The following is a 112082-nucleotide window of genomic DNA, read 5'->3' as shown; positions in this document are numbered from 1 at the left end:
GGCCGAGAGGCACCGACCATTCGGAGTAGTTGATGATGCCGTCATGGCCGCGAGTTTTCAGATAGTCCGGCTTGATCGCCAGCGTGCGCACGAGATCCTCCGGCTGACGGACGAACTGGATCGAGCAGTCGAATTGCGCGCCCAGCCATTTGTGCGGGTTGAAGACGATCGAGTCCGCGCCCTCGACACCGGTCCAGAAATGCCGGTATTCCGGACAGATCATCGCCGATCCGGCCCAGGCGGCGTCGATATGCAGATAGAGCCCCTGGCGTTTGGCCACCGCGGCCACTTCAGCGATGTCGTCGGTGCCGCCGGTGCTGGTGCCGCCGACGCACGCGATGACGCCGGCCGGCAATAGGCCGGCCGCGCGGTCGGCAACAATCGCCGCTTCCAAAGCCGCGGTATCCATGGCGCGGTAGGTGCCGGCGACGGGAATGCGGACGAGGTTTTCCTCGCCAATGCCGGCGACCCAGATGGCGCGGTCGATCGAGGTGTGCACCTGGTCGGAGGAATAGACGCGCAGCCTGCCCTGCCCGGAAAGACCCTTCTTGTTGCCCTGCCAGTCGAGCGTGCGCTCGCGCATGGTCAACACGGCGGCCAGCGTCGCCGATGATGCGGAGTCCTGGATCACGCCGGAAAAGCCTTCGGGCAGGCCGAGCGCCTGGCGCATCCAGTCGACGATGCGCGTCTCAAGCTCTGTCGCCGCCGGCGAAGTCTGCCACAGCATGCACTGCGCGGCCATCGCAGAGACCAGATATTCGGCCACCACCGAGACGGGTGCTGCATTGGCCGGGAAATAAGCAAAGAAACGCGGATGCTGCCAATGCGTCATGCCGGGCACGATCTTGGCTTCGAAATCGGCGAAGATCGTCTCCATCGATTCCGCGGCCTCCGGCGGAGAAGCTTCGATGCTCCTGAAGATCTCGCCCGGCGCTATGGCAGGTCGCACGGGCCGATCGCGAAGGCCGGCGCGGTAATCAGCGCCCCAGTCGGCGGCGCGCCTCGACCAGTCGCGGAATTGCTCGTTGTCCATGGATCCTCCCGACGCGCCGATCAGCCAGCCGCTTGAATTTTGATTAACATGTTAAATAGAGACAGGCAACCGCGACGAAGGTTCCCGCGCTACCCCGGAAAATCCGGCAGGCTGGCAAAGGCCGTCTTCAACGCGTTCGACCAGCCTTCGGAAATAGCACGATAATATCGATCGTCCTGGCCGATGCGCTTTTTCAAACCCACCATGAACGTGTCCTCCTCCAGGAACAGAAGGTCGAGAGGCAGGCCGACGGACAGGTTCGATTTCAGCGTCGAATCGAACGATACCAGCAAGAGCTTGACCGTTTCAGCCAGGCTCATCGTCCTTTCATAGGCACGGATGATGATCGGCTTGCCGTATTTGGTCTCGCCGATCTGGAAGAACGGCGTGTCGTCGGTCGATTCGATGAAATTGCCCTCGGGATAGATCATGAACAGCCGTGGCGGGCTGCCCTTGATCTGGCCGCCGAGGATGAAGGAGGCGTTGAAATAGGAATCCGCCTTTTCGCCGGCAGGCGACGAGCTGGCGATGACTTCCTTGACGGTGTCGCCGACCAGCCGCACCGTCTGGTACATGGATGGGGTTTCGAGCAGCGTCGCGTGGCGCTCGGCCACCGCCTTGGTGCGCTCGTCGAGCAGGCTGACCACGGCCTGCGTCGTGGCCAGATTGCCGGCCGACATCAGCACGATGACGCGCTCGCCTGGCTCTTCCCAGACATGCATCTTCTTGAAAGTGGAGATCGAATCCATCCCGGCATTGGTGCGCGTGTCCGACATGAACACGAGCCCACGATCGATCTTGAGGCCGACGCAATAAGTCATGGAATCTCTTCAGGCAGCAATCTTGCCGGAGACTACTGCTCTACCGTGACGGTGACTGCAAGCTGTTCCTCCGCCTGTCCCAGTCGAATTCCCGATACCGGCGAGGCGTCGCGATAATCACGGCCGGTGGCTACCCTGACATAGCGTTCATCGGGGGAAATGCCGTTTGCGGCGTCGAAGGCGACCCAGCCGAGACCCTGAACATGGGCTTCGGCCCAGGCATGGCTCGCCGCCTGCTCGATGGCCGCATCCATCATCAGATAGCCACTGACATAGCGAGCCGGAAAACCCATGACGCGGGCTGCGGTGACAAAGATGTGGCTGTGATCCTGGCAAACGCCGGTCTTCAGCGCCAATGCCTCTTCCGCCGGGGTCGTCACGCTGGTGGTGCCCGGCGTGTAAGCGACGCGCTCGACGATCAGCGCCATCAGCCGATGCAGCCTTTCGATGTCGGTACCTTTGCCGACCGCCGCGGCAAGCTCGCTTATGCCCTCACCCGGGATGGTCAAAGCTGTCTCCTGGCTGAACAGCCACAGCGGCGCAAAGCCGTGATGCGGACCCGAGACGCCCGCTGTGTCGCGCGTGACAACCTCGCCGGAGGCCTCGACGGTGATGAAGTCGCGCTCGCCCTCGACGCTCAACAGCCTGTTATCGTTGCCGAAATGGTCGTTAAAGCGGACTTCCTCGCGCGCGCCCTCGATCTTCAGCGCCCAGGACAGCACGGTCTGCGTCGGGCCACTGACCGGTAACAGGCGTAGCCGCTGCAACAGATAGTGCACCGGCGCGTCGTAGCGGTATTCGGTACGGTGGGTGATCTTGAGCCGCATGCCTATTTTCCGTTTGTAAGCATGATCTTATCCGAAAACCGGGTCTCACTTGTCGCTAGCGCGGTCCTCCGGTTCGCGATCATGCTCAATTGAACCGGTAATCTTGTGCGATCTCTTCGCCAAGCTTGGTGTTGTCTTGAATGAATCTGGCCAGGAATTCGTGCAGGCCGGTGTCGAATATGTCCTTGATCGACCCTGCCTGCAGCATCGCCTGTGTCCTGTCGACGGTGGCGTGGCAGGCATGACGGTCGCCATAATCGTCGCCGAGGAACTTCAGATGCTCGGCGAGAAAACGATAACAGAAGGTCAGCGAGCGCGGCATGCGCACATTGAGGATCAGATAGTCGGCAATGTTGGTCGGTTTGTAGTCGGCCTCATAGACCCAGCGATAGGAACGGTGCGCCGACACCGAGCGCAGGATCGATTCCCATTGGTAGTTGTCGAGGCTCGAGCCGACCCAGGAGATCGACGGCAGCAGCACGTAGTATTTCACGTCGAGGATGCGTGCCGTGTTGTCGGCCCGCTCGACATAGGTGCCGAGTTGTGAGAAGTCGAAGATCTCGTTGCGCAGCATCGTGCCGTAGAACGAGCCGCGGATCAGCGCCGTCTCGCGTTTGATGGCGTCGAGCACACTCGGCAGGTCGCGCTCGTCGATCGGCTTTGCCAGCATGCGCTTCAGGGCCATCCAGGCTTCGTTGATGCTCTCCCAGGTCTCGCGCGTCAGCGCGGTGCGCACCATGCGGGCATTGTTGCGAGCGGTCTCGATCGCCGACATCGTGCTCGACGGGTTCGAGGTGTCGCGCAGCAGGAAGTCGGCGACATTGGCGGCGGTGTAGTCCTTGTATTTCTGCGTGAAGGTGACGTCGGAGCCGGCGCTGAGCAGCACCGAATTCCACTCTTCCGACGCGCTCTGGGTGCGGGTCAGCGCCATGCGAAGGCCGGCATCGACCAGACGCGCCATGTTTTCCGCCCGCTCGATATAACGGTTCATCCAGTAGAGCCCGTTGGCGGTGCGGCCGAGAAGCATGGCAAGACCCTTCGGACTAGTGAGTAGGGAATAGTGAGTAGGGATTAGTAAGCATTTGATTCTCTGTGGAATATGGCATTTCTTGTCCCTCTACTGCCTACTGCCTACTGCCTACTGCCTACTGTCTACTGTCTACCTAATCGTCCAACACCCACGTATCCTTCGTCCCGCCGCCTTGCGAGGAATTCACGACCAACGACCCCTCCTTCAGCGCCACCCGCGTCAAGCCGCCGGGAACGATCTGGATTCGGTCGGAGACCAGAACATAGGGCCTGAGATCGACATGGCGCGGCGACAGGCCTTTTTCGGTCAGGATCGGGCAAGTCGACAGCGCCAGCGTCGGCTGGGCGATGTAGTTGGAGGGCTTCGCCTGCAGCTTCTTGGCGAAATCCTGGCATTCCTTCTTGGTCGCAGCCGGGCCGACCAGCATGCCGTAGCCGCCGGAGCCGTGCACTTCCTTGATGACCAGCTCATGGATGTGTTCGAGCACGTATTTCAGGCTGTCGGGCTCCGAGCAGCGCCAGGTCGGGATGTTGCCGAGGATGGCTTTGCGGCCGGTGTAGAACTCGACGATGTCGGGCATGTAGGAATAAATCGCCTTGTCGTCGGCGATGCCGGTTCCCGGCGCGTTGGCGATGGTGATGTTGCCGGCGCGGTAGACGTCCATGATGCCGGGCACGCCAAGGGCCGAGTCCGGCCGGAAGGTCAGCGGATCGAGGAAGGAATCGTCGACGCGCCGGTAAAGCACGTCGATCTGCTTGTAGCCTTCGGTCGTGCGCATAGCGACGTGGCCGTCTACAACGCGCAGATCCTGGCCTTCGACCAGTTGCACGCCCATCTGGTCGGCGAGGAAGGCATGTTCGAAATAGGCGGAGTTGAAGCTGCCCGGTGTCAGCACGGCAATGGTCGGTGCACCCTTGGTGCTTTGCGGCCGCACTGCCGCCAGCGACTGGCGCAGCAATTGCGGATAATTCTCCACCGGCCGCACCTTGATCTGCTGGAACAGCTCGGGAAAGAGCTGCATCATCGTCTCGCGGTTCTCCAGCATGTAGGAGACGCCCGACGGCGTGCGCGCATTGTCCTCCAGCACGTAGAACTCGTTCTCGGAGATGCGGACGATATCGACGCCGATAATGTGGGTGTAGACGCCGGCCGGTGGCCGCACTCCGATCATTTCCGGCAGGAACGCCTCGTTCCTGGCGATCAGCTCCCTCGGCACGCGGCCGGCGCGCAGGATTTCCTGGCGGTGGTAAATGTCGTCGAGGAAAGCGTTCAGCGCCTGCACGCGCTGCTCGATGCCTTGCGTCAGCCTTCGCCATTCATTGCCGGAGATGATGCGCGGCACGATGTCGAAGGGGATCAGCCGCTCGGAGGCTTCCTGCTCGCCATAGACGGCGAAGGTAATGCCGGTCTTGCGGAAGACGCGCTCGGCGTCCTGCATCTTTTCGGTAAGCCTGGCCGGGTCCTGCTCCTTCAGCCAGCGGTCGTAAGCCGTATACGGTTGTCTAAGCCCGGAAACTTCCGGAAGCATTTCATCGAACGCTGCCAATCGCATACTCCCCTGTGACGCCATTTCACTGGCGTCGCGGGAGAAAATCAAGCGCAATCGGTGATTTGGAGGATATCGGCGATCAGTATGTTCCGACTGCCCAAAATTCGGGCAGTCGGAACAGGACCTTAATCAGGCTCTGCCTTGTCGCCGGGCAAGTGCCTGATGCGGCTCTAGCAGTTCACCGGGCAAGTGCCTGATGCGGCCATAGCAGTTCACCGTTTCATGGAAACGGCGACCTGCCATGGCTTTTTGCTTTGCCGCAATTCCGGACGGAAAACCGCTTCACACTTTTCCTGGAATTGCTTTAGAATGCGCGGAAAGTGACGACCGTGAAGGTGTCCTTGATTCCGGGAATAATCTGCACTTTCTCGTTGACGAAGTGGCCGACATCTTCCTCGTCGTCGACGTAGAATTTGGCAAGCAAGTCGTAATTGCCGGCGGTCGAGTAGATCTCCGAGGCGATTTCGGCATCGGCGAGCGCGCTGGCGACCTCATAGGACTTGCCCAGATCGCACTTTATCTGCATGAAAAACGTCTTCATTGCCGGTCCCGATCAAGCTTCAGCACTCAAGCGGCCCTTGTGGCAGACTGCCGCCCGGCTTTCAAGCATCAGGCGGAGCGGGCCTTGGCGACGGCTTGTCTCAGTTCGGACACGGGCATGCCGCGCCGGTACAGGTTGCCGCCGATGACCAGGGCTGGCGTGCCGCGCAGCTTGAAAGCCGTCGCCTGGGCTTCGGTGCGGACAAGGGCAGCGTCGATGTCGGGTTCACGGATGGCGAGGTCGGCACGCACCATCGCCACATCGACACCGACGGAAGAAAGGATGTCGTTGGTGCGGCGTTCCGAAAGGCCGCGCTGGTTGGTCATCAGCGCATCGACCGCCGCGCCATAGTGTTCGCCGCTCAGCAGCGTCACCCGCGCCGCGTCGCGCGACACGTCGCCGAAGATCGGCCAGTCCTTCATCACAAGCCGGACGCCGTTGTCCGCTTCCATCAACTTCTTCAGTTCGACGAAGACGAGCTTGCAGATCGGGCATTGATAGTCGACGAATTCGGCGATGGTGACGTCGCCATCGGGGTTGCCGAGCGCTGGAATGGCGGGATCGAAGGCGACTTCCGTGACAGTCGGCCCGGTGCTTGCCCAGGCGGGCAAGGGAGCCAAAACTGCGAGGCTTGCCGCGCCCTTCAGCAAAAGGCGCCGGTCGATCGGCTGCTTGAACATGGTCGTCCCCTGGTTGCGCGAACGGGTCCCCACCCGTCCCTACGATGCGCGCCCCGCGTTAAAGGAGGCTTAAGCATGATCATGTGGCACTTGCGTGGCGAATATTGCGGTTGCTGAAACCGTGAGGCTCCGCAAACCGTATGGTATGATGCGTCCCGGGACAGGTTTTGTTGGGGGACAATGGAGACAGGCCATGCGCCGCACCGCATTCGCAGTTGTTTCATTGCTGTTCGCGTTGTTCGTGTCGGCAGCCCTTGCCGGCGACGCCGAAGTCAAGGCCGGCCAGGCCGTCATCGATGGTCAGTTGAAGGCGCTCATCGCCAATGATGGCGCCAAGGCGTACAGTTTCGCCGCTCCAAATGTGAAGCGCATCTTTCCGACCGTCGACACCTTCATGAACATGGTGACCAACGGCTATCCGCCGGTGCGCCAGCCGCAGAGCTATTCCTTCGGCAAGGTCGAGCAGATGGGGCCAACTTCTCTAATCCAGCAAGTGCTGATCGTTGGGCCCGACGGCAAGGACTATGAGGCGGTCTACACGCTGGAACAGCAGCCCGACGGCAGCTTTCAAATCACCGGCTGCAGCTTGCGCGCAGCGAATTCGCTCAGCACCTAGATGTGCTTATAGCACCGGAATATCGCCCCTCGCCCATCCCTCTGAAATGTCTGATGTGTGCGCCTCGAAGGCCTTTGCCTCGATCGCGGCGCGAATGTCCTGCATCAGCTTCTGATAGTAAGACAGGTTGTTCCAGGTCAGAAGCATCGCGCCCAGCGCCTCCTGCGAGCGCACGAGATGATGCAGATAGGCGCGTGAATAGTCGCGTGCCGCCGGGCAGTCACTCTCCTCGTCCAGCGGCCGCGGATCGTCCGCATGGCGGGCATTCCTGAGATTGACCTTGCCGCGCCTGGTATAGGCCAGGCCATGGCGGCCGGCGCGGGTCGGCATCACGCAGTCGAACATGTCGATGCCGCGCGCCACCGATTTCACGATGTCGTCCGGCGTGCCGACGCCCATGAGATATCGAGGCTTGTTGTCAGGCAATTCCGGACAGGTGATCTCCAGCATATCCAGCATCACCGCTTGCGGCTCGCCGACGGCCAGGCCGCCGACGGCATAGCCCTTCAGCTCCATCGCGCTCAGCGCCTGCGCCGAGCGCACCCTGAGTGCTGCGTTGTCGCCACCCTGGACGATGCCGAACATGGCCTTGCCGGGCTGGTCGCCGAACGCTGTCTTGCAGCGCTCGGCCCAGCGCAGCGACAGCTCCATCGCGCGCTCGATCTGCTTGAGGTCGGCCGGCAGCGCTGTGCATTCGTCGAGCTGCATCTGGATGTCGGAATCGAGCAGGCCCTGGATCTCGATCGAGCGCTCCGGCGACATCTCGTAGGCAGCGCCGTCAATGTGCGAGCGAAAGGTGACGCCCTTCTCGGTCAATTTTCTGAGCTTCGACAGCGACATGACCTGAAAACCCCCACTGTCGGTCAGGATCGGCTGTGGCCAGCGGGCGAACTCATGCAGGCCGCCAAGCCGCGCCACGCGCTCGGCGCCTGGCCGCAGCATAAGATGATAGGTATTGCCCAGAATGACGTCGGCGCCGACGCCGCGCACCTGGTCCATATACATGGCCTTGACCGTGCCGCCGGTGCCGACCGGCATGAAGGCCGGCGTGCGGATTTCTCCGCGCGGCATGGTGATGGAACCGCGCCGCGCCTTGCCGTCGGTGGCGAGGATCTTGAAGGTGAATGTCTCAGCCATTGAATTCCTTGTCATGGACAGGCGCGCCTGGCGCCTGCCTGTCGAGCGACTGGCGGTATTGGATGCAGCCGCGCATGAATTTCGGCCATGGCGGCACGGCAATCGATGGATCGGTCTTTTCCGGCAGCAGGTCCCACAGGTTGGGATGATGCCAGCATAAATCATGGCCGGTAGAATCTCGGTGCTGGCGAATGCCGGCACGCAATTTCTTCACTTCGGCGATCAGGCTTTCGCGATCAAAGGCCTGCAGGTCATCGTCCATCGCTCATCTCCGCTCGATAAAGCAGGCTTGCATCTCCGTAGGAATAGAACCTGTAATCGTTCCCGATGGCATGAGCATAGGCCGCACGCATCGTATCTAGGCCGCTGAAGGCCGAAACCAGCATGAACAGCGTCGAACGCGGCAGATGGAAATTGGTCATCAGCAGGTCGGCGGTCTTGAACCGATAGCCCGGCGTGATGAAGATGTCGGTCGGGCCGGACCAGGCGGTCAGCGAGCCATCAGGCCGTGCCGCGCTCTCCAGCAGGCGCAGCGAGGTCGTGCCGACAGCGATGATGCGCCCGCCCCGCGCCTTGGCGCCATTCAGAGCGTCGGCTGTTGCTTCGCTGACCGAGCCGGTCTCGGCATGCATCTTGTGGTCAGCGGTGTCGTCCGCCTTGACCGGCAGGAAGGTGCCGGCGCCGACATGCAAGGTGACGAAGCGGCGTTCGATGCCTTTTGCATCCAGCGCGGCAAACAGCTCCGGCGTAAAATGCAGGCCTGCGGTGGGGGCAGCGACTGCGCCCTCCTCCTTGGCATAGATTGTCTGGTAATCCGTCAGGTCGCGTGCGTCGTCGTCGCGCTTGGAGGCGATATAGGGGGGCAGCGGGATGTGGCCGACGGCGCGCAGCGCTTCGTCGAGAAATGGGCCGGAGAGGTCGAAGACGAGCAACGCCTCGCCGGCGTCGCCCTTCTCGATCACCGTGGCGTCGAGTTGGCCGAGAAAACAGGAATTGCCGTCATGGCCGAAATGGATGCGGTCGCCGGCGGCGATGCGCTTGCCCGGCCGCATGAAGGCCAGCCAGCGGTCCGGCGCCATGCGCATATGCAGCGTGGCGTCGACCTGCGCCTGCGCTTCGCCGCGCCGCCTGATGCCTCTCAACTGGGCAGGAATGACCTTGGTGTCGTTGAAGACCAGCACGTCGCCCGTTCTGAGCAAGGACGGAAGGTCGCGCACCGCGCGGTCCGCAAAGTCTTCGCCTGGCCTGACCACCAGCATTCTGGCGCTGTCGCGCGGCTCGGCCGGGCGCAGCGCGATGCGCTCCTCCGGCAGGTCGAAGTCGAAGAGATCGACGCGCATCAGTAGAGCCGGACGAGCAGCGCTCCGGCCAACAGCAGCACCGCGCCGGCGATGCGGCCGAGCGAAATCTCGCGCACCGCCACGCCGAGAAAGCCGACGCGATCGATCAGCATGCCGGCCAGCAACTGGCCGGCAACCAGGAACGCCATCAACGCGGCTGCACCAATGCGCGGCGTAAGAATGGTTGACAGGGTAACATAGAAACCGCCGAGCATGCCGCCGGCGATGAACAGCCAAGGCGCCGGCGCCTTCCAGTCGAGCGAGATGTCCTGCAGCCGCACAACGGCAATGGAGATGATACCAAGCACGATCGCGCCCGACAGGAACGAAAACGCAGCAGCCGCGACCGGGAGCCCCAGGCCGCGCGCCAGCTGCGAGTTGATCGGCGCCTGGACGGCGATGAAGGCGCCTGACAGGATGCCGAGCAGCGACCAGACCAAGCCCATCATCTTCGTTTGTCCTTACCTGACGTCGGCCGCGACCTTCAGCGACACGATCTTGTCGGGATCGACCACCGGCTCGCCGCGCTTGATCTTGTCGACATTGTCCATGCCTTCGATGACCTGGCCCCAGACCGTGTACTGGCGGTTGAGGAAAGCGGCATCGTCGAAGCAGATGAAGAACTGCGAATTGGCCGAGTTCGGGTTCTGCGAACGGGCCATCGAGCAGGTGCCGCGGCCATGGTTGGCGTTGGAGAACTCAGCCTTCAGGTCCGGCTTTTCCGAGCCGCCCATGCCCGCACGCGAAGGCGCGAAGGTCGGCTTCGACGAATTGCCGAACTTCACGTCGCCGGTCTGCGCCATGAAGCCTTCGATGACGCGGTGGAAGACCACGCCGTCATAGGCGCCTTCGCGGGCCAGTTCCTTGATGCGGGCGACGTGGCCGGGAGCCAAATCGGGGAACAGTTCGATGACGACCTTGCCCTTGGTCGTTTCCAGGATGAGCGCGTTCTCGCGGTCCTTGATCTCAGCCATGTCGTATATCCTTTATCTCAGAAAACAGATTGATTTGATTGGTTTACTTGTCGGCGGCGATGCGTACCTTGATCATGCGGTCGGGCTCGCTGACCGTGCCGTTGTCGGCCTCGTCGCCCTTCTTGATCTTGTCCACCAGCTCCATGCCGCTGACGACACTGCCAACGATGGTGTACTGGCCATCGAGGTTCGGCGCCGGCGCGAACATGATGAAGAACTGCGAATTGGCGGAGTTCGGGTCCTGCGAGCGGGCCATGCCGAGCGTGCCGCGCTTGAAATGTTCGCTCTGCGAGAATTCGGCCGGCAGATCGGGCAGGTCTGAACCGCCAGTGCCGACGGCCTCGGGGCTGAACCCCTTCTTCATGTTGCCGAACTTGACGTCGCCGGTCTGCGCCATAAAGCCGTTGATGACCCGGTGGAATGCGACATCGTTATAAGCGCCTTCACGCACCAGCTTCTTGATCTGCGCGACATGCTTGGGTGCCAGGTCGGGGCGTAGCGCGATGGTGACGTCGCCGTTCTTCAAGGTGATGACCATGGTGTTTTCCGGTTCGGCGGCGAAGGCCGAAACGGATGCGGTCACGAGACCGGCAAGCACGACGAGGAACGAGGCGAGCTTTTTCAGCTGCATAAGGGATCTCCGAAGGTCTTTGTTAGGGTGCATGTCGTTGCCCCAAAAACCGGCATCCACTTTGGGGCGACATGCACTATTTCGCGAATTTGGCGGTGAGCGCACCGGCAACGGCGGCCGGTACGAAGGGACGGATGTCTCCGCCCATCGAGGCTATCTGGCGCACAAGTGTGGCAGTAATGGTGCGTACCGATGGGCTGGCGGGCAGAAAAACCGTCTGCAGTTCCGGCGCCATGGTCTCGTTCATGCCAGCCATCTGCATCTCGTAATCGAGATCGGTGCCGTCGCGCAGGCCGCGGATCATGATCGAGGCGCCATGCTTGCGGGCCGCGTCGATGACCAGCCCGTCAAAGGCGACGACCTTGATCCGGTTGCCGTCGCGGCCAAATTCGGCCTTGGTCGCGGCCTCGATCAGCTTCACCCGTTCGTCGAAGGAAAACAGCGGCGTCTTGCCGGGGTGGGTGCCGATCGCCGCATAAACCGTGTCGGCGACAGCCAGCGATGCCTTCAGGACATCGAGATGGCCGTTGGTCAGCGGGTCGAAGGAGCCGGCATAAAGGGCGATGCGATCGGTCATGGGAGGTGCTTCTAGCGGGGCATTGGGCGGAAGGCAAATGCGATTGGGAACATCTGCGTGAACCTTTTCGCAGACATGAACGACAGATGAATGCCTTGATCACGAAGACTTCACGCCGCGTTCGCTAGTTTGCACTTCGGAAAATGAAACCAAAACCCGATCTAACCGTTGGATAGGCGCAGGAGAACACGCACATGCTGATCTACATGCTCGCCACCGCAATGACCGTCGCCATGCTGATCGCCACCGCATTCGGATTGCATAGCGAGGCAGAGCGCGTCCGTGTCCGCACAAAGCGGTTCGAAGGTTTCGGCGCTCGCTGGCCCCACCGTCGCCCCTGATTTATTGCTAGTTCTTGTTTGCGCCGGCCCATCGGGCCGGCGTTGTTGCTCAAACCTATTCGGTGCTGTCCGGTACGGCATCTCCGGCGCCGGCCTCAATGACACCCTCTTCGACATCCTCGTCGGCCTGCGGCTCCGAAATCCGTTCGACCGAAACCACCTTCTCGCCTTCGGCGGTGTTGAAGATGGTCACGCCCTTGGTGGCGCGGCTGGCGAAACGGATACCGTTGACCGGCACCCGGATGACCGTGCCGCCATCCGAAACCAGCATGATCTGGTCGTCATTGCCGACCGGGAAAGTCGCCACCAGCTGGCCGATCTCGGCCACCTTCGACACGTCGGTGGCGCGGATGCCTTTGCCGCCGCGTCCGGTCAGGCGGAAATCGTAGGATGACGAGCGCTTGCCGTAGCCATATTCGGTCACCGTCAGCACATACTGCTCATGCGCCTTGAGCTCTTCGTAACGGCTGTCGGAAAGCTCGGTCTCCTCGCCAATCTCCTCATTGGTGAGTGCAATCTCTTCTTCCTCGCCGGTCACCTCGGCGGCAAGCCGCCGCTCCAGTGCTGCCCGCTTGAGGTAGGCGGAGCGTTCCGCCGGCGAAGCATCGACATGCTCGATCACCGACATGGAGATGATGCGGTCGGTCTCGGCCATGCTTATGCCGCGCACGCCGACCGAATTGCGGCTCTGGAAGACGCGCACATCGCCAACGCGGAAGCGGATGCACTGGCCGGAACTGGCGGTCAAAAGCACATCGTCATTGTCTGTGCAGGTCTCGACGCCGAGAATCTCGTCGCCCTCCTCCTCCAGCTTCATGGCGATCTTGCCATTGCGGTTGACCTGGACGAATTCGGACAGCTTGTTACGGCGCACGGTGCCGCGCGTGGTGGCGAACATGACGTCGAGTTCGCCCCAGCTGGTCTCGTCCTCGGGCAGCGGCATGATGGTGGTGATGCGCTCGCCCTGCTCCAGCGGCAGCATGTTGATCAGCGCCTTGCCGCGCGACTGCGGATTGCCGATTGGCAGCCGCCAGACCTTTTCCTTGTAGACGATGCCGCGCGAGGAGAAGAACAGCACCGGCGTATGCGTGTTGGCGACGAACAGCCGGGTGACGAAATCCTCTTCCTTGGTCGACATGCCGGAGCGGCCCTTGCCGCCGCGGCGTTGCGCCCGGTAGAGCGACAGCGGCACGCGCTTGATGTAGCCGGAATGGCTGACGGTGACGACCATGTCCTCGCGCTGGATCAGATCCTCGTCTTCCATGTCGGCGCCGCCGTCGGTGAGCTCGGTGCGGCGCGGCGTGCCGAACTCGTCGCGCACGGCGGCAAGCTCGTCCTTGACGATCTGTTGGATGCGGGCGCGGGACGACAGAATATCGAGGTAATCCTTGATCTCGTCGCCGATGGTGTTCAGCTCGTCGGCGATTTCGTCACGGCCGAGCGCGGTCAGGCGCTGCAGGCGCAGTTCGAGGATTGCGCGCGCCTGTTCCTCGGAGAGGTTGTAGGTGCCATCCTCATTGATGCGATGGCGCGGATCGTCGATAAGCAGAATCAATGACTCCACGTCCCCGGAGGGCCAGCGCCGCTCCATCAACTGCTCGCGCGCCGTCTGCGGATCGGGCGCGGTGCGGATCAGCTTGATCACTTCGTCGATGTTGGCGACGGCGATGGCGAGGCCGACCAGCACGTGGGCGCGGTCGCGCGCCTTGCGCAGCAGGAATTTCGTGCGCCGGCTAATCACCTCTTCGCGGAAGCTGACAAACGCCTTCAGCATGTCGGTCAGGTTCATCACTTCCGGCTTGCCGCCGTTCAGCGCCACCATATTGGCGCCAAAGGAGGTCTGCAGCGGCGTGAAGCGGTAAAGCTGGTTGAGAATGACGTCGGCGACAGCGTCGCGCTTCAGCTCGATGACGACGCGGTAGCCCTGGCGGTCGCTTTCGTCGCGAATGTCGGAAATGCCTTCGATGCGCTTGTCGCGCACCAGCTCGGCCATTTTCTCGATCATCGAGGCCTTGTTCACCTGGTACGGGACTTCCGTGATGATGATCGATTCACGGTCGTTTCCGCGCTGTTCGACATTGACCTTGCCGCGCATGACGATGGAGCCACGGCCAGTCGCATAGGCGCTGTAGATGCCGGAACGGCCGAGCACGATGCCGCCGGTCGGGAAATCGGGACCCGGAATGATCTCCATCAGCGCCGGCAAATCGATCGCCGGATTGTCGATGATGGCGATGGCGCCGTTGCAGATCTCGGCCAGATTGTGCGGCGGGATGTTGGTGGCCATGCCGACGGCAATGCCGCCGGAACCATTGACCAGAAGATTGGGGAAGCGGGCCGGCAGCACCTTCGGTTCGGTGTCGGATGCGTCATAAGTCTCCTGGAAATCGACGGTTTCCTTGTCGATGTCCTCCAAGAGTTCATGCGCGACCTTGGTCAGCCGCGATTCGGTGTAGCGCATCGCCGCCGGCGGATCGCCGTCGATGGAGCCGAAATTACCCTGTCCGTCGATCAGCGGAACGCGCAGCGACCAGTCCTGCGCCATGCGCACCAAGGCGTCGTAGATCGAGGCGTCGCCATGCGGATGGTATTTACCCATCACGTCGGCGACCGGGCGGGCCGACTTCACATATTTGCGGTTCCAGTGGTAACCGCTCTCATGCGCCGCATAGAGAATGCGGCGGTGAACCGGCTTCAGGCCGTCGCGTACATCGGGCAGCGCACGGCTGACGATGACGCTCATGGCATAAGAGAGGTAGGAGCTCTGCATCTCCTCGATGATGGAGATGGGCTCGATGCCGGTAGGGCCGCCGTCGGCGCCGCGCGGGGGTTTTTGGTCGGTCAAATCGGATCACAATCTAATCAGGAATCACTGACCGCTTATATAGGAAGCACGGCCGAAACTCCAATATTCGTGGTGCTTTTCCAATGAGGATTTCAGTGGTAAATTCAAATGGATACCTCTGATTGCGACGATTTGGCCATAACGCATTCGCCGCCGCCAGGGGCAAAAGCCTGCGAAGGACAGTTTTCCAAGCCAAGAGCGTATCAGGAGGCAGACAGACGCGTCAGCGGGTAGCCACCCGCCGGGCGCGATAGTGGCCAGGCGTCTCACCCATGACGCGCCGGAAACGGCGGTTGAACGTCGACAAATCGTTGAAACCGGCCTCGAAGGCGATTGCCGAGATGGCATCGCCTGACATGCGCAGCCGCACCGCCGCGCGGTGCAGCCGGGTTCTCAGCAGAAACTGATAGGGCGTCATGCCGGCGACCTGCCGGAAGGTGCGCAGGAAATGATACGGGCTGGTCGCCGTCGCGCAGGCAAGCTCGGAAAGCGAGACCGGCCTGTCGGCATTGAGCTCGATCTGCCGCACCGCCTCGGCAACCCGTTTCTGGTCGCGGCGGCTCGGCGGTCGAAGGCCAGGCACCGCATCGCTGGCGACGGGCAGTGCTGCGCCGGCAACTGCCAGTGCTGCACCGGCAATTCGCAGGCCAAGCTCCTCGAAGGCGTCGATGTCGACCATCTCGCGCGCCGCTTCCGCCTCGGCCAGCAGCGATGCGAGCGCCGGCAAAGGCGGCATATGCGGCACGCCGAAGGCGAGCTTGCTCGCGCCGGGCACGTCGCTGGCGATGCGGTCGAGATAGGCCGGAGCGAAGTGGAAGGACAGGCAACGGTCGCCGGCGCCATGCTCATGCCCGCATTCATAGCAGGCGCCGACATTGCCGAGCAGGATTGCGCCCGGCGCCAGCATGGCGGCGCCTTGCCTGGTGCGGTAGCGGAAGGTGCCGCTGGTGACAGCGGCAACGCAGAAGGTGTCGTGCGCCTCCTCGAACGGGCGGTCGCCGGCGCCGGCCGTGCACAGCACGTCGGACACATGCCAGCCCTGCCCCGATGCCAGGTTTTGTTCGCTCGTCGTCATGGCTTGAAAGATAGCAATTTTTGCCAAGCGCGACACCCTGCCGGGGCCTATCGCTTGCAGCCTCCTGACACAACGAAGGCAGCAAGTATGATCGGTACATCCTCCTTTGCCGAAGCGCTCCACAGCGACGGCCCCAACCCCGGTCTGGCTGACAAGCTTGATCTCTACGGCCGCTTCGTCGGCGCCTGGACATTCGATGCCACGCGCCATCTCGAGGACGGCACGGTTCTCACCGGACGCGGCGAGGTGCATTTCGGCTGGGTCCTGGAAGGCAGGGCGATCCAGGATGTATGGATCCTGCCCGCGCGGGATGCCGGCCCCTCGCCTTCTCTCGGCAAATGGACTTTCTATGGCACAACGCTGCGGGCCTATGATCCCGGCTCGGATGCCTGGCACATCTTCTGGAGCGACCCGCGCAACCAATACTACAGCCGCCAGCTTGGTCGCGCCGAAGGCGACACGATTGTGCAGGTCGGCGCCGACGGCACTGGTTCCTCGGTCCGCTGGAGCTTTTCGCGCATCACCAAGGACAGCTTCCGCTGGCTCGGCGAGCGTTCGCACGACGATGGCAAGACATGGCGTCTCGAAGTCGAGTTCCTGGCGCGCCGCGTCGCCCACGACTGATGACGCAACATATTGCAAAAAGGTGACCAAAAGCATGCTTGACCATGTCTCGATCGGCGTCCGCGACACCAACGTTTCGAAGCCCTTCTACGATGCCGCGCTAAAGCCGCTCGGTTATTCCTGCCTCAGCCAGTCGCCAGGCTCACTGGGTTATGGTGCGCAAGCCGTCGCGCTGTGGGTGAACGACGCGGAGCGGCCAGTGCCATCGGACGAGAAGTCCGGTCTGCATTTCTGCTTTGCCGCGCCGACGAGGCAGAGTGTCGTCGCCTTCCATGCCGCCGCCTTGCGTGCAGGCGGCAGCGACAATGGCGCGCCGGGCCTGCGCGCCGACTATGGCGAGGACTATTACGCTGCCTTCATCGTCGATCCCGACGGCTATCGCCTGGAGGCCTATTGCAACGCTGCCGCCTAACATAGCCGGCGTCTCCGGTATCGCCATCTCAGACGGTTCCCACCGGCCAGGCTTTGCTCTACCACTATCGTGGCGCAGGGGTCCGGCCCGGCGGGAGGGGTCAGCGATGCCGAGTTTCGACAGCCTGTTCAATGCCTTCGTCACCATTCTGGTGACCATCGACCCGCCAGGTCTCGCGCCGCTCTTCCTCGCGGTGACACGCGGCATGAACCGCGAGGAACGTCAGCAGGTTTCGGTGCGCGCCTCGATCATCGGCTTCCTGGTGATGGCGCTGTTTGCGGTGGCCGGGGCGTCCATCCTGTCGGTGTTCGGCATCACGTTGCCGGCTTTCCGCGTCGCCGGCGGGTTTTTGCTGTTCTTCATCGCGTTCGAAATGGTGTTTGAGCGCCGCCAGGACCGCAAGGAGAAGATCGGCGACGTCGCCATCACCAAGGACATGATCCACAACATCGCGGCCTTCCCGCTGGCGATCCCGCTGATCGCCGGCCCCGGTGCGATTTCGGCGACTGTGCTACTGTCGGGCTCTTTTCAGGGTTTTGCAGCACAAGCGGCGCTGGTCGGCATCATCTTCGTCTGCCTTGCCATCACCTATCTGGTGTTCGTGCTGTCGGAGCGCATCGACCGCATCCTCGGCCAGACCGGCCGCTCGATCCTCACCCGCCTGCTCGGCGTCATCCTGGCCGCGCTTGCGGTTCAGTTCGTCGCGGATGGGATCAAGGCGCTGATGGCGGGGTGAACGGCAGCCCCTGCTCCCTGCTCCCTGCTCCCTGCTCCCTGCTCCCTACTCCACCGCCGTATCGACGACCTCGAAATCGTGGGTGATGACAGCCGTCTTGGCCAGCATGGCCGAGGCCGAGCAGTATTTCTCGATCGACAGGTTGATGGCGCGCTGGACCTTGTCGCGCGACAGCGCGTGGCCCGTGACGATGAAATGCATGTGGATGCGGGTGAAGACTTTGGGGTCGGTTTCGGCCCGGTCGGCGTCGAGTTCTACAACACAGTCCTCGATCGCCTCGCGGCCTTTTTCGAGGATGTGGACGACATCATAGGCCGAGCAGCCGCCGGTGCCGATCAGCACCAGCTCCATCGGGCTCGGACCTGGCGTCTTGCCTTCCGGCCCGGGGGCGGTCCCCAGCACCAGTTTGTGGCCGCTGCCGGACTCGCCGACGAAGGTGCGCTCCTCGACCCATTTGATCCGTGCTTTCACGGCAATCTTCCTTTCAGAAAGCGTCACTGGCCGAAGACGACCGTGTGCATGATCCGCCCCGGCAGCAGCGTGAACACGCCGGCGCCGATCAGGGCGAAAACATACAGCGATATCATGACCCTGCGATGTTTCGCGACCCGATGCATATGCGCGTGCCAGACCGCCAGCGGCACGGCGATCAACACTAAAATCGACAAGAGATGGATCGGGCTGAACGGACCGACGAGGCGTATCTGCTGGATCCAGAAACTGGAGATGGCGACGACCAGCATCAGCGCCGCCCAGGTATAGCCGACGACACGATGACGCGTCGTGCCTTTCGGCAGCGCCAGTTGCGTAGCGCCAATGGCCAGCGCGGCAAGGGCCGCGAAGGCGTGCCATGGAATGGGAGGGCGCGCCGATAGAAGCGGTCCGAGCGACACCGCACCCTCTCCTCAGATATCGCCGACTATCGTCAGCTCAGAACGGGATTTCGTCGTCCAGTTCGCGCGACGAGCCGCCGCCACCGCCGCCCTTGGAACCGCCGCCACCGCTGTTGCCGCCGCGGTTGAAGCTCTCATTGGGGCCAGACTGGCCGAAATCCGAGCCACGGCTCGCGCCGCCGCCGCCGGCATAGTTGCCGACCTGACCGCCGCCCTCGCCGCGAGAATCGAGCATCTGCAGCTCGCCGCGGAATTTCTGCAGCACGACTTCGGTCGTGTACTTGTCGGCGCCGGTCTGGTCTTGCCATTTGCGTGTCTGCAGCTGGCCTTCGACGTAAACCTTCATGCCCTTCTTCAGGTACTGCTCGGCGACCTTGGCGATCTGGTCATTGAAAATGACCACGTTGTGCCATTCGGTCTTTTCCTTGCGCTCGCCGGAGTTCTTGTCGCGCCAGCTTTCCGACGTGGCGATGCGGATGTTGACGACCGGATCACCGGAATTCAGGCGGCGGATTTCAGGGTCCGCGCCGAGGTTACCGACCAGAATGACCTTGTTGACGCTACCCGCCATGACACTTCTCCGTGCTCATCCGAAACAAATTTCAAGTCGTTCACCTTACAGGCCGCGCACAATCCTGGCTTGCCGCGGCTGGCTTTTCCCACAAGGTTTTTGTTCCCTTTTCGTTCCTATACTGTTAACCACGGATTGTCAAGGAATGGCAGCAATCGCCGACGCGGGCGCGTGGATTTAGCTGACACGCAGCGGCGAGAAGCGGTGTCGTCAGCGCCGATTTTTCGCTGGTCGCAACGGACCGAAAAAGCCGCTCCACTCCATGCCCATGGCATGGGCGCGCTGTGCGATCACGGTTGGCGCCGACATCAGCCCGACTGCAGGTTCAGATTTCAGAGCCGGGTCATTCAGCAATTTCCCGATCGCGCGCCCGTGCCACCACACCTGAGCGACGAGCGCCGCTACCACCGCGATCAGGCCCCAGGTCCCCAATCCTTCGCCGAAGATGTAAATCCCGTATGGCGGCGATAGCGCCGTACCCAGCTTGGCCAACAAGATCACGGCCACGAAACCGATGACGGCGATGGCGCCTATACCGAGGACGAGGCGGCGATAGAGCCTCAGAGCCTCGTTGAGGTTCTCGGCGGACGAAAGATCGACGTTGGAATTCATAAATACTACTCCTGCCTCGCCATGAGCGGCCCATCTTGTTCCCCATGGATTAGAGGCCCGGCAGGATCCAATCAATACGGGGCATTCAAAACACCCCTTGCCAAATCGATAAGTATCGACTTATGCTTTTGCCATGATCGAAGCAGAGATTTTTCGCGCCCTGGCCGACCCGACGCGACGCGCCGTCTATGAGCGGCTGACTTCCGGCGAGATGAGCGTTTCGGAGTTGCGCACCGGCATGAGCGTGTCGCAGCCGGCGGTGTCGCAGCACCTTGCCGTGCTGCGCGGCGCAGGCCTGGTCAGCGAAAGACGTGCCGGCCGCAACGCCTACTACCGCGCCGATCCGCAAGGGCTCGAGCCGCTGCTCGGCTGGATCGAACGCTACCGCGCATTCTGGCCGGAGCGCATCGAAAGACTGAAGGCCGTTTTGAAGGACATGGACCAATGACCGACGAAAAGCAGACGCAGACCGCCAAGGATGCCCTCGCCTTCGAATGCGATCTGCCGGACGCACCGGAAAAAGTGTGGCGGGCACTGACCGTGCCGGATCTCTTGGCGGAATGGATGATGCCGAACGACATCAAGCCGGAAACCGGCAGCCGCTTTGCCTTTGCCGGGCCTGAGAAGCCGATCGAGTGCGAAGTGCTCGATGCCGAACCGGGGCGCCTGCTGCGCTATTCCTGGCGCGAGCGTTCCGGCGACGCCGACCGCGAGGAGCTGGAGAGCATCGTCACCTTCACACTCGCCCGCACCGTTTCCGGCGGCACGCATCTCCGCATCGTCCATGACGGGTTTGTCCTGACGCCTGCGGTTGCGATGGCCGGCGCCGGCTGCCGGCTCTCGCTGCACGCATATAAGCCCAAGCCGCCAGTCGCCGCCAACGCGCCGCGCCTGTTGCTGCGCGCTGCCTGAACCGGAAAAATCAAAACGGAGACAATGAGATGAGCGGCTTTGCCAATCTGGTGCCGATGGTGATCGAGCAATCGAGCCGCGGCGAACGCGCCTTCGACATTTTCTCGCGGCTGCTGCGCGAGCGCATCATCTTCGTCAATGGCGAGATCAATGACGGCATGTCGGCGCTGGTCTGCGCCCAGCTCCTGTCGCTGGAATCCGAAAACCCCGACAAGGAGATCTCGCTTTACATCAACTCGCCGGGCGGCGTGGTTACCAGCGGCTTCGCCATCTACGACACGATGCAATATGTCAGCTGCCCGGTGTCGACCGTGTGCATGGGCTTTGCCGCGTCGATGGCCTCGTTCCTGCTGATGGCGGGAACGCCGGGGCGGCGCATCGCGCTGCCCAATGCCAGCATCGTGCTGCATCAGCCTTTGGGCGGCTTCCAGGGCCAGGCCTCCGACATCCAGCGTCACGCCGAAGGCATTTTGCGCACCAAGCGGCACATGGCCGACCTCTACGCTCACCATTGCGGCCGCACCCACGAAGAGGTCGAACGCACGCTTGACCGCGATTTCTTCATGACCGCGAAGGAAGCCAAGGACTGGGGCCTGGTCGACCACGTCTTCGACACCCGCAAGCAGGCAGCGGCCTGATCACCGTATCGAATTCAGGCCGGTGTTCCCTCAATTGCAACGCTGCTGGTCTGGCCTCGCCTTGAGCGCGGCACTATAGTCTTGCCATGCGCTACCACCTGAACAGACTGACCATAGCCATTGCCATCACGGCGGCGACATCGAGCATGGCCTTTGCCGGGGGCAGCACCAGCACGTCGCGGAAAGGCGCCCTGCCCGGCGTGACCGGCGACTACCGCATCGCCAAGCCCGCGCCGCAGCCGGAGCCGGACGACGCGCTGTCTGCCGGCGAGAACGGCACGTTCAAGATCGGCGGCACCGATGTCAGGATTTCCGGCAGCATCACTGTCGATGTCGGCACGGGTGGGATCAAGCCGCCGCGCCGGTAGCCCCTTCTCCCAGCTACTATACGGGAGAGAAAGCCTGCGCCGACGACTTCCTCGCAAAAGAACAGCCCCGCCGTTGCTTCCGCTAACGGTCGGGGCTTTTTTTGGATTCCAAATCCAAACTGCCGGTAGTGTTATACCGACTTTGATTTCGGATGCTTCGCGGCGTTCAGCCGACGATCCGACTAGCCGTCTCTGATTTTTGTGGGATTCGGCAGGTCACGGTTTGTCGGGTGGTTTGTTGGATTGTCGCGATGCGTCCATTTGGACACATACACTTCAATGCCTCGAAACTACCTGGCACTTATGCCCGCCGCGGCTCCACTAGCAGGTGGAGCCTCAAGGGACTATCCGGTGGCGTCATGCTCCGCTCCTATGTCCGTTGCGACAGGTGTCAATCCGAAGCACAAATCGCAAAAACCTGCGGCGTCTCGCAGGCCGCTATGGGCGGCGAGGCCATCAAAGACGGCCGGCTCCGTTGACTCCGGCAGAGTGCGCCCCTGATTCGACGGCGTCAACCTTGAATAGCCGGTTACGGAAAATGTGATCGTCGGGAGCTTACGTCAGGGTCAGTTTCTGAAACACCCTTGTCAGTTTCTGCACAGCTTTGTCAGGAGCGTGTTCGGTCTTTGTTCTTTCCGCTTGCCCGTTCGCGCGAAAGACGGTTAAACGGCTTTGGTCGAGAAGTGTGGCGTCTCTCGACGTGGCGGCAAAAATACCTACATAGGGAATGGCCGGGAAAACCCGCCGATCCCACTGACACCAGACCTGAGGCGGCGACCGGCGATGGCCGACCATAAATACCTTTCCATTCGCGGGGCACGCGAACACAACCTAAAGAATGTCGATCTCGACCTGCCGCGTGACAGCCTGATCGTCATGACCGGCCTGTCGGGCTCCGGCAAATCGTCGCTTGCTTTCGACACCATCTATGCCGAGGGCCAGCGCCGTTACGTCGAGAGCCTGTCGGCTTATGCGCGCCAGTTCCTCGAAATGATGCAGAAGCCGGATGTCGACCAGATCGACGGCCTGTCGCCGGCCATCTCGATCGAGCAGAAGACCACGTCGAAGAACCCGCGTTCGACGGTCGGCACCGTCACCGAGATCTACGACTACATGCGCTTGCTGTTCGCGCGCGTCGGCATCCCCTATTCGCCGGCGACCGGCCTGCCGATCGAGAGCCAGACGGTTTCACAGATGGTCGACCGGGTGCTGGCGGTCGAGGAAGGCACGCGCCTTTTCCTGCTGGCGCCGATCGTGCGCGGCCGCAAAGGTGAGTATCGCAAGGAACTGCTGGAGCTGCAGAAGAAGGGCTTTCAGCGCGTCAAGGTCGACGGCGTCTTCTATGAGATCGCCGATGTGCCGGCGTTGGACAAGAAGTACAAGCACGACATCGATGTTGTCGTCGACCGCATCGTCGTGCGCGGCGACCTGGCGACACGGCTTGCCGATTCCATCGAAACGGCGCTCAAGCTGGCGGAAGGGCTGGCGGTGGCCGAGTTCGCCGACCGGCCGCTCGACGCCAGCCAGACCGGCGAGGACTCGGTCAACAAATCGAAGAACGAGACGCATGAGCGCATCCTGTTCTCGGAAAAATTCGCCTGCCCGGTTTCCGGCTTCACCATTCCGGAGATCGAGCCCAGGCTGTTCTCGTTCAACAACCCGTTCGGCGCCTGCCCGACCTGCGACGGCCTCGGCAACCAGCGCGCCATCGACGCCAGCCTGATCGTGCCGGACGAAAACGTCTCGCTGCGCGACGGCGCCGTCAGCCCGTGGGCGAAGTCGACCTCACCCTATTACGCCCAGACGCTGGAAGCGCTGGGCAAAGCCTATGGCTTCAAGCTCGGCGACAAGTTCAAAGACCTGACCGAAGAGGCAAAGGAAGCCGTCCTGCGCGGCACCGGCGAGCGCGAGGTCACCTTCCAGTATGATGACGGCCTGCGCTCCTACAAGACGACCAAGACGTTCGAGGGCGTCATTCCCAATCTCGAACGGCGCTGGAAGGAAACCGAATCCGCCTGGATGCGCGAGGAGATCGAGCGCTTCATGTCGGCGACGCCCTGCCCGGTCTGCAAGGGATACCGGCTGAAGCCGGAAGCGCTGGCGGTGAAGATCGCCGGCAAGCATATCGGCGAAGTCACAGAGCTGTCGATCCGCAAGGCCGACCAGTGGTTCACCGAACTGCCGCCACATCTCAACGACCAGCAGAACGAGATCGCGGTGCGCGTTCTCAAGGAGATCCGTGACCGCCTGCGCTTCCTCAACGATGTCGGCCTCGACTATCTGACGCTGTCGCGCAATTCCGGCACGCTGTCGGGCGGCGAGAGCCAGCGCATAAGGCTGGCGTCGCAGATCGGCTCCGGCCTCACCGGCGTGCTCTATGTGCTGGACGAGCCGTCGATCGGCCTGCACCAACGCGACAATGCCCGCCTGCTCGACACGCTCAAGCATCTGCGCGACATCGGCAACACGGTGATCGTCGTCGAGCATGACGAAGACGCCATCCTGCATGCCGACTACGTCGTCGACATGGGTCCGGCCGCCGGCATCCATGGCGGCGAGATCATCGCCCAGGGCACGCCGCAGCAGGTGATGGCCAATCCTAATTCGATCACCGGTAAATATCTGTCGGGCGCGCTCGAAGTCGCCACGCCCGGTGTCAGGCGCGAGGCCAAGAAGAACCGCCGGCTGAAGATCGTCGGCGCGCGCGGCAACAATCTCAAGAACGTCACTGCCGAAATCCCGCTCGGCACCTTCACCGCCGTCACCGGCGTGTCTGGCGGCGGCAAATCGACCTTCCTGATCGAGACGCTGTTCAAGGCGGCGTCGCGCCGCATCATGGGCTCGCGCGAGCATCCGGCCGATCACGACCGCATCGAGGGCCTCGAATTCCTCGACAAGGTCATCGACATCGACCAGTCGCCGATCGGCCGCACACCGCGTTCGAACCCGGCCACCTACACCGGCGCCTTCACACCGATCCGCGACTGGTTCGCCGGGTTGCCCGAGGCCAAGGCCCGCGGCTATCAGCCGGGCCGCTTCTCCTTCAACGTCAAGGGCGGCCGCTGCGAGGCCTGCCAGGGCGACGGCGTCATCAAGATCGAGATGCACTTCCTGCCCGACGTCTACGTCACGTGCGACGTCTGCCACGGCAAGCGCTACAACCGCGAGACGCTCGACGTCGTGTTCAAGGGCAAGTCGATCGCCGACGTCCTGGACATGACGGTCGAGGAAGGCGTCGATTTCTTTGCCGCCGTGCCCGGGGTGCGCGACAAGCTTGATACGCTGAAGCAGGTCGGCCTCGGCTACATCCATATCGGCCAGCAGGCGACGACGCTGTCGGGCGGCGAGGCGCAGCGCATCAAGCTCGCCAAGGAATTGTCGCGCAAGGCGACCGGCAAGACGCTCTACATCCTCGACGAGCCGACCACCGGCCTGCACTTCCACGACGTCGCCAAGTTGCTGGAAGTGCTGCACGAACTGGTCGACCAGGGCAACACGGTGGTGGTCATCGAGCACAATCTCGAAGTCATCAAGACCGCCGACTGGGTGCTCGACCTCGGCCCCGAAGGCGGCGATGGCGGTGGCGAACTGGTGGCACAGGGCACACCGGAAGCCATCGTGCGCGAAAAGCGCAGCTACACCGGCCAGTTCCTGAAGGAGCTTTTGGAGCGGCGGCCCGGAGGCAAGCGCGAAGCGGCGGAGTAACTGACAGACCGGTCGGGCGCCTGGAGAGCTTTGAATGACAGTCCGACAGGCGCTTGCCGGTGATCTCGACGCAGTCGTCTCGCTGACGCAGACCGCCTATGAGCACTACACGCCCCTGTTAGGCGCGCCGCCGCTCCCAGTCACCGAGGACTATGCGCCACGCATCGAGCGTGGCGAGGTCTGGCTCTTGGAGAGCGGCGCGGAACTCGCCGGGCTGATCGTTATTGAGCGCCATCCCGATCATGCGATGATCTTCAGCGTCGCGGTCTCCCCCGCTTTCCAGGGCAGGAAACTCGGCACCGCGCTGCTCGACTTCGCCCAGGAACAGGCGCGGCTATGGGGTGTGCCGGAGGTGCGGCTCTACACCAATTCGCGCATGGAGCGGAACATCGAGATCTATACGGCCTATGGCTTCCACGAAACGGGCCGCCGAGCCAATCCCCACCGTCCCGGATGGACCGTGGTCGACATGATCAAACCGGTTGGAAAAATAGCCTGACCGCATTTTTAGAACTGGGAGGAAGACGATGATCAGCCAAGGAACAATCCGCGCCGGGATGGGCGGCTGGACTTTCGAACCCTGGGATACGTCCTTCTACCCGGACAAGCTTTCCAAGGCCAAACAGCTGAGTTACGCCACCCGCCAGGTACCGAGCATCGAGGTCAACGGCACCTACTATTCCAGCTTCAAGGAGCCGACCTTCGTCAAATGGGCGGGCGAGGCGCCGGACGGTTTCGTCTATTCGCTGAAGGGCAATCGCTTCGTCACCAACCGCCGCGTGCTTGGCGAAGCCGGCGAGTCCATGACGCGCTTCCTCGGCTCCGGCATTGCCGCGCTGGGCGACAAGCTGGGCCCGATCCTGTGGCAGTTCGCGCCGACGAAAAAGTTCGACGCCGACGATTTCGAGGCCTTCCTGAAGCTGCTGCCGGAAAAGCAGGATGGCGTGGCGCTGCGCCATGCGCTGGAAGTGCGCAACGACAGTTTCAGCGTGCCGGAATTTGTGGGCCTGGCGCGCAAATACAAGGCGGCAATCGTCTATGCCGACCATGCCAAATATCCTGGTATCGCCGACATCACCGGCGATTTTATCTATGCGCGGCTGCAGACCGGCAGCGACGACAATCCGGATTGCTATACGCCGAATGGCCTGGACGAATGGGCAGCACGGGTGAAGACCTGGGCGCAAGGCAAGCAGCCGGCCGATCTGCGGCGCGCCGATCCGACTTTCGACGCGCCGGTGAAACCGCGCGATGTGTTCGTCTACTTCATCACCGAGGGCAAGGTGCGCGCGCCGTTCGGCGCCATGGCGCTGATGAAGCGGGTGAGCTGATCGGTTAAAGCGCGTCGCGCTGAAACGGATTCATACGACGCGATTTAAGTCTTTGTCTTGATGCATGCCGTTGTCCCAGAACCGCGGCACACTTCTGGGCGACATGCATTAGGAGCAATTCCAGGAAAAGTGTGGACCGGTTTTCCCGGAAAAGCGGTCAGCGCTTTCCCTTGAAAAGGGTTTCAACCCAGAATTGCTACGATCAACCGAAGCGTGATAGCTTATGCGCTCGTAACCTTATCGATACCTCCTTCCTGCATAAATCCGGTGCGGGTCCTTTTTAGAGGCCGGCCGCCGCGCGCAAGGACGAGGGCATGTCGCTCGACTACAGTTCCCTTCTGTTGGCTGTCGGGTTTTCCGCCGCTTGCCTCGGCCTGACGCTGTTCGGCATTTGGCTTACCGCGCGCTCGGAAAAATTCCTGCTGACCTGGGCGGTCAGCGTGCTTCTGATCGTCGCCGACGTCTTCGCCTACCAGGCCTATATCGACGCGCCCGGACGCCTGCTCGGCCTCGCCAGCTTCACGTTCCTGCTGCTCGGCTTCGCGACCATGCTGGGCGCGGCCCATCAGTTCACGACCGGCCGCTCGCCATTGCCGCGCATCGCTGTCGGCGCCGGCGTCTCGCTGGCAGTCGCCTTGCCGCCGATGGCGCTTGGCTATGACGGGCTGGGCTTCATGCTGGAGAATGCCTTCGCCGCGCTGCTTTTGTTTGCGACGGCCTATGAATACTGGAAGGGTCGTACGGAATTCCCGGCCCCGATCCTCGGCATTGCAGGGCTCTACACCGCCACCGCAATTTCCTTCGTGCTGTGCTCCGGTGCACTTGTCTGGGATGGCAGGCTGGTGCTTGGCCATGCGCCGAGCAACTGGGCCGAGGATTTCAGCCTCATCGTCGTCATCGCCTGCATGACCGGCATCGGCGCGCTCTCGCTGGCGCTTAACCAGGGACGCCTGGCGCAGCATCATCGCCGCGAAGCGCTGACCGATCCGCTGACCGGACTGCTCAACCGGCGCGCTTTGTTCGACCTGCACGGCAAAACACCGGTCCGGTCCTTCACCGCCGTGATCGTGTTCGATCTCGACGGCTTCAAGGCCATAAATGACGAGTTCGGCCATGCCACCGGCGACGAGGTGCTGAAACTATTCGCCAAGGATTTGACCGCCAATCTCCAGCCAGGCGATGTCGCCGCGCGCATGGGCGGAGAGGAATTTGCATTGGTGCTCGATCGCACCTTGCCTGAAAAGGTGGAATTCATAGCCGAGCGCATCCGGGCCAGTTTTGCCATGCGCCGGATCGATACCGAGACCCGCCTGCTCTCCTGCACGGTCAGCGCCGGCTACGCCTTCGGCAGCGAGGGCGGCACCAAATTCGACAAGGTGCTCAGCGCCGCCGACAAGGCGCTTTACGGCGCCAAGCGCGGCGGCCGCAATCGTGTGCTCGCCTTCCGGCGCGCCGGGTAGGCTGGCTGATATTCAGCGGGCCTGAACCTCACCACACGTAAAACAACAACCTAAAGCGCGTCGCATGAGGCCGTTCAGGCGCGAGGCGTTTTTAGGCCGCTATGACGATCTCGTTGTAAGTGTCGAGGTCGACGTAGAAAACCTTGGTGATTTCGCCGATCAGCTCATCCTGCTGGTAGCCTTGCGAGCGCAGAATGTTGATGGCGGTAATGATGTCGACACGCTCTGTCAGCCGTCGTTTCTGGTGGTCCTCGACGAACCGTTCCATAGCCCTATTCTCCTGGCAAGATTATCTGAACGCATTGACCGACAATCAGAACTGCGAGGGAAGCTAGGGTGGCTTGCTTGCGTGGAACTTGCAGGCTGAGCCAGCATATTCCCTCGATCTGCTACAGAACCAGACTGATACGGAAGCGGCCGACTCACCGAGGCCTAGGAAAGACTAGCATGCAGTATTCGGCGTGCCAGAGTGTGGCGGCCTCGGACGAAAGTCCGACGCAACGGGTGCGGACCTTCGCGACTCATCATCCTTGGGCGTAGCGACGCGAAGCGGAGCGAAGACCCAGGGATCCATGCCGGGACGAAGAAGCGTCATTAACGGTGCAGAATGTGGAATGCCAATGTGCCGCAGAAGCGATCTTGTTCTGCATCGCGGCACTCTTTGGCTGATGTCGCGGCATGGATTCTAGGGTCTGCGCGCGTCGCTCCGCTCCTTGGCTCCGCCCTAGAATGACGAAGTGATTGTGGGCATTTCAGCCAATCTTCGACGTGTACGATCCGTGCAGCCGTCGACCTGCGTTAAACCGTCAGAAACTTCCTGACGTCCGCCCGGTCGAGATCTTCGGCCGGGCCGGTGTGGACGATCTGGCCGCGGTCCATGATGTTGACCTCGTCGGCGAGCTCGCGGCAGAAATCGAGATATTGCTCGACCAGAAGCACCGCAATGCCGGCCTGATCGCGCAAATAGCGGATGGCGCGGCCGATGTCCTTGATGATCGAGGGCTGGATGCCTTCGGTCGGCTCGTCGAGCACCAGCAGTTTCGGCCGCATGACGAGCGCCCGGCCGATGGCGAGCTGCTGCTGCTGGCCGCCTGAGAGATCGCCGCCGCGCCGCCCCAGCATCTGCTTCAGCACCGGAAACAGTTCGAAGACATGCGGCGGCACGTTGCGGTCGGCGCGCTTCAACGGCGCAAAGCCGGACTCCAGGTTTTCGCGTACCGTCAGCAGCGGAAAGATCTCCCTGCCCTGCGGTACGAATGCGATGCCCGACCGGGCGCGATCATACGCCGCGCTCCGGTCGAGCGCCTTCCCCTCGAAGGCAACGCTTCCGCTCGTCAGCCGGTGGTGGCCGACGATCGATCTCATCAAACTGGTCTTGCCGACGCCGTTGCGGCCGAGCACGCAGGTGATCTTGCCGGCACCCGCCGTCAGCGACACACCGCGCAGCGCCTGAGCAGCGCCGTAATGGAGCGTGGCGTTGGAAACTTCGAGCATGTCAGCGCCTTCTCCAGAAGCGGAGGAACGAAAAGTCGAAGCGATGGAATTGCACCCGCCAGACCATGCTCATCTCCCGAGATAAACTTCGACGACCCGCTCGTCGGCCGAGACGAAATCGAGCGAGCCTTCCGACAGCACCGAGCCCTCATGCAGGCAGGTGACCTTGACGCCGAGTTCGCGCACGAAATGCATGTCGTGCTCGACGACGATGACCGAATGCTCGCGCGCTATGTCCTTGAGCAGCCGCGCGGTTTCCTCGGTCTCGGCATCGGTCATCCCTGCGACCGGCTCGTCAACCAAAAGCAGCTTCGGGTCCTGCGCCAGCAGCATGCCGATCTCCAGCCACTGTTTCTGGCCATGGCTGAGATTGGCTGCCAGATCGTGGCGCTTGTCGCCCAGCCGGATGATGCCGAGGATGTCGTCGATCTGTCTGGCTTCGGCGGCCGAGCGGCGATGGAACAGCGCCGGAAAGATCGAGCGCGGGCCCTTCAGCGCCAGCATCAGATTGTCTTCGACGCTGTGGCTTTCGAAGACGGTCGGCTTCTGGAATTTGCGGCCGATGCCCATCATGGCGATCTCCGCCTCGTCGTGCCGGGTCAGATCGACCTGGCCGTCGAAGAACACTTCGCCCTCGTCGGGCCGGGTCTTGCCGGTGACGATGTCCATCATCGTCGTCTTGCCGGCGCCGTTGGGACCGATGATGGCGCGCATCTCGCCCTTGTCGAGCACCAGCGACAGATTGTTGATGGCACGGAAACCGTCGAAGGAGACCGAGACGCCGTCGAGATAGAGGATGGTGTTGGACTTCGACATCGCTCTATTCCGCCGGCTGCGGTTCAGGCCCGGACGCGGACCAGGCACCGGGCGTTGTTGCTGCGCTGCGCACGATCTTCGATGGCGGCGGGGCATCAGGGTCTGTGCCCGCTTCCTCTGCAATCGCTGCAGCCCGCATCGCCCGAGCGTTACCGCGCCAGGAATCCCACATGCCGACGATGCCCTTGGGCAGGAACAGGGTTACGGCGACGAACAGGCCGCCGAGCGCAAACAGCCAGAACTCCGGCAGCAGGCCGGTGAACCAGGATTTGCCGGCGTTGACCAGCAGCGCGCCGACGATCGGGCCGACAATGGTGCCGCGCCCACCGACGGCTGCCCAGATCACGACTTCGATGGAATTGGACGGCTCGAATTCGCCGGGATTGATGATACCGACCTGCGGCACATAGAGCGCGCCGGCGATGCCGGCCATGACAGCCGAGACGGTGAAGGCAAACAGCTTCACGTTCTCCGCCCGCCAGCCGAGGAAGCGGGTGCGGCTCTCGGCGTCGCGCACCGCCATCAGCAGCTTGCCGTATTTGGAGCCGACGATCGCCCAGGTGATGAAGACGGCGAGCGCGAGTATGATGGCGCTGGCGGCAAACAGGGCCGAGCGGGTGGCGTCGGCCTGCACGTTGAAGCCCAGAATATCCTTGAAATCGGTCAAGCCGTTGTTGCCGCCGAAACCCATGTCGTTGCGGAAGAAGGCGAGCAGCAGCGCGTAGGTCATCGCCTGGGTGATGATGGAGAGATAGACGCCGGTGACGCGGCTGCGGAAGGCGAACCAGCCGAAGACGAAGGCGAGCAGGCCGGGCACCGCCAGCACCATGATGGCGGCGAACCAGAAGTGGTCGAAACCGGTCCAGAACCAGGGCAATTCCTTGTAGTTCAGGAACACCATGAAATCGGGCAGGATCGGATTGCCGTAAACGCCGCGCGAGCCGATCTGGCGCATGAGGTACATGCCCATCGCATAGCCGCCGAGGGCGAAGAAGGCGCCATGGCCGAGCGAGAGGATGCCGCAATAGCCCCAGACGAGATCGAGCGCCAAGGCAAGCAATGCATAGCAGAGGTACTTGCCCGTCAACGCGACGATGTAGGACGGAATATAGAACGCGCTTTGCGGCGACACTGCGAGGTTGAGCAGCGGCACGATAATGGCGGCCGTCAGCAGGATGAAAATAGTGATGGCGATGCGACGGTCGGCACCCGCGGCGAAGAAGCGTCCCGTGATCATGTTTCCACCGCCCTGCCCTTGAGCGCGAACAGGCCGCGCGGGCGCTTCTGGATGAACAGGATGATCAGCAACAGCACGACGATCTTGCCGAGCACCGCGCCAGCATAGGGTTCGAGAACCTTGTTGACGATGCCGAGCGAGAAGGCGCCGACCAGCGTGCCCCAGAGATTGCCGACGCCGCCGAAGACCACGACCATGAAGCTGTCGATGATGTAGCCGCGGCCGAGATTGGGCGAGACATTGTCGATCTGGCTGAGCGCGACGCCGGCAATGCCGGCAATGCCGGAGCCGAGCGCAAAGGTCAGCGCATCGACCCAAGGCGTCCTGATGCCCATCGAGGCGGCCATGCGGCGGTTGGCGGTGACGGCGCGCATCTGCAGGCCCCAGGGCGTGCGCTTCATAACAAAGAGCAGCACGCCGAAGACGGTGAGCGCGAAGACCAGGATCCAGAGGCGGTTCCAGGTGACGGCGAGTTGGCCGACATCGAACGATCCCGACATCCAGGAGGGGTTGCCGACCTCCTGGTTGGTCGGTCCGAAGATCGAGCGCACCGCCTGCTGCAGGACAAGCGAGACGCCCCAGGTTGCGAGCAGCGTTTCCAGCGGCCGGCCGTAGAGGAAACGGATGACGCCGCGCTCGATGATCAGGCCGACGGAAGCGGCAACCAGGAAGGCGAGCGGCAGCGCGATCACCAGCGACCAGTCGAACAGGCCGGGGAATGAGGTTCGGATCACCTGCTGGACGACGAAGGTGGTGTAGGCGCCGAGCATCACCATCTCGCCATGCGCCATGTTGATGACGCCCATGACGCCGAAGGTGATGGCGAGGCCGATGGCGGCCAGCAGCAGCACCGAGCCAAGCGAGATGCCGTACCATATGTTCTGGCCGGCATCCCACAGCGCCAGGCTCGAATTGATGCTGGCGATTGCCGCCGTCGCGGCATCCTTGACCGCGCCTTGCGCATTGGCCTCGACCGCGGTGAGCAGCGAGACCGCGTCGCGGTCGCCGCGCGCGCCGATCAGGGCAATGGCGGCAAGCTTGTCGGCCTCCGGCTTGTCGGAGACCAGCACCGATGCCGCGCGCGCCTGTTCGAACAATGCCTTGACCTTGGCGTCGGTCTCGGCGGCAATGGCTGCATCGAGCGGCTCGATATTGGCGGCATCGGGGGTCTTGAACATGGTGTCGGCGGCGGCGATGCGGACAGAAGGATCTTTCGCGCGCAACGTCAGCGTTCCCAGCGCATCTCGGATGACACGACGCAGCGTGTTGTTGACCTTGATCTTGGTGATGTCGGCCTTGGCGGCGTCGCCGGCTTTCTCGCCGCTCAGCGGGTCGAGCAGCGTGACGCTGTCGGCGGCCTCACTGCCGACGAAGACGGCTGAATCGGCTTTACGAATGTAGAGATTGCCTTCGGCGAGGGCTGCAAGCGGCCGTTCAACCAGCGGATCGCCGGTGGCGGCAAGTTCGCGCACAACAGCCTCAGTGGTGGCAAAGCCCGTGCCCGTGGCGAATTTGGCGACGATGGCGCGCAGATCGGCTTCGGCTGCGTTCGACGGCAATAGGCTTGCCACCAGGAACACCAGCATGAGGCCGAGAGTGCGCAACAGGATCATCCGTTCAGACTCTTCTGTGGGGAAATTCCGCGTCCGGGCGGGCTGAAGCGCCCGGACGCTTGGCGGTACCGATCGTGGACGCGTCCACGATCGGTCAGTCCCGGGAGGGATCAGTTCGTGCCCTTGCCGCCGCATTTGCCGGTGGCAACGTTGAAGTTGCCGCAGGACAGAGGCGCGCGCCAATCCGAAATCAGGTCCTTGGAATCGGGCAGATAGTCGGACCATTCGTCGCCCATCACGAGGCCGGGCGTCTGCGACACGGTCTCGAACTGGCCGTCGGCCTGGATCTCGCCGATCAGCACCGGCTTGGTGATGTGATGGTTCGGCATCATGGTCGAATAGCCGCCGGTGAGGTTCGGCACGGACACGCCGACCATGGCGTCGATGACCTTGTCGGGATCGGTGGTGCCAGCCTTTTCGACCGCCTTCACCCACATGTTGAAGCCGATATAGTGAGCTTCCATCGGGTCGTTGGTGGTGCGCTTGTCATTCTTGATGAACTTGTGCCAGTCGGCGATGAACTTCTTGTTTTCGGGTGTGTCGACGCTCTCGAAATAGTTCCAGGCAGCGAGATGGCCGACCAGCGGCGCGGTATCGAGACCGGCCAGTTCTTCCTCACCGACCGAAAAGGCCATGACCGGGATGTCCTCGGCCTTGATGCCCTGGTTGCCGAGTTCCTTGTAGAACGGAACGTTGGCGTCGCCATTGACGGTCGAGACGACGGCGGTCTTCTTGCCGGCCGAGCCGAATTTCTTGATTGCGGAGACTTCGGTCTGCCAGTCGGAGAAGCCGAACGGCGTGTAGTTGACCATGATGTCTTCGGCGGCGACGCCCTTGGCCTTCAGATAGGCCTCGAGGATTTTGTTGGTGGTGCGGGGATAGACGTAGTCGGTGCCTTCCAGCACCCAGCGCTTCACCGAGCCACCGTCTTCGCTCATGAGATAATCGACAGCGGGAATCGCCTGCTGGTTCGGGGCGGCGCCGGTGTAGAACACGTTGCGCTCGCTTTCCTCGCCCTCATACTGGACGGGGTAGAACAGGATGTTGTCGAGTTCCGAGAACACCGGCAACACCGATTTGCGCGACACCGAGGTCCAGCAGCCGAACACGGCGGCGACCTTGTCCTTCGAGATCAGCTCGCGCGCCTTTTCGGCAAAGAGCGGCCAGTTGGAGGCCGGATCGACAACGACCGCCTCGAGCTTCTTGCCGAGCAGACCGCCCTTGGCATTCTGCTCTTCGATGAGCATCAGCATGGCGTCTTTCAGCGTCGTCTCCGAAATCGCCATGGTCCCCGATAGCGAATGCAGAATGCCGACCTTGATCGTGTCTTCGGCGGCCTTGGCCGGAGACGACATCGACAGGCCGGCGGCGATCACGCCCGCCGAAAACATTTTTGTTATTGTGGAGAAATTACCCCTCATACCGAAGACTCCCAAGCTGTTTGATTGCACCGCGACAATGCAAAGCAACTGCCGTGCCAAACGCGAAGGCGCCGCTCATAAAGATGTAATAGCCGAGCGTTATCAGGCCGTTGGTATATTAGCCTGGAGAGACAACAAGGCAGCCGGTAAAAATTGATTGAGGCAAATTTGCGCAGCGCACACGACTTTTGCCTAATTTTCGCCCAATTGAGACAAATGCCTAGTTTTTGATCTCCGGCCGTGGTTTCCGGGCGAACAATGTTGCGGCACCGCGCAAAAATAGGGCAAGCTCGCCCTTCAAACGAGAGACGTCATGACATCTCGCATCTCACGCATTTCCGGCATCCTGCTGCTGATGGCAACGAGCGGCGCCGCGCGCGCCGATTTCAGCGAGGGCAAGCTTCCGGACGGCACCTATCATTGCGAGGTCTACCTGCTCGGCGCCTTCCTCAACCTCGGCGACATCACCATCAAGGGCAATGTCTATACCGGCCCGGTGACATTCGGCACCGCGACGCAAGGCTACAACTATCAGATGAATGCCAATGGCGAGATAACCTGGCTCGGGCCGCTGGGCGGCTATACCACCGGTGGCAACTCCGTCTCCATGACACAGGCAACACTGGACGGCGAGACCGCCCCGTCATTCGACATCATTCTGAAGCAGCCCGACGGCGCCTTCACCGCCTCGACCTGCACCAAGGGCTGAGCGATGCGTAGTGCCGCGCCCAGTTGCGGCAAAACCTTCCTCTTATGTCATGTGAATGTTGCCTAAGCAGACTAGGGCAACGGTGCGCCGTAACATCCACCCTGAGAGGCAGACACCATGGCCAATACACCGTCTTCATCCTCCCCCGTCATCCGCGAAATCATTGCCGAGCGCGTCTCGCGCCGGTCTCTTTTGAAAGGCAGCCTCGCCTCCGGCGCGCTGATTGCCGGCGGCAGCTTTGTCGGCTCCTTGTTTGCCGGCGAAACGCATGCCGCCGCAGCGCAGTCGACGCTCGGCTTTCCCGAGCTGAAGCGGGTCTACGACAAGACCCATGCCGCCGCCGAAGGCTATGAGACGACCATCGTCGCGCGCTGGGGCGATCCGCTTGCAGCTGGCCTCGCCGAATTCGACGGCAACAAGGTCGCGGCGGAGGAACAGGAAAAGCGCTTCGGCTACAATTGCGACTACATCGCCTTCATGCCGCTGCCGAAGGGCACGGTGAATTCCGATCATGGCCTGCTCTGCGTCAACAACGAATACATCTCGCCCAATGTGATGTTTCCGGGGATGACCGAGGGCGATGCCGGCAAGACGATGACCAGGGAACAGGTCGATCTCGGCATGGCCGCGATGGGCCATTCGATCGTCGAGGTGCAATTGAAGGACGGCAAGTGGGAAACCGTAGCCGACAGTCCGCTGAACCGCCGCATCACCGCCAACACCGAAATGACCGTTTCCAGACCGGTTGCCGGCCATGCGCTGATGAAGACCTCGGCCGACGCGACTGGCACCAAAGTGCTCGGCACCAGCTACAACTGCAGCGGCGGTTTCACCCCCTGGGGTACGGTGCTGACCTGCGAGGAAGGCGTGTCCGACATTTTCGGCGGCGACCCGAAAAAGGCGCCGACTAGCGACCTGCTCGACCGTTACGGCTTCGACGGCTCCGACATCTATGGCCGCGGCCGCTTCCATGACCGCTTCAACCTCGACAAGGAACCGAACGAGGCCAACCGCTTCGACTGGGTGGTCGAGATCGACCCTTACGATCCTCAGTCCAGGCCGGTGAAGCGCACGGCACTTGGCCGCATGTCGCATGAGGCCTCGACCGTGGTCCTCAACAAGGACGGCCGCGTTGTCGTCTATATGGGTGACGACGACTATTTCGAATATATGTACCGCTTCGTCTCGGCCAAGGCCTATGACAGGGCCAACCCGGCCTCCGGCGCCGATCTGCTCGACGATGGCGTGCTGTCGGTCGCCCGCTTCGATGCCGATGGCTCGATGACGTGGCTGCCGTTGGTGCACGGCCAGGGCAAGCTTACCGTCGAGAACGGTTTTGCCGACCAGGCCGAGGTGCTGTTGAAGACGCGGTTTGCGGCAGATGCGCTCGGCGCCACGCCGATGGACCGGCCCGAGGACATCGAGACCAATCCGGTGACCGGCCGCGTCTATGCGGTGATGACCAAGAACAAGAAGCGCGACCAGTCGAAGGTCAATCCGGCCAACACGCGGCCGGAGAACCTGTGGGGCCATATTGTCGAACTGATCCCGCCCGGCGGCCGCGGCGCGGATGCCGACCACACGGCGGAAAAGTATGCCTGGGACCTGTTCGTGCTCTGCGGCAACCCGAAAGATGCCAAGGTCGGCGCCACTTTTCATCCGGATACGTCGGACAATGGCTGGTTCGTCTGCCCCGACAACATCACCTTCGACCCGGCGGGGCGGCTGTGGGTGGCGACGGACGGCGCCAATGATTTCGACCTGCCGGACGGCGTCTATGGCGTCGACACCGAAGGTGCGGCGCGCGGCCTGCCGAAGCTGCTGTTCACCTGCCCGCACGGCGCCGAAGCGACCGGCCCGTGCTTCACGCCGGACGGCACGACTTTGTTCCTGTCGGTGCAGCACCCTGCGGAAGATGCCGAGACGCTCGACAAGGTGCAGACGCTATGGCCCGATTTCAAAGACGGCCAGTTGCCGCGACCTTCCGTCGTCGCCATCCGCCGCAGGGACGGACAGCCGGTCGGCGCATAGTGAGTCCTAGGAAAAACGGGCGGAACGCGCCATGCGCGTTCCGCGTAGCGATCCGGGAGGACGGCTCAGATCGTCTTGGCCGACATTTGCGAAGCGATGTATTCGGCCTGGCGGATAGCCAGCGACACGATCGTCAGCGTCGGATTTTCAGCCGCACCGGTCGTGAACTGGCTGCCGTCCGACACGAACAGGTTCTTGATGTCGTGCGCCTGGCCGTGCTTGTTGACGACGCCGTCTTCCGCCTTTTCGCTCATCCGGTTGGTGCCGAGATTGTGGGTTGAGGGATAGGGCGGCGTCGGGAAGGAGCGCGTCGCGCCGACCGCATCGTAAAGCGCTGTGGCCTGCTTGTAGGCATGATTGCGCATCGCCGTGTCGTTGGGATGATCATCGAAATGCACGTCGGCGATCGGCATGCCGTGCGCGTCCTTCTCGTCCTTGTGCAGCGTGATGCGGTTTTCCGCGCGCGGCATGTCCTCGCCGACGATCCACAGGCCAGCCATGTGATCATAGTGGTCGAGCGCGGTGGTGAAGGAACGGCCCCAGCCGCCGGGATTGAGGAAGGCGGCCATGAAGGGCAAGCCGAGCGACAGCGTCTCGAATTCATAGCCGCCGACAAAGCCGCGTGAGGGATCGTGCCGCGCCTCGTCGCGGATAATGCCGGCCATGGTGGTGCCGCGATACATATGCACCGGTTGGTCGAAGATGGCGTAGACCGAACCGGTGGTGTGGCGCATGTAGTTCTTGCCGACCTGCCCCGACGAATTGGCAAGCCCTTGCGGAAACTTCGCTGACTCGGAGTTCAGCAGCAGGCGCGGGCTTTCGATCGAGTTGCCGGCGACGGCGACGATGCGGGCCTTCTGCTCCTGCAGATTGCCGTCCTTGTCGGCATAGACGACGCCGGTCACTTTTCCGCTAGCGTCATGGTTGATCTTGATCGCCATGGCGTTTGGCCGGACCTCGAGATGGCCGGTCGCCTCACCTTTGGGAATCTCGGTGTAGAGCGTCGACCATTTGGCGCCCCATTTGCAACCCTGGAAGCAGAAGCCGGTCTGTTGGCAGGAGTTGCGGTCGTCGCGCTCGACCGAATTGATTGCCATGTTGCCGGTATGACATTCCTTATAGCCGAGCTTGTCGGCGCCGGCCTTGAGCACCTTGAAGTTGTTGTTGCCGGGCAGCCGCGGCCAGCCATTGGTGCCGGTGACGCCCATCTTGGCTTCCGCCTTGGCGTAGTACGGCTCCATCTCGGCCAATGTGACCGGCCAGTCCAGCAGGTTGGCGCCTTCCAGCTTGCCGTAGGTCGAGAGCGTCCTGAACTCATGCTCCTGGAAGCGCAGCGAGGCGCCGGCCCAGTGCGTGGTCGAGCCGCCGACCGATTTGACGATCCAGGCCGGCAAATTGGGGAAATCCTTCGACACCCGCCAGTCGCCTGAGGTTGTGCGCTTGTCCGTCCAGGCGAGTTGGCTGAAGGAACCCCACTCGTCGTTGATGAAATCCTCGTATTCGTGGCGCGCGCCGGCCTCGAGGATGACGACATCGACGCCTTTCTGGGCGAGTTCGTTGCCGAGCGTGCCGCCGCCGGCGCCGGAGCCGATGATCACGACCACGCCATCGTTGTTGAGATCAAATGATGCTGCCATGGTTTCCTCCCATGAATTCCTGTTTGCGGGGTTTCAGAACGACGGAGGGCTCAGAGCCACTCTATGTCGTCGAAACCGCGCGCGATGTAGCCGCCCTTGGAGTAGGATTCGCCTTCGTAGCCGAAGATCGGCCACACCTCCTGCTGGTTGTAGAGGCTGACGACGAGGCCGCCGCGGACGGACTGGAAGAACGGCGTCGCCTCGATCTGCTGCAGCACGGCAACGCGCTGCTCCTCCCAGCCGAGGCCGCGATAGCCGCCCTCGCCCGACTTCTTGTCGAGGTCGGCGATGCCGTCTTCGATCATCGTCTTGTAGGCAGCGTCCTTGCCGGCCTGCTCGTCATGGCCTTTTACGGCGGTGGCGTAGTATTTGTCGGGCACCTGATCGTGCGGATAGATGTCGCGCGCCATCTGGATCAGCGTCGCCATGGTTTCGGGCTTGAGCGCCGATGTCTCGAGCCCCCAGGCATTTTCAGGGCTGATGACGGCGCTGCCGGAAATGACGAGCAACGCGCCGATGCCGCCGCGTTTGAGAAGTTCACGACGTGAGAGCCTCGCGTCATAGATCGTGACCATTTTGTTCCTCCCTGCTTGCTGTTTGCGCCCTTGAACAGCGCCGTTGCTGGCGTTGCGCGGCTGAATGCGGCCGATAATCCCCTACTGGAAGCGGCCTCCACGCTGCAGAACCTCGATCTTGTAGCCGTCGGGGTCCTCGATGAAGAAAAAGCGGGCGATCAGCGATCCGTCGCGGTTGAATTCGACGATCTTCTTGGGGTTGAGGCCGAGCGCGCCGATCCGGTCGTGTTCACTGTCGAGATCGGACACCGAGACCGCCAGATGGCCGTAACCGTCGCCTAGCTCATAAGGCTCGGTGCGGCCCTTGTTCACGGTGAGTTCGAGCTCGAACCCCGTTTCGGCGTTGGCAAGGTAAATCAGCGTGAATGTCTCGAAATCCAGCCTGTCGGCGACATCGAGCCCGAAAGCGTTTCTGTAGAAATCGACGGATCTGGCCTCTTGGAGAACCCGGATCATGGAATGGATTGCCTTCGCCAAATCAGTCTCCGCCGCTGCATGCTGGAGGCGATTATGGGCGGCACGCGCGAAAGGTGGTGGCAGCCGGTTACCACGGCTAAATTTGCAATCGCTGCTATGCCTGCGCCTAAAGACGAAAGTCCGATTGCCGATTCGGCCCACAAGGCCGAACATGCAGGGACAACCATAACTTGAAGGCGCGACACGCTGCGCCCAAAACCAACAATATCGGGAGGTAAGGATGTGCAGGGTTTTTGCCGGGCAGGATCCGGAAGGCTATCGACAGATCAACCGGTCGATCCGCATCGACGGTCACTCTACGAGTATCCAGCTTGAAGGAACGTTCTGGGCGCTGCTTGACGAAATTGCCGACAGCCAGGGCCTGACGACGCCGAAGTTCATCTCAAAACTCTATGACGAGGCGATCGAGATCAACGGCGCCATTCCCAACTTCGCGTCGATGCTGCGTACCACCTGCGCGCTCTATCTGCGCGGTCACCGGCCAGACATGGATGAGCTGACGCCGAAGCGCGAAGCGGCCTGAGGAAGCTAGCCTTCCGCCGCAACGTCGAGCCCGAGCCGCGCCATATCGGTGAACAGCGCCTGACGTTCGGAATAGGCAGTCTGTTCGCCGGTCACGATGTTGTCGACGACGGTCAGCAGCGACAGCGCGCGGGCGCCGAAATGCGCCGCGATTCGGTAGAGTGCGCTGGTTTCCATATCGACAGCGAGAGCGCCAAGCGCCTGCGCTTCGGCAAAGCGGTCGCGCCCTTCAGGGTGGTAGAAGACATCGCTGCAGATGGTCAGCCCGGCCTGGTGGTCGATGCCGAGCTGGGCGGCGCAGGCCAAAGCGTGGGCGAACAGGCCGGGATCGGGCCCGGCGGCAGCATCGTAGAGGCCGAAGACCTGGCCGCTTTGGTCGCTTTCGGCGCGCACCGACTGCGAGATCACCAAGGAGCGCAGCGGCACGCGGGGTGTCAGGCCGCCGCAGGTGCCTGTGCGGATCAGCGTTTTGACGCCGTGAACATCCAGGAGTTCATGCGCATAGACCAGGAAGGACGGGACACCGATGCCGGTGGCCTGGATGCTGATGGGACGGCCGCGATAGAGACCGGTGAAGCCGAGTACGCCCCGGCGGCGGTTGACGCAGCGCGGCGCCTCAAGAAATGTCTTTGCCATCCACTCGGCGCGTTGCGGATCGCCCGGCAACAGCACCGTTGCGGCATAGTCGCCCCTGGCAGCCTCGTTGTGCGGCGTCACGACATGCTCCCCAAAACCCGCCGCCCGTTTCGCCTGCAATCATGGCAGTGTCACGTCATTGCGCAAGCTTTGAATTAGGGCGCCCTAGGACTCCAACACATCCTTGACCACGGTGGCCAGCTGCTTGAGGGAGAACGGCTTCGGCAGGAAGCCGAATTGCGCGTCCGGCGGCAGGTTTCTGGCGAAAGCGTCTTCCGCATAGCCGGACACGAAGACGAACTTGATGTCGGGCTGGCGCTTGCGCAGTTCGCCGAGCAGCGTCGGTCCGTCCATTTCCGGCATCACCACGTCGGACACGACGATATCGACCTTGCCGCCGAGTGCTTCGAAGACTTCCAGAGCCTCGACGCCCGAGGAGGCCTCATGGACGGTATAGCCGCGCGAGGTCAGCGCCCGCGAGCCGCCCATGCGCACGGCGTCTTCGTCCTCGACGAGGAGCACAGTGGCCGAGCCCGACAGGTCCTTGGCGCTGTCGGCGGCTTTCACCGGCGCAGCCGGCGCCTCGCTGACGTCGCCGGGCTTCTTCGCCTCCACGATATGGCGCGGCAGGAAGATGCGGAAGGTCGAACCCTTGCCGACTTCGGAATCGCAGAAGATGAAACCGCCGGTCTGCTTGATGATGCCATAGACCATCGACAGGCCAAGGCCGGTGCCTTTGCCGACTTCCTTGGTGGTGAAGAACGGCTCAAAAATCTTCTTCAGCACGTCCGGGGCAATGCCCGAGCCGCTATCCTCGACCTCGACCACGACATAGTCGGCAGCCGTGAGCTCGCGGTAGGAGAGGCTCTTGCATTGTTCGGCGGTGACGTTGCGGGTGCGCACGGTGAGGTCGCCGCCGGCCGGCATGGCGTCGCGCGCGTTGACGGCCAGGTTGACCACCACCTGCTCGAACTGGCCGATATCGACCTTGACCGGCCACAAATCGCGGCCGTGGTCGACCTTCAGCTTGATCTCGTTGCCGACCAGGCGGGCAAGCAGCATCCGGAGATCGGCAAGCACGTCGGTCAGGTTCAGCACTTCCGGCCGCAATGTCTGCTTGCGCGAGAAGGCGAGCAACTGCCGCACCAGCGAGGCCGCCCGGTTGGCATTCTGCTTGATGTTCATGATGTCGGGGAAGGACGGGTCCGACGGCCGGTGATTGGTCAGCAAAAGATCCGACGCCATGATGATGGCGGTCAGCACATTGTTGAAGTCGTGGGCGATGCCGCCGGCGAGCTGTCCGACCGCCTGCATCTTCTGGCTCTGCGCCATCTGGCCCTCGAGCGCCTTCTGCTCGGTGGTCTCGACGGCATAGACGATGGCCGATTCCTCGGCGCCCTCGCCGGTGCCGTCGGCGACGGCGTTGACGTAGAAGCGGATGTGACGCTCCTCATTGCCGGGCAGCAGCGTGTCGATCGGCTCGATGTCGGCCTGCCTCAGCCGCGCCTTTTCGAACGCGGCGGCAAAGGCCGGCCGGTCGCGCTCGTGGATCACGGTGTCCAGCCGCACGCGGCGGTCGACCGCGTCGCCGTCGACGACGGAGGAAAACAGCGACAGGAACGGCGCGTTGGTGCGCAGGATGCGGCCGCCATTGTCGACGGCGGCAATGGCCATCGGCGTCGAATTGAAGAAACGGGTGAAGCGCACTTCCGAAGCACGAAGGTCGGCCGATGCGTCCTCGCCCTGGGTGCGGTTGAGCACGATGGTGCGGGTGGGACCGTTGGTCCCCTCGCGGCTGGCCGAGACCCGATGCATGAAGCGCACCGGCAGCGCCTCGCCGGTCGTCGTCGTAAGATCGAGATCGATGACGGCGTTGCGGGTGGTGCCGGGATCGGCCTTGACCGAGCGCACCAGCGCCATGCCGTCGCCGGCGACGATTTCCGGGAGTGTCACGGCGCCAGGGGTGAAGCTCGCCAGATCGATGCCCAGCCATTCGGCGAGCGTGGCGTTGATGTAGGTGACACGGCCTTCCTGGTCGGCTGAGAAGAAACCGGCCGGCGCATGGTCGAGATGGTCGATGGCCTTCTGCAAGTCGAGGAAGAAACGCTCCTGCTCGGCCCGTTCCTGCGAGATATCGGCAAGCTGCCAGGCAAGCATCGGCAGGCGCTGACCGGGAACGCTGAAGGTCCGGGCCCGCGCCCGGTACCAGCGCGCGCCGGGTTCGGCGCCCGGCCGGATCGACTGTGCCAGCCGGAACTCACCGTCGCCGGCCTGGCCATCGCGCAAGCCCGAGGCCAGCCGGTATATGGTCACCGAAGCTTCGGGGACATCGGAAAGCAGGCCTTCGACCGTCTTCAGATCGGCGGCCGACGCAGCACCGGTCATCTCGGCGTAGGCCCGGTTGGCATAGACGACGCGGCCCTTGGTGTCGGTGACGATCAGGCCCTGCGACATCGAATCGACGAAGGCCTTCGACAGTTCATCCCCGGTCGAACGCGGCGCGATCTGCACGAAGCCGATGGCCGTGGCGAACAGGAAGCCAACGCCGATCATGGCAAGCACGCCCAGCATGCCGAGCAGGAACGGATCGCCAAGACGCTCGCGGAAAATGCCGAAAACGATCGCGGCCCCGGTCAGGACGATGATGAACACGATGAGCCGGGTAACCGCGCCTGGCCGCGTGTTCTGATCGACAATCGGTACCGGATAGAAATCGCCGCGCGTTTCCCTGGCCATATGCCCCCTGCTCGTGAGTTGTCCGACACCGCCCCCGGCCGGTTGAATCACATTCTCCTAATCCGGAAAAGGCCTTGGCGGCAAATGTCGGGTAAAAATGACGCGTCGGTGTTTTCAAGCTGTTCACGAAGCGTGAAGGCAACTTGCGGTGGCTGGCCGCAACGGTCTAGTGTCCCTCCACTTCAAAAGCCGATTGGGGGCACCGATGCAGTGGCTGGATAATGTGGCGGGTCCCGGATATGCCGCAGCGCTGCTGTGGACGTTTGCTGCCCTTGTCCTGCTGGTCATCGTGCTCATCATCATCAGGCTGATCCGCAACCTGACCTTCGGCACCTTCGTTGCCGGCGGGAGGAACCGCAAGACACGGCTGGCGGTCATGGACGCCACGGCGGTCGACAGCCACCGCCGGCTGGTGCTCATCCGTCGCGACGACATCGAACACCTGCTTTTGATCGGCGGCCCAACCGACGTTGTCGTCGAGCGCGATATCAGGCTTGCAGCGCCACGCCGTCCGGCATTGACCGGCGATGGCGGTGTTGGCCAGCAGCAACAGGCGCCGCGTCCGCGCGCACCACAACCCGCTCCCGCCGCGCCCGCAAGGCAGGCGCCGCCGCCGCAACCGGTAAGGGCTGCTCCGGCCGCCGTTCCGCCGCGCCAGGCCGCGCCGGCGCCGAAACCGGCTCAAATCTACCAGGCGACCAATGTGACACCGCTGCCGGCCTATGGCTCCGCCGCCAATACTGCCCGGCAGGCCCCGCCCCCGAAGCATGAGTCCATCGACGATACCCTGATGCGGGAGCTCGAGGTCTCGCTCGACGATTCGCACCCCAAACCGGCAAGCAAGCCGGCTGCGAAGGCACCGCAGTCTCTCGACGACGAGATGACCAAGCTGCTCGGCGAACTCGCCAGCCAGAAACGATAAAGCCCGGCGAACCGTCACATCTTGCCGCTTCCCGATCGGAACGGCGCTTAAAGCGCGTCGTCCGTTTCAGCGCGACGCTTTAACTTCGTGCGATTAAACCCTTCGGCCAAAAACAGAAATGGCCGGGAAACCCGGCCATTTCTGATGAAACAGTCCTGCCTGACGGCAGCGGCTCAATCGTCGCGATAGACCTTCTCGCGGCGTTCGTGGCGCTCCTGCGCTTCGATCGACAAGGTCGCGATCGGACGCGCGTCGAGACGCTTCAGCGCGATCGGCTCGCCGGTTTCCTCGCAATAGCCGTAAGTGCCTTCATCGATGCGCTGCAGCGCCGAATCGATCTTTGAAATGAGCTTGCGCTGGCGGTCGCGGGCGCGAAGCTCGATGGCGCGGTCGGTTTCCGAGGAAGCGCGATCGGCGAGATCGGGATGGTTGGCGTTTTCCTGCTGCAGGATTTCGAGGGTTTCGCGCGCTTCGCGCAGTATGTCGGTCTTCCAGGTGACGAGCTTCAGGCGAAAGTAGGATTTCTGCCGTTCGTTCATGAACGGCTCGTCTTCGGAGGGTACGTAATTGGCTGTAACGATATCGTTCATTCGACTCACCCAACAACCCCAAATTTGGCGCCTATATATTCGCGCAGAGAAGGCTGCACAAGCGTAATCCGCGCGCGTTTCACGCAATTGTTAATGCCCGCGCGGGCGATCCGTAGCAAAGCCTTCCATAGCAAGGGCGCGGGCGAATTCGCACATGATTCGTTGCGCTTGGGCGGCGCGGCCCATTGTGCCTCAGGCCTTTCTCGTGGCTAATCCAGTTGTGTCATTGGTGGGCAGCACACCATTGGGGGTCCGGTGAGCAGACTGTATCTGTTGAGGCATGCGAAGGCTGGCTGGGCCCTGCCCGGCGTGCGCGACTTCGATCGCCCGCTCGACGCATCCGGCATTGCCGATGCCGAAATGATGGGGACGGCGATGCGTGCCCGCAACTACATCCCCGATATCACGCTATGCTCCAACGCCAAGCGGGCGCGCCAGACGCTGGAAGGCATCGCCGCCCACACCGATACCGGCCGGGTGCTGTTCTTCGACACGCTCTACACCGAGGATGCCGCCGGCTACCTCGCCATCATCCGCAGCAATGGCGGGCCGGGCTCGCTGCTCGTCATCGGCCACAATCCGATGACGGAAGACCTTGCCATGGCGGTCTCGGGCGACGGCGACGAGGCTGCTCGGGCCATCATGAACCATGGTTTCCCGACCTCCGGCCTTGCGGTCGTGCGCTTCAGCGGCAACCTTGCGGAAGCCTCGCAAGGCGCCGGCTACCTCGAAGCCTTCCTGACGCCCGTCGATCTCTGAGCCGAGCCGGCCGAGACCGGGCGCCATTTCAAACTTGAACCGCAAAGCCTATATCGGGCGCAGGAGCACGCCTGAGAGAACAGATTTTGGCATCATCGCTGACCACTTTCACCGACGAAGCGAGAATTGCCCTGGATACGCTGTCGGGGCGTGCGAGCGGGCTTTTTTCGCCGTCGCTTCGGCTGGGCGTCACCGGCCTGTCCCGGGCCGGCAAGACGGTGTTCATCTCGGCTCTCGTCCACAATCTCATCCATGGCGGGCGCCTGCCGCTGTTCGAGGCGCAGAAGTCGGGACGGATCGCTCGCGCCTTCCTCGAGGAACAGCCGGACGATGCCGTGCCGCGTTTTCAGTACGAGGACCATATCTCCGCCCTGGTCAACGACCGCATCTGGCCGGACTCGACGCGCGCCATTTCGGAACTCAGGCTCACCATCGAATATGAGTCTGCCTCCGGTTGGAACCGGATGTTTTCCAGCGGCCGATTGTCGGTCGACATCGTCGACTACCCCGGCGAATGGCTGCTCGACCTGCCGCTGCTCGGCAAATCCTTCGCCGATTTTTCGCGCGAGGCGTTCGAGATGGCGATGCTGCCGGTGCGGGCCGACGTGTCGCAGGACTGGCGGACGCTGTCGGCGACCATCGACCCCAATGCCGATGCCGACGAGATGACGGCGCGACGCCTCGCCGAGAGCTTTGCCGCCTACCTCAAGGCCTGCAAGCTCGACCAGCGGGCGCTTTCGACCTTGCCGCCCGGCCGTTTCCTGATGCCTGGCGACCTCGAGGGATCGCCGGCGCTGACCTTCGCGCCCTTGCTGCTCAAGGGTGAGAAACGGCCGCGCTCCGGCTCGCTGCAAGCGATGATGGAGCGCCGCTACGAGGCCTACAAGACGCATGTGGTGAAACCGTTCTTCCGCGAACACATCACCCGCCTCGACCGCCAGATCGTGGTGATCGACGCCATGCAGGCGCTGAACGCCGGCCCTGGCGCGATGGCCGACCTGGAACGCGCGGTGACCGAAATCCTCTCCTGTTTCCGTCCTGGCCGAGGCAATTTCCTCACCGACCTGTTTTCACGCCGCATCGACCGCATCCTGGTTGCCGCGACCAAGGCCGACCATTTGCATCACGAAAGCCATGACCGGCTGCAGGCAATCGTGCGGCGGCTTGCCGACCGCGCCGTGGCGCGGGCAAATTTCACCGGTGCCGATGTCGACGTGGTCGCCATGGCGGCGGTGCGCGCGACGCGCGAAGGCACGGTCAAGCAAGGCCGCGACACCCTGCCGGTGATCATCGGCACGCCGCTGAAAGGCGAGAAGATCAACGACGAAACCTTCGATGGCAAAACCGAAACCGCGATATTTCCGGGGGACTTGCCGGAAAAAATTGATGAGGTTTTCGACGTTTCCGAATCTGACCATCGGCAGAGCAGCGACGATCCGGCGATCCGTTTCGTGCGCTTTCGCCCGCCAAAGCTCGAACGCACCGCCGAAGGCGTCACGCTGTCGCTGCCGCATATCAGGCTCGACCGCGCCTTGCAGTTCCTGATCGGAGACCATCTGGCATGACCGCGCCCCGCAGACCGGCAGCTTTCCGCATCGAGCCGGAGGCCGGACCGAAGCAGGAAACGCGCCGCCCCCATGCCGAGCCGCCGCGCAAGCCGCGCGCCGTCGTCGTGCCGGCCGAGATCGATGTCTTCGACGAACCCGACATTGTCGCCGCCGAACCGCCGCCGGCGACCGCACCGCGCAGGCGCTCGCTGTTTTCCAGCCTGTTTTTCGGCGCGGCCGGCGTGCTGGTTTCGCTCGCCGTCGGCCTGTGGACCGACCAGCTCATCCGCGACCTGTTCGAGCGCGCAGAGTGGCTGGGTTGGCTGGCAGCGGCAATGGCCGCAATTGTCGTGTTGGCGCTCGCGGTCGTGCTGGTGCAGGAATTCCTGGCTATTGCCCGGCTGGCCGAGGTCGAAAAACTGCAAAAGCGGGCGCTCGATGCCGTGGCGCGCGACGATCCGAAGGCTGCAAGGGCCGTCGTCGAAGAGCTTTCGGCCTTTGTCGCTGCGAAACCCGAAACCGCGGCCGGCAGGCGCTCCCTGGCCGAATTGCGCGGCGAGATCATCGACGGCGGCAATCTGGTGCGACTGGCCGAGGCCGAGATTCTCGGGCCGCTCGATGCGAGAGCCAAGGTGATGATCCTCGAAGCAGCCAAACGCGTGTCGCTGGTCACCGCCGTCAGCCCCCGCGCACTCGTAGACGTTGCCTATGTCGTGTTCGAGGCCGGGCGCCTGATCCGCCGCTTGTCCGAACTCTACGGCGGCAGGCCGGGCACGCTGGGCTTTTTCCGGCTGGCGCGCAGCGTTCTTGCCCATCTGGCGGTGACCGGCTCGATCGCCGTCGGCGACAGCTTCGTCCAGCAGATCGTCGGCCATGGGCTTGCCGCCCGACTGTCGGCGAAACTCGGCGAAGGCGTGGTAAACGGCATGATGACGGCGCGTATCGGCATCGCTGCCATGGAGACGGCGCGGCCCCTGCCCTTCATTGCCGGCAGGCGGCCGGGTATGGGCGATTTCCTGTCGGCGCTGACCTCGTTTGCGGCCAAAAAAGAGAATGAAGCACCCGCCTCGAGCAAGTAAACGCCCTCTCGCGGTCACCAAGCATTAACCAATCTTGTTCATGGTCGTCCAACAACAGCCTCCTTGTTGCCGGGTGTCGTCTATGAAAAGCGTAATCTTGTCCTGCGTCCTGCCCCTGGTCGCGCTTGCAGCACCTCTGGGCCCGACCGGGAAAGCCTTTGCAGCGGAGCCCGACAAGCAGTTCTTCCGCACCGTTGAAGGCAAATGGGTCGGCCCAGGCGAAATCATCGCCGGCAAATACAAGGGCACGAAGTTCACCTGCAGCTTCGACGGCTCGACGCCGGACAACAGGACCGGCATGACGCTCGATGGCGACTGCCGCGTCGGTGTCTTCACCCAGAAAATGTCGGCGACCGTCGAGCGCAAGGGCCGCGACTACAAGGGCAGTTTCATGGGCGGCGCCGCGGGGTCGGGCCTGGACATCATCGGCGGCAACGTGGTCGATGCCCGCAAAGTCGTCTTCACCATCAACCGCAACCAGCTGCGCGGCGTGATGCAGGCCCGCATTCCCGACGACAATTCGATGACGGTGACCATCGCCGTGCGCGTCGACCAGCAGCTGGTGCCGGTCATCGGTATGAGCCTCAAGCGCGTCGATGCCGTCGAAGTTGGCTCCATCGCCAAAAACTGACTCTCAAGCGGTTCCCCCAAAAAGCGCGGAACGGGGTTGCACTGCGCGATAGCTGAGCGATTCCGCTCAGCTCGATGTCGGGAAATGACAGGCCACCTTGCGGCCGGGTTGGCGCTCCTCAAGCACGGGCCGCTCGGTGCGGCACCTTTCTGCCGCGATCGGACATGTGGCGCGCAACCGACGATGTCAGCGTCTCCGACGGCCCAAGCCACAGCAAGGCCAACGTGTCAGGGTCCTGTGCGTGCCGGCGGTCCTCCGTGTCAGCGCGATGCGCTTTAAGAACACCAGCAAAAAGGCGGCGGCTACTCGAGCCACCGCCTTCCTCAATTTCCGAACGAAGAATCAGCCCTTGATGGCGGCCGTCAGCTCGTCATAGGCCTTGCAGGCGTCGGCCGGCGTGGTGGCGCCCTGATATTTTGTCGTCACCGCCTGCACCTTAGCGGTCAGGTCGGCGGCCTTCGTCGGATCCTTGGTGATCGCTTCCTGCAGCGCGGCGGTCATTTCCTGCGCCTTCTTGGCCGCGATTTCCTGCGTGCATTCAGGCGCCTTCGAACAGGCCGATGCGGCAAGCATGGCGACACCCACGCCGACGAGCAAAAACTTCTTCATGTCAGTCATTCTCCTCACGAAGGCAGAACTTGATCGTCGCTGCCTTCCAACGGCCGAAGCCTGGCGTCCCATAGCCGCCGATTGCGGCAAAACGCAACGTGTGCGGCGCATGAACTTGTGCAGCGCTGCTGCAACGGCGCGGACGGCCTGATTGAGGCCGCCCGTGTCAGACGAAGCAAGGTTTCAGCCACGAGGCTGCAGCAGCGCCAGTGCGGCCGTCGCCGCGGCAAGGACGGCGGTTAGGGTCAAAGGCCCAGTAGCGCCATAGGTGTCCACGACATAACCGCCGACAACCGCGCCGACGGTGATGGCAACCTGGAAGGAAGTGACCATCAGGCTGCCTGCTGCTTCCAGCGCATCAGGCGCCGCGCGGGACATATTGGTCGGCAGCACCACCGGCGCCATGCCGAAGGCGAAGCCCCACAGCGTAACAAAGCCGAAGGCAACGCCGGTTTGCGCGCCCCAAAGCACCAAAGCGAGTGCCGCAAACGCCATCAACGCGGCGGTAACTGCGAGGGCCATGTGGATGTTGGTGTCGGCCAGGCGGCCACCGGCAATATTGCCGATCACAGCGGCGATGCCGAACCCGAGCAGCGCCAGGGCAATCGGCCCGGTTGTGAGGAGCGTCACCTGTTCGAGGAACGGGCGCACATAGACCGAGCCGGCAAAATGCCCGGTCATCAGCAGAACAATGGCAAGCATGCCGAGTTGGATGCCACGCCGCCGTGTCAGCCGAAAGACGTCTGCAAGGCTGTTGCTTGCCGCCGCAGGCAAGGTCGGCAGGCTGAGAAGCTGCAGCAGCATGGCAAGCGCGGCCAGCCCCGCCGTCATGGCCATGGCGCTGCGCCATCCCAGCCAGTCACTGATCAACGCACCCATCGACGGCGCGGCAATGGTGGCGAGCGAGACGCCGAGGGTCACGATCGCCATGCCGCGACCTGTCGCATTGGCGCCAACCAGCCGCGCCACGACGGCAACGGAAAGTGCCCAGAAAGCGCTAAGAGCGATCCCCAACCCGGCCCGGCCCAGCAACAGCAGCCAGAAATTGGGCGCCAGCGCCGCAAGAATATTGGAACCGACCGCCAGGGCCATGAGGCCAACCAGCACCGCCTTGCGGTTCAATCGACCGATGAGAACATTGCTCAACATGGCCGTCACGGCGCCAACGGAAGCGGTGGCGGTGACGACCTGTCCGGCCGTTCCCTCGCTGATGCCGAGATCGCGCGCCATCGGCGTCAACAGACCTGCCGGCAAGAATTCGGCAGACACCAGGGCAAAGCTGGTGGCCGCCAATGAAAGGACCGCGAACCAGGTGGCCGCGCTCCACGCGGCTGGTGCATCGGCATCAAGGCCAATGGCGGCGTCTTCAAGCTGTAATGTTGTGTCAGTCACGGGAAGATCTCCACAGTTTGGAGATCTTAGATAGGCGAGTCCGCCCGGATGTTATGTACCTTAAAATCCGAAATTCATATCCATTCGTCCGGGAATTGTGCGGCGCACAACGCCTGGCGAGACATTGGTGATGCGCTTGAACGCGCGGGCGAAGGACGCCTCGGAATCATAGCCCAAACGGGTAGCGACTTCGGCAACAGACAAGCCGTTTTGGCCCAGCAATTCGCGGGCAAGCTGCATGCGCAGGCGGGCGAGATAATGTGCGGCGCCCTCCCCCAATACCGCGCTGAAGCGCTCGGCGAAAATCGAACGCGATTGGCCTGCCACGCCGGCCAGGCTTCCCAGCGTCCAGCTGTGGCCGGGGTCGCGATGCATGGCCGCCAGAGCGCGCCCTATATGGGGGTCGCGGATGGCTGCAAGCCAACCGATGGTCGAGGCGCCGTTGCAATTGACCCAGCAGCGTATGAGCCTGGCTGTCAGCAAATCCGCCATACGCGACAGGATGGTGGCGCTGCCCATCTGCGGTTGCGCGGCCTCCACCGTCATGGCCGCCAGCAAAGGGCCGACCATCGGGTCATTGCCGGCCACGTCGCAACCCTTGATGAGAGGCGGCATCAACGTGATCAACGGATTGAGCGCATAGGAGCCGAGAGACATGGAGCCGCAGAAAAGGGTGCTTGTCGCGCCCGTTCCCTGCCGTATCACTTCGCAAACGTTGCCGCCCAACTTGATCACCTGGCAGCCCTCGAGCGAATCGCCCACCACGTCCGGCGCACTCGCCAGCCGATGGGCGATGCCTTGCGGCAGCAGCACCAGATCGCCATCGCGCAACTCCTGCCAGCCTTGCGCTTCGGTGTGAATCCAGCATGGACCCTGGCCGACAAAGTGAAAACGAAGCAGTTGTTGTTGCGGAAAGTCTATGCTCCATGGGTGCCGGAGTTCGCAGCGGCCATAGTTGACGCCACTCAAGCGAAAGTCTTGCAGAACTTCGCTGAGCGCATCCATCGGGATATGTGGCAGCGGCGACGGCCGGGACGAATAATCAGGCATTTGCCAGATATAGATACCGGCCGTCCGACAGGCAAGCGCAGACTGTTCTTCCACGGGGGAATCGCTGCCACGGCACCCTACCCATTCTGGCAGGCTTCCCGCCCTTGCCTCCCGCTCCCAGTGCATGCAAGGAGTGCTGTCGGACACAGGGACATGAGGCATGGCAGCGGAAGCATCGGGCAGCGATCTCATTCAGGTGGTGGCGCTGCTTGCCGCAGGCGTCGTCGCCGTTCCGATCTTCAAACGCATGGGGCTGGGCTCGATCCTCGGCTATCTCGCCGCGGGCGTGGTCATCGGCCCGTTCGGTATTGGCATTTTTTCCGAATCGGAAGCCATCCTGCATGTCGCCGAACTCGGCGTGGTCATGTTCCTGTTCATCATCGGGCTGGAGATGCAGCCGTCGCGGCTATGGGGCCTGCGCCGCGAGATTTTCGGCCTCGGCGCGCTGCAGGTCGGCGTCTGCGCATTGCTGCTTACCGGTGTTGGTCTCGCCGGCGGCTTTCCGATCGCGCAATCCTTCGTTGCCGGCGCCGGCTTCGTCCTGACCTCGACGGCGATCGTCATGCAGCTTCTCGAAGAGCGTGGCGAGATGGCCAGCCCCAAGGGCCAGCGCATCGTGTCCATCCTGCTGCTCGAGGATCTGGCAATCGTGCCGCTTCTGGCGCTGGTCGCCTTCCTGGCGCCGGGCGGCGCCGAGATGACCCTGCAGCAGAGGCTGGCCGAAATCGGCATCGGTCTTGGCGCCATCGTCGGGCTGGTGGTGGCCGGCCGCTATCTGCTCAACCCGTTCTTCCGCATCCTGGCCGACGCCAAGGCGCGCGAAGTCATGACGGCGGCAGCACTTCTGGTCGTGCTGGGGTCGGCGCTGGTTATGCAGCTTTCCGGCCTCTCGATGGCGATGGGCGCCTTCCTGGCCGGCGTGCTGTTGTCGGAATCGACCTTCCGCCACCAGCTGGAGGCCGACGTCGAGCCATTCCGCGGCATCCTGCTTGGCCTGTTCTTCCTCGCCGTCGGCATGTCGCTCGACCTGCATGTGGTGGCCGACAACTGGCGGCTGATCGCCGTCTATGTCGTCGCCTACATGGCGATGAATGCGCTCGGCATCTATCTCGTCGCCCGCATGCTGAAGAGCGGTCATCGTGAAGCGCTGGAACGCGCCGTGATCATGGCGCAAGGCGGCGAATTCGCCTTCGTCCTCTATTCGGCCGCGGCGGCGGTTGGCATCATCGACAGCCGGGCCAACGCAACGCTGACCGCTATCATCATCATCTCCATGGTGCTGACGCCGCTGGCCATCATTGCGCTCAAATATTTGACGCCGCGCGACGAGCAGTCGCTTGAAGGCGTCGACATCGCCGACGGCCTTACCGGCAGCGTGCTGGTCATCGGCTTCGGCCGTTTCGGCCAGATCGCGAGCCAGCCGCTTTTGTTGCGCGGCATCGATGTGTCGATCATCGACAATGATGTCGAAATGATACAGGCGGCCGCCGATTTCGGCTTCAAGGTCTACTATGGCGACGGCACGCGGCTCGACATTCTGCGCGCCGCAGGTGCAGGCCGCGCGCGCGCCGTGCTGATCTGCGTCGACAAGCCGGACGCCACGGTGCGCATGGCGGAACTGATCAAGGCGGAGTTCCCGTTGCTGACTGTCCTGGCGCGTGCCTTCGATCGCGGCACCGCCCTGTCGCTCATCCGCGCCGGGGTCGACTTCCAGCTGCGCGAGACCTTCGAATCGGCCCTCGTCTTCGGCGGTTCCGCGCTCGAGGTTTTGGGCGTCGAGCCGGAAGATGTCGCCGATGTCATCGAGGATGTGCGACGGCGCGACAATGCCCGACTGGAGACGCAGCTGGCCGAAGGCGTCCGCGCCGGGCAACGTTTCCTCAGGGGCAATACCGGCACGCCGATCCCGACGCCGCTGACGCAACCGCGCCGGCCCGGCCAGGCGCTGAACGAAGAGACGGCCGGCGTGCTGCACAAGCCCGAGCCCGCCGATCAGGGGGAAAGCTGATGACCGCATCGGATGAGCGCGCGCTCGCCGTCACCAAATTCTGGCGCGAGGCCGGCGAAGACGCGTGGTTCGAGAAGAACGACGTCTTCGACGCGGATTTCCGCAGCAGGTTTCTCGACCTGCACTTTGCCGCCGCGCGGCGCGAGTGCGACGCATGGTCGGAGCATGCCGAGGGTTCGCTGGCGCTGATGATCCTGCTCGACCAGTTTCCGCGCAACTGCTTTCGCGGCTCAGGCCATATGTACGCCACCGATCCGCTGGCAAGGCATTTTGCCGCCAAGGCAATCGCCGCCGGCCATGACCTTTCGCTGGAAGAAAACCTGCGCGTCTTCCTGTACCTGCCCTACGAACATTCGGAACTGCCCGCCGACCAGGACAGATCGGTCGAGCTCACCACCGCCAGGGCGCCGGAGTATGTGAAATACGCCATCGAGCATCGCGACATCGTCGAGCGTTTCGGCCGCTTTCCGCACAGGAACAAGATGCTTGGCCGCGAGACGTCGGCGGACGAACAGGCATTTCTCGATGGCGGCGGCTTCTCCGGTTAACCCAGCCACCAATCGCGGCCGGAAGCCAGCCGCTCTATGCCTGACGTATCGACGGCGCTGAGCCGCTCGTTGACGCTCCTGCCGCCCACCGCCAGATCCGGCGCGATCTCTGCCAAGGGCGCCAGAACGAAGGCGCGCTCCAGCATCCGGGGATGCGGCACCTCCAGCCCGGTTTCGTGGATGATGCGGTCGCCGAACACCAATATGTCGATGTCGATCAGGCGCGGCCCCCAGCGCTCCTCGCGCACCCGCTTCAGCTTGCGCTCGGCCTCGAGGCAGAGGTCGAGCAGCGCCCTTGGCGCCAGCGCGGTCGAGATTTCGGCAGCGGCGTTGAGGAAATCCGGCTGGTCGAGCTTGCCCCAGGGCGGCGTGCGATAGAGCGAGGAGACGGCGATTACACGCGTGTTCTCGTCGGCGTCCAGCAGGCGCAGCGCCGTGGCCATCGAGGCCGAGGGATCGCCGAGATTACCGCCAAGGCTGAGATAGACCGTGTTATTGCTACTCTGGCCAGACAACGGTCACCTCGACGTAATCGAGCACGCCGGGCACCGGTGCGTTGGGCTTGCGCACGGTGATCTCGGCCTTCCTGATCTGCGGAAACCGTGAAGTCAGCGCCTTCGCTACTTCGAGCGCCAGCGCCTCGATCAGGAAACGGCGATGTCCAGTGACGATCTTTTCAATCACCGTGAAGGCGATGCCGTAATTGACGGTGTCCTCGATGGAATCATCCTCCAGTGGGCGGCTGGGCTCGACCGTCAACTCGGCATCGACATAAAAACGCTGGCCAAGCGCCTCTTCCTCATCCAGCACGCCGTGCCGGGCAAAGAAGGCGCAGTTCTTCATGCGGATGACGTACATTTCTTAGTGTCCTGGCATTTCTAGTGTCCTGGCATTTCTTGGTGTCCTGGGCTCAGCGTCCTGGCTTTTCACGCGCCAGCATAGCATCGGCGACCGCCAGTGCGTCCACGTTGATTGCGACATCGTGGACGCGAAACAGATCGGCGCCCTTCAGCCTCAGAATGACACTGGTGGCTGCCGTCCCGGCGGCGCGCGCGCCGGCTTCGCGGCCGGTGACGGTGCCGATGAAGCGTTTTCTGGAGGTGCCGGCCATCAAGGGAAAACCGAGCGCCTTAAGCTCGGAAAACCGCGCCATCAGGTCGAGGTTTTCCTCAGCCGTCTCCTTGGCGAAGCCGAAGCCGGCATCGAGTACGATATGATCGTCCGCAACGCCGCTGCGCCTGGCGACTTCCAGCGAAGCCTTGAGGAACAAAAACTGGTCGGCGATGACGTCGGGCAGTTTTTGCCGCTCGCGCCCGGTATGCATGATGACCAGTCCGGCGCCGGTTTCAGCGGCGACGCGGGCGATGCCGGGTTCACGCTGCAAGCCCCAGACATCGTTGACGATATGCGCACCGGCGGCGACGGCGAGGCGCGCGGTTTCCTCGCGATAGGTGTCGACCGACATCAGGGCTTCGCCTGAACCGGCAAGTGCTGCGATCACCGGCAGGATGCGGGCCTGCTCTTCTTCAGGCGCTACGGGAGAGGCGCCGGGGCGTGTCGATTCCCCGCCGATATCGATGACGGCGGCCCCCTCTTCGACCATGCGGTGCGCCTGAACCACCGCCCGATCATGTGTGATGAACAGCCCGCCGTCGGAAAAACTGTCCGGCGTGACGTTGAGAATGCCGACCACAATAGCTTGCTCGCCAAGGTCGAGATGGCGCCCATGCGCCAGTTGCCATCGCCTTGTCGTCATTGTCCTTCAACCATGTGTCTCATTGGCATGTGGCTCATTGGCATGTGGCTCATCGAGCGCTTGCAATCCATCAACGATGCGTGATCGGTGGAAGATCAATTCCGTTGCGCCGGCAACGGCCGTAAAGCAAGGTGAGTGAAGAGGCAACATGATGAAACGACCCCTGCTCTGCGCCATGATGCTGGCTTTGACCGCTCTGCCGGCGAATGCTGCCAATCTGGTGAAGACTTACAGCTATTTTGCCATCGGCGGCAGCACGCTCGATGACATCGAGACGCAATTGTCGAAGCATGGACCCGAGGTGAAAAGCACCGGGATGCGGCATCCAGGCGCCACCCAGATGGCGTTCACCACCCGCATCAGCTACGCGCAAACCGCAGACACCTGCCGCATCGCCAAGGCCGCCGTTACCGTCAAGGTCAAGGTCATCCTTCCGGAGTGGCGCAGGCCGCGCAAGGCCGATCCCGATGTCAGGCTGTTCTGGGACACGCTGTCGGCCGACATCAAGCGCCATGAGGAGCGTCATGTCGAGATCGCCAAGAACCACGGCCGTCTGCTCGAAGACGCGCTGAACGCGAGCTTTGCGCAAAAGACCTGCGCCGGGGCAAAGGCGAAGGCGGCGCAGATCACCGCGGCCGAACTCGCCAGGCATGACCAGGACCAATTGCGCTTCGACCGCGTGGAAGGCGTGAATTTCGAAAGCCGCATCCTGCGGCTGCTGCGCTACCGCATGCAGCGCGTCGAGAACGGCCAGCTTCCGCCCGGCTGAAATACGGACTGATACCAAGCCAATTCTGCCGAAACATGAGGCCAGCCCCAGAAAATTTTCGGGCATAGGTCGAAATCGGCCTATACGGGACGACATATGTCAGGCTCGCAAGATATGTCAGGCTGGCAAGGCGCGACCTTCGAAACACCAGATCAAGACCAATTGAGGCGGCGCGTAGCGGAGCGGCCATTTGGCGCCGCGCAATCGCTCTCAAACTTTATGGATGAACTGACATGGACCAAGCTGTCGACAAGCCGGCTAGGCTGCCTCCCGCCGCGCCGCTGACGGAAAGCGAGAAGAACGTCATCATCGCCGGCATCCTTTTGTCGATGCTGCTGGCGGCGCTCGACCAGACAATCGTCGCGCCGGCCATGCCGACCATCGGCCGTTCGCTCGGCCATGCCGACTACCTGCCGTGGATCGTGACCGGCTATCTCCTGACGGCGACCGCCATGGCGCCGCTCTACGGCAAGATTTCCGACGTCTATGGCCGCCGGCCGACCGTCTATGCGGCGATCCTGATCTTCCTTCTGGGATCGCTGGTCAGCGCCATGGCCCCCAACATGTTCGTGCTGGTCATCGGCCGGGCGATCCAGGGTGCGGGCGGCGGCGGCCTGTTCGCCCTGGCGCAGATCGTCATCGGCGACCTGGTGCCGCCGCGCGAACGCGCGCGTTATGCCGCCTGGATTTCGGGCACCTGGGCGGTCGCCAGCATCGCCGGGCCTTTGCTCGGCGGCGGATTTGCCGAACATCTGCATTGGTCGCTGATCTTCTGGATCAATATCCCGCTCGGCATCTTGGCCATGGCCATCATCAACAAGCCGCTGCGCAAACTGCCGGTCGCCGCAAAGCGGCATCGCATCGACGCGCCGGGCGCGCTGCTTCTGGTGGTGGCGACGGCATTGCTGCTTTTGGCCCTCAACTGGGGCGGCAGCGCCTATCCATGGGCCTCGCGCGAGATCGTCGGCCTGCTCGCCTGTTCGGCGGTCTTCTGGGGTGCGTTCGCGCTCAGGCTGATGCGTGCGGCCGAGCCGCTGATTTCGCTTGAAGTGCTGAGCAATCCGATCGTGCTTGCCGGCACGGCGTCGATGTTCCTGCTGCAGGCCGCCAATATCGGCCTGTCGGTGTACCTGCCGGTCTATCTGCAGTCGATCATCGGCCTGTCGGTCAGCCAGTCGGGCCTTGCCATGCTCGGCCTGCTGCTCGGAACGGTCGCCGGCGCGACCTTCAGCGGCCGCACGATACCGCGCTTCTTCCACTACAAGCGTATAGCCATGGTCGGCGTTCTCTTCGCCATTATCTGCCTTGGCGTGCTCAGCCTGGTCGCCGGCCGCGCCTCGCTGCTGGTGGTCGAGCTCTTGACCATCTGCATCGGCCTTGGAAGCGGCACCACCTTCCCGGTCGCCACCGTATCGGTGCAGAACGCCGTCGACCGCGCGCATCTCGGTGTTGCCACCGGCGTGCTGACCTTCCTGCGTTCGCTGGGCAGTGCGCTCGGCGTCGCCATGCTCGGCGCCGTCGCGCTCGGCTATGGCCTGCCGCTTGCCGGCGAAGGCGCGCCGGCTGCCGGACAGATCGTCTCGGCGACGCCCTTCATGATGATCTTCCTTGCCGCGGCGGTCACGCTCGTGCTGGCGCTGATCACGTTGGCTCTGATGCCGGAGAAGTCACTGCGCGGCCGCGACGACGCCGAGGCGCCGGTCGTTCTGGTGGAGTGATCCGGAAAGCCCTGTAGGACCTACTCCACGACGCCGAGCTTCTTCTGCAGGCTGGTCGACGACGTCGTGTACTGGAAGACGATGCGCTCACCGGGGCTGATGATGCGCTTGGCGGCCTGCGCCATCAGCGCCACCTCGTGAAAACCCGACAGGATCAGCTTCAGCTTGCCTGGGTACCAGTTGATATCGCCGACGGCAAAGATGCCTGGCACCGAGGTCTGGAATTTCTCGGTATCGACCGGAATGAGGTTCTCATGAAGGTTGAGCCCCCATTCGGCGATTGGTCCCAGCTTCATGGTCAGGCCGAAGAATGGCAGCATGCGCGTGCACGGCACCTCGATGTCGCCGTCAGGCCCGCCCTTGATGGTAGCAGAGGCCAGCTCGCCGTCGGCGCCGGTCAGGCCGCTCACCTGGCCGACCCGGAACTCCAGCTGCTTCATCTCCTGCATGGCATACATCTTGTTGACGCTGTCGGGCGCCGCCCTGAATTCCGCGCGCCGGTGGACCAGTGTCACGCTTTTTGCCACCGGCTGCAGGTTCAGCGTCCAGTCGAGTGCGGAATCGCCGCCGCCGACGATGACGAGGTCGTGGCCGCGGAATTCCTCCATACGGCGCACCGAATAGAAGACGCTCCTGCCCTCATAGGCCTCGATGCCGGGAATGGGCGGCCGTTTGGGCTGGAACGAGCCGCCACCGGCGGCGATCACCACCACCTTGGCTTCGAACACCTCGTTCTCGTCGGTGGTGACCCGAAAAGAGCCGTCGTCCAGCTTTTCCAGGCTGGAGACCATGCGGTTGAAGGTAAAATCCGGCTTGAACGGGTGAATCTGCTCCAGCAGTCTGTCGACCAGCCCTTGCGCCGAGATCGAGGGCCAGCCTGGAATGTCGTAGATCGGCTTTTCCGGATAGAGTTCGGCGCATTGGCCGCCCGGCCGGTCGAGGATGTCGATCAGATGGCACTTCATGTCGAAGAGGCCGAGTTCGAACACCGCGAACAGGCCGACCGGCCCCGCCCCGACGATGAGTGCGTCCGTCTTGATTACATCGGTCATGCCAGGCGAGCCTCATTGTCAGACTGGGGCGAAACTGGCGCGAGACTGCATGAGCATTGGCCCGCTGCCAAGCGGCGGCGGGAAAAATCAGATGGTACGGGAGATCAACCCTGGCGAGCCGGCACGCGCACGACCAGGCCGTCAAGCGCGTCGCGCACCTTGATCTGGCAGGACAGCCGCGAGTTCGGCTGGACGTCATAGGCGAAGTCCAGCATGTCCTCTTCCATCGCCTCCGGCTCGCCGACCTCGGCCGTCCAGGCTTCGTCGACATAGACATGGCAGGTCGCGCAGGCGCAGGCGCCGCCGCATTCTGCCTCGATGCCCGGCACCGCGTTGCGGATCGCATTCTCCATGACGGTCGAGCCGTTTTCGGCCTCGACATCGAAAGGAGTGCCGTCATGGGCAATGAAGGTCAGCTTGGTCATTTGTCACCTGAAGGGAGTCCCAGCCGAGATAATCACTCCGCCGGACAAGTCAACTGCCGCGCGAAAGCGCCGCTTTGTGACGTTTTTTCGGAAAGCTGGCCAAAGCACGCCCTGGCCCCGTCGATTCATCCCGGTGGCCGCTGCCGAGCGGCAGCCATTACCGGCTGATGGCGGCGATGAAATCGCGCACTTCCTCGATCAGGGCGCCGAGGCGCTTGAGGATGCGCGCATCTTCCGGCTGCTGTTCGATCGAGGTGGCGCAGTCGGCGATGGCAAAGGCGCCGACCCCGCGCGCCGAACCTTTCAGCCCATGCGCCAGAAGCAGTCGCTCCCTGACGTCGGCATCCACTATTCTGTCGCGGACGGAAAGCGCCTGCTGTACGAACAGTGCCAATACCTCCTGTTCGAGGGCGCGATCGCCCATTGTCTGACGGGCCAGGTGGGCCAGATCCACTGGGCGCGAACGGGCCGGTCCCGACGCATCGCCGCCCGGCATTGAGAAGGCAATGCCGCTTTCACCGCGTACCAATTTGAAACTCCTTGTGCCGATCGCCGAAAAAACTAGGCGATTTCCGTCGCCAACGCGTTAATGAATGGGCTGGAAAATTGTTGCCGCTGAGGCGGTTAGATCACGTTGTCGTTAACCTTATATTTAAAGTTTTACGTATCTCGCGGAATGCATGTTTTCTTTACCCCTGTGTGTCATTACGATACGAAGGTCCATTTTCAGCCTCCTGCGTGGGATAAGACGAGCCAGAATCAGGCAAAAATAAGAAGTCCCTCGGCAGCTAGTACAGGGTAGCGAAGGCATGGCGAAGAAACCAACGACGACCAGAACTCTCGACAGCGACGTAGCCAGGGAACTCGAAAAGGCACTAGACCTCGATCTCAGCGGAGACGGCAGCGGCGATCTCGATATCGCGGCGTCGATGGAAGATCTGGAAGCGCAGATATCGCAGGCCGCGGACGAACTGGCGCGCGAAGGCCGCCCCCAGAAGCCCGCCCCCGCTCAAAACGCGCCCATCCAACAAAACCAGAGTGCGAAGCCGGCAGCCAAGCCCGCCGAGCTGCGCCCGGTCGAATCGCGCAACAGCGCTCAGCCAGCCGGCTTCAAGCCGGCAAACGATGACCGCCAAAAAGATTACAAGACGCTGCTGCACAGCCTCAACCGGCGCGCGTCTAGCACGATCTATTGGGTCGTGGCGTTCGTGTCGCTGGCCTGGATCGCCGGCGCCGGCGGCCTTGCCAATTTGCTGTTTGGCCCCAGCATCTGGAAAATTCGTACATTCGATCAAATCCTGGCCCGCCCTGAACTGATCGGCCTGGCGATCGCGGCAATCATACCGGTCGTCCTGTTTTGGGCCTTCGCGGCGATGATCCGGCGCGCGCAGGAAATGCGCATTGCCGCGCAGTCGATGACGGAAGTGGCTTTCCGTCTGGCGGAGCCGGAAAACCTCGCCCAGGATCGCGTGATGATGATCGGCCAGGCCGTTCGCCGTGAAGTGGCGGCGATGGGCGAAGGCATCGAGCGCACGCTGGCGCGCGCCGTCGAACTCGAAACGCTGGTCCACAGCGAGGTCAACCAGATCGAACGCTCCTATTCGGAGAATGAATCGCGCATCCGGTCGTTGGTCGACGGGCTGGGCAGCGAGCGCGAAGCCGTCGTCACTCATGCCGAGCGCGTGCGCGCCTCGATCACCGGCGCGCATGAAACGCTGAAGGACGAGATCGGCGCGGCCTCCGACATTATTCGCGACTCTATCCTCAACGCGTCGACCAAGCTGTCGATGACGATCACGAATTCCGGCGACACGCTGATCGACCGCATCAATGAAAGCTCGATGTCGATCTTCGATTCCGTCGAAACCCGGCTGGATTCAATCACCGACAGGCTGTCGACATCGGGCGAAGCCTTTGCTTCGCTGCTCGACACCCGCATCGCCAAGCTGACGGACACCACAGACGGCCTGACCCGGTCGCTGACCGACCTGCTCGACGACCGCACCACCGGTATGGTGTCGCTGCTCGGCGGCGCCGCCCGCACCCTGAGCTCGGAATTCGAGTCCAGCCTGAACGGCATCGAGCGGACGCTGGCCGAGCGCGGCCAGGCGCTGATCAGCGAATTTCAGACCCGCGCCGAAGCACTCGATACCGGCACGCAGAAGCTCAACGCCGCGCTCGAGGCGCGCGCCCGCCAGATCAACGAAACGCTGGTCGAGCGCGCCCGCGAGATCGCCCACACCTTTGCCGAGAGCAAGGATCATTTGTCGGCCATGATCGATCAGGGCAAGACCCAGATCGGCGCCGACATGGCCGACATCGTCTCGTCGACCTCGTCGATGCTCGAAGCCCGCGCCAGCGATTTCGCCGGCCGGATGGAAGCCGCCCGCCATGTCGTGTCGCGCTCATTCGACACCGACATCCAGCGTCTTGCCGATGCCCGTGTCGGCATCGAGGACGCCGTCGAAAACCACAGCCGCAAGCTGTCCGAAAGCCGCGAACGCATGGCGGCTGCCATGCAGGCGGACCTGGCGAAGTTCGCCGAGGGCCGCGCCGGCATCGATGCGGCCGTAACCAACCAGGTGCAGAAGCTGGCCGAAGGCCGCAACCTAATCTCGCGCGCCCTGGAAGAGGATCTACGCAAGGTCAACGAGTCGCGCGCCGCCATCGACGCGTCGCTGGGCAGCCATCTCGAGCGGCTTGAAGAAGGCCGCAACCGGCTCAACCAGGCATTGCATGAAGACTCCGGAAAACTGGTGCAAGCCCGTACGATCATTGACGAAATGGTCGCCGGACATGTCGGTAAACTGGCCGAAGGCCGCAACATTCTGTCGCGCGCCCTGGAAGCCGATCTCGGCAAGCTCGCCGACAGCCGCGCCTCCATTGACGGGCTGGTCGCCGGCCAGGTTGAAAAGATCGCCGAAGGCCGCGCCATCCTGACCAAGGCGCTCGAAAACGACATTATCGGCATCAAGGGCGTGATCGAGAACCACTCGGCGAAACTGGCCGAGGATCGCACCGAACTCAGCAAGGCGCTGGAGAACGACCTGTCCGGCATCAGAGTCCTGCTCTCCGACCATTCGAGCCGGCTTGCCGACGATCGTGGCCTGTTGTCACAGACGCTCGAGGCCGACCTCGCCAAGCTCGCCGAGAGCCGGTCGAGCATCGACGGGCTGGTCGCCGGCCAGGTCGAGAAGCTGGCCGAGGGGCGCGATATCCTCAAGCGCGCGCTCGAAGCCGACCTCAACACCATCAAGGGTGCCATCGCGGGTCATTCCGACAAGGTGGCGGAAGAGCGCGGTCAGCTTTCCAGGGCATTGGAGGCCGACCTGCAAAATGTGAACAGCCTGATCGCCGACCACTCGAACCGGCTTGTCCAGGATCGTTCGACGCTATCCCAGGCGCTTAAGGATGACCTTCAGAATGTTAACAGCCTGATCACCGACCACTCGAGCCGGCTTGTCCAGGATCGTTCGACGCTATCCCAGGCGCTTCAGGACGATCTGCACAATGTCAGCGGCATCATGGCCGATCATCAAAACAGGCTCGTCCAGGACCGTTCGGCGCTCTCAAAGGCACTGGAAGACGACATCGCCAAACTGGCGGAGAGCCGCTCCAGCATCGATGGGCTGGTCGCCGGACAGGTCGAGAAGCTCGCCGAGGGCCGCGACATCCTCACACGGGCGCTCGAAGCCGATCTCAATGCGATCAGGAGCGCCATTGCCGACCAGTCGCAGAAGCTGAGCGAAAACCGTGGCGAGTTCGCACGGGTGCTGGAAGCGGATTTGGAAAATGTCAACAGCCTGATCGAGGGTCACAGCGACAAGCTCGTCCGGGATCGCGCGACGCTGTCGAAGGCTCTCGAGGACGACCTCGCCAAGCTGGCCGAGAGCCGGTCGAGCATCGACGGACTGGTCGCAGGCCAGGTCGAGAAGCTGGCCGAGGGGCGAGACATCCTGAAACGTGCGCTGGAAGCCGACCTGCAGAAGCTGTCGGCAAGCCGCGGTGAGGTTGACGACATCATCGCCGGCCATGTCGGCAAGCTGGCCGAAGGCCGCAACATGTTGACCCAGGCGCTGGAAGACGATCTGGCAAAGCTCGCCGACATTCGTAAGGATGTCGACCGCTCGCTGTCGGGCCATATCGACCAGATTGCCGGCAGAAGCACCGATATCTCGGCGGCAATCGCTGCCGATGTCGAGAAGATCGAGCAGGCCTTCAGCAAGCAGACCGGCATCATCGAAGAGCGCGCCGGAACCATGGAGCGCGCGTTGTCGGTGGGTGTCGACAATGTCCGCAGCGTGCTTGAAAAGAGCGCCGTCTTCGTTGCCGGCGCGCTCCGTGAGAAGGTGATGGAAGTCACCAGCGCGCTGCACGAACAGGCCGGTGCTGCCTTCAGTGATGCCGACCGCAAGATCGCCGAGCGTGCCGAGCAGACCTCGGCCGCCCTTTTGGCCCGGGCCGAGGACATCGCCCGGACCTTCGAGGACGCGGATCGCCGTCTGCACGCCCGTGCCGAGGACACATCGAGCGCCCTGCTTGCTCGCGCCGAGGATACGACGAATGCCTTGCTTGCTCGCGCCGAAGACACGACGAGCGTGCTGCTTGCCCGGCATGACGAGACGTCGAACTCGCTGCTCGCCCGCGCCGAAGAAACGGCCGGACGGCTGGCTGCCCGCGCCGGCGAGATCGCCGGCACGTTCGACGCCGCCGACCAGAAGCTGGTCGCCCGCGCGGTCGAGACGGCGCAGTCGCTGGCCGACCGCGCCGGCGACATCCTGCGTAACTTCGAGGGTGCCGACCAGCGGCTGAGCATGCGCATCGGCGAATCCGCCGAAGCGCTGGCCGCCCGCGCCTCGGACCTTGGCCGCATCTTCGACGCCGCCGACCAACAGCTGATCTCGCGCATCGCCGAGGGTTCGGACGCGCTGTCAGCCCGCGCCACCGAGATCAGCCGCATCTTCGACGAGGCCGATCACCGCCTGGTGTCGCGCATCGCCGACTCCACTTCGACGATCGGCGAGCATGCCGACAACATCGTCGGCGCCTTCGCCAGCACCGAGCAGCGTGTTGCCGAACGTGCACGCCAGACCGGCCAGGAACTTGCCGTCCACGCCCGCGAGATGGAGCAGGCTCTTGCCGGCGCCGATGAGCGGCTGGCCGCGAGCGTTGCGTCCGCAGCTTCGCGCGTCGAGGAACAGGTCGCCAACGTCGAGAACCGCCTTCTTTATACGACGGAGACGATGGGCCAGAAGCTCAACGAGCAGGTTTCCAGCGCAGAAGCTCAGCTGATCTCGCGCGCCAACACGATTGCGGAGACTTTTACCGCGGTCGGCCAGCACATCGGCCAAAGCACCAACGACGCTGCCAAGACAATCGGCACCAATACCCGCGAGCTCAACACGATGCTGGCGGCGCGTTCGGCCGAGATGGCGAAGATCCTGGACGAAACCGCGCGGCCGCTGGTCGAGCGCTTCGCCCAGGGCGGCTCGGAACTGCAAAAGAGCATGGAAGAGGTCACCGAACGCGCGACCGAGAAGCTGCGCAGCGAAAATGCCGCCCTCGTCAACGCGCTCGCCAGCCGCACCGCCGAAACGCTGTCGGCCGTCGAAGGCGCGCGCTCGTCGCTCGCCGATAGCGTCGCCGACCTCATCGGCCGCATGAGCGTCTCCAGCTCGCAGCTTGGTGAGCTGATCGAACAGGCGGCGATCAACCTCGGCCAGGTTGACGAACGTCTGAGCGGCAGCACGCAAAGCTTCGCGGCAACCACCGAAAAGGCCGCGCAGACCTTCGCCAGCTCGGCACGCCTGGTCGATTCGAACACGACGCGGCTTACCGAACTGTCGTCGTCGACCCTGCGCGAAGTGGCCTCGATCGCCACCAAGTTCGACGAGCACAGCCGCTTGCTGTCCTCGGCTTCGGATCTGTTGAGCTCGGCGCAGAGCAATCTGGAGCACACGCTTGAGCGGCAATCGTCGCTCGAAGATCTCGCCGTCGGCCTGGTCAAGAAGTCGGAAGACCTCGAGAAGGTGATGCGTTCGTTCGAAAACCTTGTCGGCCAGACGATGCAGAATGCCGAAGGCAAGACGCTGGCATCAGCCGACAAGATCCGCATCGCCATAACGGAAGTGGTCGATTCGGCAACCAGCCGGTTCGCCGATGCGACCGAGGAGATGCGGCGCACCGCAAGCTCGATCAAGAGCGAGCTCGACCTCACCCGCGCCGAGCTCAAGAAGGGCGTCATCGAGATGCCGGAAGAGGCCAAGGAATCGACCTCGGCGATCCGCCGTGCCGTTGCCGAGCAGATCAACGCGCTCAAGGAACTTTCGGACATCGTTGCGAAATCGGGACGCGGCGGCGACAATGCCGAACCGCGCGCCCTGCGCCCGGCGCCGCAGGCGCCAGTGCAGCGCCCGGCCGAGCCGGTACGCCGCCCGCCGCCGGCGCCACAGCCGGAGCGCCCTGCTCCGCAGGCGCCGCTCGGCGGCCTGCGTGGCACGCTCGATATCGAACGCCCTGCCGAAGCACCGCGCCAGCGCGACGCCAACGCCCGCACGCCGCAAGGCGGGTGGGTGCGCGATCTCCTGACCGGGGCATCGCGCGAGGAGGAAGTCGCCAGGCCGGCAGCGCCCGCGGAAGCACCGCGCGCAACTCCCGCCCAGCGCTCGCCGCTGCATGTCATGGAGTCGCTCAACTCGCTCTCGGTCGATATCGCCCGGGCGATCGACCACGACGCCTCGATCGAGCTGTGGAACCGCTACCGGCGCGGCGAGCGTGACGTGTTCACGCGCCGCCTCTACACGCTCAAGGGCCAGCAGACCTTTGACGAAATCCGCCGCAAATATCAGGCAGAGGCGGAGTTCCGCGCCGCTGTCGACCGCTACTGCGACGATTTCGAGAAGCTGCTCAAGGACGTCTCGCGCAACGACCGCGACAACATCATGGCGCAGACCTACCTGACGTCGGACACCGGCAAGGTCTACACCATGCTGGCCCATGCGAGCGGCCGTTTGCACTGATTGAGGCGACACCACAGACACAGAAAAGGCGGGAAGTTCCCGCCTTTTCTGTGTGCAAAATGTCGGTCTGCGCTGCCCTTTATCCGCCTGCGGCACCTTCTCCCGTATAGCGACGGGGTGAAGGGAGATGGCATCAGCCTCGCCGCCCATACTGCGACGGTGACAATTGGCGAAATCATTGGCGATGGCGTTCTTTCTCTTCGTCACTATACGGGGAGAAATGCCCGGCAGCGCAATGAGGGTCAGCGCGAACCTGCGATATTTGGTCGAGTGATGGCTTAACGCGACGAACGATCGTTCGAAGCCTCGACCGGCTCAGATCACCGAATCCGTCCAGCCCACAATATCCTTCGCCGCCTCGCCGAAGGCGCTGTCGAGCGCGTTGACATAGGCCGGATTGCCGCTGCCGGAGACGGGAGCGGATGCGGTAAAGCTCTTCGAGGCGCGCACCTCGCCGTTGCGGTCGTTCAGGATGCGTACGAAGAGATTGACCTCGGCATGCTCGCCGCCATTGACGCGGACTTCGAAGGAGCGGATCTCGACGATCACCTGGTAGTCGATCGCCAGCCCCTCGCCCGGCTTGCCGACGCCGGCAAAGCTTCCGGAGCGCTGGAAGGTTTCGGCGAGCCTCGCCTGCACGATCAGCGGCAGCCGGTCGGCCCATTGCGCGCCCTTGAGATACTGGATCGAGCGATCTGACGGCTTGATGACGATGTTCTGGCTGTCCAGCGCCTTGAGCGCGGAGGGCTGGGCGATCAGGATCTGGCGGCGGCTGTGGCCATGGGCGTCGATCGACGGGGCGGACAGCTCGAACGTATCGAGCGGCGCCGGCTTGCCTCCCAATGCCGCGCAACCAGCCAGCGTCAAGCCAAGCAAAACGACTGCCGATCTATACCCACCCAACCCGAACGTCACGCGTGATCCCCACTGTCCCCGGATCGTATGATGAATCCGCATCCGCGGTCCATGTAATTGCTGCGGGCGGGCACGGAAGTCAACGCCGTGCCCTGCCATCGAACTGCCGGACCTCGCCGTCGCCGCCCGACAGGATGCGCTGCGGGTTGCGACTGAGATCGGTCACCGCCTCTTCGATGCGGCTGATCGAACGCCGGCTGTCCTGGACCAGCGCCTCGACATTCGACAGGCCCTGGCCCGAGAAGCGCGCAATATTGTCGGTGATCGTGCCAAGCCGGGCGTTCAGCGTGTCGGCGACCTGCTTGAACGACTTCAGCGTGTCCCTGGCATCGGCCATGACGCCGTCGGCCTGGCCCGAACCGAGCAGCGTATCGACCCTTTTCAGGATGCCGTCGACGCGCACCGAGGCATCGTTGAGGCGCGACGCAAGCTGTTTGGCGTCCTTGATCGTCTCGTCGATGTCGTCGGCCCGGTCGGCGAACTTGTCGGTCACCTTGGCGATGTCGGCGGCGGCCTTGTTGGCGTTTTCGCTGGCCTTCTGAATGTTGGCGAGCGCCACGCGCACTTGTGCCGGATCGATGCCGTCGAGCACATTGTCGACCTTTGCCAGCGTGCCTTGCGTGCGCTTGGCGAAATCGTTGACCGAGCCGACCGCGGTATCGACGTTCTTGATCACGCCGTCGAGCTGTCCGCTGGTCTCCTTCAGATTGGCGGTGACGGCGTCCACATTGGCGACGATGCTCTTGATCTTGTCCTTGTCGACGGCATTGAGCAGGCCTTCGGCAGCCTTCAGTGTGCCGTCGAGCTTGCCGGAAACACCCTTCAACTCGTCCGACAGCGCGCTGACGGCGGTCAGGAACTTGTCGATGCCGTCGGCATTCCTGGCCAGCGCATCGGAAAATGTCTGGGCGTTCTTGACGGTCTGGGTCAGCGGCCCGCGCACATCCCTGGTGAACCCTTCTAGGTCGGAAAGCACCTTGTCGGCGCGGGTGAAGATGTTCTGCGCCGTCTGCAGCAGGTTGGTGACCGCTGACGGATTGGCGATGATCTCGGCCGTCCTGCCTTCCTTTGCCGCCTCTTCCAGCAGGTTCGGTTCCTTGGGATCGGCGCCCTTCAATTCGATGTTGACCTGGCCGGCAAGGCTGGCGATGCCGATATCGGCCTGCGTCGATTTGGTGAGCGGCGTTGTCTGGTCGATCTCGGTCGTAGCAATGGCGGCATTGGGGTCATTGCGGTCGAAATAGACGCGCTTGACCACCCCGACCTTGACGCCGTTGAACAGCACCAGACTGCCGGGGCCGAGGCCGGAGGCCGAACCCTGAATGCGCACGCGCAGTTCCGCCGTCTCGCCGCGATCACCGATCTGGGCGGTCCAATAGACGAACCCGAACGCCGCCAGGATCGCAGCCAGGGTGAAAATGCCGACAATTACGTAGTTGGCTCTGGTTTCCATTGCCCCACTTATGTCTATGCGCGCGCGGCAAGATCAAGTTGCCGAGCGCGTTTTCCGCGGAAATAGGATTTGACCCACGGTTCTTCGCTTTTCAGCATGTCGTCGATCGTGCCTTCGACCAGGATTTTCTTGTTGCCGAGCACCGCCACGCGGTCGCAAGCGGTAAACAGCGTGTCGAGATCGTGCGTCACCATATAGACCGTCAGATCCATCGTATCGCGCAACTTCACCACCAATTCGTCGAATTCGGACGCGCTGATCGGGTCGAGGCCGGAAGTCGGCTCGTCGAGGAAGACGATATCGGGGTCGAGCGCCAGCGCCCGTGCCAGGGCGGCGCGCTTGATCATGCCGCCCGAAAGCTCCGAGGGAAATTTCTGCGCGGCGTCCGGCGGCAGGCCGACCAGTTCGATCTTGAGCAAGGCCAGCTCGTCCATCAGTTTCTTCGGCAGATCGAGATATTCGCGCATCGGCACCTGCACGTTTTCCTGCACGGTCAATGCCGAAAACAGGGCACCGTGCTGGAAAAGCACGCCAAGCCGCATGTCGATGCGCAACCGCTCGATGTCGCTGGCCTTTTCGAGGTCGAGACCAAACAGCTTGATCGTGCCGGACTGCTTGTGCAGCAGGCCGAGAATCGTGCGCAGCAGCACCGATTTGCCGGCGCCCGAGGCGCCGACGAAACCGAGGATTTCGCCGCGCTTGATGTCGAGCGCCAGTTTGTCGAGGATCAGCTTGTCGTCCAGGGCAACGGTGATGTCGCGCACCGACAGCACGATATCGCTTTCGCCCGTTCCCTGCATAGCCTTGGTCGCCTTTGAGTTTCTGCGCATCATGTCAGAACTCGATCGATGCGTAGAAGATGGCGAAAAGGCCATCGAGGATGATGACGACGAAGATCGACTTCACCACCGAGGCGGTGACGTGCAGACCCAGCGATTCGGCGCTGCCGCCGACCTTCATGCCTTCAACGGAAGCAATGGTGCCGATGATCATGGCCATGAACGGCGCCTTGATCAGCCCGGCGAAGATGGTGCTGATATCGATCGCGCCGCGCAGCCGGTCGATGAAGGCCGTCGGCGCAATACCGGAATAAAGCCAGGCGGCTAGGATGCCGCCGCCAAGAGCGGCAAAATTGGCGACGATGGTGAGACAGGGCAGCGCGATCACCAGCGCCACCAGGCGCGGAAACACCAGCACGCCGATCGGGTTGAGGCCGATGACCTTCAGCGCGTCGACCTCCTCGCGCATCTTCATCGAGCCGATCTCGGCGGTGATGGCGCTGCCGGAGCGGCCGGCGATCATGATGGCGGTCATCAGCACGCCGAGTTCGCGCAGGATCAGCACGCCGACCAGATCGACAACGAAAATGTTGGCGCCGAAATAATTGAGCTGGTAGGCGCCCTGCTGGGCGACGATGGCGCCGACGATCGCCGACATCAGCACCACCACGGGGATGGCGCCGACCCCCATGCGATCGATCTGGTTGAAGATCGCCGCCGGATTGATGGCATGGCCGCGCCCGAGCTTCATCTGGGCGCCGCCGATGGTGGCGCCGAGGATGTTCATCGAGGCGAGGAAATCGTCGCGCATCTCATAGATGCGGCGGCCGACCGCCTCCAGCCCGCGGAGGATGATGTTGGGGCGCCGGACGCCGCGCGATTCGGGCTCGCGCCGGACAGCTTCGCCAACGGCGCCGAGCAGGATCGAGGCGACATCGCTTTGCCCCTGCATCTTGATCTCGACACCCTTCTTTTCGAAGACACTGACCAGGCGATCGATCAGCCAGGCGCCGGCGGTGTCCATCTTCTCGATGTGGGAAAGATCCAAAGCGAGCGTCTGGAAGCCTTTGCGCTGCTCGATCTTGCGCATCTCGGCGTCGATCAGCGCCACTGTCGTCGTCGTCCAGATGCCGGAGAAAGCGCAGCCGAGGACGCCGCCCTCCTCGCCGACCGCAACGCGGGGCTGGTGGTCGGCCTCCTTGGCGGCGTTGCCGCTTGCGTCGCGTTTGCCGATGGTCAACATGGCGTCCTGTTTAGCCTGACGGGTCGTACCTGTCGATTTGCCGACGACGCGTTGTCGCATAGCCGGAGCAGAAAATTATGGCGCGTGTCATTTCGGTTGAGGCCGAGCGTTTTCCCATTGCCGGCACCTTCACCATCTCGCGCGGGTCGAAGACCGAAGCCGAAGTCATTACCTGCACGATCAGTGATGGGGACAATCGCGGATGGGGCGAATGCGTCCCCTACAAGCGCTATGGCGAGACTATGGAGGGGGTGCGCGACGCCATCGAGGCCATGCGCCGGCAGATAGAAGGCGGCATCAGCCACAAGGACCTGCTCGATGCGATGCCGGCGGGTGCTGCCCGCAACGCCATCGATTGCGCCTTGTGGGACCTGGAGGCCAAGATCAGCGGCGTTGCGGTCGCGGACGCCATCCACGTTGTGCCCTTGTCGGCGCTGGAGACGGCCTACACGCTGTCGCTGGGCGAGCCGGAGGCAATGGCGGCGCAAGCCCGCGCCAATGCCGGGCGGCCGCTGCTCAAGGTCAAGATTGGCGGCGACAACGACATGGCCCGCATCCGCGCCGTGACCGAAGCGGCGCCCGACAGCCGCATCATCCTCGACGCCAATGAAGGCTGGATCGATGCCAACATCATCGAGAATCTCGCTTTCGCCGCCGAACATGGCATAGCCCTGATCGAACAGCCGCTTCCCGCCGGCCATGATGCCATCCTGCGCCACATCGCGCATCCGGTGCCGATCTGCGCAGACGAAAGCGTCCACGAGGCGAAGGACCTCGAAACGCTTGTCGGCCTCTATGACGCCGTCAACATCAAGCTCGACAAATCCGGCGGCCTGACCGCCGCCCTTACCCTTCGCAACCGCGCCCGGGAGCTGGGATTCGGCGTGATGGTCGGCTGCATGGTCGGCACGTCGCTGGCGATGGCGCCGGCAGTGCTTTTGGCGCAAGGCGCCGACTTCGTCGACCTCGACGGTCCGCTGCTGCTTGCCCGCGACCGCCAGCCCGGCCTCGTGTACCAGGGGTCGCTGGTGTCACCGCCTGACAGGATGCTGTGGGGCTGAACGCGCGGCGAGCCCGATCAGCGCCAGGCCGACGATGGCGATCGGGATCATCGCCAGGAAGCCGTCGACGCCGTAGCGCTCGTAAAGCGGGCCGGACGCCAGCGTCACCGCCGCCATGAAGAAGCCGTTGAAGAAATAGGCAATGCCTTGCGCCGCACCCGTGCGTTCTTCCGAAACCGTTTCGCCGATCATCTTCTGCAGGCCGATCAACACCATCGCCACCGACACCGAATGCAGGGTCTGGACGCCGAAGAAACCGGCAACGCCAAGCCCGAGTGGCCAGATCAACGGAAAGGCGATCCAGCGCACGATGGAGCCGACGCCGGCGATCAGCATCACCTTGACGACTGAGACGGAGGCAAAAATACGGTTGAAAAACACGAACATGCAGACCTCGGCCACCACGCCCCAGGCCCACAGCAGGCCAACGACGGAATCGCTGATGCCGACCGATTTCCAGTAGATTGAGACAAAGCCGTAGAGGAAGGCATGGCTGGCGGTGATGATGCCGACGCCGAGGGTGAAATACAGGAAATACGGATTGAGAAGGCTCGGCGCCTGATGCTGGATGTCGGCGGCCGAAAGCGGCGAAGCCCGGCGCGGGCGGCCAAGCCGCGGCGCCAGCAATCCGGCGACGAGCGCGGCAGACAATGCCGCAAAGATGATTACCGGCACGGCCTGCGGGCTCGTCCAGGCCAGGATAAAGCCGCCTGCGACGTTGGCGCAGAGATAGGAGATCGAGCCCCATTTGCGCATCGCGGTGTAGTTCGAGCCGAAGCGGCGCACGCCCGACAGCGCGAGCGAATCGGCGATCGGCGAATGCGGCGTCCACACCACCGTCAGCGCCAGCGATACGGCAAGCACCGCCGCATAGGTGGGAGTGAGGAAATAGCCGGCGGAAAGCACCATCGTCGCGGCCACCAGCGCAATATAGACATCGGCCCTGTCCTTCGCCCGGTCCGCCAGCGCGGTCAGCAGCGGCGTCGTCACCACGCGCAGGAACATCGGCGCCGCCAGGATGATGGCGATCTGCTCGGCGTGGAAACCCTGGGCATGCAGCCACAGCGGGAAATAAGGCACATGCGTTCCCAGCGACACGAATAATGTCGCGAAGATCAGACTCATGCGCAGTTCGAAATGGCGCGGCTTGACGAGTTGTTCGGGCGAGAGCGGCGGCAGCGACATGAATCGATCCAATTACGCTGCACAAAGGGCTGCAACGCAGATCGATCCCTTAACATGCGCGAAAGCGGTCCGAAACTGCCTGGGCCAGTCGATTAACAGGAGGGTTATGCCGCTTCGACGACCCTGTCTTCGATCAGCAAGGGGATGAGCGGCTCGTCCGGTGCTTCGGGCAGCACCAGCGCCCAGTGGATGATCTCCATCTTGCCGTCGAAATGTTCGACCACCGCCGTGCAGCTCTCCACCCAGTCGCCAGTGTTGATGTACTGCACATCCTCATAAGTCTCGATCGCGGCGTGATGGATGTGGCCGCAGATGACGCCGTCGACATGCGAGCGGCGGGCCTCCTCGGTCAGCACCGTCTGGAACGAGCCGATGAAGTTCACCGCCTTCTTGACCTTGACCTTGGCCCAGGACGAGAACGACCAGTAGGGAAGGCCGAGCATATGGCGGAGCCTCGTCACCACGCGGTTGACCACCATCGCGGCGTCATAGGCGTAGTCGCCGAGGTAGGCCAGCCAGCGTGCATTGTGGACGACGGTATCGAACTGGTCGCCGTGGATGACCAGCAGGCGCCTGCCATCGGCGGTTTCGTGGATGGCGCGGTCGGCAACGACGATGCCGCCGAAATGCACGCCTTGGAACTGGCGCGCGAATTCGTCGTGATTGCCGGCGATATAGGTGATCGAGGTGCCCTTGCGCGCCTTGCGCAGCAGTTTCTGGACGACGTCATTGTGGCTCTGCGGCCAATGCCAGCTGCGCCGCAGACGCCAGCCGTCGACGATGTCTCCGACGAGATAGATGATATCGGCGTCGTGATACCGCAGGAAATCGATCAGGAACTCGGCCTTGGCCGCCTTCGATCCGAGATGCAGGTCGGATATGAACATGCTGCGGAAAGTGCGGGTTTCTGTACCGGACATCAGATCGTCACCGTTGCTTTCGCGCAGGCTATGCCCCGATTCATGCAACAACCGTATGACGGTTGCGATTGGGCCAGCCAAAGGGCTAGCGTGCCGCGCCATTCACAGGAGAAAATCGTCATGGATCTTGGCATCAAGGGCAAGAAGGCCATCGTCTGCGCATCGAGCAAAGGGCTTGGCCGCGGCTGCGCCACGGCGCTGGCCGAGGCCGGCTGCGATCTCGTTGTCAACGGCCGCAATGCCGAGCTGCTGGCAAAAACCGCAGCCGAACTGCGCGAACGCTACGGCGTGAAGGTGACCGAGATCGTCGGCGACGTCTCGACGCCCGAGGTGCAGAAGGCGATCCTAGCCGCCTGCCCCGACCCGGATATCCTGGTCAACAACAATGGCGGCCCGCCCTTGCGCGATTTCCGCGAACTCGACCGCGCAAAGATCCTCGAAGGCGTGACGCAGAACATGGTGACGCCGATCGAACTGGTGCAGGCCGTCATCGACGGCATGGCCATGCGCGGCTTCGGCCGCATCGTCAACATCACCTCGCTGTCGGTCTACGTCCCGATTCCCGGCCTCGATCTGTCGTCCGGCGCGCGAGCCGGGCTGACTTCGTTCCTGGCCGGCGTGGCGCGCACGGTGATCGACCGCAACGTCACCATCAACAGCCTGCTGCCGGGCAAGCTCGACACCGACCGGCTGCGCGGCCCGCATGAGGCCGGCACGATGGAAGACCCGGCAGCGGCCGCAGCGCGCAAGACCCGCATCAGCGCCGACGTTCCGGCCAAGCGGCTCGGCACGCCGGAAGAGTTCGGCCAGATCTGCGCCTTTCTGTGCTCGGTCCATGCCGGTTATCTCACCGGCCAGAACATCCCGGTCGATGGCGGCCTCTATGTCAGCGCGTTCTGAAGGGCTCAGTGCATCCTCAGCAGGATTTCCGCGCAACCGTTTGAAACAATTCGGTCTTTTCGGCCCCGGTTCTTTTAGCCGCCCTTGCGTCATTTGGCGTCGCGAAAAACCATTTTTGCGTGCTAAAAGGCTGCAAAGCAGGTTTGAGGGAGCGGCCGCATGGAAGGCGAGAACAAGAAAACGGCACGTTCGGACCTCGACGAAGCCGCCCTCTACTTCCATAAGCATCCAAGGCCGGGAAAGCTCGAGATCCAGGCGACCAAGCCACTCGGCAACCAGCGCGATCTGGCGCTGGCCTATTCGCCTGGTGTTGCCGCCCCCTGCCTCGAAATCCGCGACAATCCGGCGACCGCCGCCGACTACACGGCGCGCGCCAATCTGGTCGGCGTCGTCTCCAACGGCTCGGCCGTTCTCGGCCTCGGCAATATCGGCCCGCTCGCCTCCAAGCCGGTGATGGAAGGCAAGGCGGTGCTGTTCAAGAAATTCGCCGGCATCGACGTCTTCGACATCGAGATCGACGCGCCGGGCATAGAGCGCATGGTCGAGACGATCTCGGCGCTGGAACCGACATTCGGCGGCATCAATCTCGAGGACATCAAGGCGCCCGAATGCTTCGAGGTCGAGGCGCAGTTGAAGGCCCGCATGAGCATTCCCGTCTTCCATGACGACCAGCATGGCACCGCCATCATCGTCGCCGCCGCGGTGCTCAACGGGCTGGAATTCGCCGGCAAGACCATTTCCGACATCAAGATCGTCACCTCAGGCGCCGGTGCGGCAGCGCTCGCCTGCCTCAACCTGTTGGTCTCGCTTGGCGCCAAGGTAGAGAATATCTGGGTCACCGACCGCTTCGGCGTCGCCTACAAGGGCCGCACCGACGAGATGGATCGCTGGAAAGACCCCTATGTGAAGGACACCGAGGCGCGCACGCTGGCCGATGTGATCCCTGGCGCCGACGTTTTTCTCGGCCTGTCGGCCGCCGGCGTGCTGAAGCCGGAATTGCTTGATCATATGGCGCCTAAGCCGTTGATCCTGGCGCTGGCCAACCCCAATCCCGAGATCATGCCGGAGGTCGCGCGCGCCGCTCGTCCCGACGCGATGATCTGCACCGGCCGTTCCGATTTCCCCAATCAGGTCAACAACGTGCTTTGTTTTCCTTACATCTTCCGCGGTGCGCTGGATTGCGGCGCCAGCGCCATCAACGAGGAGATGAAGATGGCCGCGGTCCGGGCGATCGCCGCGCTTGCCCGCGAAGAACCATCCGACGTCGCCGCCCGCGCCTATTCCGGCGAGACGCCGATCTTCGGACCCGACTTCCTTATCCCCTCGCCCTTCGATCCCCGCCTGATCCTGCGCATCGCGCCGGCGGTGGCCAAGGCTGCCTGCGACACCGGCGTCGCGACCCGGCCGATCACCGACTTCGCCGCCTATATCGACCAGCTCAACCGCTTCGTCTTCCGCTCCGGCCTGGTGATGAAGCCGGTGTTTTCGTCGGCCAAGGCGTCGACCGCCAAGCGCGTCATCTATGCCGACGGCGAGGACGAGCGCGTGCTGCGCGCAGCCCAGGTGGTGCTGGAGGAAGGCATTGCCGAGCCGATCCTGATCGGCCGCCCGCATGTCATCGAGGTCAGGCTGAAGCGCTACGGCCTGCGTATCAAGCCGGGCGTTGATTTCGGCCTGATCAACCCGGAAGACGATCCGCGCTACCGCCATTATGTCGACCTGTTGATCGAGCTTGCCGGCCGGCGCGGCGTGACGACGGAGGCCGCGCGCACCATGGTGCGCACCGACAATACGGTGATTGCCGCGCTGGCGCTGAAGCGCGGCGATGCCGACGCCATGATCTGCGGCCTCGAGGGCCGTTTCGAGCGGCATCTGCGCAATGTGACGCTGGTCATCGGACCACGCGCAGGCGTCAAGGACCGCGACCTGTCGACGCTGTCGATGCTGATCTCGCAACGCGGCATCATCTTCCTCACCGACACCCATGTCTCGGTCGACCCGACGGCCGAGGAGATCGCCGAAATGACCATTCTGGCGGCGGAGGAAATCCAGCGGTTCGGCATCGAGCCGAAGGCAGCGCTGCTGTCGCATTCGGATTTCGGCTCGCGCGATTCCCCCAGCGCGCTGAAGATGCGGCAGGCGGCGGCGATCCTGGCGCGAGTTGCGCCCGACCTGCAATGCGACGGCGAGATGCATGCCGATTCAGCCCTGTCGGAGCATCTGCGCCAGCGCGTCTATCCGCATTCGCGGCTGAAGGGCGAAGCCAATCTCCTGGTGTTCCCCAACCTCGACTCCGCCAACATCACGCTGACCGCGCTGCGCACGATGATGGATGCGCTGCATGTCGGGCCGATCCTGCTTGGCACCGACAAGCCGGCGCATATTTTGACGCCGTCGGTGACCTCGCGCGGCGTCGTCAACATGACGGCGCTTGCGGTGGTCGAGGCGGCGCACAAGGCACAGGCGGTGGTTCATTTCAACTGACGCCGTCAGGCAGGCACGAAACGGTAATGCCCGGTCTGCGTGAAGGCAAACAGCGTGTCCTCCTCGCGGGCGCCCGCCCCGATATTGTGGATGACCAGCGCTCGTTCCGGCACGTCCGCCGAGCGTTCGGATGAGACGATGACGATGTGCGGCAGGTTGCCGGGCAGCATCTGGGTGACGATATCGCCCGGCTGAAAGTCGGGAGGATACTCGCTGGCGGGCAAGGAAACTCCGTTGCGTCCGAAAAAAGCGGCAAGATTGCCGACCCGTCGGTGGTCGATGTTGCGGTCGGTCGATTTCAGGCCCCAGGTCTTGGGATAGGCGGCGAAATTGGCGGCCATATCCTCATGCACCAGTTTCTGCAGGTCGAGATTGAAGGCGCGGCGATAGGCGCGCACGATGACATCCGTGCACACGCCCCTATCCGGCGCGACGTCGCCGCCGGGATAGCCGAGGCGGACATAGGCCGGGTCGTAGAAGGTGGTGACGCCGATCTGCTCACGCGCGGCTTCGACCAATTTGCTGCGCCAGTCCGGAGCGGCTGGATTTTCCTGCGCCAAGGGTGCGGGCGCCGCCAGGCACAACAGACCGAACTGCAGCGCGGTTCGACGGGTAAGCGTGGTCATGCCCGGTCCCCGGGTTTTGCTGGATCGAGGGATAATTCCGGGGCGATTGCGCCTTTTTCATGCAGCGGTGAGATCGCACAGTTGCCGCTCTATCCAAACGCCTCCTTCAACGCGTCTATGGGCTAAGACCATCTTTGGTTGTAGATTGAGGGAACGATTAACCGCGAATCCGGTAGCATCGCGACAGGCAGGCAAGCGGGGTTTCGGGCAATGACGGGCGGACGATGGAGGCTGAAGCATCTGGCTGCGCTGCTCGGCGCGCTTGTGCTTTCGGCCGTCGCCACCACTGAACCGCAGGCCGCCTCCCGCGTTTGCCGTCAACTGGAAGCCGAGCTTGCTTCTTCATCGAATGGCGGCGGCAATTCCAGCATGGTGCGGAAGTATGACAAGGCCATCTCCCGCCAGTTCGAACAGCTATCAAAGGTGCGCGGTCGTGCGAGCGATGCGAATTGCGGGTTTTCGCTGTTTTCGCGCAATGTCAGCCAATGCGCTGCGCTGAACAGCAGCATCGATCGCATGAACGCCAATCTCGACGCGCTGCAAGCCAAGCGCGCCCAGCTTGCCGGCGGCGGCTCGCGGCGCGACCACGGCCGCATCCTGGCCGCGCTCGACGCCAATGGCTGCCGCGACGAGCCCGCGCCGCGCCTGCGGGAGCCGCTGCAAGAAGCCAGCCGCGAACCGGATGACGGCAATTTGTTCGACCAGCTTTTCGGCGGCAGCCGGCAGATTGACACGCTCGACCAGCCCGACGATCCCGGCGAGGAGCGCAATGTGCGCCGGGTGCTCAATCAGCCCGGCGTGCCGGATTTCCCGACGGTCGGCGGCGAGTTCCATACGAGCTGCGTGCGCACCTGCGACGGCTATTTCTTCCCGATGTCGAACTCGGCTTCGCTCGGCGATTTCGAGCGCGACCAGAAGAATTGCGAATCGAGCTGCCCCGGCACCGAAATGCAGGTGTTCTATTCGCGCGGCATGGAAGACGATTCGGCCAACATGACGTCGTCGGTGACCGGCAGGCCCTACAGCGAGTTGCCGACCGCCTATCTCTACAAACAGCCCAACATGTCGCGGCCGCTGGCTTGTGGCTGCAATGCGCAGGCCGGAAATTTCGAGATCATCGGCGGCAACCCGCCACCGCCCGACCAATCGCAGCCTGATACCGAGACAACGCCATTCATTCCGGTGCCGGCGGCCAAACCCGATCCGGGCGCGGATCCGGAGACGCTGGCCAATATGCAGGGCGGGCTCGACCGCGCTGCCATCAAGCGCCTTGCCGTCAAGCCGGTGGTGTCGCCGGTGTCGCTGATCCCGCCGGACCAGCGCAAGGTCAGGGTCGTCGGGCCAGCGTTCCTTCCCGACCCAGCAGCGGCAATAGATCTGCAAGCTCCGGCCCGGAAGCAAGTCCGGTAAGCGCCAGTCTCAGCGGCATGAACAGCGCCTTGCCCTTGCGGCCGCTGGCTTCCCTGATCCTGGCCGTCCAGTCCTTCCACACCGTTCCGGTCCACGGCTCTTCCGGCAACAGGTCGAAGGCCTGCTGCAGGAAGTCGCGATCCTCGTCGGAAAATTCCGGCGCGGGCTGCGGGCCGTCGGCAAGGATGCGCCACCAGCCGACCGCGTCGCTCAGCCGGTCGAGATTGCCGCGCACCGCCAGCCAGAACGGCTCGGCCTTGTCGCCGGAGATGCCGAGCACGATCAGCCGATCCCGCGCCTCGGAAAACGGCATGTGGTGCATGAGCGCACGATTGAGCACGAACAGCTCGTCCGGGTCGAATTTGGCCGCCGATTTCGACGTGGCGGCGGGATCGAAGCGCGCGGCCAGTGCCGGCATGTCATGCACCGCTGCGACATTTTCCGAGGTGCCGACAAGGACGGCCAGCGAAGCCACAGCCATCGGTTCGATGCCCTCCTCGCGCAGGCTTTCGATCGACAGCGCACCGCTGCGCTTCGACAGGCCCTCGCCCGAGGCCGTGGTCAAGAGATTGTGGTGGCCGAAGACAGGCGGCTCGGCGCCCAATGCCTTGAACAGCGCGATCTGCACGCCGGTGTTGGTGACGTGGTCGTCGCCGCGGATGACATGACTGACCCCCATCTCGATGTCGTCGACGACCGAAGGCAGCGTGTAGAGATAAGTGCCGTCCTCGCGCCGCAGCACCGGATCGGACAGTGAGGCCAGATCGACGGTTTCCTCGCCGCGCACCAGATCGTTCCAGTGCACTTCGGTGCGTTCGGGCTGCAGCGGATCGCTGGTGAAATTCGGCAGCAGAAAGCGCCAGTGCGGCCGGCGGCCATCGGAGCGGTATTCGGCGATCTGCTGCTGCGAAAGCGCCAGCGCCTCGCGGCCATAGACCGGCGGCAGGCCGCGCGTGCGGCGCACCTTGCGGCGCAGGTCGAGTTCTTCGGGGGTCTCGTAGCAGGGATAGACAACGCCGGCTCTCTGCAGCCGCTCCACCGCCGCGTCGTAAGTTTCGAAGCGCCGCGACTGGTATTCGGTGGCGTCGGGAAAAATCCCCAGCCAGTGCAGGTCGTAGAGGATGGCGTCGGAAAATTCCTGCCTCGAGCGGGCAATGTCTGTGTCGTCGAAGCGCTGAATGAAACGGCCCTTGTTGTTCATGGCAAACAGCCAGTTGAACAAGGCGGTGCGGGCATTGCCGATATGAATGCGGCCGGTTGGTGAGGGGGCAAAACGGACGGTAACTGTCATGGGCGGGGCGTAACGGATGCTCTTGGAATTGACAAGACGCGCCCCCGCGCGACGCCAAAGACATAATGCACGCCAGCTAAAATGAAAAGGCTGTGAGCCAGAATCCGGCCGGGCCTGTCTCGGGTGAACCGCTCACCAGCGGTCCACGCCGGCAGAATCGGGCTTTCCTCAGCGGCTTTTTGTCCCCGTTATCCACATATGTGACACACAAGATGTTGGGGTCACAAAAGCTACGCAAACGAATCCTTGACGACGCAAACCGAGTCGCCTTTTATGTGCCATGTGCTCTTGTTGAGGGCGCGACCGGAGAGTTTCGAGCCCGGTCATTTTCCCGGATTTTGTGCGTTTTGGCCATGATTTCCGCCTGTTTACGAGGCTGGCGGAAGCGTTGGATCGTGGGGGCTTCGGGAGCGAAAAGGGAGATTTGTCGGACTGGAATAAATTGTCTGTTAACACTATATTTAGTGTTTGCAGGCAGGTTCGACGCTAGATAGTGTGAATTTCCCTCGGTCGAGGGAATCGAGGAAAAATTCAGTTTTGAGGGACCCGCAGGGTTCGGCGCAGAGTTGGAACAGCGGCTTCGTAAGAAGCTCGACCAGCAAGGCGACGAAGACTGCCACAAGGAGAGCCGGTGTTTTCGAACGCCGGCAGACGGCGGACATGCGCGTTTCGCATTGGGGGCAGAAATCCCCGGGGAAAAGCGCTATATATAGACAAAAGGGACCGGACCAATGCGCATCGAGCGTCGTTTCACCAAGCCAGGCCAATCAGCTTACGCGGAGATCGAATTCCGCAAGGCGCTTTCGGAGATCAAGAATCCGGACGGCTCGGTGGTGTTCCGCTTGGACAATATCGATGTGCCGGCGCAGTTCTCGCAGGTTGCCGCCGACATCCTGGCGCAGAAGTATTTCCGCAAGGCCGGCGTGCCCGCGCGCCTGAAGAAGGTCGAGGAGAACGACGTCCCCTCCTTCCTGTGGCGCTCCGTCGCCGACGAGGCCGAGCTTGCCAAGCTGCCGGAAGCCGAGCGCTACGGTTCCGAAATCGACGCCCGCCAGGTCTTCGACCGGCTGGCCGGCACCTGGACCTATTGGGGCTACAAGGGCGGCTACTTCAAGTCGGAAGAAGACGCGAGCGCCTTCCGCGACGAACTCGCCTATATGCTCGCCACCCAGCGCGTTGCGCCGAACTCGCCGCAATGGTTCAACACCGGTCTGCACTGGGCCTACGGCATCGATGGTCCGAGCCAGGGCCACTATTATGTCGACCCGTTTACCGGCAAGCTGACCAAGTCGAAGTCCTCCTACGAGCATCCGCAGCCGCATGCCTGTTTCATCCAGGGCGTGCAGGACGATCTCGTCAACGAAGGCGGCATCATGGACCTGTGGGTGCGCGAAGCGCGCCTGTTCAAATACGGCTCGGGCACCGGCTCCAATTTCTCCATGCTGCGCGGCGAAGGCGAAAAGCTGTCGGGCGGCGGCCGTTCGTCCGGCCTGATGAGCTTCCTCAAGATCGGCGACCGCGCGGCGGGCGCAATCAAGTCGGGCGGCACCACGCGTCGTGCGGCCAAGATGGTCATTGTCGACGCCGACCATCCCGATATCGAGGAATTCATCGACTGGAAGGTCAATGAAGAGCAGAAGGTGGCGTCGCTGGTCACCGGCTCCAAGATCGTGAAAAAACATCTCGAAGCGATCATGAAGGCCTGCATCAATTGCGAAGGCCATGATGACGATTGCTTCGACCCGTCGATCAACACCGCGCTGAAGCGCGAGATCAAGGCGGCCAAGAAGTCGGCCGTGCCGGAGAACTACATCTACCGCGTCATCCAGTTCGCCAAGCAGGGCTACACCGCGATGTCGTTCAAGACCTACGACACCGACTGGGATTCCGACGCCTACCTCACCGTTTCCGGCCAGAACTCCAACAATTCGGTGTCGCTGAAGGACAACTTCCTGCGCGCCGTCGAGGAGGATGCCGACTGGCATCTGACCGCCCGCAAGGACGGCAAGGTGCTGAAGACGCTGAAGGCACGCGACCTCTGGGAAAAGATCGGCTACGCCGCCTGGGCTTCGGCCGATCCGGGCCTGCATTTCAACACGACGATGAACGACTGGCACACCTGCGCTTCGGCCGGTGCGATCCGGGCGTCGAACCCGTGCTCGGAATACATGTTCCTCGACGACACGGCCTGCAACCTGGCCTCGATCAACCTGCTGCCCTACCGCAATGCCGACGGCACGATCGACATCGCCGCCTACGAGCACACGGTGCGGCTGTGGACCGTCGTCCTCGAAATCTCGGTGATGATGGCGCAGTTCCCGTCGAAGGAGATCGCCAAGCAGTCCTACGAATACCGCACGCTCGGCCTCGGCTATGCCAACATTGGCGGCCTGCTGATGACGTCCGGCATTCCCTATGACTCCGACGAGGGCCGCGCCATCTGCGCAGCGCTCACCGCCATCATGACCGGCACTGCCTATGCCACCTCGGCCGAGATGGCTGGCGAGCTCGGCGCCTTCGCCGACTACGACCGCAATGCGCAGAACATGCTGCGCGTGATGCGCAACCATCGCCGCGCTGCCTATGGCGAAAAGGGCGGCTATGAGAAGCTCGCCGTCAATCCGGTGCCGCTGGTCGCGTCCGACCTGAAGCAGCAGGAATTGGCCACGCACGCCAAGGCTGCCTGGGACCGCGCCATCGAACTCGGCGAAGAGCATGGCTACCGCAACGCGCAGGCGACCGTGATTGCGCCGACCGGCACGATCGGCCTGGTCATGGATTGCGATACCACCGGCATCGAGCCCGACTTCGCGCTGGTGAAGTTCAAGAAGCTCGCTGGCGGCGGCTACTTCAAGATCATCAACCGCGCCGTGCCGGAAGCGCTGCGCACGCTGGGCTATTCCGAGAGCCAGCTCGCCGAGATCGAGGCTTACGCTGTCGGCCACGGCAACATGAACCAGGCGCCGGCGGTCAACCCCGGCTCGCTCAAGGCGAAGGGTTTTACTGACGACAAGATCGCGGCGCTCAATGCGGCGCTGAAGTCGGCCTTCGACATCAAGTTCGTCTTCAACCAGTGGACGCTGGGCGCCGACTGGGTGAAGGAGACGTTCGGCTTCACCGACGAGCAGCTCAACGACTTCTCGTTCGAGATGCTGCCGGCGCTCGGGTTCTCCAGGAAGGACATCGAAGCCGCCAACATCCATGTCTGCGGTGCGATGACGCTGGAAGGCGCGCCCTTCCTCAAGGCCGAGCATCTCGCGGTGTTCGACTGCGCCAGCCCGTGCGGCAAGATCGGCAAGCGCTCGCTGTCCATCAACAGCCACATCCAGATGATGGCGGCGGCACAGCCCTTCATCTCCGGCGCCATCTCCAAGACCATCAACATGCCCAACGATGCGACGGTGGAAGACGCCAAGGGCGCCTACATGCTGTCGTGGAAGCTGGCGCTGAAGGCCAACGCGCTCTATCGCGACGGCTCGAAGCTGTCGCAGCCGCTCAATTCGTCGCTGCTCGCCGACAGCGAGGACGACGAGGACGACGCGGTCGAGCAGTTGATCGCGGCGCCCGCTTCACAGCGTGCCGTGCAGGTCACCGAGAAGATCGTCGAGCGCGTCATCGAACGCCTCTACCGCGATCGTGAAAAACTGCCGAATCGCCGCAAGGGCTACACCCAGAAGGCAGTCGTCGGCGGCCACAAGGTCTACCTGCGCACGGGCGAATTCGACGACGGCCGCATCGGCGAGATCTTCATCGACATGCACAAGGAAGGCGCCGCTTTCCGAGCGATGATGAACAACTTCGCCATCGCCATCTCGCTTGGCTTGCAATATGGCGTGCCGCTCGAGGAATTTGTCGAGGCCTTCACCTTCACCAAATTCGAGCCGGCCGGCATGGTGCAGGGCAACGACGCGATCAAGAATGCGACGTCGATCCTCGACTACGTGTTCCGCGAACTCGCCGTGTCCTACCTCGGCCGCCACGACCTCGCCCATGTCGACCAGTCGGATTTCGACAAGACGGCGCTCGGACGCGGCATCAACGAAGGCAAGGCGACGCCGTTCTCGAAGGGCCTTACCCGCGGCGCCTCGCCGGTCAAGTTGGTGTCTGGCTTAGGTGGCGAACCCAAGGGTTTTGCCGGATCACCTGCCGGAGCCCCTGCCCGGGTCACTCCAACTGCGTTCTCAGGCTCCAACGTGCTGGCGCTTAAACCAGCAAGCGACGAAGCCATCGCCTACAAGCGCGACTATGAGGAGCGAGCCAAGGAACTGGTCGAAGATATTGTTTCCGAGGAGGCAGCCGATCCCACCGGGTTGTTCACCGACGAAGCAGCGAAAGAAGCGGCCGAGGCAAAGGCGCTTGCCTCTACGCGGCGTCAGCAATCCTTGATGCAAGGCTACACCGGCAACGAATGCTCGGAATGCCACAACTTCACCATGGTGCGGAACGGCACCTGCGAGAAGTGCGATACTTGTGGTTCGACGAGCGGGTGCAGTTGACACGAACGAACCTCTCTGCCGCCAACGCGGCAGAGAGGTTTTTTTTGAGGGAGAGTTTCACCTACAGGTGAAAAAGATAGGGAAACATAAAGATGGTCGAAAAAACTCTGACGGCATTTGGGTCCGCATGCCGGGAAATCAGAATGGCACGAAGGTTGCGGATGATTGATCAAGCAAAGGAGTTCAAGTGTTCGCCGTCATTTATCTCCGCTGTCGAGACTGGGGGAAAACAAGTTCCAGAGGGGTACGTAGAAAACTTTGGAAACTGGTTGAAATTGGACATCGTTACGAGAAAGCACCTACAGGCCCTCGCAGATGCCCGCATTAATGTTATTCGCTTTACGCCAATAAACAAAGAACGCGCAGCTCTTGCTAGAAGGTTATTTAGGAAGATCAACAAGATGTCCCCAGACGAGATACGAAAACTGGACGCAGAACTCCCAGGAGATGACAGATGAGTCATGACTATTGCGTATCCGCCAAGAGTCGCGCTGAGATCGAGATATTAGCAGCGGCATGGCGCCAAGCACTTCGCATAGGCACTACTTGCCAAGCACCTGATATGGTTAGTGTCCTTGAAAATGAAATGCCCCGGCTTTTTGGCGATTTCGCACTAGTTGTCAAAGATGACCACCTGATGGACGGAGCGGAAGGGTATACCGAATTTGATCCGCCTTGCGTTGTCTTGTCAGGCACAACGTATCAATCCGCCGCGAACTTTGAAGGCCGCGGCAGGTGGACTGTGGCCCATGAGCTAGGGCATTTGGTTCTTCACAAATCGGCCGTTCCCCTTGATCGAGCCCCTAGGCGATATTCTCAGATGAAAGAGTTACCTGCGTACGCGAGCGCAGAATGGCAAGCTAACGCGTTTGCCGCCGGTTTTCTTATGCCGGAGACTCTAATTCGTGACTTCACCGACGTTTTGGAAATCATGCCGTTCTTTGCTGTGAGTAGGACAGCCGCCGAGAAACGCCTCCAAAATCTTGGCATCTCAGAGCCACATATAATTCCGCATCAGGTCAAGACGGCAATTACAGGAATGCAAAGCAAAGCCGCAGAAATACCAAAGCCGGCTCGTTAGAGCCGGCTTTGGATACCGCGAACAGGCCGGAGCCTACGCGGGGCGACGAGATCGAAATCCCATCTCCTCTAGCAAGGTTATCATATGGGGAGTCGGTTCTCGGAGTCGAGGTAGCTCTGGCAACACAGAGGAAAGATACCCAAATGGCCACCAATGAACGTAAGACTTTCGACATTGGACGAAGCTCAAAGAGCGGCCAATTCATTTCTGTGAAAGAAGCCGAGCGCCGCCCGAACACGACCACAGTCGAGCGTGTCCCCAAGCCCGGCTACGGGGACACCAAGAACGAACCGCCGCGCAAGAAGTAACATTGATAGGCGAAGTTTGCCGGGCGCGTCACCGCGGCCGGCAAGCCGTTTGAGGAAATTGCGCCAGGCGCCTCAAGCAGTCCGGTTTGAAGGAGTGACTATATGCGTTACGCGGTGGTGATTGAAAAAGCAGGCAACAATTTCTCTGCCTATGTGCCGGACCTACCCGGCTGCATCGCAACTGGTGCTACCGTGCCAGAAGTAGAAATCGAAATTCGCGACGCTATACGCTTTCACATCGAGGGCTTGCGCGCCGATGGGCTGGAGGTGCCCAAAGGAATCAGTCTCGCTGAATATGTAGAGGCATAAGCGGTAACCTTCAGGACAACCTCCTACCGCGCCCTTAGCGTCTGCTCGTCGAACAACGGCTCGTCCTGCCCCGCCCGAACGAACAGCACCCTCCGCCCCTCGCCCGCCGGCACCTCGAAGTACTGGATGCCGTCGGGCATTTCGCCCCAGTCGCCGCAGGGTGGTTCGGGAACGTCATCACTCACCACCGCTTTCAGCTCTTTGGCATAGGCAGCATCAGGGCTGAATGTGTAGCGTTTGACGCCGGTGGGCACGGCGCCCTCGGTGTAGGGCGTCAGCACGCAGCGGGCGCTGACTGATTTGTCGGTCTTTTCCAGCAACAGTCGCAGCACTGCGGCCTCTGCGGTTTCGCCGGATTGAATGTCGAACACCTCGACCAGCGGATCGGGCGTGCCGCCATCGCTGTATTTGATGGCGAGCGCATTGCCGGCGAACTCGAAATGGATCTGGCGGAAGCCGAAATCGCAGCGCTGCGCCCAAGCGGCCAGCCCAACCGTCTTGTCGGCCATTTTTTCCCAGACGCATTTGTCGATCGGCGGGCGCGACGGCGACGGCTCGTCCGCATATGCAGCGGCTGATATCGCCGCGGCGGCAAACAGCACGCAAATCCAGACAATCGATCTCATGGCGCTATTCATCGCTGCATCCTGTCAATGTGAAGGCATCCCAGGCCGAGCCGTCCGGATTGGCATTGGCGAAATCGGCAAATTCGGTGAAGCCCGCGCCGAAATCGGGCAGCAACAGCCCTTTCGGCGCCGGTGTCGCTTCGCGTGAATTCAGCTGCTCGGCTCCGCCTCCGGTCAAGGCATAGACCTGGCCCATCCATATCCGGCACATCCCGCTGCCGTCCTCCAGCCCCACTTCGCGGTCGTCGTCGGTGCAGGCATGGCGGATGGTGCCGAGCGGAAACGAATTTTTGCCATCGGTCCAGGTGATGTCGGCCGGCAAGCGCGTGTCGGTGTTGGGCACGGTCACCGAAAACGCTTCGGCCGTCAGTGCCGCCGGCTCATTGTTCAGCGGCCGGAATTGCATCACCGCGCCCGAACGCGGCTCGCGGTAGGTGGCATGGCTGAGCAGACATTCCTTTGCGCTCGCTGCCTGCACGGCGTCGAGCAGAGCCAGGCAAACGACGGCCAGCCTGCGGACGATCATTGGATGTCTCGTCATGAAAGTGGCGCCTCAGATAAAACCGACCAGCCAAGCCGCGCCGCCCAAAAACGCGGCCGAACAGACCCACAGCAGCCAAAGCCCGCGCACCCTGCATTCGAGCACTGCCGAGGCGGGGTTGGCTGGGTCGTAATGCACGTCGACCTTGCCGCCCTCGGCATAGCTGCGCGCCTGGCCGCTGACGAGGCCGGGCATTGAAGCGGTGACCGTGGCGCCGAAGGTGACGCGGTCTGAGGTGTAGTGCTGGCCTGCGACGCCGTAGCTGTACACGATGCGGGATTTGAAGACGGTGCTCCAGCGTCGATGGCTGCTGTAGTTTCGCAGCGTCTGCAGGCCCGAGGAGTCAATGCGGCCGGGGGCGACCAGCCATTTTGCCGCCTGCTCGGCAAGCGACTTCTGGACGAAGGCCATGCGCAGGATCATCAGCCCCATGAACAGCAGCAGCGCTCCGGCGCCGAGGTTCTGCGGCTTGGGCAGGTGCGGCCGGATCGCCTCCAGCACGCCACCGAGCGAAAACACCAGCACCACCGTGCCGATCACCAGCCCGGCCGAGAGCTTGACCATGAACTTGAAGGCGCCGTCCGGCAGGGTGCGTTCGATCACGGCCTTGCCCGGATCGGCCGGATTGTAGAAGACGGTCACTTCAGCGCCGGTGGGAAACTGCGCCAGGGTTTCGGTGACTTCGAAATTCCCCAGATTCTCCTTCACGCTGTAGCGCGAGCTTTGAAATTTCTTTTTACCGACCTTGTATTCGAAGGTGACCGCCGGAAAATTGCGCATCTCGGTGGTGTCGCTGCTGTCCGAGCCGACGCCCGACCTTCTGACTTCACGCGCCTCGACGCGCGACGAGATGATCTTGCCCGGCGCCGGCAGCCAGTGGCTCATCGCCTGCACCTCGCGCCATTTGACGAAGGTGATGAACGACAGACCGCCCGCGATCGCGCAGGCAAATCCGACAATCAGAAATTTGAGCTCTACGTCCACCGCGTCCCCCAGGAGTGCCGGAAGCTGCAAATAGATAGCACGGCGAAGGCAATGTCTTGATTATTCGCAAAGGACGAACCGCCCTTCCTCGGGTATCGAAGCCCCGCCAACTTTGTTAAGAGTCGCCCAAACTGTTAGGAGCCATGAGACCAGGATGACAGCACTGCGCGTTCTCTCGGATGCCTTCATTCCGGAACTCCCGAACCACTACAAAGGCAAGGTCCGCGAGAATTACGATCTGCCGGATGGCCGCCGCATCATCATCGCCACCGACCGGCTGAGCGCCTTCGATGTGATCCTGACCGCTGTCCCGCTCAAGGGCGAACTGCTGACCCAGACGGCGCGCTACTGGTTCGAGGAAACGGCGGACATCTGCCCCAACCATGTGCTCGATTATCCCGACCCCAATGTCGTCGTCGGCACCAGGCTCGACATTCTGCCGGTGGAAATCGTTGTTCGCGACTACCTCGCCGGCACCACCAGCACTTCGGTGCTGACGAAATACAAGAACGGCGAACGCGATATGTACGGCATCCGCCTGCCGGACGGACTGCGCGACAATGAGAAGCTGCCGCAGGCCATCATCACGCCGACCAGCAAGGCGCTCGATGGCGGCCATGACGAGCCCTTGACGCGTGACGAGATCCTGACGCGCGGCCTGTTGTCGGAAGAGCAATGGGACACCGTCTCGCGCTATGCGCTGGCGCTGTTTGCGCGCGGCAAGGCGTTGGCCGCCAAGCGCGGCCTGATCCTGGTCGACACCAAATACGAGTTCGGCACGGACAAGGATGGCGCCATCGTCCTTGCCGATGAAATCCATACGCCCGATAGCAGCCGCTACTGGCTTGCGGCAAGCTATGAGGAGCGCTTCAAGGCAGGCGAGCGGCCGCAAAGCTTCGACAAGGACTTTATTCGCGCCTGGGTAACCGCGCGCTGCGATCCCTACAAGGACCGTATTCCGAAAATCCCCGCCGAACTCATCGAGCAGACGTCGCGTGTCTATACGCAGGCCTTTGAGACCATCACCGGCAAGACCTTCACCGCTGATAGATCGGGAAAGACGGTGCTGGACCGCATTCGCGAGAACCTGCGACCTTATTTCTGACGGCGGCTGGCGGCCGCCGGTCAACTTGCCGAGGTCGCGGACACGGACGGTTCTGGCGGAGCGCGCCACGTGCCGAGATATGATCCGCACAGGATGAGCGCGAAGGCCGCGACAATGCCGATATCGAGCGGCTCCGAAAGGACGAGCACGCCGGCTGCCACGGAGACGGCGGGCGCCACATAAGTGATGACGACCGCCCGTTCGGGGCCGATCTCCCGCACCAGCAGGAAATAGGTGGCGAAGGCAATCGCCGTGCAAAACACGCCAAGACCGAGGATTGCGCCAACCACCGTTGTCGACGGCATGGCCGCCGGCCAGGCCAACGCCGCCGGCACGGCGTAGATCAGCGCGGCCCCTGCCAGACAGACTGCCGTCAGCGAGGTTGCCGGCACATCGTTCAGCCAGCGCGACGCGATGATCGAACCCGAGGCATAGCAGGCTGCGGCCATGAGAATCTCGACGACCGCGAGAAATCCGCCACCCAAGGTCGGCAGCGCCAGCACAAAGACACCGGCAAAACCGAGGAAAAGGCCGGTCCAGCGGCGTATCCCCGGCCGCTCATCCGAACCCATCAGCTTGGAGAGCGCGACGGTTACGGCCGGCGTCATGGCAATCAGCAGCCCGGCGGTGGAACTGTCGATGCTGACTTCGCCATGGGTGATCAGCCCCCATGGCAGGATCATCTCGACCAGACAGAATGCGGCGACCGCCCGCCAATGTGTCTTCAGCCATCCGAAACTGCGCTGGACAAGGACGAAGGGCAGCAGCGCCAGGGCGCCGACGGCTGTTCGGGCAAAGACCAGGAAGGGCACCGACACCTCGGCACCTGCCAGCTTGATCAACAAATAGGGAATGCCCCACAGGAGGCTGAGCAGCACGAACAAAAACAGTCCGCGGCGCGTCATGACGGCCTCACAGCCAGAAAGGTGGTCCACTCTTCGCGATCGCGGCCGACGTTGAATTCGTCTCCGACAAGGACCAGCCCGGCGTTTTCGAGGCGGGCCGCGAAGTCGTCCCTGCGCCAGTAGACCGTATGATATTCGCCGCTCTTCTCGCCATCGCCAATGCGCATCGAGACGAGGAAGGCGCCGCCCGGCCGCAGCGACCCGGCAATCTTGGCAAGCACCTGGTCGGCCTGCTCGCGCGGCACGTGGATCAGGACGCACAATGCGAGCACCGCGTCGTAGGGGCCGCCGAGATCGTCGGTGATGAGATCGAGAAACTCACCATGCTTGCCGCGTGCGGCCTGCAACTCGAGAAACCGCTTCGTTGCGTCTGTGCGCCGAACCTGGACACCGAGCCCTTCGACGAAGTCCGCATCGTATCCGGGTCCCGAACCGACTTCCAGAATCCGGCCACCTTTGCCGGCGATCTTCACCAGGCGCTTCAGCCATTTCTGTTCTCTTTGGTTCGGAACGTGCCGCACCAGAGCGTCGTAGCGTTCGGCATAGTCCTCATAGGCGTTGATCGTTTGTCGGCTCTTCGCCAGATCCTCGGATAACACAGTCATCTTTCCCTCCCCTGGTCAAAGAGCTTGCTTAGCCAATGGTGCCGGGAGGCACGCGTCCGTCAAGCATACCGATATCCCTGAGGAAATGATCCGACAGCGAGCGGCGGTCGAGCAGGCCGCGCTTGCGAGGCCTGAACGGCGCGGTGAAGAGGTCGAGCACCGGGCGGCGAAGCGTGTTGTAGAGAGCGATGGTGGTGGTCATTGCCGTATCCTCCAGGGTTTGATCCGATGAATGCAGCATGCCGTTTTCCGGGCTTGGTTTCCAATCGAACGTCGCGTAGTATGCATCAGCGGGATTGATGCGTCATGAGCTGGGAACTACCACCATTAGGAGCCATCAGGGTCTTTGAAGCCGCGGCCCGGCTGGGCAGTTTCACCAAGGCAGCCGAAGAACTCGGCATGACCCAATCAGCTGCCAGCTATCAGATAAAGGTGCTGGAAGAACGTGCCGGAACGCCGCTTTTCATAAGAAAAACAAGGCAGATCGCGCTGACCGAGGCCGGACAGCAGCTGGCGCCGCACGCAACAGGCGCGTTCTCGACCCTGGCCGACGCATGGGTCGCCACCAAGGGTGGAGCGACCGGCGTGCTGTCGGTGACGACCATGGAAACCTTCGCATCGAACTGGCTGGCCGTATGGCTTGGAACATTCCAGCTGATGCATCCCGACCTTGCCGTGAAGGTGAACACATCGCACGGGCTGGTCGATTTCACGCGCGGCGACATGGATGTCGGCATTCGCACCGGCAGTGGAAATTGGCCGGGCCTGACGGCTCACTATCTGTTCAAGGCGGACTATACGCCGATGCTCAGCCCGAGACTCGCCGAAAGCGTCGGCGGCATCCACCGCCCTGAGGATCTCTACCAACTGCCGCTATGCTGTGCCGACGATCCCTGGTGGGAAATCTGGTTCAAGGCTGCCGGCGTGCCGTTCGAGCCCGATCGCGTCATCGCTGGCCCGAAACTGGGTACGCAGGCCTATGATGCGATGGCGGCGCTGACCGACAAGGGCGCCGCGATCCTGACCAAAAACCTTTACAGCGCCCTGTTGGAAAAGGGCCAGTTGATACAGCCATTCGGCGTGCTTGGATCGGACGGCGACGGCTATTGGCTGGTGCATCTGGAGAGCCGCCGCAACGCGCCCAAAATCAAGGTGTTTCGCGACTGGGTGCTGGCGCAGACGGCAGAGATACGCGAACGCGAAAAGCGCGACAGCCCTCTAGGCACCGCGATAAAACTCGCCCCCGCCTCAACCCTCAGTCCTTGAAGGTCAACCCGTATCTTGCAACCTGTTCCTTCGGCATATCCGCAAGCGCCTGGCGCGTGGTGTAGCCACCATAGATCACCTTGCCGTTCTTGATCATCCAGTCCTCGACGTCGGCCTCGGTCACCGTCATCCTGTCGCCCATCTTGTACTTGTTGCCATTGACCGGGACGTCGGCGAGCAGGCCGATATAGGAGCCGTCGCTGTAGCCGACCAGCTGCAGCCAGATATGCTCGGTGGCGCCGTTCTGGGTCAGCGGGAATTTTACCGTGTAGGTGCCGGGTGTGCCGGCGTCCATCAGTTCGTGGAAGCGCTTGAGGGTCGAGCGGCCGCTGTCCTTGGCGGCCTGCATCGCATTGTCCTCGGTGGAATAGGACACGACGTTCTGCTTCGACTCGGCCAGCGAAGTGCCACTTCCGCCCGGCATGTGGCCGAGCGAGCTGAAAAACCCGTAGCCGACAGCGGCGGCAAGAGCGACAGCCACAACTGGATTGCGCATGGACCCCTCCGAAACCCGATCACGGGCACGTTACCGGAAGGCTGTTGCGATACCGCTAAAGGACACAGTGAGCGGATCGTTAGCGAGACGCTGAAAATTCAACCCAAGGCGCAGCGGCAGGCAGCGCAGGCGCACCGGCACCGGCCTGACGTTCAGTCGGCGTCGGCGACGGTCGTCTGCCCGCCTGCCCATGCCCGCCAGGCGCGCTCGTCGCCATGGAAGACGTTGAGGTCGATGCGGCCGGTCACGCCGTGCGACAGGCCGGAGCCGGAGTACTGCCAGAACAGCCATTTGCGGCCGGGATAGACTTTTGAGGGATGCCGCGCCACGGCGCGCAGCCAGAACGGATAATCGAGAAACGCACCCTTGAGATTGTCGCGATAGAAATCCGGTGCGGTGTAGATGATGGGCCGCTGGCCGTAATGGCGCTCCAGCTTGTCCATGAACACCTTCATCTTTTCCAGCACGGTGGCCCGCGACGGCCGCCGCTTGCAGGAAGATTCGCCGTTCCACTCGACATCGATTACCGGTGGCAGCGCGCCTTCGACCCTCGGCACATTGCGGATGAACCAGTCGGCCTGCTCGCCCGCGGTGCGGCACCAGTAGAAGAAATGATAGGCGCCGCGCTTCAGCCCGGCGGCGTCGGCATTGCGCCAGTTCTTCATGAACATCGGGTCGAGATGGTCGCCGCCATCGGTCGCCTTGATATAGGCGAAGTTGGCGCCCTGGGCGCGCAGCTTGCCCCAGTTGACATTGCCCTGCCAGCGCGAGACGTCGACGCCGTGGACGGCAAGGTAGCGTGGCGAAGCCTTGCCGAAATTGATCGGCTTGGCGTCGCGAAAACCGTAGCGGGTGACCGGCGAGGCCAGCATGGCCGGCGCAGCGCGCGTCAACCGCTTCGGCGCAGACATCAGAGCGGCGGGCTCGAGCTGTGGTCTGGTGCTCCCCTGCGGCGTGCCCGCGACGATGGCCTCTTCTTCCTCGACCATGGAAAAGGGCGGCGCATTGTCGGCCACAGCGTTGTCGGCCACCATGTCGGACCGCATCGGCGCGAGGTCGGCGGTCTCCGCCGGAGCCGCTGTGACCGGCGCGCTCGGACGCACTACCGAACTGGTCGTCTCGTTCGACGGCTGCAACCCATCGACGCCCGCTGTGGACGAACAGCCGGCAAGCCACAGCGATGCCAACACGAAACTGACGACGCCTGAAATCCGCATCTGGACCTGTACGCAAAACACAACAGACCGAAGGCAAACAGACGCCGCCGGACAAACCGGCCTCGATTACTAACGAGAAATTACCAACAAAGTTTGAATCAAGTTGTTAGGAATTGGCCCTCTTGTCTTCTCCCCCTGTGGGAGAAGGGGAAGCCCTTACCTTCCCAGCCATTGCTGCATGCAGCTTTTGGCCACCACATGCGCCGGTGGCACGGCGTCGGCGGCCGGGCGGCGGGCACGTTCGAGCAGCAGGCGAACCTGTTCGGGGCGCACGCGGTCACGCTCCATCACGAGGAGGACCATCGGATCGCTCAAAAGCTCGTCCAGAGTGCTGATTCTGTCGCTCATCGGTCGTCTCCTCGATACCGGCCCGCAGACGACAGATAGGCAGGCAATCATGGCCCGCCAATGACGCTTTGCCGGCTATGTCGTGGTTTCGGGATTAATTTCCGGTAAGGCCGGCGTCAGTTCGGAGGCGGCGCGCCTTCATGGTGCGGCAGGCCGTCATCGAGCTGCAGCCAGGGCTGCTTCGAGGCGGTCCACATATGCATTTCCGGCTTGAACAGCGAGGGATCGTCGAGCGAGCCGGTGGTGATGCCGACGATGCCGGCGGAGTCGCGTCGGGAAAACAGCGTGGTGCCGCAAGCGGCGCAAAAGCCGCGCTTGAGGTCCGGAGAGGTGTTGACCGTCGCCACCTCTCCCTCGACCGTGACATCGTCGATGCGAAACAAAAGGCGGGCGTTGAACGCCGCGCCTATGACCTTCTGGCAGCGCCGGCAGTGGCAGACGCGCTGGTTAAGCGGCGCCGCCTCGGAGCCGTAGCGCACTGCCCCGCAATGGCATCCGCCCTGGTATTTCGTCATCATTCGAACCCATCGCACTGAAGGTCTCTTGATGATATCGACAGGTACCTTCCGGTCAATTGAAAAGCCCTGATGGCGCCATCGATTGCGCCGATAGGACCAATGGCTGCGCCAAGGCTCCGTAGCTTCGCAGGCACAAAAAAGCCGACCGCCTCTTCGAGACGGCCGGCATGTATTTTCAGGCAAGCTATTTCGTTTCGCTGAGGACTTCGTCCCAGGTCTTCACCTTGGTTTCGCCATTGAGGAAGGGCAGTGCCGCGGCCGTCAGTTCCGGTGCGAAGAAGACGTCGTAGTGAGTGCGGTTGGGAATGATGGCCAGCCGGTTCTGCGACAGGTTCTCACGCATCCAGCCGGCATCCTTCAGCCCGCCGCCGAGCATCTGGTAGAACTTGATCTCGTGCTCGGGCTTGTACATGTCGCTGTCGCCATAGGCCAGCATGACTGGCATCTTCAGCTTCGCCACATCGGCGGAATAGTCGTAATCCTCGCGCATGAAATTGCCCAGCGCATCGAGCAGTTTGGGGAAATCGTCGGGACGTGGGGCGACGGCGACGTAGGATTTGTACATCGGCGTGTCCTTCATGAAATCGGCGGCGGCCGCGCTCACCTGCGCCTGCTGGCCGCGCATCTCGTCATAGAAGCCATTGGCGGCGAAGCCGGTCGAGACCAGGACCAGACGTCTCACCGTCTCGGGATGCTGAACGGCCATGCGGAAGGCGACGCCGCCGCCCAGCGAATAGCCAAGCACGTCGACCTTGTCATAGCCGAGCGCCTTGACGATACCAGCCATGTCGTCGCCCATCCCCTCCAGGCTGAAGGGTCGCTCGCCGAGCGCGGTGCGGCCATGGCCCTGCAGGTCGACGGCAATGATGGTGCGGTTTTCCGCCAGTCTAGGCAGCAACGGCGCGAACATGTCGGACGTGCCAAGGCCGCCATGCAGCAGAAGCAGCGGTTCGCCCTTGCCGTAGACGGCATAGTAGTAATTCAGGCCGTCGATCGGCAGCAGGCCGGACTTTTCCGGCTTCGGCATGGCTGTTGCTTCGGTGGTCATGGCGGGCTTGGTCTCCTCTGCATTGGCTGGGCCGGGCGCTGCAAACAAGGCAGCGACCGAGGCAAGAATGGCGAAATAGATTCGTCTGGACATGTCGGTCTCCTCAGGTTCCCCCCAAGGACGAGCGAGCACGCCGCGTGCCGACATGCCCTGCGAAAAAATCCGCGGAAGAATGATCGGTTTGGCTGTTGTCGATCGGTCGCGCGCCTCAGTGGCGCTTGGCTTGCACCAGATAGGCGTCGATCTCGGTCTCGCCGAGCCATTTGGCGGCTTCCAGCCGGTGCAGGCCCTCGACCAGGATGTGGCGCTTGCCGTCATGGCGAACCTGGATCGGCGTCTTCATGCCGTTTTCCAGTATGTCTTCGGCCAGGTGCCGGACCGTTTCGGGATGAAGCGTCTTCTTGCGCGCCGTCGGCACGTAGATGTCATCGACCTTGACCTTCTGCACTCTCAGCATACCGGCTCCCGAGGCGGAAAATGCCGCCTCGCCTGAGATAGTCGGTTTGCCAGGTGCGGCCAAGAGCGGCCAAGCAATTGTGTCGTATGCAATTGCTGGCCCGATCGTTTCCATTTGACGCTTGGCCGGCAGATGGCCGAAATGGCGGCCTGTCACTTTTCCGGTGTTCATGACCCAACTGCCGACCGAATTTCCCGATTTCGGACTGACGCCCGACCAGCGCCGCGAGGCAGTGCGCGGCCATTACTATGAATGGCCGGGAATGGACGGCGAGCGCGGCGAGATCTGGTGTTATTCCAACCGCTTTTCCTACCGCGCCGGCGAGACCGTGACGCTGCATGTCAGTTCGACAGTGCCGCGCTTCAGCATTGTCATTGTCCGCGACGGCGGCAGCGAGACAAAAGTCTTCGAGCAAACGGGGCTTTCGGCGCGCTGGCAGGATACGCCCGACCAGTGCTCGGTCGAAGGCTGCGGCTGGGAGGCGTCTTTCGAATTTCGCATCGGCAACGATTGGCCATCCGGCGCCTATCGGCTGACGCTGACGGCGGACGGGCGCGAGCCCATCCATTGCCATCACCTCATCATCGTCGCGCCCCTGCCCGGCAAAAAGCCCGGTCGCGTGCTGCAGGTGTCGGCGACGGGCACCTGGCTGTCCTACAACACCTGGGGCGGCTCCAACGCCTATCAGGGCATCACCGGCCCGGGCCGCGACCAATATGCGCGCATGGTGTCGACCCAGCGGCCCTGGTGCCGCGGCTTCGTGGTGCTGCCCAAGGATGCGCCGCGCGTGCCGCTGGAGGTTGCGGTGCCGCCGAAAACAGTGCCGCGCTATCCGCACATGGAATGGGCGTACGCCACCGGACATTCGAAGAAATACACCTCCTCCGGCTGGGCGAGCTATGACAGCCACTTCTTCCGCTTTGCCGAGCGCGCCGGCTATGGCGTCGATCTCGCCAGCCAGCACGATTTGCACTTCTCGCCCGAAATCCTCGATGGTTATGACTGTGTGGTCTTCGTCGGCCATGACGAGTACTGGACCTGGGAGATGCGGGACGCCGTCGACAGCTACGTCGAGCGCGGCGGCCATGCGGCGCGCTTTGCCGGCAATTTCATGTGGCAGACAAGGCTCGAGGACGAAGGCCGCCGGCAGGTCTGTTACAAATACCGCGCGCGGGCCGAAGACCCGGCCTATGGCGGCGACGTCACCCGCGCCACCAACTCCTGGGAAGCGCCGGAGATCGGCCGTCCCGGCGCTCTGACCTTCGGCCTTAACGCAACGAGGGGCGTCTATGCCGGCTGGGGCGGATGCGCACCGCGCGGCGTGCGCGGCTTTCCGGTCTATCGGCCCGAGCACTGGGCCTTTGCCGGCACCGGCATGTACTATGGCGACCTGCTCGGCGCCGACAGCCATGTCTATGGCTATGAGGTCGACGGGCTCGATTTCGAGATCCGCGGCGGCCTGCCCTATCCGACACCGGACAGCGGTGCGCCTGACGGGCTGCAGGTGCTGGCCGTCGGCATGGCGAGCCAGGTCGAGGAAAGCGCCGACATCCCGATCGAGGACCAGTTTCTCACCGACGAGGATGGCCGCTTTACGGCCGAAACGCTGTTTGGCGAGGCGACCGACGCCAATCTGGAAAAGGTCAAACGCGGCAACGGCATGATCGTCAATTTCCCGCGCGGCAAGGGCGAGGTTTTCCACGCCGGAAGCTGCGAATGGGTGGCCGGCCTGCTCAGGCAGGATCCGATGGTCGAGCGCGTGACCAGGAATGTAATCGATCGCTACCTCGGAAAGTCCTGACATGCAGAAGCCCTCATCAACTGGTTCAGAAACGCGCGCGCCATCGCACCTGTTCTACCTCTCCAGCCTGCGCCGGCCGCTGATCGACCGCGCCGAAGGCATCTATATGTGGACGCAGGACGGCCGCCGCTTCATCGACGGATCGAGCGGGCCGATGGTCGCCAATATCGGCCATTCCAACCGCAACGTGCTCGACGCCATGAAGCGGCAGATGGACCGCGCCACCTTCGCCTACCGGCTGCATTTCGAGAACGAACCGGCGGAAGAACTGGCGCGGGAACTCGCCGGCAAACTGCCGGAGGGCATGGACCGAATCTTCTTCGTCTCCGGCGGTTCGGAGGCGACGGAATCCTGCATCAAGCTGGCGCGGCAATGGGCGGTCGCGACCGGCCAGCCGAAGCGCTGGAAGGTTATCACGCGTTTTCCCTCCTATCATGGCGGCACGCTGGGTTCGCTTTCGATAACCGGCGACGATGCGCTGGCCGAAACGTTCACACCGATGATGCGGGTGATGCCGACCGTGCCGGCGCCGACGGCATGGCGCGACCGCGACAATCTTTCGATGGAGCAGCGCGGCGTCCGCTATGCCGACATGCTGGAGGAGAAGATCCAGGCCGAGGGTCCGGACAGCGTGCTCGCCTTCATCATGGAGCCGATCGGCGGTGCGGCGACTTCGGCCCTCGTCGCACCGGACAGCTATTATCCGCGTATAGGCGAGATCTGCGACCGCTACGGCATCCTGCTCATCCATGATGAAGTGATGAGCGGCGCCGGCCGCACCGGAAAATTCCTTGGCGGCGACCATTGGAACTGCAAGCCCGACATCGTCGCGCTGTCGAAGGGGCTTGGCTCCGGCTATGCGCCGCTCGGCGCGCTGGCCGCCCCGATGCGGCTGGTCGAGCCGCTGCTGGCGTCGGGCGGCTTCCAGCATGGCCACACCTATGCTGGCAATCCGCTCGCCTGCGCGGCCGGGCTCGCCGTGCTCGGCGAGATGGACCGCCTCGACCTGATCGCCAATGCCGCCGCGATGGGCGACGTGCTGATGGACGGGCTGAAAGGGCTGGCGAAGCGTTTTCCGTTCATCGCCGATGTCCGAGGCAAAGGCCTGCTCACCGGCGCCGAGATGGTTGCCGATCCCGAAACTCTACGGCCGATCGAACAGGGCAAGAAAGCCACGCAGCGCCTGCTCGACCTCGCCTACGAGCGCGGGCTGATCATCTACGGCCGCAGGGTCAAGGGCGGTGTCGACGGCGACAATTTCATGGTGGCGCCGCCGATGATCGTCACGGCTGAAGAGGTCGGCGAGATCATTTCCATCATCGGCGATTCGCTGGAAGTTCTGGCCGCCGAACTCGACCTGCCGGTCGAAGGCTGAGGGCTAAAGAATGGCGCCGAGGAAAGTCATCATCACCTGCGCGGTCACTGGCTCGGTGCACACCCCGTCCATGTCGCCCTATCTGCCGGTTACGCCGGACCAGATCGCGACCGACGCCATCGCGGCGGCCGAGGCTGGCGCCTCAATCCTGCATCTCCACGCCCGCGATCCCAAAGACGGCCGGCCGACCGCCGATCCTGAGGTGTTCATGCAGTTCCTGCCGCGCATCAAGCAAGCGACCGATGCGGTGATCAACATCACCACCGGCGGTTCGTCGCTGATGACGCTCGACCAGCGGCTGGCGGCACCACTGCGGGCCGAGCCGGAAATGTGCTCGCTCAACATGGGCTCGATGAATTTCGCGCTGTTCCCGATGCTCGACAAGCCAAGGGAGTGGCAGCACGAGTGGGAACCAAAGCTGCTCGAAGCCACGCGCGACACCATCTTCAAGAACACCTTTGCCGATATGGAAGGCGTGCTCGAAAAGCTCGGCAAGGGCTGCGGCACGCGCTTTGAGTTCGAATGCTACGATGTCGGCCATCTCTATTCGCTGGCGCATTTTCGCGACCGCGGGCTGGTGTCGGGGCCGCTGTTCATCCAGTTCGTGATCGGCATTCTCGGCGGCATCGGCGCCGATCCCGACAATCTCATCCATATGAAGCGCATCGCCGACAAGCTGTTCGGCGACAGCTACCAGTTCTCGGTCCTGGCAGCAGGCCGCAACCAGATGCCATTGATCTCGATCGCGGCGGCGATGGGCGGCAATGTCCGCGTCGGGCTGGAGGACAGTCTCTATGATGGCCGCCAGCTGGCGAAATCCAATGCCGATCAGGTGCGCAGGATACGTGGCATTCTCGATGGCCTGTCGCTGGAGGTGGCCACACCGGCGGAGGCGCGGGAGATGCTGGCGCTGAAGGGTGGGGACCGGGTGGCGTTTTGAGATGATTGAGATGGCGGCGCCCAGTCGCACCCCCCTCTGTCCTGCCGGACATCTCCCCCTCAAGGGGGGAGATTGGATGTCGCCACGGCCTTCGCAAACTTCCAAAGTTGCAGGATGGACGGCAGCGCAGAAACTGCTGATCTCCCCCCTTGAGGGGGAGATGGCCGGCAGGCCGGAGGGGGGTGCCTTGGCATCATACCTCCAGTGACTGCCTCGCCTAAAGTCACCCTCCGCTCCGGCACCATCGACGACGTCGACACCATCCACGCCGCGTTGCTCAAGCTTGGCACCCAAATCGGCGCGCATCAGGAGATCACGTCCACCGCAGGCGATCTCCGCCGCTACGGCTTTGGCGACAAACCCGCCTTCTCCACCCTGATCGCCGAGATCGGCGGCGATTTTGCGGGGCTCTGCCTGCATTTCCCGATCTTCTCGACATGGATGGGGCGGCCCGGCGTCTATATCCAGGACCTCTATGTCGAGGACCGGTTTCGCGGCCGCAAGATCGGCGAAAGACTGCTGCGCCGGGTCGCGCGCGACTGCCGCCGGGATGGCGGCGCCTATCTCAGGCTGTCCGTCGACACCGACAATGACGGCGCCAAGGCTTTTTATGAGCGGCTGGGCATCGCCTGGTCGAGCTACGAGCAGACGCAGAAGATTGTTGGCGATGCCTTTTTCGCCTTTGCCGATGCAGCGCAGGATGGGGACGCGGAATGAAAGCCTTCTTTGCCGAGGAGCAGAAACGCCACGACCCGAAGGCCTTTCTGTCCAGCGGTGCGCCGCAGCCCAATCCCGAACAGCCGGAGCGGGTAGAGCGATTGTTAGCCGGCGCAAAATCCGCCGGATTGATGATCGAGCGGCCCAGGGAACATGGCCTAGGCCCGGTGGCGGCCGTGCATACGCCGGAGTATCTCGCCTTCCTCGAACACATTTTTGCGCGCTGGCAGCGCATCGAGGGCGCATCCGCGGAAGTCATGCCCAACATCCATCCACTGGCCCGCACAGGGTCCTATCCGGCCTCGGCGGTCGGCCAGGCCGGCTACCACATGGCCGACACCGCTTGCCCGATCTCCGCCGAAACCTGGCAAAGCGCGCTGTGGAGCGCCTGGAGTGCAGTCGAGGCAGCCGAAGCGGTGATATCGGGCGCGCCTGCCGCTTATGCGCTCTGCCGGCCGCCCGGCCACCACGCCTTTGCCGATGTCGCCGGTGGCTTCTGCTTCATCAACAATTCGGCGGTCGCAGCCCAGGTGTTGCGCAAGCAGGCGGCGCGGGTGGCGATCCTCGATGTCGACCTGCATCACGGCAACGGCACGCAAGGCATCTTTTATACGCGTTCCGACGTCCTGACGGTGTCGCTGCACGCCGATCCGGTGCGCTTCTATCCGTTCTTCTGGGGCCATGCCGATGAGCGCGGCGAAGGTCCGGGCCTCGGCTATAATTTCAACCTGCCATTGCCGCGCAAATCAGCCGACGCGGCGTTTCTGGAGGCCCTCGAAGTGGCGTTCCAGCGTATCCGCGCCTTTTCGCCGGACGCGCTGGTCGTGGCGCTCGGTCTCGATCCGTTCGAGGGCGATCCGTTCGGCGGGCTTTCGGTGACCACGCCCGGTTTCTCGCGGATCGGCGAGGCAATTGCCAAGCTCGGCCTGCCGACGGTTATCGTCCAGGAAGGCGGCTATCTTTGCGACGCGCTCGGCGACAATCTCACGGCGTTCCTCACCGGTTTCGGCGGCAAACAGCGATAGCTGACTAGCGCTGCTGCATCAGCATGGCGATCACCCGGTGCACGCTTTCCAACGTCTCGTCGATCTCTGCCGCCGTGTTGTAGTGCGCAATACCGATGCGCACGACGCCCTGCTCGGCCGGAATGCCGAGATGGTGGACGATCTCCCAGGCGTAGTTGTGACCCGACCATAGAAAAATGTTCTCGGCATTCATCTGCCGCACGATCGTCTCTGGCACGATGCCGTCGACGGTGAAGGACACGGTCGGCACGCGCTCAATGACACGCTTCTGATCGGTGATGCCGCGGATGGTCAGGCCCTCAATGGCGGACAGCCCATCGATCAGCCTCAGCGCCAGCGGGTTTTCGTAGGCGATCGACACTTCGTATGCCTTTGCGATCTTTTGCCTTCGCGAACCGCCCTCGCCGGCCGCAGCACCGAGTTCGGCGAAGTAATCGACCGCTGCGGTAAGCCCGGCCATCAGTTCGATCTGCGGCGTGCCGAGTTCGAAGCGCTCCGGCAGGCCATTGGAAGAGCAACGGCATTTGTAGGGTTGCAGCGCATCGATGATGTCGCGGCGTCCCCACAATATGCCCATATGCGGGCCGAAAAATTTGTAGGCCGAGCAGATCAGGAAGTCGCAGCCGAGATCCTGCACGTCGACCAGCCCGTGCGGCGCGAACTGGACGGCATCGACATAGACCAGCGCCCCGGCCTGTTTGGCAATTCGCGTCAGCGCCTTGACCCGGTTGATCGAGCCGGTGAGGTTCGAGGCATAGTTCAGCGCCACGAGCCGAGTCTTGTCGGTGAGCAGAGCGCTGAGCGCCGCCTCCTCGACCTGCCAGCTCTTTTCGTCGAAGGGCAGGAAGCGCACGACGAGGCCAAGATCTTCGGCCAGCTGCAGCCAGGGCGAGACGTTGCCCTCATGATCCATGCGGGTGACGATGATCTCGTCGCCCGGCTTGAAGCCGCGGCCGAGCGTGCGCGACATGTGATAGGTCAGCGTCGTCATGTTGGCGCCGATGATTATTTCCTCCGCGCTCGCTGCACCCAGGAAATCGGCCATCGCCGCATGGGCGTCGTCGAACACCTTTTGCGCGGCAAGCGTGGTTTCGAAATAGCCGCCGAGATTGGCGTTGGTGGTGAGGAGGCAGCGCGCCACCGCGTCGGCAACCGCTTGCGGCACCTGCGTGCCGGCCGGATTGTCGAGATAGATGCGCCGGCGGCCCTTGTCGGTCAGGTCCAGCGCCGGAAATTTTCCCCTGACGGTCTCGATCGGAAAATCCATGGCTGTCCCTTCCCCTTGTCTTTGCTCGGCAATTCCGGCCAAATGGTCTGCTTATGGGCACGGATTGCCGACGCGCTGGTGGATCGCATCCACGCCCTTCTGCATCTCGTCGGTCCAGGTCACGTCGGCTGACGACAGCGCCATCTCAAGCTGGGCAATCGTCGTCGCGCCGATGATGCTGGAAGTGACGAAAGGCCGGCTGGCGATATAGGCGTTGGCAAACAGCGCCGGTTCAAGGCCGAAGGAGCGCGCCAGTTTAGTGTATGCGAGCTGCGCCTCCGCCGCATTTGGCGTCTCGTAGCGCTGGCCGCGGTTGAACAGCTGCGAGCGCGAACCCTGCGGCCGTGCGCCATGGTCGTATTTGCCGGTGAGATAGCCCTGCGCCAGCGGCGAATAGGCGAGAAAGCCGACATCCTCGCGTTCGCAGGCCTCGGCGAGGTTCACCTCGAACGTGCGGTTGACCAGATTGTAGGCGTTCTGCAGCGAAACGACGCGCGGGCCGACGCCCTTGTCGGCCTCGGCGATGAAGCGCATGACGCCCCAGGAGCTTTCGTTCGACAGGCCGAGATGGCGGATCTTTCCCGCCTTCACGAGTTCCTCGAAGACGGCGAGTGTCTCGGCGATCGGCGTCTCGCCGGCCGGCGCGCCAACGGCGTCGGCACGGCGCGGCACAGCACCCACGCGGGTCGGATTGGCGCCCCAGGGAATGTCACGTTCCGGCCAATGGATCTGATAGAGATCAAGATAGTCGGTGCCGAGCTTGGCCAGCGATTTGTCGATGGCGTCAAAGATGTCGGCGCGCACCAGCTTCGACGGACGGCCGCCGCGGAACCAGCTGTTGGCGGTGCGGCCGACCACTTTCGAGGCCAGGATGACCTTGTCGCGGTTGCCGTTGGCCTTCATCCAGCTGCCGATGAACTTCTCCGTCCGTCCTTGAGTCTCCTCTTTGGGCGGGATCGGGTAGAGCTCGGCGGTGTCGATGAAATTCACACCGCGCTCAAAGGCCAGATCCATCTGCGCATGGCCTTCGGCCTCGGTGTTCTGCTCGCCCCAGGTCATCGACCCCAGGCAGATCTGGGTAACAAGAAGATCGGTCCGACCGAGACGGCGTTTGTGCATGGGGTTTCTCCGCCGGGAGGTTTGCGCGGACAGCGCGGGAAGGAAGCCGCATGTATAGGGAAAGCGGCGCCGCTCTCCAACCCTCAGGGAACCCGACTTTTGCGTGAACCCTGGAAAAGTCAGCGCCGGACGCCGGCCAGCGCGCGCCGCTTGGCCTCATCGATCAGCATATTGGCCACCTGCATGCGGATCATGGCGCGCTGGCGCAGATGCGGCGCGACGCGGTCGGGGTGGTTGGCGAAGGCGAAGCTGCGGCGCATGCGGCCGAGATCGGCGTTCTTGACGGGATGATCGAGGCCGAGCTCGACGGCGATCGCGTCAGGGTCGATCGGCGGCAGCTTTTCCTCGGGCTTTGCCTCCTCGCCGGCCAGCGCCAGCTTGGCCTGGTCGAGAAGGGCTGCGAATTCGGCGGCAAGATCGGACCCCGCTTCGCGATACTCGGCCGTGAAGGTTTCGCCGGAGACCTTGATGCGGCCGGAATGAAGCTCGTCGGCCACGGAGAGATAGTCGAACGGGATCGACGGCCGCGCGCCTGTCTCCCCGCCAGCCTCGTCCTTGTCGGAGGCGACGAACAGATCGTCGAGCAAGGAAGCGAAATCCCGCTTGGCGCCGATGTCAGCCTCCCCCTCGTTTTGCGCATGCGAACAGAGCCGGTCGCACCATAGAACCGGCTCGTTAAAAATGAATGCCGATGATCTTAACCAGTTTAGGCGTTCGCCGGGCTTGCGCGACCGGTTGATGGTGCAGCTCAACAAAAAGCCGGACTGCATTTGCATGCAGTCCGGAAATTCGCCAGGAGTGGCGAGGAAAAGCCGGCCATGTGCCAGCGTCTATGCATACGGTGGGGATGCGCCACAAGTTTCAGCGCACGCGGCAATTGTGCCGAAAAAAATTCGCTTGGAATGGCTGCCATGCAAATGCTGCACTGCACAATCTTCACAATTTTCCTATACTCGGCGCCGTGGAGGATCAACAAGGGGCCGAATCATGGGGTTCTTCACTGAAATGTTTGCCCGTCCGCGTCCGCAGGAGCATCTGCGTTATCGTTCCGCACTGGCGTTGCTGCATTCGATGAGCAATGCCGACCGCGCCGACATCGGCATCAAGCCGGCCGACTTCCCGCGCATAGCCCGCGAAATGTCCGTGCGCTGAACCAGCGCGAGACGAGGTTTCCCGGCAGCGACCGGGAAACCTCGGAATGCCGAATTCGTCAACGATTCCCGAGATAGGCACCCTTGGTCAGCGGCACGCCATTGTGGCGCAGGATGTCGTAAGCCGTGGTCACGTGGAAATAGAAGTTGGGCATGGCGACATGCAGCAAATACTGCATGCCGGGCATCGAAGCCTCGCGCTGGCCAAATTTCAGTTCGACCACCCTGTCATCCGAGCCATCGAATTCGGCGGCCGAGAACGACGCCAAAAGCTCGAGCGTCTTGGCAAGGCGCGCCTGAAGCTCGGCGAAGGTCGCTTCATTGTCTTCGTATTTCGGCACCTCGCGACGGGCCAGCCGTGATGGCGCGCCCTTGGCGTGGTCGGTGGCGACCTGCACCTGCCTGACCAGCGCGTACATGTCGGGCGCCAACCTCGCGGTCAAAAACACCTGCGGGTCGATCTTGCGCTCGGTTGCATTCTGTTCGGCCGCCGACAGCACGCCGGACAGCGCCTTCAGCCTGGCCGAAAACACTGGCACCGAGGCTTCATACATCGATAGTGTCACGTTCAAATCTCCATTGCGGCTGAAGCGCCGACGGCGGGACGTAGCGCCTTCCTGGAGGATTTTTCAAGCGTCACCACGTCGCCGCAATCGATGTGATAGAATCCTGTCGTGGTGGAGATCCCCGATGAGACTTGTCTTTCTGGCAGCGACCGCTTTTTTCTCCCTTGCTGTATCCAGCCAAGCTTTGTTGGCCGATGATGACCCGGCGACCGATGACCAGGCACCTTATGTCGACGACAGGTCGGATGCCGCAGCCGTCATTCGCTCGCTCTACAGCGCCATCAACCGGCACGAATTCGCCCGCGCCTGGGCTTACTACGGCGATACCAAGCCGGCAAAGGATTTTGATACCTTCGTCAAGGGCTATGACGGCACCTACAAGGTCGACGTCGAAACCGGCGCCATTTCCGATGAAGGTGCGGCCGGCAGCATCTATTACAGCGTTCCTGTCGCCATCCGCGCCACCGACAAGGACGGCAATGAAGCGGTCTTCGCCGGCTGCTACACGCTGCGCCAGGTCAGCGCTCAGATCCAGGCCCCGCCGTTCCGACCGATCTTTATCGACAAGGGCGCGCTGAAGCCGTCCAAGGCCGATTTCGAGGAGGCGCTGCCGCCAAGCTGTGGTGACGGGCCGCCGCCGCCGAAGAAGGACACCGCACTCGAGCACGTGAAGAAACTGTTCGCCGCCGATTATGGCGATCAGTGTGACAAGCAGTTTCTCGGCGAGGAGCCGAACATCTTTTCGATCAAATACAAGGCAAAGGACGCGGCTGCCAGCGATCCCGACAAGGAAACGCGGCTTTTCGAGTTCTACTGCCAAGCGGCAGCCTATAACGCAAGTTCGGTCTACTACATGACCGACGAAGTATCGGGCGTGCGGCAGTTGCAGTTCACCGAGCCCGAAATGGATATCCGTTACGAGAACAATGACAGCGACGGCAAACTGCTGGGCATGGATATCATCGGCTTCCGCACATCCGGCTGGGCGGCCAATTCCGAATATGACGAAGACGCCAAGACGCTGACCACGTTCAACAAATGGCGCGGCATCGGCGACGCCTCGGACAAGGGGATATACCTGTTCCGTAACGGCGATTTTTCCCTCGTCCAATATGATGTGGACGCGTCTTACGATGGCGAGGAGAACCCGCAGACGGTGGTCGACTACAACACCGCGCCGTAGGGGTCTTAGCAGGAACCGCCGCGCTCAAGCAGTCCTTCACATTCGCCTTCTCGTTTCAGGCCGCGAACGCATCGGCCGGAAGAAGGCGCGAATGTCCTCGACCAGAAGACTCGGTTCCTCCAGCGCAGCGAAATGGCCGCCTCGCGGCATCGATGTCCATCGCTGAACGTCAAAGACCCGCGCCACCCAGGATCGAGGCGGCATCGGCAACTCGCGAGGGAAAAGCGCTACCCCAAATGGCGGCGAAACGCGTTCCAGCGTCTCGAACGCAAGAGGGAACAGTCGATTCTCCTTGTAGAGCCGCAAGGACGAGGTGAGCGCGTTGCTGAACCAATAGAGAGAAACATCCGCAAGGAGCGTGTCCATGCCGAAGGTGCGCTCCACGTCACCGTCGCAATCGCTCCAGCTATGGAACTTCTCGATCATCCAGGCTGCGAGACCGATCGGCGAGTCTGTCAGCGCATAAGCAAGCGTCTGAGGCTTCGTGCCCTGCAGATGGGCATAGGCGCCCTCCGTTGCCGTCCAGGCCGCGGCCTTGTCCAGAAAGGCCTGCTCCTCAACGGTGACTGGTGGCAGACCTGCACCCAAGGGTGGCCGATAGCTCCCGGGAATGTAATTGACGTGGACGCCAAGCACGCTTTCGGAATGGAGCCGTGCCATCCAGGCGGAAACGCCCGCGCCGATGTCGCCTCCTTGGGAAGCGAAGCGGTCGTAGCCGAGCCCGCGCATCAACTGTACCCATAATTCTGCGATGCGGCCGGAATGGAAGCCTGTTTCCGTCGGCGCCTGGGAAAAGCCGTATCCGGGCAAAGAGGGAACTACCACGTGGAAAGCGTCGGCCGGGTCACCACCATGGGCAGCTGGGTCTGCCAGCAATGGAATGACGTGTTCCATTTCGATGAACGAGCCGGGCCAGCCATGCGTTATGATCAGCGGCAGCGGCGCCGGTCCGTTGCCTGGCTGGTGGACAAAGTGGACATCTAGGTTGTTCAGCCTCGTCAGATATTGCGGCAGCCGGTTCAGCCGCGCCTCTTGCACTCTCCAGTCGAAGCGGTCTCGCCAGTAATCCGCAAGACGCTTGATGAACGGCAGGTCGGCCCCATCGCTCCAGCCCGCTTCGCTTAGCGGAATTGGCCATCGTGTTGCGCTAAGCCGGCGCTGGAGATCTTCAAGTTGTTCGTTCGGAATTTGGATCTTGAAGGGGTGAGCGTCCATCGCTGTGCTTCCGATCTGTTGGATCATATCAGCCTACACCAGTAAGGATATCGGCCGAACCATGATCGCCAAAACCAACGGGCACCTCTGGGCGATATGCCTCAGGGCGCTTTCGACAGCATCCAGTTCAGCGTTTGGCGCCAGTCGACCATGCGGATCGGCGTGCCATGGGTGCCGGTCTCGAACCGGACGAACCGGGTCGGATAGGCTTTCGAGTTCGCAATGATGGAGCGGAAGAAGGCTTCCTGCTTCTCCACGGGAAAGACCGGGTCCTTGCTGCCCTGGCCGAAGAACACCGGCACATGGCGCCTGTAGGCGGGGCTCGACAGGAAACTGTCATCCCATAGCGAGCCGAGCAGCAGCAGCCCGTTTATGCGCCGTCCCGTATCGTTGCGGCCGGCCAGCTTCCAGCACAGCATGCCGCCCATCGAGCCGCAGGCGACGAAGATTTTCGCGTCCGGCGAAGCCTCGGCATAGTGGCCGATCAGCGCCGCGACCTGGGCCGCGCCCTTGTCGCCGAAATCGGTGAAATCCGGTGAGAGGTAGAGGCCGCCATTGCCGGCCATCAGGTTCTTGATGCGGTTGAAATTGCCGCCGAAGGTGAAGTCATCGACGCCTTGCTTGCGGCTGCCGCCCTGCCCGTGCAGGTAAAGCACGATGATGCCCGCGCCCTCGGTCTTGCCGACAGCGACGTGCCTGACATCGCCGGCATCGGTTTTCAGCATCAAATCCCGCTGCACCTTGCGCACGCCGGTGTCGGTATACTTAGCCTGCACGCGCTTTTCCGGCACTTCGTCGCGGTCGTTGATGTCGCGCATCTCGCGATAGTCGATGACGGTGTAGGCGCCTTTGTCAGACGAAGAGAGCGTCGCCGGATAGGCGAAGAGGTCATCCTTGTAGGGCTTTAGTTCGAGGGCGTCGGCGTGGGCGGTGGAGAACAGGAAAAAGAGCGAAATCAGAAGGCTATGGAGCGCGGCCGCCCCCCCCCGGGGGGGGGGGCCGGGCGGCGGGGCCGGAGGGGGGGGGAAGCGCGGGGGGAGGTAAAAAAAAGCCAAGAAGAAAGCGAGAGAGTTTTTGGGTGGGGTTTTT

Annotated in this window: 111 protein-coding genes (1 of these 111 running past the window's edge); 44 read left to right on the top strand and 67 right to left on the bottom strand. The window is 62.8% G+C overall.

The window, feature by feature from the left end:
• From NKI46_RS24150 to NKI46_RS24120, 7 genes are all read right to left on the bottom strand, one after another.
• On the bottom strand, nt 1-1033 hold the 5' portion of the coding sequence (locus tag NKI46_RS24150; RefSeq protein ID WP_352748208.1) for a pyridoxal phosphate-dependent decarboxylase family protein. 383 nt of this gene lie to the left of the window's left edge; 1033 of the gene's 1416 nt are visible here — the first part of the coding sequence; its start codon is at nt 1031-1033; its stop codon lies beyond the left edge, outside the window.
• Nucleotides 1034-1122: 89 nt separating this feature from the next.
• Nucleotides 1123-1854: a proteasome-type protease gene (locus tag NKI46_RS24145; RefSeq protein WP_023754897.1), complete on the bottom strand. Its 732-nt coding sequence runs from the start codon at nt 1852-1854 to the stop codon at nt 1123-1125.
• Nucleotides 1855-1886: 32 nt separating this feature from the next.
• A complete protein-coding gene (locus NKI46_RS24140) occupies nt 1887-2681 on the bottom strand; it encodes a transglutaminase family protein (RefSeq protein ID WP_023670966.1) in 795 nt (264 codons plus the stop codon).
• Nucleotides 2682-2766: 85 nt separating this feature from the next.
• Entirely contained in the window at nt 2767-3708 is a 942-nt protein-coding gene (locus NKI46_RS24135) for an alpha-E domain-containing protein (RefSeq protein WP_023670965.1), read from the bottom strand.
• Nucleotides 3709-3844: 136 nt separating this feature from the next.
• On the bottom strand, nt 3845-5257 hold the full coding sequence (locus NKI46_RS24130) for a circularly permuted type 2 ATP-grasp protein (RefSeq protein ID WP_023670964.1): 1413 nt from the start codon (nt 5255-5257) through the stop codon (nt 3845-3847).
• A gap of 307 nt (nt 5258-5564) precedes the next feature.
• Entirely contained in the window at nt 5565-5801 is a 237-nt protein-coding gene (locus NKI46_RS24125) for an Lrp/AsnC family transcriptional regulator (protein WP_023670963.1), read from the bottom strand.
• A gap of 68 nt (nt 5802-5869) precedes the next feature.
• Nucleotides 5870-6481 (bottom strand): DsbA family protein, encoded by a 612-nt coding sequence (locus tag NKI46_RS24120; RefSeq protein ID WP_023684644.1) that lies wholly within the window; start codon nt 6479-6481, stop codon nt 5870-5872.
• Between the two features lie 193 nt (nt 6482-6674).
• Between NKI46_RS24120 and NKI46_RS24115 the strand changes: the two genes are divergently transcribed.
• Nucleotides 6675-7097 (top strand): DUF4864 domain-containing protein, encoded by a 423-nt coding sequence (locus tag NKI46_RS24115; RefSeq protein ID WP_023684643.1) that lies wholly within the window; start codon nt 6675-6677, stop codon nt 7095-7097.
• A 6-nt stretch (nt 7098-7103) separates the two neighbouring features.
• Here NKI46_RS24115 and tgt read toward each other — a convergent pair whose 3' ends face one another.
• The 7 genes from tgt to coaD all read right to left on the bottom strand — a co-directional run bounded on the left by tgt (nt 7104) and on the right by coaD (nt 11756).
• On the bottom strand, nt 7104-8234 hold the full coding sequence (gene tgt / locus NKI46_RS24110) for a tRNA guanosine(34) transglycosylase Tgt (protein ID WP_023715836.1): 1131 nt from the start codon (nt 8232-8234) through the stop codon (nt 7104-7106).
• Complete coding sequence (locus tag NKI46_RS24105) at nt 8227-8496, bottom strand: hypothetical protein (protein WP_023684641.1); 270 nt, start codon at nt 8494-8496, stop codon at nt 8227-8229. Before NKI46_RS24105 ends, tgt begins: the two co-directional genes overlap by 8 nt.
• On the bottom strand, nt 8486-9574 hold the full coding sequence (queA, locus tag NKI46_RS24100) for a tRNA preQ1(34) S-adenosylmethionine ribosyltransferase-isomerase QueA (protein WP_023715837.1): 1089 nt from the start codon (nt 9572-9574) through the stop codon (nt 8486-8488). Before queA ends, NKI46_RS24105 begins: the two co-directional genes overlap by 11 nt.
• The gene (locus tag NKI46_RS24095) at nt 9574-10023 is read right to left on the bottom strand and encodes a DMT family transporter (protein WP_023684639.1); all 450 of its coding nucleotides are present in this window, start codon (nt 10021-10023) and stop codon (nt 9574-9576) included. Before NKI46_RS24095 ends, queA begins: the two co-directional genes overlap by 1 nt.
• A 12-nt stretch (nt 10024-10035) precedes the next feature.
• Entirely contained in the window at nt 10036-10548 is a 513-nt protein-coding gene (locus tag NKI46_RS24090; protein WP_023693397.1) for a peptidylprolyl isomerase, read from the bottom strand.
• A gap of 43 nt (nt 10549-10591) precedes the next feature.
• On the bottom strand, nt 10592-11086 hold the full coding sequence (locus NKI46_RS24085) for a peptidylprolyl isomerase (RefSeq protein WP_245260126.1): 495 nt from the start codon (nt 11084-11086) through the stop codon (nt 10592-10594).
• A 169-nt stretch (nt 11087-11255) separates the two neighbouring features.
• The gene (gene coaD / locus NKI46_RS24080; RefSeq protein WP_352748202.1) at nt 11256-11756 is read right to left on the bottom strand and encodes a pantetheine-phosphate adenylyltransferase; all 501 of its coding nucleotides are present in this window, start codon (nt 11754-11756) and stop codon (nt 11256-11258) included.
• A gap of 194 nt (nt 11757-11950) precedes the next feature.
• Here coaD and NKI46_RS24075 point away from each other — a divergent pair, with 194 nt between their 5' ends.
• Nucleotides 11951-12097: a hypothetical protein gene (locus NKI46_RS24075; RefSeq protein ID WP_023670953.1), complete on the top strand. Its 147-nt coding sequence runs from the start codon at nt 11951-11953 to the stop codon at nt 12095-12097.
• A gap of 55 nt (nt 12098-12152) precedes the next feature.
• On the opposite strand, the gene gyrA is transcribed toward NKI46_RS24075, so the two are convergent.
• A complete protein-coding gene (gyrA, locus tag NKI46_RS24070; RefSeq protein ID WP_023696506.1) occupies nt 12153-14942 on the bottom strand; it encodes a DNA gyrase subunit A in 2790 nt (929 codons plus the stop codon).
• Nucleotides 14943-15165: 223 nt separating this feature from the next.
• On the bottom strand, nt 15166-16017 hold the full coding sequence (locus tag NKI46_RS24065; RefSeq protein WP_023715839.1) for a helix-turn-helix transcriptional regulator: 852 nt from the start codon (nt 16015-16017) through the stop codon (nt 15166-15168).
• Between the two features lie 87 nt (nt 16018-16104).
• Here NKI46_RS24065 and NKI46_RS24060 point away from each other — a divergent pair, with 87 nt between their 5' ends.
• The 3 genes from NKI46_RS24060 to NKI46_RS24050 all read left to right on the top strand — a co-directional run bounded on the left by NKI46_RS24060 (nt 16105) and on the right by NKI46_RS24050 (nt 17789).
• The gene (locus NKI46_RS24060; RefSeq protein ID WP_023706193.1) at nt 16105-16641 is read left to right on the top strand and encodes a hypothetical protein; all 537 of its coding nucleotides are present in this window, start codon (nt 16105-16107) and stop codon (nt 16639-16641) included.
• Between the two features lie 34 nt (nt 16642-16675).
• Nucleotides 16676-17053 carry a VOC family protein gene (locus NKI46_RS24055; protein ID WP_023706192.1) on the top strand — a complete coding sequence of 126 codons (378 nt, stop codon included), beginning with the start codon at nt 16676-16678 and terminating at the stop codon, nt 17051-17053.
• 106 nt (nt 17054-17159) lie between these two features.
• Nucleotides 17160-17789: a MarC family protein gene (locus NKI46_RS24050; protein ID WP_023670949.1), complete on the top strand. Its 630-nt coding sequence runs from the start codon at nt 17160-17162 to the stop codon at nt 17787-17789.
• A gap of 45 nt (nt 17790-17834) precedes the next feature.
• On the opposite strand, the gene NKI46_RS24045 is transcribed toward NKI46_RS24050, so the two are convergent.
• The 4 genes from NKI46_RS24045 to NKI46_RS24030 all read right to left on the bottom strand — a co-directional run bounded on the left by NKI46_RS24045 (nt 17835) and on the right by NKI46_RS24030 (nt 19865).
• Nucleotides 17835-18260, bottom strand: a complete 426-nt coding sequence (locus NKI46_RS24045; RefSeq protein ID WP_023706191.1) for an OsmC family protein — start codon at nt 18258-18260, stop codon at nt 17835-17837.
• A gap of 23 nt (nt 18261-18283) precedes the next feature.
• On the bottom strand, nt 18284-18682 hold the full coding sequence (locus NKI46_RS24040; protein ID WP_023752202.1) for a DUF2306 domain-containing protein: 399 nt from the start codon (nt 18680-18682) through the stop codon (nt 18284-18286).
• Between the two features lie 37 nt (nt 18683-18719).
• Nucleotides 18720-19253: a single-stranded DNA-binding protein gene (ssb, locus tag NKI46_RS24035; RefSeq protein WP_023670946.1), complete on the bottom strand. Its 534-nt coding sequence runs from the start codon at nt 19251-19253 to the stop codon at nt 18720-18722.
• Between the two features lie 210 nt (nt 19254-19463).
• Complete coding sequence (locus tag NKI46_RS24030) at nt 19464-19865, bottom strand: hypothetical protein (RefSeq protein ID WP_023834137.1); 402 nt, start codon at nt 19863-19865, stop codon at nt 19464-19466.
• Between the two features lie 133 nt (nt 19866-19998).
• On the opposite strand from NKI46_RS24030, the gene NKI46_RS24025 reads away from it, so the two are divergent.
• The 8 genes from NKI46_RS24025 to NKI46_RS23990 all read left to right on the top strand — a co-directional run bounded on the left by NKI46_RS24025 (nt 19999) and on the right by NKI46_RS23990 (nt 28279).
• Nucleotides 19999-20313 (top strand): ArsR/SmtB family transcription factor, encoded by a 315-nt coding sequence (locus NKI46_RS24025; protein ID WP_023670944.1) that lies wholly within the window; start codon nt 19999-20001, stop codon nt 20311-20313.
• Nucleotides 20310-20777: an SRPBCC family protein gene (locus NKI46_RS24020; protein WP_023688634.1), complete on the top strand. Its 468-nt coding sequence runs from the start codon at nt 20310-20312 to the stop codon at nt 20775-20777. The genes NKI46_RS24025 and NKI46_RS24020 overlap by 4 nt, the downstream gene beginning before the upstream one ends.
• A 29-nt stretch (nt 20778-20806) precedes the next feature.
• Nucleotides 20807-21415, top strand: a complete 609-nt coding sequence (locus NKI46_RS24015) for an ATP-dependent Clp protease proteolytic subunit (protein WP_352498231.1) — start codon at nt 20807-20809, stop codon at nt 21413-21415.
• 146 nt (nt 21416-21561) lie between these two features.
• The gene (locus NKI46_RS24010) at nt 21562-21783 is read left to right on the top strand and encodes a hypothetical protein (protein ID WP_156932470.1); all 222 of its coding nucleotides are present in this window, start codon (nt 21562-21564) and stop codon (nt 21781-21783) included.
• Between the two features lie 783 nt (nt 21784-22566).
• Nucleotides 22567-25488 (top strand): excinuclease ABC subunit UvrA, encoded by a 2922-nt coding sequence (gene uvrA / locus NKI46_RS24005; RefSeq protein WP_023746153.1) that lies wholly within the window; start codon nt 22567-22569, stop codon nt 25486-25488.
• A gap of 34 nt (nt 25489-25522) precedes the next feature.
• Nucleotides 25523-25987, top strand: coding sequence for a GNAT family N-acetyltransferase (locus NKI46_RS24000; RefSeq protein WP_023706185.1), 465 nt, complete (start codon nt 25523-25525; stop codon nt 25985-25987).
• 28 nt (nt 25988-26015) lie between these two features.
• The gene (locus NKI46_RS23995) at nt 26016-26819 is read left to right on the top strand and encodes a DUF72 domain-containing protein (protein WP_023693383.1); all 804 of its coding nucleotides are present in this window, start codon (nt 26016-26018) and stop codon (nt 26817-26819) included.
• Between the two features lie 314 nt (nt 26820-27133).
• Nucleotides 27134-28279 (top strand): GGDEF domain-containing protein, encoded by a 1146-nt coding sequence (locus NKI46_RS23990; RefSeq protein WP_023670937.1) that lies wholly within the window; start codon nt 27134-27136, stop codon nt 28277-28279.
• A 91-nt stretch (nt 28280-28370) separates the two neighbouring features.
• Here the strand turns inward: NKI46_RS23990 and NKI46_RS23985 are convergent, their stop codons facing one another.
• The 6 genes from NKI46_RS23985 to urtA form a co-directional block, all read right to left on the bottom strand.
• Nucleotides 28371-28547 (bottom strand): hypothetical protein, encoded by a 177-nt coding sequence (locus NKI46_RS23985; RefSeq protein WP_023670936.1) that lies wholly within the window; start codon nt 28545-28547, stop codon nt 28371-28373.
• Between the two features lie 530 nt (nt 28548-29077).
• A complete protein-coding gene (gene urtE, locus NKI46_RS23980; RefSeq protein WP_352748198.1) occupies nt 29078-29773 on the bottom strand; it encodes an urea ABC transporter ATP-binding subunit UrtE in 696 nt (231 codons plus the stop codon).
• 69 nt (nt 29774-29842) lie between these two features.
• Nucleotides 29843-30589, bottom strand: a complete 747-nt coding sequence (gene urtD / locus NKI46_RS23975) for an urea ABC transporter ATP-binding protein UrtD (RefSeq protein WP_023670934.1) — start codon at nt 30587-30589, stop codon at nt 29843-29845.
• Between the two features lie 4 nt (nt 30590-30593).
• Entirely contained in the window at nt 30594-31826 is a 1233-nt protein-coding gene (urtC, locus tag NKI46_RS23970) for an urea ABC transporter permease subunit UrtC (RefSeq protein WP_023670933.1), read from the bottom strand.
• The gene (urtB, locus tag NKI46_RS23965) at nt 31823-33439 is read right to left on the bottom strand and encodes an urea ABC transporter permease subunit UrtB (RefSeq protein WP_352514076.1); all 1617 of its coding nucleotides are present in this window, start codon (nt 33437-33439) and stop codon (nt 31823-31825) included. The genes urtC and urtB overlap by 4 nt, the downstream gene beginning before the upstream one ends.
• Nucleotides 33440-33549: 110 nt before the next feature.
• A complete protein-coding gene (urtA, locus tag NKI46_RS23960) occupies nt 33550-34860 on the bottom strand; it encodes an urea ABC transporter substrate-binding protein (RefSeq protein WP_023684621.1) in 1311 nt (436 codons plus the stop codon).
• Between the two features lie 313 nt (nt 34861-35173).
• Here urtA and NKI46_RS23955 point away from each other — a divergent pair, with 313 nt between their 5' ends.
• A complete protein-coding gene (locus NKI46_RS23955) occupies nt 35174-35569 on the top strand; it encodes a hypothetical protein (protein ID WP_023706180.1) in 396 nt (131 codons plus the stop codon).
• Between the two features lie 117 nt (nt 35570-35686).
• Nucleotides 35687-37600 (top strand): PhoX family protein, encoded by a 1914-nt coding sequence (locus NKI46_RS23950; RefSeq protein ID WP_352748195.1) that lies wholly within the window; start codon nt 35687-35689, stop codon nt 37598-37600.
• Nucleotides 37601-37665: 65 nt separating this feature from the next.
• Here the strand turns inward: NKI46_RS23950 and NKI46_RS23945 are convergent, their stop codons facing one another.
• The 3 genes from NKI46_RS23945 to NKI46_RS23935 all read right to left on the bottom strand — a co-directional run bounded on the left by NKI46_RS23945 (nt 37666) and on the right by NKI46_RS23935 (nt 40289).
• Nucleotides 37666-39237 (bottom strand): GMC family oxidoreductase, encoded by a 1572-nt coding sequence (locus NKI46_RS23945; protein WP_352514078.1) that lies wholly within the window; start codon nt 39235-39237, stop codon nt 37666-37668.
• Nucleotides 39238-39287: 50 nt separating this feature from the next.
• A complete protein-coding gene (locus tag NKI46_RS23940) occupies nt 39288-39812 on the bottom strand; it encodes a gluconate 2-dehydrogenase subunit 3 family protein (protein ID WP_352514079.1) in 525 nt (174 codons plus the stop codon).
• 81 nt (nt 39813-39893) lie between these two features.
• On the bottom strand, nt 39894-40289 hold the full coding sequence (locus tag NKI46_RS23935) for a VOC family protein (RefSeq protein ID WP_023670926.1): 396 nt from the start codon (nt 40287-40289) through the stop codon (nt 39894-39896).
• A gap of 220 nt (nt 40290-40509) precedes the next feature.
• Between NKI46_RS23935 and NKI46_RS23930 the strand changes: the two genes are divergently transcribed.
• Nucleotides 40510-40812 (top strand): ribbon-helix-helix domain-containing protein, encoded by a 303-nt coding sequence (locus NKI46_RS23930; RefSeq protein ID WP_023670924.1) that lies wholly within the window; start codon nt 40510-40512, stop codon nt 40810-40812.
• Between the two features lie 5 nt (nt 40813-40817).
• On the opposite strand, the gene NKI46_RS23925 is transcribed toward NKI46_RS23930, so the two are convergent.
• Complete coding sequence (locus NKI46_RS23925; RefSeq protein WP_023693373.1) at nt 40818-41528, bottom strand: purine-nucleoside phosphorylase; 711 nt, start codon at nt 41526-41528, stop codon at nt 40818-40820.
• An 84-nt stretch (nt 41529-41612) separates the two neighbouring features.
• A complete protein-coding gene (gene cckA, locus NKI46_RS23920; protein WP_352748190.1) occupies nt 41613-44183 on the bottom strand; it encodes a cell cycle histidine kinase CckA in 2571 nt (856 codons plus the stop codon).
• Nucleotides 44184-44388: 205 nt separating this feature from the next.
• Here cckA and NKI46_RS23915 point away from each other — a divergent pair, with 205 nt between their 5' ends.
• On the top strand, nt 44389-45105 hold the full coding sequence (locus NKI46_RS23915) for a hypothetical protein (protein ID WP_352624647.1): 717 nt from the start codon (nt 44389-44391) through the stop codon (nt 45103-45105).
• 173 nt (nt 45106-45278) lie between these two features.
• Here the strand turns inward: NKI46_RS23915 and dksA are convergent, their stop codons facing one another.
• Nucleotides 45279-45695 (bottom strand): RNA polymerase-binding protein DksA, encoded by a 417-nt coding sequence (dksA, locus tag NKI46_RS23910; RefSeq protein WP_023673491.1) that lies wholly within the window; start codon nt 45693-45695, stop codon nt 45279-45281.
• A 255-nt stretch (nt 45696-45950) separates the two neighbouring features.
• On the opposite strand from dksA, the gene NKI46_RS23905 reads away from it, so the two are divergent.
• From NKI46_RS23905 to NKI46_RS23890, 4 genes are all read left to right on the top strand, one after another.
• On the top strand, nt 45951-46454 hold the full coding sequence (locus NKI46_RS23905) for a SixA phosphatase family protein (protein WP_023739994.1): 504 nt from the start codon (nt 45951-45953) through the stop codon (nt 46452-46454).
• Between the two features lie 86 nt (nt 46455-46540).
• Entirely contained in the window at nt 46541-48019 is a 1479-nt protein-coding gene (locus tag NKI46_RS23900; RefSeq protein ID WP_023739995.1) for a YcjX family GTP-binding protein, read from the top strand.
• Nucleotides 48016-49080 (top strand): YcjF family protein, encoded by a 1065-nt coding sequence (locus tag NKI46_RS23895; RefSeq protein ID WP_352748186.1) that lies wholly within the window; start codon nt 48016-48018, stop codon nt 49078-49080. Before NKI46_RS23900 ends, NKI46_RS23895 begins: the two co-directional genes overlap by 4 nt.
• A gap of 82 nt (nt 49081-49162) precedes the next feature.
• Nucleotides 49163-49711, top strand: a complete 549-nt coding sequence (locus tag NKI46_RS23890; RefSeq protein ID WP_352748183.1) for a hypothetical protein — start codon at nt 49163-49165, stop codon at nt 49709-49711.
• 342 nt (nt 49712-50053) lie between these two features.
• On the opposite strand, the gene NKI46_RS23885 is transcribed toward NKI46_RS23890, so the two are convergent.
• The 3 genes from NKI46_RS23885 to NKI46_RS23875 form a co-directional block, all read right to left on the bottom strand.
• Nucleotides 50054-50320, bottom strand: a complete 267-nt coding sequence (locus tag NKI46_RS23885; protein ID WP_023673496.1) for a hypothetical protein — start codon at nt 50318-50320, stop codon at nt 50054-50056.
• A 183-nt stretch (nt 50321-50503) separates the two neighbouring features.
• On the bottom strand, nt 50504-51712 hold the full coding sequence (locus NKI46_RS23880; RefSeq protein WP_023688655.1) for an MFS transporter: 1209 nt from the start codon (nt 51710-51712) through the stop codon (nt 50504-50506).
• Between the two features lie 60 nt (nt 51713-51772).
• On the bottom strand, nt 51773-52762 hold the full coding sequence (locus tag NKI46_RS23875; protein ID WP_023688656.1) for an AraC family transcriptional regulator: 990 nt from the start codon (nt 52760-52762) through the stop codon (nt 51773-51775).
• A 160-nt stretch (nt 52763-52922) separates the two neighbouring features.
• On the opposite strand from NKI46_RS23875, the gene NKI46_RS23870 reads away from it, so the two are divergent.
• On the top strand, nt 52923-54770 hold the full coding sequence (locus NKI46_RS23870; protein WP_023715853.1) for a monovalent cation:proton antiporter-2 (CPA2) family protein: 1848 nt from the start codon (nt 52923-52925) through the stop codon (nt 54768-54770).
• Nucleotides 54770-55318: a DUF924 family protein gene (locus tag NKI46_RS23865; RefSeq protein ID WP_352748181.1), complete on the top strand. Its 549-nt coding sequence runs from the start codon at nt 54770-54772 to the stop codon at nt 55316-55318. The genes NKI46_RS23870 and NKI46_RS23865 overlap by 1 nt, the downstream gene beginning before the upstream one ends.
• Here NKI46_RS23865 and folK read toward each other — a convergent pair.
• Genes folK through folP form a run of 3 tightly spaced genes read right to left on the bottom strand, consistent with a single transcriptional unit; the run spans nt 55315 to nt 57074 of the window.
• Entirely contained in the window at nt 55315-55833 is a 519-nt protein-coding gene (gene folK, locus NKI46_RS23860; RefSeq protein WP_023715855.1) for a 2-amino-4-hydroxy-6-hydroxymethyldihydropteridine diphosphokinase, read from the bottom strand. The two genes, NKI46_RS23865 and folK, sit on opposite strands and share 4 nt — an antisense overlap.
• Complete coding sequence (gene folB / locus NKI46_RS23855) at nt 55817-56176, bottom strand: dihydroneopterin aldolase (RefSeq protein WP_023673502.1); 360 nt, start codon at nt 56174-56176, stop codon at nt 55817-55819. The genes folK and folB overlap by 17 nt, the downstream gene beginning before the upstream one ends.
• Before the next feature lie 52 nt (nt 56177-56228).
• Nucleotides 56229-57074: a dihydropteroate synthase gene (folP, locus tag NKI46_RS23850; RefSeq protein ID WP_352748178.1), complete on the bottom strand. Its 846-nt coding sequence runs from the start codon at nt 57072-57074 to the stop codon at nt 56229-56231.
• Between the two features lie 148 nt (nt 57075-57222).
• On the opposite strand from folP, the gene NKI46_RS23845 reads away from it, so the two are divergent.
• Nucleotides 57223-57843 carry a DUF922 domain-containing Zn-dependent protease gene (locus tag NKI46_RS23845; RefSeq protein ID WP_031196576.1) on the top strand — a complete coding sequence of 207 codons (621 nt, stop codon included), beginning with the start codon at nt 57223-57225 and terminating at the stop codon, nt 57841-57843.
• 233 nt (nt 57844-58076) lie between these two features.
• Nucleotides 58077-59561: an MDR family MFS transporter gene (locus NKI46_RS23840; protein ID WP_352649992.1), complete on the top strand. Its 1485-nt coding sequence runs from the start codon at nt 58077-58079 to the stop codon at nt 59559-59561.
• 20 nt (nt 59562-59581) lie between these two features.
• Here the strand turns inward: NKI46_RS23840 and NKI46_RS23835 are convergent, their stop codons facing one another.
• From NKI46_RS23835 to NKI46_RS23825, 3 genes are all read right to left on the bottom strand, one after another.
• Nucleotides 59582-60613, bottom strand: a complete 1032-nt coding sequence (locus NKI46_RS23835) for an NAD(P)/FAD-dependent oxidoreductase (RefSeq protein WP_023673506.1) — start codon at nt 60611-60613, stop codon at nt 59582-59584.
• Nucleotides 60614-60717: 104 nt separating this feature from the next.
• Nucleotides 60718-61038 carry a 2Fe-2S iron-sulfur cluster-binding protein gene (locus tag NKI46_RS23830; RefSeq protein WP_023707481.1) on the bottom strand — a complete coding sequence of 107 codons (321 nt, stop codon included), beginning with the start codon at nt 61036-61038 and terminating at the stop codon, nt 60718-60720.
• Nucleotides 61039-61195: 157 nt separating this feature from the next.
• A complete protein-coding gene (locus NKI46_RS23825; RefSeq protein WP_023706163.1) occupies nt 61196-61534 on the bottom strand; it encodes an Hpt domain-containing protein in 339 nt (112 codons plus the stop codon).
• A gap of 313 nt (nt 61535-61847) precedes the next feature.
• Here NKI46_RS23825 and NKI46_RS23820 point away from each other — a divergent pair, with 313 nt between their 5' ends.
• Nucleotides 61848-68057 (top strand): kinesin, encoded by a 6210-nt coding sequence (locus NKI46_RS23820; RefSeq protein ID WP_352748175.1) that lies wholly within the window; start codon nt 61848-61850, stop codon nt 68055-68057.
• A gap of 315 nt (nt 68058-68372) precedes the next feature.
• Here the strand turns inward: NKI46_RS23820 and NKI46_RS23815 are convergent, their stop codons facing one another.
• From NKI46_RS23815 to NKI46_RS23800, 4 genes are read right to left on the bottom strand one after another with little or no spacing between them, the layout of a single operon-like run.
• The gene (locus tag NKI46_RS23815) at nt 68373-69014 is read right to left on the bottom strand and encodes an ABC-type transport auxiliary lipoprotein family protein (RefSeq protein ID WP_444849047.1); all 642 of its coding nucleotides are present in this window, start codon (nt 69012-69014) and stop codon (nt 68373-68375) included.
• A gap of 37 nt (nt 69015-69051) precedes the next feature.
• Entirely contained in the window at nt 69052-70425 is a 1374-nt protein-coding gene (locus NKI46_RS23810; RefSeq protein ID WP_023715969.1) for an MlaD family protein, read from the bottom strand.
• Between the two features lie 14 nt (nt 70426-70439).
• Nucleotides 70440-71258, bottom strand: a complete 819-nt coding sequence (locus NKI46_RS23805) for an ABC transporter ATP-binding protein (protein WP_023694175.1) — start codon at nt 71256-71258, stop codon at nt 70440-70442.
• Between the two features lies 1 nt (nt 71259).
• Nucleotides 71260-72447 (bottom strand): MlaE family ABC transporter permease, encoded by a 1188-nt coding sequence (locus NKI46_RS23800; RefSeq protein WP_023708615.1) that lies wholly within the window; start codon nt 72445-72447, stop codon nt 71260-71262.
• Nucleotides 72448-72524: 77 nt separating this feature from the next.
• On the opposite strand from NKI46_RS23800, the gene dgcA reads away from it, so the two are divergent.
• Nucleotides 72525-73508, top strand: a complete 984-nt coding sequence (gene dgcA, locus NKI46_RS23795) for an N-acetyl-D-Glu racemase DgcA (RefSeq protein WP_023734570.1) — start codon at nt 72525-72527, stop codon at nt 73506-73508.
• Here the strand turns inward: dgcA and NKI46_RS23790 are convergent.
• Complete coding sequence (locus NKI46_RS23790; protein ID WP_023726894.1) at nt 73479-74693, bottom strand: MFS transporter; 1215 nt, start codon at nt 74691-74693, stop codon at nt 73479-73481. The two genes, dgcA and NKI46_RS23790, sit on opposite strands and share 30 nt — an antisense overlap.
• A gap of 104 nt (nt 74694-74797) precedes the next feature.
• Complete coding sequence (locus NKI46_RS23785; protein ID WP_023739351.1) at nt 74798-75613, bottom strand: UDP-2,3-diacylglucosamine diphosphatase; 816 nt, start codon at nt 75611-75613, stop codon at nt 74798-74800.
• Between the two features lie 120 nt (nt 75614-75733).
• Here NKI46_RS23785 and NKI46_RS23780 point away from each other — a divergent pair, with 120 nt between their 5' ends.
• The gene (locus NKI46_RS23780; protein WP_023739352.1) at nt 75734-76513 is read left to right on the top strand and encodes an SDR family oxidoreductase; all 780 of its coding nucleotides are present in this window, start codon (nt 75734-75736) and stop codon (nt 76511-76513) included.
• Between the two features lie 159 nt (nt 76514-76672).
• Complete coding sequence (locus NKI46_RS23775; protein ID WP_352459407.1) at nt 76673-78997, top strand: NADP-dependent malic enzyme; 2325 nt, start codon at nt 76673-76675, stop codon at nt 78995-78997.
• Nucleotides 78998-79002: 5 nt separating this feature from the next.
• On the opposite strand, the gene NKI46_RS23770 is transcribed toward NKI46_RS23775, so the two are convergent.
• A complete protein-coding gene (locus NKI46_RS23770; protein ID WP_050593145.1) occupies nt 79003-79623 on the bottom strand; it encodes a DUF1287 domain-containing protein in 621 nt (206 codons plus the stop codon).
• 210 nt (nt 79624-79833) lie between these two features.
• Between NKI46_RS23770 and NKI46_RS23765 the strand changes: the two genes are divergently transcribed.
• Complete coding sequence (locus NKI46_RS23765; RefSeq protein ID WP_023739355.1) at nt 79834-81033, top strand: DUF2865 domain-containing protein; 1200 nt, start codon at nt 79834-79836, stop codon at nt 81031-81033.
• On the opposite strand, the gene gltX is transcribed toward NKI46_RS23765, so the two are convergent.
• Nucleotides 80951-82324: a glutamate--tRNA ligase gene (gene gltX, locus NKI46_RS23760; RefSeq protein WP_023684934.1), complete on the bottom strand. Its 1374-nt coding sequence runs from the start codon at nt 82322-82324 to the stop codon at nt 80951-80953. The two genes, NKI46_RS23765 and gltX, sit on opposite strands and share 83 nt — an antisense overlap.
• 731 nt (nt 82325-83055) lie before the next feature.
• Here gltX and NKI46_RS23755 point away from each other — a divergent pair.
• The 5 genes from NKI46_RS23755 to NKI46_RS23735 all read left to right on the top strand — a co-directional run bounded on the left by NKI46_RS23755 (nt 83056) and on the right by NKI46_RS23735 (nt 88518).
• Nucleotides 83056-86820 carry a vitamin B12-dependent ribonucleotide reductase gene (locus NKI46_RS23755; RefSeq protein ID WP_352459408.1) on the top strand — a complete coding sequence of 1255 codons (3765 nt, stop codon included), beginning with the start codon at nt 83056-83058 and terminating at the stop codon, nt 86818-86820.
• A 92-nt stretch (nt 86821-86912) separates the two neighbouring features.
• Nucleotides 86913-87278 (top strand): hypothetical protein, encoded by a 366-nt coding sequence (locus NKI46_RS23750; protein WP_156951450.1) that lies wholly within the window; start codon nt 86913-86915, stop codon nt 87276-87278.
• On the top strand, nt 87275-87901 hold the full coding sequence (locus NKI46_RS23745; RefSeq protein ID WP_352459409.1) for an ImmA/IrrE family metallo-endopeptidase: 627 nt from the start codon (nt 87275-87277) through the stop codon (nt 87899-87901). Before NKI46_RS23750 ends, NKI46_RS23745 begins: the two co-directional genes overlap by 4 nt.
• A gap of 143 nt (nt 87902-88044) precedes the next feature.
• On the top strand, nt 88045-88209 hold the full coding sequence (locus NKI46_RS23740; RefSeq protein WP_023700822.1) for a hypothetical protein: 165 nt from the start codon (nt 88045-88047) through the stop codon (nt 88207-88209).
• Nucleotides 88210-88311: 102 nt separating this feature from the next.
• The gene (locus tag NKI46_RS23735) at nt 88312-88518 is read left to right on the top strand and encodes a type II toxin-antitoxin system HicB family antitoxin (protein WP_023669048.1); all 207 of its coding nucleotides are present in this window, start codon (nt 88312-88314) and stop codon (nt 88516-88518) included.
• A 23-nt stretch (nt 88519-88541) separates the two neighbouring features.
• Here NKI46_RS23735 and NKI46_RS23730 read toward each other — a convergent pair whose 3' ends face one another.
• From NKI46_RS23730 to NKI46_RS23720, 3 genes are read right to left on the bottom strand one after another with little or no spacing between them, the layout of a single operon-like run.
• On the bottom strand, nt 88542-89144 hold the full coding sequence (locus tag NKI46_RS23730; RefSeq protein WP_352459410.1) for a hypothetical protein: 603 nt from the start codon (nt 89142-89144) through the stop codon (nt 88542-88544).
• A gap of 4 nt (nt 89145-89148) precedes the next feature.
• Complete coding sequence (locus tag NKI46_RS23725) at nt 89149-89685, bottom strand: hypothetical protein (RefSeq protein ID WP_352459411.1); 537 nt, start codon at nt 89683-89685, stop codon at nt 89149-89151.
• A gap of 12 nt (nt 89686-89697) precedes the next feature.
• Nucleotides 89698-90669: a DUF3592 domain-containing protein gene (locus NKI46_RS23720; RefSeq protein ID WP_352748163.1), complete on the bottom strand. Its 972-nt coding sequence runs from the start codon at nt 90667-90669 to the stop codon at nt 89698-89700.
• 163 nt (nt 90670-90832) lie between these two features.
• Here NKI46_RS23720 and NKI46_RS23715 point away from each other — a divergent pair, with 163 nt between their 5' ends.
• Entirely contained in the window at nt 90833-91774 is a 942-nt protein-coding gene (locus NKI46_RS23715) for a phosphoribosylaminoimidazolesuccinocarboxamide synthase (protein WP_352459459.1), read from the top strand.
• A gap of 20 nt (nt 91775-91794) precedes the next feature.
• Here NKI46_RS23715 and NKI46_RS23710 read toward each other — a convergent pair whose 3' ends face one another.
• From NKI46_RS23710 to NKI46_RS23700, 3 genes are read right to left on the bottom strand one after another with little or no spacing between them, the layout of a single operon-like run.
• The gene (locus NKI46_RS23710; RefSeq protein WP_352459412.1) at nt 91795-92679 is read right to left on the bottom strand and encodes a DMT family transporter; all 885 of its coding nucleotides are present in this window, start codon (nt 92677-92679) and stop codon (nt 91795-91797) included.
• Complete coding sequence (locus tag NKI46_RS23705; protein ID WP_023694158.1) at nt 92676-93284, bottom strand: class I SAM-dependent DNA methyltransferase; 609 nt, start codon at nt 93282-93284, stop codon at nt 92676-92678. The genes NKI46_RS23710 and NKI46_RS23705 overlap by 4 nt, the downstream gene beginning before the upstream one ends.
• A gap of 28 nt (nt 93285-93312) precedes the next feature.
• Entirely contained in the window at nt 93313-93486 is a 174-nt protein-coding gene (locus NKI46_RS23700; protein ID WP_023669054.1) for a hypothetical protein, read from the bottom strand.
• Nucleotides 93487-93590: 104 nt separating this feature from the next.
• Here NKI46_RS23700 and NKI46_RS23695 point away from each other — a divergent pair, with 104 nt between their 5' ends.
• On the top strand, nt 93591-94550 hold the full coding sequence (locus NKI46_RS23695; RefSeq protein WP_352459413.1) for a LysR family transcriptional regulator: 960 nt from the start codon (nt 93591-93593) through the stop codon (nt 94548-94550).
• Here the strand turns inward: NKI46_RS23695 and NKI46_RS23690 are convergent.
• The 6 genes from NKI46_RS23690 to NKI46_RS23665 all read right to left on the bottom strand — a co-directional run bounded on the left by NKI46_RS23690 (nt 94540) and on the right by NKI46_RS23665 (nt 98634).
• Nucleotides 94540-95046 carry a DUF2314 domain-containing protein gene (locus tag NKI46_RS23690; RefSeq protein ID WP_023711464.1) on the bottom strand — a complete coding sequence of 169 codons (507 nt, stop codon included), beginning with the start codon at nt 95044-95046 and terminating at the stop codon, nt 94540-94542. The two genes, NKI46_RS23695 and NKI46_RS23690, sit on opposite strands and share 11 nt — an antisense overlap.
• 152 nt (nt 95047-95198) lie before the next feature.
• On the bottom strand, nt 95199-96263 hold the full coding sequence (locus NKI46_RS23685) for a glycoside hydrolase family 25 protein (RefSeq protein ID WP_352459414.1): 1065 nt from the start codon (nt 96261-96263) through the stop codon (nt 95199-95201).
• Nucleotides 96264-96419: 156 nt separating this feature from the next.
• On the bottom strand, nt 96420-96611 hold the full coding sequence (locus NKI46_RS23680) for a hypothetical protein (protein ID WP_023669058.1): 192 nt from the start codon (nt 96609-96611) through the stop codon (nt 96420-96422).
• 116 nt (nt 96612-96727) lie between these two features.
• Complete coding sequence (locus NKI46_RS23675) at nt 96728-97126, bottom strand: GFA family protein (RefSeq protein WP_352650351.1); 399 nt, start codon at nt 97124-97126, stop codon at nt 96728-96730.
• A 187-nt stretch (nt 97127-97313) separates the two neighbouring features.
• Nucleotides 97314-98270 carry an alpha/beta fold hydrolase gene (locus NKI46_RS23670; RefSeq protein ID WP_352748157.1) on the bottom strand — a complete coding sequence of 319 codons (957 nt, stop codon included), beginning with the start codon at nt 98268-98270 and terminating at the stop codon, nt 97314-97316.
• 115 nt (nt 98271-98385) lie between these two features.
• Nucleotides 98386-98634, bottom strand: a complete 249-nt coding sequence (locus NKI46_RS23665; RefSeq protein ID WP_008875526.1) for a ParB N-terminal domain-containing protein — start codon at nt 98632-98634, stop codon at nt 98386-98388.
• Between the two features lie 169 nt (nt 98635-98803).
• Here NKI46_RS23665 and NKI46_RS23660 point away from each other — a divergent pair, with 169 nt between their 5' ends.
• The 5 genes from NKI46_RS23660 (at nt 98804) to NKI46_RS23640 (ending at nt 104492) form a co-directional block, all read left to right on the top strand.
• Complete coding sequence (locus NKI46_RS23660) at nt 98804-100435, top strand: N,N-dimethylformamidase beta subunit family domain-containing protein (protein ID WP_352748154.1); 1632 nt, start codon at nt 98804-98806, stop codon at nt 100433-100435.
• A gap of 1 nt (nt 100436) precedes the next feature.
• Nucleotides 100437-101810 (top strand): aminotransferase family protein, encoded by a 1374-nt coding sequence (locus tag NKI46_RS23655; protein WP_023834156.1) that lies wholly within the window; start codon nt 100437-100439, stop codon nt 101808-101810.
• Nucleotides 101811-101820: 10 nt separating this feature from the next.
• Nucleotides 101821-102750, top strand: a complete 930-nt coding sequence (gene kce, locus NKI46_RS23650) for a 3,5-dioxohexanoate:acetyl-CoA acetone transferase (RefSeq protein WP_023739367.1) — start codon at nt 101821-101823, stop codon at nt 102748-102750.
• 204 nt (nt 102751-102954) lie between these two features.
• On the top strand, nt 102955-103467 hold the full coding sequence (locus NKI46_RS23645; protein ID WP_352748151.1) for a GNAT family N-acetyltransferase: 513 nt from the start codon (nt 102955-102957) through the stop codon (nt 103465-103467).
• Nucleotides 103464-104492, top strand: coding sequence for a histone deacetylase family protein (locus NKI46_RS23640; RefSeq protein WP_023739369.1), 1029 nt, complete (start codon nt 103464-103466; stop codon nt 104490-104492). Before NKI46_RS23645 ends, NKI46_RS23640 begins: the two co-directional genes overlap by 4 nt.
• Before the next feature lie 4 nt (nt 104493-104496).
• Here the strand turns inward: NKI46_RS23640 and NKI46_RS23635 are convergent, their stop codons facing one another.
• From NKI46_RS23635 to NKI46_RS23625, 3 genes are all read right to left on the bottom strand, one after another.
• Entirely contained in the window at nt 104497-105759 is a 1263-nt protein-coding gene (locus tag NKI46_RS23635; RefSeq protein WP_023739370.1) for a cysteine desulfurase-like protein, read from the bottom strand.
• Nucleotides 105760-105810: 51 nt separating this feature from the next.
• Nucleotides 105811-106878, bottom strand: coding sequence for an aldo/keto reductase (locus tag NKI46_RS23630; protein ID WP_352748147.1), 1068 nt, complete (start codon nt 106876-106878; stop codon nt 105811-105813).
• Nucleotides 106879-106997: 119 nt separating this feature from the next.
• Nucleotides 106998-107465 (bottom strand): hypothetical protein, encoded by a 468-nt coding sequence (locus NKI46_RS23625; protein ID WP_023684909.1) that lies wholly within the window; start codon nt 107463-107465, stop codon nt 106998-107000.
• Between the two features lie 400 nt (nt 107466-107865).
• Here NKI46_RS23625 and NKI46_RS23620 point away from each other — a divergent pair, with 400 nt between their 5' ends.
• Nucleotides 107866-108030 (top strand): hypothetical protein, encoded by a 165-nt coding sequence (locus NKI46_RS23620; RefSeq protein WP_023706483.1) that lies wholly within the window; start codon nt 107866-107868, stop codon nt 108028-108030.
• A gap of 58 nt (nt 108031-108088) precedes the next feature.
• Here the strand turns inward: NKI46_RS23620 and NKI46_RS23615 are convergent, their stop codons facing one another.
• Nucleotides 108089-108595 (bottom strand): DUF1993 domain-containing protein, encoded by a 507-nt coding sequence (locus NKI46_RS23615; RefSeq protein WP_023700840.1) that lies wholly within the window; start codon nt 108593-108595, stop codon nt 108089-108091.
• A 124-nt stretch (nt 108596-108719) separates the two neighbouring features.
• Between NKI46_RS23615 and NKI46_RS23610 the strand changes: the two genes are divergently transcribed.
• Nucleotides 108720-109778, top strand: coding sequence for a DUF1176 domain-containing protein (locus NKI46_RS23610; protein WP_023739374.1), 1059 nt, complete (start codon nt 108720-108722; stop codon nt 109776-109778).
• A 36-nt stretch (nt 109779-109814) separates the two neighbouring features.
• On the opposite strand, the gene NKI46_RS23605 is transcribed toward NKI46_RS23610, so the two are convergent.
• Both NKI46_RS23605 and NKI46_RS23600 read right to left on the bottom strand, forming a co-directional pair.
• Nucleotides 109815-111020, bottom strand: coding sequence for an epoxide hydrolase family protein (locus NKI46_RS23605; RefSeq protein ID WP_245260454.1), 1206 nt, complete (start codon nt 111018-111020; stop codon nt 109815-109817).
• Between the two features lie 74 nt (nt 111021-111094).
• On the bottom strand, nt 111095-111952 hold the full coding sequence (locus tag NKI46_RS23600) for an alpha/beta hydrolase (RefSeq protein WP_352748237.1): 858 nt from the start codon (nt 111950-111952) through the stop codon (nt 111095-111097).
• Nucleotides 111953-112082 lie beyond the last annotated feature (130 nt).

The organism is Mesorhizobium sp. M0615 (assembly GCF_040320805.1).
Taxonomy (GTDB): Bacteria; Pseudomonadota; Alphaproteobacteria; order Rhizobiales; family Rhizobiaceae; genus Mesorhizobium.
The sequence above is the reverse complement of the archived record's forward strand: the minus strand, read 5'-3'. Positions and strand labels throughout refer to the sequence as shown.

Bases quoted from the DNA above. Each gene is read 5' to 3' on its own strand.
- NKI46_RS24145 (WP_023754897.1), bottom strand. From the start codon at position 1,854: ATGACTTATTGCGTCGGCCTCAAGATCGATCGTGGGCTCGTGTTCATG.
- NKI46_RS24140 (WP_023670966.1), bottom strand. From the start codon at position 2,681: ATGCGGCTCAAGATCACCCACCGTACCGAATACCGCTACGACGCGCCG.
- NKI46_RS24135 (WP_023670965.1), bottom strand. From the start codon at position 3,708: ATGCTTCTCGGCCGCACCGCCAACGGGCTCTACTGGATGAACCGTTAT.
- NKI46_RS24125 (WP_023670963.1), bottom strand. From the start codon at position 5,801: ATGAAGACGTTTTTCATGCAGATAAAGTGCGATCTGGGCAAGTCCTAT.
- NKI46_RS24120 (WP_023684644.1), bottom strand. From the start codon at position 6,481: ATGTTCAAGCAGCCGATCGACCGGCGCCTTTTGCTGAAGGGCGCGGCA.
- NKI46_RS24115 (WP_023684643.1), top strand. From the start codon at position 6,675: ATGCGCCGCACCGCATTCGCAGTTGTTTCATTGCTGTTCGCGTTGTTC.
- tgt (WP_023715836.1), bottom strand. From the start codon at position 8,234: ATGGCTGAGACATTCACCTTCAAGATCCTCGCCACCGACGGCAAGGCG.
- NKI46_RS24105 (WP_023684641.1), bottom strand. From the start codon at position 8,496: ATGGACGATGACCTGCAGGCCTTTGATCGCGAAAGCCTGATCGCCGAA.
- queA (WP_023715837.1), bottom strand. From the start codon at position 9,574: ATGCGCGTCGATCTCTTCGACTTCGACCTGCCGGAGGAGCGCATCGCG.
- NKI46_RS24095 (WP_023684639.1), bottom strand. From the start codon at position 10,023: ATGATGGGCTTGGTCTGGTCGCTGCTCGGCATCCTGTCAGGCGCCTTC.
- NKI46_RS24090 (WP_023693397.1), bottom strand. From the start codon at position 10,548: ATGGCTGAGATCAAGGACCGCGAGAACGCGCTCATCCTGGAAACGACC.
- NKI46_RS24085 (WP_245260126.1), bottom strand. From the start codon at position 11,086: ATGGTCATCACCTTGAAGAACGGCGACGTCACCATCGCGCTACGCCCC.
- coaD (WP_352748202.1), bottom strand. From the start codon at position 11,756: ATGACCGATCGCATCGCCCTTTATGCCGGCTCCTTCGACCCGCTGACC.
- NKI46_RS24075 (WP_023670953.1), top strand. From the start codon at position 11,951: ATGCTGATCTACATGCTCGCCACCGCAATGACCGTCGCCATGCTGATC.
- NKI46_RS24065 (WP_023715839.1), bottom strand. From the start codon at position 16,017: ATGACGACGAGCGAACAAAACCTGGCATCGGGGCAGGGCTGGCATGTG.
- NKI46_RS24060 (WP_023706193.1), top strand. From the start codon at position 16,105: ATGATCGGTACATCCTCCTTTGCCGAAGCGCTCCACAGCGACGGCCCC.
- NKI46_RS24055 (WP_023706192.1), top strand. From the start codon at position 16,676: ATGCTTGACCATGTCTCGATCGGCGTCCGCGACACCAACGTTTCGAAG.
- NKI46_RS24050 (WP_023670949.1), top strand. From the start codon at position 17,160: ATGCCGAGTTTCGACAGCCTGTTCAATGCCTTCGTCACCATTCTGGTG.
- ssb (WP_023670946.1), bottom strand. From the start codon at position 19,253: ATGGCGGGTAGCGTCAACAAGGTCATTCTGGTCGGTAACCTCGGCGCG.
- NKI46_RS24030 (WP_023834137.1), bottom strand. From the start codon at position 19,865: ATGAATTCCAACGTCGATCTTTCGTCCGCCGAGAACCTCAACGAGGCT.
- NKI46_RS24025 (WP_023670944.1), top strand. From the start codon at position 19,999: ATGATCGAAGCAGAGATTTTTCGCGCCCTGGCCGACCCGACGCGACGC.
- NKI46_RS24020 (WP_023688634.1), top strand. From the start codon at position 20,310: ATGACCGACGAAAAGCAGACGCAGACCGCCAAGGATGCCCTCGCCTTC.
- NKI46_RS24015 (WP_352498231.1), top strand. From the start codon at position 20,807: ATGAGCGGCTTTGCCAATCTGGTGCCGATGGTGATCGAGCAATCGAGC.
- NKI46_RS24010 (WP_156932470.1), top strand. From the start codon at position 21,562: ATGGCCTTTGCCGGGGGCAGCACCAGCACGTCGCGGAAAGGCGCCCTG.
- uvrA (WP_023746153.1), top strand. From the start codon at position 22,567: ATGGCCGACCATAAATACCTTTCCATTCGCGGGGCACGCGAACACAAC.
- NKI46_RS24000 (WP_023706185.1), top strand. From the start codon at position 25,523: ATGACAGTCCGACAGGCGCTTGCCGGTGATCTCGACGCAGTCGTCTCG.
- NKI46_RS23995 (WP_023693383.1), top strand. From the start codon at position 26,016: ATGATCAGCCAAGGAACAATCCGCGCCGGGATGGGCGGCTGGACTTTC.
- NKI46_RS23990 (WP_023670937.1), top strand. From the start codon at position 27,134: ATGTCGCTCGACTACAGTTCCCTTCTGTTGGCTGTCGGGTTTTCCGCC.
- NKI46_RS23985 (WP_023670936.1), bottom strand. From the start codon at position 28,547: ATGGAACGGTTCGTCGAGGACCACCAGAAACGACGGCTGACAGAGCGT.
- urtE (WP_352748198.1), bottom strand. From the start codon at position 29,773: ATGCTCGAAGTTTCCAACGCCACGCTCCATTACGGCGCTGCTCAGGCG.
- urtD (WP_023670934.1), bottom strand. From the start codon at position 30,589: ATGTCGAAGTCCAACACCATCCTCTATCTCGACGGCGTCTCGGTCTCC.
- urtC (WP_023670933.1), bottom strand. From the start codon at position 31,826: ATGATCACGGGACGCTTCTTCGCCGCGGGTGCCGACCGTCGCATCGCC.
- urtB (WP_352514076.1), bottom strand. From the start codon at position 33,439: ATGATCCTGTTGCGCACTCTCGGCCTCATGCTGGTGTTCCTGGTGGCA.
- urtA (WP_023684621.1), bottom strand. From the start codon at position 34,860: ATGAGGGGTAATTTCTCCACAATAACAAAAATGTTTTCGGCGGGCGTG.
- NKI46_RS23955 (WP_023706180.1), top strand. From the start codon at position 35,174: ATGACATCTCGCATCTCACGCATTTCCGGCATCCTGCTGCTGATGGCA.
- NKI46_RS23950 (WP_352748195.1), top strand. From the start codon at position 35,687: ATGGCCAATACACCGTCTTCATCCTCCCCCGTCATCCGCGAAATCATT.
- NKI46_RS23945 (WP_352514078.1), bottom strand. From the start codon at position 39,237: ATGGCAGCATCATTTGATCTCAACAACGATGGCGTGGTCGTGATCATC.
- NKI46_RS23940 (WP_352514079.1), bottom strand. From the start codon at position 39,812: ATGGTCACGATCTATGACGCGAGGCTCTCACGTCGTGAACTTCTCAAA.
- NKI46_RS23930 (WP_023670924.1), top strand. From the start codon at position 40,510: ATGTGCAGGGTTTTTGCCGGGCAGGATCCGGAAGGCTATCGACAGATC.
- cckA (WP_352748190.1), bottom strand. From the start codon at position 44,183: ATGGCCAGGGAAACGCGCGGCGATTTCTATCCGGTACCGATTGTCGAT.
- NKI46_RS23915 (WP_352624647.1), top strand. From the start codon at position 44,389: ATGCAGTGGCTGGATAATGTGGCGGGTCCCGGATATGCCGCAGCGCTG.
- dksA (WP_023673491.1), bottom strand. From the start codon at position 45,695: ATGAACGATATCGTTACAGCCAATTACGTACCCTCCGAAGACGAGCCG.
- NKI46_RS23895 (WP_352748186.1), top strand. From the start codon at position 48,016: ATGACCGCGCCCCGCAGACCGGCAGCTTTCCGCATCGAGCCGGAGGCC.
- NKI46_RS23890 (WP_352748183.1), top strand. From the start codon at position 49,163: ATGAAAAGCGTAATCTTGTCCTGCGTCCTGCCCCTGGTCGCGCTTGCA.
- NKI46_RS23885 (WP_023673496.1), bottom strand. From the start codon at position 50,320: ATGAAGAAGTTTTTGCTCGTCGGCGTGGGTGTCGCCATGCTTGCCGCA.
- NKI46_RS23875 (WP_023688656.1), bottom strand. From the start codon at position 52,762: ATGCCTGATTATTCGTCCCGGCCGTCGCCGCTGCCACATATCCCGATG.
- NKI46_RS23870 (WP_023715853.1), top strand. From the start codon at position 52,923: ATGGCAGCGGAAGCATCGGGCAGCGATCTCATTCAGGTGGTGGCGCTG.
- NKI46_RS23865 (WP_352748181.1), top strand. From the start codon at position 54,770: ATGACCGCATCGGATGAGCGCGCGCTCGCCGTCACCAAATTCTGGCGC.
- folB (WP_023673502.1), bottom strand. From the start codon at position 56,176: ATGTACGTCATCCGCATGAAGAACTGCGCCTTCTTTGCCCGGCACGGC.
- folP (WP_352748178.1), bottom strand. From the start codon at position 57,074: ATGACGACAAGGCGATGGCAACTGGCGCATGGGCGCCATCTCGACCTT.
- NKI46_RS23845 (WP_031196576.1), top strand. From the start codon at position 57,223: ATGATGAAACGACCCCTGCTCTGCGCCATGATGCTGGCTTTGACCGCT.
- NKI46_RS23840 (WP_352649992.1), top strand. From the start codon at position 58,077: ATGGACCAAGCTGTCGACAAGCCGGCTAGGCTGCCTCCCGCCGCGCCG.
- NKI46_RS23835 (WP_023673506.1), bottom strand. From the start codon at position 60,613: ATGACCGATGTAATCAAGACGGACGCACTCATCGTCGGGGCGGGGCCG.
- NKI46_RS23830 (WP_023707481.1), bottom strand. From the start codon at position 61,038: ATGACCAAGCTGACCTTCATTGCCCATGACGGCACTCCTTTCGATGTC.
- NKI46_RS23825 (WP_023706163.1), bottom strand. From the start codon at position 61,534: ATGCCGGGCGGCGATGCGTCGGGACCGGCCCGTTCGCGCCCAGTGGAT.
- NKI46_RS23820 (WP_352748175.1), top strand. From the start codon at position 61,848: ATGGCGAAGAAACCAACGACGACCAGAACTCTCGACAGCGACGTAGCC.
- NKI46_RS23815 (WP_444849047.1), bottom strand. From the start codon at position 69,014: ATGCGGATTCATCATACGATCCGGGGACAGTGGGGATCACGCGTGACG.
- NKI46_RS23810 (WP_023715969.1), bottom strand. From the start codon at position 70,425: ATGGAAACCAGAGCCAACTACGTAATTGTCGGCATTTTCACCCTGGCT.
- NKI46_RS23805 (WP_023694175.1), bottom strand. From the start codon at position 71,258: ATGATGCGCAGAAACTCAAAGGCGACCAAGGCTATGCAGGGAACGGGC.
- NKI46_RS23800 (WP_023708615.1), bottom strand. From the start codon at position 72,447: ATGTTGACCATCGGCAAACGCGACGCAAGCGGCAACGCCGCCAAGGAG.
- dgcA (WP_023734570.1), top strand. From the start codon at position 72,525: ATGGCGCGTGTCATTTCGGTTGAGGCCGAGCGTTTTCCCATTGCCGGC.
- NKI46_RS23790 (WP_023726894.1), bottom strand. From the start codon at position 74,693: ATGTCGCTGCCGCCGCTCTCGCCCGAACAACTCGTCAAGCCGCGCCAT.
- NKI46_RS23785 (WP_023739351.1), bottom strand. From the start codon at position 75,613: ATGTCCGGTACAGAAACCCGCACTTTCCGCAGCATGTTCATATCCGAC.
- NKI46_RS23780 (WP_023739352.1), top strand. From the start codon at position 75,734: ATGGATCTTGGCATCAAGGGCAAGAAGGCCATCGTCTGCGCATCGAGC.
- NKI46_RS23775 (WP_352459407.1), top strand. From the start codon at position 76,673: ATGGAAGGCGAGAACAAGAAAACGGCACGTTCGGACCTCGACGAAGCC.
- NKI46_RS23770 (WP_050593145.1), bottom strand. From the start codon at position 79,623: ATGACCACGCTTACCCGTCGAACCGCGCTGCAGTTCGGTCTGTTGTGC.
- NKI46_RS23765 (WP_023739355.1), top strand. From the start codon at position 79,834: ATGACGGGCGGACGATGGAGGCTGAAGCATCTGGCTGCGCTGCTCGGC.
- gltX (WP_023684934.1), bottom strand. From the start codon at position 82,324: ATGACAGTTACCGTCCGTTTTGCCCCCTCACCAACCGGCCGCATTCAT.
- NKI46_RS23755 (WP_352459408.1), top strand. From the start codon at position 83,056: ATGCGCATCGAGCGTCGTTTCACCAAGCCAGGCCAATCAGCTTACGCG.
- NKI46_RS23750 (WP_156951450.1), top strand. From the start codon at position 86,913: ATGGTCGAAAAAACTCTGACGGCATTTGGGTCCGCATGCCGGGAAATC.
- NKI46_RS23745 (WP_352459409.1), top strand. From the start codon at position 87,275: ATGAGTCATGACTATTGCGTATCCGCCAAGAGTCGCGCTGAGATCGAG.
- NKI46_RS23740 (WP_023700822.1), top strand. From the start codon at position 88,045: ATGGCCACCAATGAACGTAAGACTTTCGACATTGGACGAAGCTCAAAG.
- NKI46_RS23735 (WP_023669048.1), top strand. From the start codon at position 88,312: ATGCGTTACGCGGTGGTGATTGAAAAAGCAGGCAACAATTTCTCTGCC.
- NKI46_RS23730 (WP_352459410.1), bottom strand. From the start codon at position 89,144: ATGAGATCGATTGTCTGGATTTGCGTGCTGTTTGCCGCCGCGGCGATA.
- NKI46_RS23725 (WP_352459411.1), bottom strand. From the start codon at position 89,685: ATGACGAGACATCCAATGATCGTCCGCAGGCTGGCCGTCGTTTGCCTG.
- NKI46_RS23710 (WP_352459412.1), bottom strand. From the start codon at position 92,679: ATGACGCGCCGCGGACTGTTTTTGTTCGTGCTGCTCAGCCTCCTGTGG.
- NKI46_RS23705 (WP_023694158.1), bottom strand. From the start codon at position 93,284: ATGACTGTGTTATCCGAGGATCTGGCGAAGAGCCGACAAACGATCAAC.
- NKI46_RS23700 (WP_023669054.1), bottom strand. From the start codon at position 93,486: ATGACCACCACCATCGCTCTCTACAACACGCTTCGCCGCCCGGTGCTC.
- NKI46_RS23695 (WP_352459413.1), top strand. From the start codon at position 93,591: ATGAGCTGGGAACTACCACCATTAGGAGCCATCAGGGTCTTTGAAGCC.
- NKI46_RS23690 (WP_023711464.1), bottom strand. From the start codon at position 95,046: ATGCGCAATCCAGTTGTGGCTGTCGCTCTTGCCGCCGCTGTCGGCTAC.
- NKI46_RS23685 (WP_352459414.1), bottom strand. From the start codon at position 96,263: ATGCGGATTTCAGGCGTCGTCAGTTTCGTGTTGGCATCGCTGTGGCTT.
- NKI46_RS23680 (WP_023669058.1), bottom strand. From the start codon at position 96,611: ATGAGCGACAGAATCAGCACTCTGGACGAGCTTTTGAGCGATCCGATG.
- NKI46_RS23675 (WP_352650351.1), bottom strand. From the start codon at position 97,126: ATGACGAAATACCAGGGCGGATGCCATTGCGGGGCAGTGCGCTACGGC.
- NKI46_RS23670 (WP_352748157.1), bottom strand. From the start codon at position 98,270: ATGTCCAGACGAATCTATTTCGCCATTCTTGCCTCGGTCGCTGCCTTG.
- NKI46_RS23665 (WP_008875526.1), bottom strand. From the start codon at position 98,634: ATGCTGAGAGTGCAGAAGGTCAAGGTCGATGACATCTACGTGCCGACG.
- NKI46_RS23660 (WP_352748154.1), top strand. From the start codon at position 98,804: ATGACCCAACTGCCGACCGAATTTCCCGATTTCGGACTGACGCCCGAC.
- NKI46_RS23655 (WP_023834156.1), top strand. From the start codon at position 100,437: ATGCAGAAGCCCTCATCAACTGGTTCAGAAACGCGCGCGCCATCGCAC.
- kce (WP_023739367.1), top strand. From the start codon at position 101,821: ATGGCGCCGAGGAAAGTCATCATCACCTGCGCGGTCACTGGCTCGGTG.
- NKI46_RS23640 (WP_023739369.1), top strand. From the start codon at position 103,464: ATGAAAGCCTTCTTTGCCGAGGAGCAGAAACGCCACGACCCGAAGGCC.
- NKI46_RS23635 (WP_023739370.1), bottom strand. From the start codon at position 105,759: ATGGATTTTCCGATCGAGACCGTCAGGGGAAAATTTCCGGCGCTGGAC.
- NKI46_RS23630 (WP_352748147.1), bottom strand. From the start codon at position 106,878: ATGCACAAACGCCGTCTCGGTCGGACCGATCTTCTTGTTACCCAGATC.
- NKI46_RS23620 (WP_023706483.1), top strand. From the start codon at position 107,866: ATGGGGTTCTTCACTGAAATGTTTGCCCGTCCGCGTCCGCAGGAGCAT.
- NKI46_RS23610 (WP_023739374.1), top strand. From the start codon at position 108,720: ATGAGACTTGTCTTTCTGGCAGCGACCGCTTTTTTCTCCCTTGCTGTA.
- NKI46_RS23605 (WP_245260454.1), bottom strand. From the start codon at position 111,020: ATGATCCAACAGATCGGAAGCACAGCGATGGACGCTCACCCCTTCAAG.